This is a genomic window from Kribbella sindirgiensis, assembly GCF_004331435.1.
Lineage (GTDB): Bacteria > Actinomycetota > Actinomycetes > Propionibacteriales > Kribbellaceae > Kribbella > Kribbella sindirgiensis.
This window is the reverse complement of sequence record NZ_SJKA01000001.1, coordinates 503,723-617,125: the sequence shown is the minus strand read 5'-3', so window position 1 is coordinate 617,125 and position 113,403 is coordinate 503,723. Positions and strand designations below refer to the sequence as shown.

Sequence of the window (113,403 nt, the reverse complement as noted above, 5' to 3'; positions counted from 1 at the left end):
CGAGTCGTTGCAGCTTGCCGACGATCTCGGCGACCGCCTCACCGCTGTCGCCGATGCGGTAAACGCCGTGCGGGGATTCCATCAGTCAGTACTCCTTGCCGTGGCGGCGGGCAGTGCTCAGGAAGTGAAGTCGGCAAGCTCCTTCAGCAGCGCGGCCTTCGGCTTGGCGCCGACGATGGACTTGGCGAGTTCACCGTTCACGTAGACGTTGATCGTAGGGATACCGGTAACCCGGTAGTTGCTCGGGGTAACCGGGTTCTCGTCCACGTTCATCTTCAGGAACGTGAGCTTGTCGCCGTGGTCCTGGGACAGCTCTTCCAGGATCGGGGAAACCTGGCGGCACGGTCCGCACCACTCGGCCCAGAAGTCGACCAGTACGGGCTTGTCGCTCTTCAGGACGGTCTGGTCGAACTCGGCGTCAGTGACGGCCTTCATGTAGGTAGCTCCTTCAAGGATGGTTGTGAGGTTCAGACGGAGACAGGCTGGGTGGCGGCCGCCGCGTTCTCGGCGTCCTCCAGGGTGGCCAGGTAGCGCTCGGCGTCCAGGGCGGCGGCACAGCCCGTGCCGGCGGCGGTGATCGCCTGCCGGTAGGTGTGGTCCACCAGGTCGCCGGCCGCGAACACGCCGCGCAGGTTGGTCTCGGTGCTGCCCTGCTTGACCAGGACGTAGCCCTCGTCGTCCAGGTCGACCTGGCCCTTGACCAGCTCCGAGCGCGGGTCGTGACCGATCGCGATGAACAGGCCGGTGGCCGGCAGCTCCCGGGTCTCGCCGGTGACGGTGTCCTTCAGGGTCAGATGGGTCAGCTTGTCGTCACCGTGGATCGTGTCGACCGCGGAGTTCCACTGGAACTCGATCTTGTCGTTGGCGTACGCCCGGTCGGCCATGATCTTCGAGGCCCGCAGCTCGTCGCGGCGGTGCACCAGGTGCACCTTCTTCGCGAACTTGGTCAGGAAGGTGGCCTCCTCGACGGCGGAGTCGCCGCCGCCGACGACCGCGATCTCGTGGTCACGGAAGAAGAAGCCGTCACAGGTCGCACACCAGGACACGCCGTGCCCGGACATCCGGTCCTCGTCGGCCAGGCCGAGCTTGCGGTAGCCCGAACCCATCGCGAGGATGACGGCCTTCGCGCGGTGCTCGACGCCGGCCGAGTCGGTGACGACCTTGATGTCGCCGGTCAGGTCGACCTTCGTCACGTCGTCGGCGACCAGTTCGGCGCCGAAACGCTCGGCCTGGGTGCGCATCTCGTCCATCAGCGCCGGGCCCATGATGCCCTGCGAGAAGCCCGGGAAGTTCTCCACCTCGGTGGTGTTCATCAGCGCGCCACCCGCGGTGACGGAGCCCTCGAAGACCAGCGGTTCCAGTGCCGCGCGGGCGGCGTACACCGCAGCGGTGTAACCGGCGGGCCCAGAGCCGACGATGATGACGTTGCGAACTGCGGTGGAGTCGCTCATTCAGGCGTTCCTCGGGGAGTCGAGATCAGTACGTCGTACTCAACGGATCCTAGAGGCCGACCATTCCCAACGTACCCACCCCACGTCGTTCGAAGCTCAGCGGTTGCGCAGCGTGACCGTGGTCTCGAAGAACGAGGTGGGTACGCCGCCCGGGACACTACATCCGGTGACCGCGAAGACCTGGATCTCATACGGTTTCGCACCCTGCAGCCCGATGATCGTGGACCGCTTACCGTCGATCTTGGCGGGCTGCACCAGCCGGACGTCCGAATTCGCCTGGCCGGCCGCGAACGACCGGGCGCACGACTGCTCGTCGCTCGAGCCGTGCAGGATCTTCGGCGTGTTGTCGAGCCATCGCTTCGCCGACGAGCCGATGTCCTGGGTGTTGACCGCCACCGCGTCGGCCGGTGGCGTGTTGTGGTCCGCAGAGGCGGCGCCGTCGTTCGCCTGGTCCTTGGTGGCGAACACCACGCCGACGCCGAGCGCGGCGATCAGCACCACACCGGCCGCGGCGCCGAGCAGCTTCGGCAGGTGCCGGCGCGGCTCCTCGCGGATCTGGGCCAGCGAGTGCACCCCGACGGTGGACGCGCGCAGCACCGACTCGGACACGATCACCGCGTCCAGGTGCTCGGCGACGTCGGGCGGGATCGGGATGTCGCTGCGGCCTTCCTCGGCCAGGTCGGCGGTCAGCTGCAGAAGCGCGTCGTACGTCTGCTGGCAGTCGGGGCATGCCTTCACATGCTCACGAGCGCGATGCGCCTCGGGAGCAGGCAGCAGGTTCTCGATCAGGTCGGCGATCGTGTCCGTGTCCAGGTGCTCGAGGTGCTCACTGGTCGGCAGACCGGGATCGGTCATCGGGGGCTCGCCTCCTCACGGGAGGTGCGCGGCCGTAGCAGCGTGGTCATAGGGAAACTCCGGTCGAAGGCGTCAGTCGTCCGGTCGCCAGAGGCAGGCGACTTCGCTAGGACGGGCGACCGGGTCATTCGGTTCCCACCGCTTCCGCGGCGGGTTTCTCGGGTACGTCGGACTGCCGGGTGGTCTGCCAGTGGCGCAGCAGCGGGAGCAGCTTGGCGCGACCGCGGGCGCAGCGCGACTTGACCGTGCCCGGGGCGCAGTCGAGGATCGCGGCCGCCTCCTCGATCGAGTAGCCCTCCATGTCGACCAGGACCAGCGCGGCGCGCTGGTCCTCGTTGATCTGCTTCAGGGCGTTCAGCACGTCCAGCCGGCGTTCGCGGACCTCGGCCGGGTCGTCCTCGGCCGGCCCGGCCAGTTCGGCGGCGCGGTCCTCGTCCTCGGGCAGCGGGTCGGCGGCACGCACCTGGCGGCGCCGGATCCGGTCCAGACAGGCGTTCACCACGATCCGGTGCAGCCAGGTGGTCACCTTCGCGTCCCCGCGGAACGAGTCGGCCCGCCGGAACGCCGAGATGAACGCCTCCTGGAGCGCGTCCGCGGCCTCCTCGGGCTCGCCCAGGGTGCGGATCGCGACCGCCCACATCCGGTCCCGGTGCCGCTTGACCAGGAACCCGAACGAATCCGGGTTGCCGGACACGTGCATCCGCAGCAGCTCGTGGTCGTCCAGCTGGTCGTAGCTCACCGGCCCGCTCGCCGGGGCAGCGTGCGCCGTGCCCTGCGGCACCGGCTCACCCGCGCCGATGCGCGGGACGTCCGGCCGGGGCGGCGGGTTGCCCGAGTCCACGTGAGCGGTCATTTCTGGATCGTGACCTCCGAGATGATGCCCTGGTACCCGTCGGACACCTTCGGCAGCTTGGTCAGCCACACCAGCACGTACTGCGACTGCGTACCGGCCGGCAGGGTCACGTTCACCGTACCCTCGGGCTGGTCCTCCTTGGTGGCCACGGCCTTCCAGCCGTCGATCGACGACGGCGGCTTGGTGGTGTCGCCGCTCGGGATCAGCACCTGGAAGCTGGTGTCGTCACCTTGCAGGGCGACCGCGACGCTCGAGACGGACGTCTTCGCGCCGAGGTTGTAGTAGATGCCGACGCCCGGCTTCAGGCCGCCGAGGTCCGGGCGCTTCTTGTACGACTGCGTCTTCCAGTCCGTCGACGGGTCGCCGTCGTAGGTGTTCTTGACGTCCTTGGGGTGCTCGACGTCGTCGCCGTCCGGGTCGAAGTCCTTGGCGCTCGCGATCACCGCCTTCCCGCCGGTGGTCGCCGACGGAGTGGTGCTGGTCTGCGGCGGGGCAGTGCTCTTCGTTCCGCCGTCGCCGCTGCTCTGGTCGTTGTTCATCGCGCCCTTGAGCAGGAACTGCGCCATCGCGATCACCGACAGCAGGGCCAGGATCGCGAGCAGGATCAGGATCCGGCCGCCCCAGCCGCCCTTGGCCTTCGGCTCCTCGTGCCGGCGCCGGCCGTTCCCGTTCGAGGGCGGCGGTGGCTGCCGGCGTACCGGACGGGTGTCGGTCGCCGGGTTGTACGCCGCCTGCGGCTGGCGGTACCCGTTCGGCTCCGAGTCGTACGCCGGTTGCGGGGTCGGGTCGATCGCCGGGGGCGGGGCCTGCGGCACCACCTGGGTGGCGTCGTCGACGCTGCCGTTCTGCCGGGCGACCTGGACGGTCTCGTCCATCTGGTTCGGTGGCTCGTGTGAGCTGCCGACGACGCCGGACAGCGCCGCGGACAGGCCGGCCGCGCTGGTGATCGGCGGCGCGTGGTGCCGCGGCGGGTCACCGAGCAGGCGGTCGCAGATGTCGTCCAGCGAGCGCGGTACGCCGGCGCGCACCTGGCGCGGGCTCAATAGCCGGCCGTGCTCGACGGGCGCGGGCTGCATGCCCCACGCCGGTGCCGGACCGGGCCAGCGGCCGGTCAGCGACGTGTAGAGCAGTTGGCCGAGGGAATGGACGTCCTCCTCCGGTGAACCGGCGCCGGACGACCGCAGCGCCGCCTCGGTGGCGACGCCGATGACCTTGATCGCGCCCGCGTCCGTGATCACCACGGTCGCCGGGCTGATCGCTCCGTGCGCGTAGCCGGTGCGGTGCAGGTTCTCGAGGGCCTCGGACACCTCGCGGGCCAGCCAGCCTGCCTGCTGCCCGGTCAACGGTCCGGTGCCGAGCATCCGCTCCAGCGTCCGGCCGCCCGCCCACTCACGAACGCAGTACGTCACGCCGTCGTGCATGTCGCAGTCGAGCACCCGCAGGAACCGCGGGTCGTTCGCCGCGGCGGCCCGGCGGGCGGCGTCGAAGAGCAGATTGGTCCGCGGGTCACCGACCGGCAGGACGTCGACGACGACCGCGCGGCTGAGGACCTCGTCCACGGCACGCCAGACCCGGGCGCCGTCGATCTCCGCGAGCAACTCGGCGATCCGGTACCGCCCGGCCAGGAGGGCACCAGGACTCACGGTCTGGTTCGACACGGTGTCTCGCCCTCCTATAAACCACAACGTCCGGATCGCAGGCCCCATGGTAGTGCCCTACTGACCGGACAGGTGGTGCACTAACGCACAAGCGGGCCGGATCAGCGGCGGATCGGCAACTTCGATGTGACCATGGACACGACGTCGTTGACTTCGTGGATACGGAGTACCCGTGACACACCGGCGTACACCGGCAGCATCACGACCGCCGCGATCCCCAGTTGGAGGACGGCACCGAGGGGTCCGGACCAGTCGATCACCAGGCTCAGCAGCCACAGAGCCACGCGGCCCGCGCCGGCGCTGGCCACCGCGGCGATCACCATCGCGAGCAGCGGCAGCCCGATCCCGGCACCGGGGACCCGCGGGACCCTGCGCCGCAGGACGGGCCGGGAGATCAGTACGGCGACCAGGTACGCCAGCGCGTACGCCCCGCCGAGCACCACACCGCTGAACCGGAGGTGCGCCTGGTCCAGCAGGACACGGACCCCGATCACGGCCGCCGCGATGTTCGTCGCCGCGATCACGCACTGCAGGAAGAACGGCGTACGGGTGTCCTCGAAGGCGTAGAAGGTGCGGAGCTGGAAGTACTGCACGGTGAACGGCACGATCCCGAGCGCCAGCGTCATCAACGTGTACGACATCAGCGTCAGGTTGTTCTTGCCCGAGCCGTACCCGGCGATGATCGTCACGATCGGGTACGCGAACGCGATCATCGCGGCCGCCGCCGGTACGACGATCGCCAGCGTCTGCCGGATCGACCGGGCGGACAGCCGCCCCACCTCGGCGGTGTCGCCGTCGGCCGCCAGCGCCGACATCTGCGGCAGGGCCGCGGTCGCGAGCGAGACCGTGACGATGCCGTGCGGCACCAGGATGATCAGCATCGCGGTGCTGTACGCGAACAGACCGGCCTTCGCACCAGGGTCGTTCGAGGCGCTGCCGGCGATCGCGAGCTGGGTGACGACGACCAGCGTCACCTGGTTCACGGCGACGAAAAGAACCGTCCAGATGCCCAATCGGGCAGTGTGCCCCAGACCAGTACCGCGCAGACCGAACTTCGGCCGGTAGGTGTGGCCGCTCGCCTTCAGGTACGGCAGCAGCACCAGCAGCTGCACGGCGATGCCCACCGTGTGCCCGAGACCGAGCAGCAACTCCTCGCCGTGGCTGTACGTCGGGGGGTTGTCGCCGACCCGGTAGATCAGCAAGAAGACCACGATCGACGCGCAGGCGACGATGTTGTTCGCGATCGGCGCCCACATCATCGGACCGAACCGGCGCCGCGCGTTCAGCACCTGCCCGACCAGGACGAAGGCGCCGTAGAAGAAGATCTGCGGCAGGCACAGCCGGACGAACATGATCATGTTCGCCTTCTCGGTCACCCGGGACGGGTCGTGCAGCTCCTTCGGCAGGTACAGCTCGGCGATCGCCGGCGCGAGCAGCACACAGGCCACCGTGACGATCGCGAGGACGACGAAGCCGAACGTCAGGATCCGGTTCGTGAAGTCCTGGCCGCCGTCCGCGTGGTTCTTGATCGCGCGCACCAGCTGCGGGACCAGCACGGTGTTGAAGACGCCGCCGGCCAGCAGGATGTACAGGCTGTTCGGGATCGTGTTCGCGGCCGTGAAGATGTCGCCGCGCAGCGCCGTACCGATGGCGGCCGCGAGCAGGGCGATCCGGATGAATCCGAGCAGGCGGGACAGCACCGTTCCGGCTGCCATCACCGCCGCGGAGCGCAGGGTGCGGTCAGCCATCCTTCGAACCGACTCCTTCTTTCAGGGACGCCTCCGGAGCCGGAGCCTCGGGTACGCCGTTCGCCGCTGGGCGATCGTGGGCGGGATCAGACGTGTCGTCTGCGGTGGCTGCGGTGGTCGCAGCGACCGTGTTGCGGCGTTCGGTGCGGACCCGGCGGTAGATGCGGACGAACGACGTACCGAACAGCAGGGCGCACGCGGCGCCGACCAGCACCCAGCCGACGCTGCCGTACTGGCTGGCCTGGATCAGCAGCTCCTGGGACTTGCCGACCGGCTTGCCGCCCGCGGTGACGACCTGGGCGTTGGCCCGGATCAGACCGTTCTGCTCGGCGCTCGCGTTGATCCGCGGCGTCCACTTCTGACCGGGGCCGAGCACCACGGTCTGCGGCGTGGTGATCTTCAGGTCGGACCGGTTCACCGACGTGACCACGATGCCGACCCGGACCGACCAGTCCGTCTCGTTGGTGATGGTCAGCGGGAAGGTGCCCTTGCTGCCGGCCAGGTTGACCTTGATCTCCTTGCGCAGCCCGCGGTCCACGCTCGCGTTCACCAGGTGCACCTTGCCGAGCTGCTGGTTGGCCGAACCGAGCTCGATCGCCGTGAAGTGCCGCGCCTCCTCCGGGTAGCCCTTCCAGCCGGATGACGTGGACCGGAGCAGCGCCTGCGTCATGACCTCCGGCAACGCGGTCGCGTCGTCGAGCAGGTCCTGCAGAGTGGTGGTCGCGGCGTCGAGCTGGCTGACCCTGTCCAGCTGAGCTTCGGTCAGTACGCCGTTGGTCTTCGCCGCGGCCGGTGCCCTGGTGGTCAGCGGTCTCGGGTTGGCCGCCACCACGCCGGCCACGTCGGTGGCCTTGATCCACGGCAGCGACAGACTGCCCGCGAGTGCGGCCGTGGCGCGGCCGTCGTTGTCCCAGCCGCGCGGCGGGGCGACGACCACCGACGCGGTGCCCTTGCCGCCGGCCGCGATCAGCGCGGTGACGGCCGCGAACCGCTGCCGGACCTGAAGCGGGCTGTCGGCGGTCTCCGGATCCGGGCCACCGGTGGTCAGGGACGAGTTGGCGATCACCGCACGCTCCGTGCGATGCGTGCCACCCGGCGTGAGTACGTTGTACACAGGGGTGCTGGTCAGCACTGGACGAGTGGCCGCGGACCACGAGGAACTGCTGACGAGGTTGAGGTCATCGGCGGTGGAGCCGGGGAAACCGCCGGCCGCGGCAGCCAGGTACCGGCTGGCGGCGGCACCTCCCTCGAGCCAGAGGCCGTTGGTGAACCCGGGAGCCAGCTCGCCGCCGGAGCGTTCAGTCTTGGTCCGGGCCTGCGCGACCAGCTTCTTCAGTGGGTCGCCGGAGTCCACCAGGCCGGCGACGTCCGGGTCGCCGTACGGCAGCAGCACGACCTGGTTGCCGCGGGCGCGGCCGGCGTCGAACTCCTTCAGCCAGGTGGTCGCGGCGGCCTGACCGGTGCCGGCCGTGGTCTGGCCGTTCTCACCGACGACCACGTACCCCTTCGCCAGCTGCCGGATCTCGTCCAGCATCGCCGGGTCGACCATCCAGGTCACCTTGTGCTGCCGGCCGAGAGCGAGTGAGCGGCCGAGTTCTCCGGTCGGGGCCAGCGCCGCGGACAGCGACTCGTTCGCGAAGTTCTTGCCGCCGAGCTGCGTCGGGCGGTGCAGCAGCGGTACGACGAGAGCTGTGTTGACCGCCCGGGTCAGCGGCTGCTTCCCGAGCACCGGCATCAGGGTGCGGGCGCGGCCGGCCATGATCCGGTTGCTGTTCGGCGGCTGGCCGCGGAAGGTGACGCCGACCACGTACACGCCGGTGGCGTCGAGGATCCGCCACTCCTTCCACGGCACCGTCAGCGTGAACGCGACCGTTTCCTTCGGCGCCAGCGGCTTCTCGAACGGCTGGAACGTCTGCTCGTCGTCGGTGAGGTTGCTGCAGCTGTCCCGGTCGTTCATCGGGATGTTCTGCTCGGCGGAGATCGCGTCCAGCGCCGCCGTACTGGCCAGGCGGGTGCGGTCGATACACGCGAGCGCCTGCGGCTCCTCGAACGTCACCGAGCTGGTGTTCGTCACCCGGCCCTTGATCACGACCGACTGGCCGGGTTTCGGCGCGGTCGGGCCGAACGTGTCGATGGTGACCTGGACGGCCGGCTCGTCGGCGGGTGCGGCCTCAGCCGGAGCACCTACAGCCGCTGCCGAAGCAGCAACCACAAGGCAAGCTCCCGCCACTGCGGAGAGCCTCAGTCGCCGTCTGAACACGCCGTCACCGTAACCTAGTTCCCCGTGTCACCCTTTGCCGACCAGTCAGCCTCCGCCGGATCGTTGCCCGCCGCACAGCGGCGCGCCGTCCAGGCCCTGCTGGAACTCGCTCCAGTGGTCGACGAACTGGGCCACCGGTTCGCCGACGCAGGCCACGAGATCGCCCTGGTCGGTGGTCCTGTCCGGGACATTCTCCTCGGCCGGGGGAGCAAGGATCTGGACTTCACCACGTCAGCGCACCCGGACGTGATCGAGCGGTTGCTGTCCGGCTGGGCGGACCATGTCTGGGACATCGGCAAGGCGTTCGGCACCATCGGTTCCCGGAAGGGCGAGTGGGTCCTGGAAGTCACGACGTACAGATCGGAGACCTACGATCCCACCTCGCGCAAACCGGAGGTGTCGTACGGCGACAGCCTCGAGGGGGATCTGGCGCGCCGGGACTTCGCGATGAACGCGATGGCGGTCCGGCTGCCGTCGCGGCAGTTCGTCGACCCGCACGGCGGGATGGAGGATGTCGCGCACCAGCGGATCCGGACCCCCGGTACGCCGGAGGACTCGTTCTCGGACGACCCGTTGCGGATGATGCGGGCGGCCCGGTTCGCGGCGCAGCTCGGGTTCACGCCCGACCCGGCGGTGGTGACGGCGATGACCGCGATGGCCGACCGGATCACGATCGTGTCCGCCGAGCGGGTCCGCGACGAACTGGAGAAGCTGATCTGCGCGGACCACCCGCGGATCGGGCTCGACCTGCTGGTCTCGACCGGGCTGGCCGAGCACGTGCTGCCCGAACTGCCGGCGCTGCGGCTGATGAAGGACGAGCACCATCGGCACAAGGATGTGTACGAGCACTCACTCACCGTCCTCGATCAGGCCATCGATCTGGAATCGCGGCTATCGGTGGAGACGCCCGATTTCGTCGTTCGGTTCGCGGCGCTGATCCACGACATCGGGAAACCGAAGACGCTGAAGTTCGAGGGCGCGCGGAAGGTGACGTTCCACCACCACGACGTGGTCGGGGCGAAACTGGCCCGGAAGCGGATGAAGGCGCTGCGGTTCAGCAACGAGCAGATCGAGCAGGTCAGCAAGCTGATCGAGCTGCACCTGCGCTTCCACGGGTACGGCGACGGCGAGTGGACGGACTCCGCCGTACGCCGCTACGTCCGCGACGCCGGCGACCAGCTCGAGCGGCTGCACATCCTGACCCGCGCCGACTGCACCACCCGCAACCGCCGCAAGGCCGACTCCCTCCGCGCCGCGTACGACGACCTGGAAACCCGCATCGAGCGCCTCCAGGAACAAGAGGAACTGGACGCCCTCCGCCCCGACCTCGACGGCAACCAGATCATGCAGATCCTCGCCATCGGACCCGGCCGCGAGGTCGGCGAGGCCTACAAGTTCCTGATGGAACTGCGCCTCGACCAGGGCCCCCTCGGCGAAGACCGAGCCCGCGAAGAACTCCTCAACTGGTGGTCTCAGCGCTCCTGATCGGCTGGGCGGGCACGGCCGCGTAGGCCTTCGCGAGGACAGCAGCCGAGGCCGGGTGTGGCTCGTACGTCGTGGTGCCGTCCTTGGTGGTGATCGAGGCGACGGGCAGCGCCGGGTCGATCGAGTTGGTGAGATACGCGGCGTCGTACGTCTTCAGGCCGGCGAGCGGGACCGGGGTGGTCGTGTAGTCGTCCAGGCCGCGCTGGAGGGTCTGCTGGCGGATGCCGGGGAGTGCCGGCGCCGACGGGAAGACGAGGTGGGTGCCGCGGGCGAAGCAGAGGTTCCAGATGGAGGCTTCGGAGAGTTCGCCGGTTGCGGTGTGGAAGACGGCGTCGTCGTACCCGGCCTGTTCGGCGGCGCGGGCGTAGTACGTGAGGTCGAACGTGCCGGTGTGCTTGAGGTGCGGTACGGCGCGTTCGTGCTCGTAGGCGAGCAGACGAAGCGGACGGGTGCCGGGAGCCACAGGCGGGCCCACCCGCGTCAGTAGGTGGAGTTCGTCGTCGGCGAAGACGTTCACGCGGATCGAGAGATCGCCGGAGCCGGCCTGGTCGAGGGCCGCGCGCAGGTCGGCGTGGACGCGGTCCTCGGGGAGCGGCCGGCCGAAGACCTCCCGCGTGCTGCGGTCCAGCCGCTCGAAGTGCAGGTCCAGCCCGTCGACCTGACCGTCACGCACCTGCATCGAGGTGAAGTGACCGTACGACGTTGCTCGCAGCACCATCGGGTCGACCATCGGCAACGGGGCGCCGTCCAGCAGCAAGAAATCGCTCACCCGCACTAGTCTCGCGGTGTGGACGTTTGGAGCATCATCGGGTGGGGCGGATCCGCGCTGGTCGTGTGGTCGTTGCTGCAGACCCGCATCCTGCGGTTGCGGGCCCTGAACCTGATCGGCTGCGTGATCCTGGTCGGGTTCAACGCGGTCGTCGGCGTCTGGCCGATGGTCGGTATGAACGCGGTCCTCGCGGTCATCAACGTCGTCCATCTCTGGCGGCTGCTCCGGCACCGGCACGACGACGCGGAGTACCAGGTGCTGCCGGTGAACTCGGCGGACGCGTACCTCGGTTACGTCCTGCAGCGGCACCAGAAGGACATCACCCGGTTCAACCCCGGGTTCACGCTCGCCGCGAGTCCGTACGCGTTCCTCGTCCAGCACGGCGACCGCACCGTCGGCGTCGTCCTCGCCCACGACGCGGGCACCGGCCGAGCTCAGATCGACCTCGACTACGTGGTGCCGAAGTACCGCGACTTCACCCCGGGCGAGTTCGTCTACCGCCGTAGCGACGTCTTCACCGACCAGGGCTTCCACCAGGTCATCGCCCCGCCCCGGATGCGCGACTCCACGCCGTACCTCAAGAACCTGGGCTTCCACCGCGAAGGCGAAGACCTGGTGCTGAACCTGCCGCAATAGCCACCAGCCGCGCCATCCGGGAGTCACCGGGTGCCCCGGTCGTCTGTGAACGGGGAGGATTTGTGCTGCCGGTTCGGCGGAATGCAGCTACTGGTGAGCGAGGTCGGCCGGTTGCCGGGGGAACTGACACGTTCCGGTTGCTGGGAACAGGGAATATCAGGTGTAAGCCCACCAGAACCTGTCGCACGGCCCCGCAGTTCGGACTGGAGCGCCGGCCGCCAGGACCTAGAGGTCCTTGGCGTAGCAGAGGGAGGCGGCCTCGTTCTCGAACGGCGGGTACGGCGGGGTTGGGTGGTAGCCGTGGTTCGTGTAGAGGGCGATTGCCTCGACCTGCTTGGTGCCGGTCTCTAGGCGGAGTCTGGTGAGTCCTGCTGCCCGGGCCTGCGCCTCGACGACCTCGAGAAGCATCCGGGACAGGCCCCAGCCGCGGGCGGACGGCACGACGTACATCCGCTTGATCTCGCCGAGACCGGGCGCGACGGGCTGGAGTCCGACGCAGCCGACCGATCTTCCGTTCAGCGTCAGTAGCGTGAACGCGATGTCCGGATGCAGAGCGACCAGCGGCTGGTCCGCGCCGTACATCGCCGCCAGCTCGGCCTGTTGCGCGGTGGTCAGCGTCAGCACCTCCGCGTCGGTCGGCGGTGCCGGTCGCAGTTCCACACCCTCGATCACCATGGCATCGGACGGTAGCAACCTGGCATGACGCTCCTGTTTCCGTTTCCTCTCCGTGGTCTGATGTGCGAGTGAGGACGTTGCAGCAGATCGCCGCCGGAGTACGGGACAGCGCGCTGGATCGAGGCTCAGCGGTAGAGGCGCACGTCGGTCAGGCTCCACCAGTTGCCGGCGGTACCGGTCTGCGTGATCCGGACGTAGCGCGCCCGCGTCGGCGGGAGATCGATCGTCGTCAACTGGCTGTTCGACGTACCGCCGGCAACCGTCCGCCAACTGCTCCCGTCGTTGCTGACAGCAACCGATTGGCCGTGCGCGTGGTCGCCGATGTTCCCGCCGCTGTCCAGCGCGACCTGCCGGAACGTCTGCGCCTTGACAAGGTCGACCTGCACCCACTGACCGGGGGCCTGCGGCGCCTTGCTCTGCCACACGGTCGACCCGTCCGCGTCGACCAGCATCCCGGCATCGGCGCCGTTCACGCTCGCCGTCGCGCTCTCGAGCGGGAGCTCGCGCGGCACGTCGGCCGACGTCCTTCCCCAGGTGTACGTCGCAATCGACCCGCCCGGCAGCTCGTACTCGAAGGACCGGTCCCCGACCGCCACCGCGAACGACCGCGGCTCGTCGTTCTCGTTGTGCACCAGGAGCGCCGTCGTCCCGTCGGGATTGCGGAACGCGGCCGACATCAGTTGCCCGTTCCATCCGGTCGTCCCGTACGACGTACTCCCGATCCGTACCGCGCCCGGCTTCACGAACTTCGACAGGTGGCCGATCGTGTAGTACTCCGCGTCCGTCGACACGGAACCGTCCGGCTGCAGGGTGACCAGGCCGGTGCAGGTGTCGCAGCCGCCGAGATGCGGGCCGCCGGTCGAGTCGAGCGCGATGTTCCAGTTGACGACCGACTTCGCCCAGTTGCGCGTCGTACCGAGCATCAACGTGCGCGCGTGCCAGGTGAGCGTGCCGCGGAAGATCTGCGGCGGGGTGTCGTTCGGCCCGTGCGAGCCGGAGCATTCGGTGAACCAGATGCCCTTCGACGGGAACGCATTGTGCAGATCGGTCTGCTTGGACGGGTCGCCGGAGTAGCAGTGGTACGCCGTACCGGCGATCCACTTCGCCGCCGACGTCTGCAGCAGTTTGTACGGGTAGTCGGTCTCCGGGTCCTCACCAGGCGGGGTGGAGGCGATGTCACCGGGGTGCGTGGTCCAGTTGTGGTCGTAGCCAAGGATCTTCGTCCGTGGACTCGCCTTCTGCAGCAGTGGACCCAGGGCGGTGATCACTGCTGCTTCCTGACGAACCGGCAGGTCTGTGCCTGGGTACGCGCTCGGCTTGCGGTTCTGCGGCTCGTTCTGGATGGAGAGGAAGTCGACCGGTACGCCGGCTCGCGTGTAGGCCTGGACGAACTTCACCAGGTAGCGCGCGTACGCGTCGTACACCTTGGGGTCGTCCTTCAGCCGGCCGCCGACGAGCGAGTCGCCGGTCTTCATCCACGCCGGCGGGCTCCACGGCGTCGCCATCACCTTGAGCGCCGGGTTGAGCTGTTTGGCGCGCCGAAGCAGCGGCAGGACCTGCTGTTCGTCATGGGCGATGCTGAACCGCTTGAGGCCGAAGTCGGTCTGGCCGGCGGGTACGTCGTCGTACGTGTAGTGCTCGGCCGCGGCCGTGAAGTCGGACGAGCCGACCGGCTGCCGCAGGAAGCTGACGCCGATACCGGCCCGCGGGTCGAACAGCTTGCGCAGCGTCTGCTCGCGGTCGGCCGGACTGAGGCGGTACAGCACGCTCGCGGACGAGTCGGTGATCGAGGCGCCGAAGCCGTCCATGGTCTGGTACGTCGTCCGCGGGTCGACCGTGATCGTGGTCCGCTCGCTCGCGCCGCGGTGGAACGAGACCGGCGCGCGTTCGTGGAGCAGTTCGGCGCGGTCGGGCGTGGTGACCCAGACATCGACCTGGGTCGTCGGGGGATGGGCCTGGGCAGGTCCGGTGAGTGACGCCACCGTGAGAGCAAGGGCGGCGCCGAAGGCGGGTGTTCTCATCGCACTCCTCAGGGACGAAACAAACGGCCTCAGGACACGCCCGTGATCGAGCACTGTCAAGGTCTGGGAGCGCGGGTCTAGAGTGCTGAGCGTGAAACAAAGCGATGTAACAAATGCCGCGCGCTAGAGCGACGATGCGCGACGTCGCGGCTGCGGCCGGGGTGTCGCTCGCGACCGTGTCCCGCGTGGTCAACCAGCTCGGCGGCATCGCGCCGGAGACTCGACGGCTGGTGGAGCAGGCGATCGAGGAGCTCGGGCTGCCCGGGCCCGTGCCGCGGGGCGGTACGCCGAAGCCCGTCGAGGGCGCCGTCTACGTCCGCTGCCCGTACGTGCTCACCGACTACTTCGGCCTGATCGTTTCGTCGATCGCCGAGGCTCTGGACCGGCATGGCCGGCAGGTGATCCTCAACGCCGGCGAGGCCACGCAGCAGGATCCGGCGCTCGCGAGCCTGGCCTCCCGGCGGGGGATCGGCGGGGCGATCCTGATCCTTCCGCCGGAGCCGAGCGAGGACCTGGTCCGGCTGAGTTCGCGACGGTTCCCGTTCGTCGTCGTCGATCCGCGGACGGCGCTGCCTCGCGACATCCCGTCCGTGTCCGCGGCTCACCACTCCGGCGCCCGGCAACTCACGGCGTACCTGACGGGACTCGGGCACACCCGGATCGGCGTGATTGCGGGGCCGCGCGAGTGGCTGGCCGCCGACGCGCGGCTGAGCGGCCATTCGGCGGCGCTCGCGGACGTCGGCATCCTCCCCGACCCGGCGCTCGTTCGGCACGACCAGCCGACCACGCAGCACGGGTACCGGGCCGCCGGCGAGCTGCTCGACCTCGTTCCCCGGCCGACCGCGCTGGTCGCGTTCAACGACAAGGCCGCGATCGGCGCGCTGCAGGCCGCGGCCGAACGCGGGCTCTCGGTCCCGCGGGACCTCTCGATCGCCGGCTTCGACGACCTCGATCTCGCCCGCGCGACGACACCGCAGCTGACCACCGTCCGGCAACCGTTGCAGGAGATGGGCCGGATGGCCGTCAGCCTGCTGATCCGGTTGCTGGAGCGCCACGAGGTCGAGGCGCTGCACGTCGAGCTGGCGACCGAGCTCGTCGTCCGCGGATCGACCGGAGTGTCCACAATCGGCGGTTAGTCGATGCGCGAAAGGGCTCGGTTGTGGCAAGTTTTGGGCATGAACCTTCGGATCGGCATTGCCGGGATCGCCATCGAGTCCAGCACGTTCTCGCCTCACCGGGCCGGCCTGGCCGATTTCGACGTACGGCGTGGTGACCACCTGCTGGAGCGGTACGACTTCCTCGGCAAGGACTGGGCGCAAGGCATCGAGTGGGTCCCGCTGCTGCACGCGCGGTCCCTTCCGGGCGGCGCCGTGCTGCCGGAGGTGTATGACGAACTCTCCGCGGAGATCATCACGCGCCTCGAGGACGCCGGCCCGCTGGACGGGCTGTTCTTCGACATCCACGGCGCGATGAGCGTCGTCGGGAGGCAGGACGCGGAGGCCGACCTGGCCACGCGGATCCGGTCCGTGCTCGGTCCGGACGTCCTCGTGTCCGCGTCGATGGACCTGCACGGCAACGTGTCCCGCGAACTCGGTACGGCCGTCGATCTGATCACCTGCTACCGGATGGCGCCGCACGAGGACGCGATGGAGAGCCGCGAGCGGGCACTGCGGAACCTGGTGGAGCGGCTGCGGGCCGGACTCGGGAAGCCGGGGAAGGCGTGGATCCAGGTGCCGGTGCTGCTGCCGGGCGAGAAGACGTCGACGCGACTCGAGCCGGCCAAGTCGATCTATCGGCGCGTGGGCGAGATCGCGGATGAGCCCGGCGTACTGGATGCCGCTGTCTGGGTTGGGTATGCGTGGGCTGATGAGCCGCGGTGTCGTGCTGCGGTGGTTGTCACGGGCGACGACCACGCGTTGATCACCGAGCGCGCCGCTGAGTTGGCGAAAGCGTACTGGGATGCTCGCGACGGGTTCGCGTTCGTGGCGCCGACCGGGACGCTGCAGGAATGCGTCACGGCCGGGCTCGCCAGCACGGCCCGCCCGTTCCTGATCAGCGACTCCGGTGACAACCCGACCGCCGGTGGTGCGGGCGACACGTCGTGGACTCTTGGTCAGCTGCTGACGATCGAGGAGTTGACGGCCGGTAAGGCGACGGCGATCCACGCCAGCATCGCCGACGCCGAGGCGGTCGCCGCCTGTGTCGCGGCCGGCGTCGGGAACCCGGTAGAGGTCACCGCCGGCGGCAAGGTCGACTCCGGTCCGGCCGGACCGGTCGCACTGTCCGGCACCGTGTTCTCGATCTCCCAAGATCCCGTTGGTGGCACCGTCGCGGTCGTCCAGGTCGGCGGCCTGCACTCGATCCTCACCACCCGCCGCAAGCCGTACCACCACCTCGCCGACTTCACCCTCCTCGGCCTGGACCCGGCAACCACCGACCTGGTCATCGTCAAGATCGGCTACCTGGAACCAGAGCTCTACAACCTCGCCGCCGACTGGCTCCTCGCCCTCACCCCCGGCGGCGTGGACCAGGACCTCCTCCGCCTGGGCCACCACGGCGTACTCCGCCCCCTCTTCCCCTTCGACCCGGACATGGCCGACCCAAACCTGACCCCAGAACTCCTGCCGTAGCCCAGCCCACGCAATCTCTGGGATGACGTCGAATCAGCACACCAGGCTCGGGTCACAGCCGCCAAGCCCGCCTGCAGCCAACGGGACGCTCGGGTAGGTCGGTGGCGCGAGGTGCCTAGCCCGCAGTCGAACGCGGGGGATTCCACAATCCGGCCCTTGCGACTGATGTGTGGGTGGTTGGCGCGGCCCGGCGGCCGAGTGTGCATTCTGACAGGACGTGTCGAGTGGATGGGTAGTGCACCTGAGCGCGATCGCGCCCGCGCGTACGGCGTCCCACCGGTGCTCCACCTGTCGAGCCGCCCCCGCGCCCCCGCAAACCCCGCGGCTGCCCAGGCCTCCCCAAACCAGTTCGGGGAGCCCCGCACCCCGAAAACGGCAGGTGATCCTCCCCAAACCGGTTTGGGGGGTTTGTACCTGCGGCCCGGCGCGGTCCGCCGTACACCGGTCACCTGCAACGCCCCTCACACGAGGAGCCGCCGGACCCGATCGATGCCGCTGGTGACCGACCACCCGGCCGATAGCGGCAACCGGGAACACGCATTGGGGACCGGGAACAGGCCATGGTGACTGGGGACAGGTAATACCAGGTGCCTACCCGCCATTGCCTGTTGCATCATCGCGGATCGGCCCACAATCCCTGTGTCGGCTCCGATCTACAGCTTGCGTAGCAGGTGGAGGGCCTCGGTCGCGTGGTCGATAAGGGTGTCGGCGGTGTACGGGCGGTCCTTCTCGGGAAGGCCGGACCACTCGATGGCCAGGTCCTCGGTGTACGAGAGCCAGGCGTGCACGCGGAGGTACTCGCGGGACGCGGGCTCGTCGGCGACCTCGGGGGTGCCCAAATAGGTGAGGATGCGCTTCGTGAGGCCCGCGCGCGTCTCGTCGTACACCTCGACCGCGTAGTCGTCGCCGCCGGCGGCACCTCGGACGAACGAGATATAGGCGGTACGCCGACGCGCGATGAACGCGACGAACTGGACCAGCATCTCGCGGAGCTGCTGCTCTGGCGCGAGCCGCTCGTCCGGCTTGGTGACGCGGAGCAGGCGGCGGCCGGCCGCGGCGATGACGGCGAGGTAGTAGTCGCGCTTGCTCGGGAAGTAGTGGAACAGCAGCCCGCGGGAGATTCCGGCCTCGGCGGCGATGGCGTCGATGGACAGCTCATGGATCGGTTGGTCGCGCAGCATCATCAAGCCGATTTTGACCAGTTGCTTCTTGCGGTCCTCCGCTGACAGCCGGTGATCCATGCTATTGAGCATTGCTTAGACGCTGAGCTACGGTCAAGCCGAGGAGAGGAGTCTTGATGGGGTTCGAACCTTCGGCCCGCGCTCAGGATCTGATCGGCCGCGTGGACACCTTCCTGCGCAGCGAGATCGAGCCGGTCGAGGCGGAACTGCACACCGCGATCCGCACCGCCGGTGACCCGTGGCAGCCGCAGCCGATGATCAAGGACCTGCAGGCGAAAGCCCGTGACGCAGGCCTGTGGAACCTGTTCCTCCCGCCCGCGGAACCAGGCAACGAGCAGTACGGCGAGGGTCTCAGCAACCTCGACTACGCCCCGATCGCGGAGCTGACCGGCCGGTCGTTCATCGCGCCGTACATCTTCAATTGCAACGCCCCGGACACCGGGAACATGGAGGTCCTCCTCCGGTACGGCGACGACGACCAGAAGAAGCGCTGGCTCGAACCGTTGCTGGACGGCACGATCCGCTCCGCGTTCTGCATGACCGAGCCCGAGGTCGCGTCCTCCGACGCCACCAACATGCAGGCGACTGCCGTCCTCGACGGCGACGAGGTCGTGATCAACGGCCGCAAATGGTGGAGCACGGGCGTCGGCCACCCGGACTGCCAGCTGCTGATCTTCATGGGCCTGACGGATCCTGACGCCCACCGGTACGCGCGCCACACCATGGTCCTTGTCCCGCGCGACACCCCGGGCGTGAAGGTCGAGCGCCTGCTGCCCGCGATGAGCAGGTACGACGAACCGCACGGCCACGGCGAGGTGTCGTTCACCGAGGTGCGGGTGCCGGCCGCGAACATCCTGGTCGGACCGGGCAGGGCGTTCGAGATCGCCCAGGGCCGGCTCGGACCGGGCCGCGTGCACCACTGCATGCGGCTGATCGGCCTGGCCGAGAAGGCGCTCGAGCTCGCCCTGCAGCGCGGCACCAGCCGGACCGCGTTCGGCAAGCCGCTCGTCAACCTCGGCGGCAACCGGGAGCGGATCGCGGACGCGCGGATCGCGATCAACCAGGCACGGCTGCTCGTCCTGCAGACGGCGTACCTGCTGGACACGCAGGGGCTCGCGGGCGCCTTGAGCGAGGTCAGTCAGATCAAGGTCGCCGTGCCGCGGATGGCGCAGGACGTGATCGACATGGCAATCCAGTTGCACGGCGGCGGTGGGCTGTCCGACGACTTCCCGCTCGCGGCCGCGTGGACCAGCGCCCGCGCGTTGCGGCTGGCCGACGGCCCGGACGAGGTGCATCGTGGGGTGATCGCGAGGATCGAGCTCGCGTCGTACCTCGCGGCTGCTCAGGAGGCCAAGTGAGTCGGGTTCTCGTCACCGGTGCCGCGAGCGGTCTGGGCGCAGCACTGGTCGCGCGGTTCGTTGCCGACGGCCACCAGGTGCTCGGCACCGACGTGTCGCCGGACGCTCCGGGGAGTACGCCGTACCTGAAGCTGGACGTGCGCAGCCCGGCGGACTGGGACGCCGCGGTCGCGTGGTGCGAGGAGAACTGGGACGGTCTGGACATCCTGGTGAACAACGCCGGGATCGCGACCGGTGGGCGGATCGACGTCGAAACCCTCGACGAATGGGACCGGGTCGTCGACATCAACCTGATGGGCGTCGTCCGCGGCTGCCGCGCGTTCGTGCCGCTGTTCAAACGGCAGCGCTCCGGTCAGATCGTCAACACCGCGTCGGCGGCCGGTCTCGTCCACCCGCCGATGATGAGCTCGTACAACACGGTGAAGGCCGGTGTCGTCGCGCTCTCCGAGACGCTCTCGCACGAGCTCGGTCCGTACGGCGTGAACGTGTCGGTGGTCTGCCCGTCGTTCTTCCGCACCAATCTCGCCGACTCGATCCGCGGCGCGGACAGTGCGATGGGAGCGACCGCGCGGCACCTGATCGAGAAGTCACCGCGCTCCGCGGACGACATCGCGGCCGTCGTCATCGCCGGCATCAAGAAGAAACAGCACCTGATCATCCCGGACCGGCCGGCGCAGCTGGCCTACTGGACGAAGCGGTTCGTACGACCGCTGTACACCCGGCAGATGCGCCGCATCGCCGCCCGCGCCCACGAACGCGCTGAGACCAGGCGGTGACAGGGGTGCCGGACGGCGCCCGGGCGGTGCGGGACGAGGACGCGTTCGACGTACCCGCGGTGGACGCCTGGCTGCGGCAGCAGACCTCGGTGCCGGACGGACTTCCCGAGGTGAAGCAGTTCTCGGGCGGCGCGTCCAACCTCACCTATCTGTTGAGCTATCCGGGCCATGACCTGATCCTGCGCCGTCCGCCGAAGGGGACGAAGGCGAAGAGCGCGCACGACATGGGCCGCGAGTACCGGATCCAGGCCGGCCTCAAACCGGTGTTCCGGTACGTCCCGGAGATGGTTGCCCACTGCAAGGACGAGACGATCGTCGGCTCCGAGTTCTATGTCATGGAACGGGTGGTCGGGACGATTCCCGGGCATCACGCGCTGGGCGTCGACCTCACTCCGACGCAGACCCGGCAGCTGGGTTTCACGTTGATCGACACGCTCGCCGAGCTGCACGCGGTCGACCCCGCCGCGGCCGGTCTGTCCGACCTCGGCCGCGGCGCGGGGTACGTCGAGCGCCAGGTCAGCGGCTGGTCCGAGCGTTATCGCAAGGCGAAGACGTGGAACGTGCCGAGCTACGAGCGCGTGATGGCCTGGCTCGCCGCGCATCAGCCGGCCGACGTCCGGACCTGTGTGATCCACAACGACTTCCGGCTCGACAACGTCGTACTGGCGCCGGACGATCCGCTGCGCGTGGTCGGCGTACTGGACTGGGAGCTGGCCACGCTGGGGGATCCGTTGATGGATCTCGGTGGTGCGCTCGCGTACTGGGTGCAGGCCGATGACGACTGGGCGTTCCGCCGGTTCCGGCTGCAGCCGTCGGATGCACCCGGCATGCTCACCCGGGACGAGATCGTGGACTACTACCTGAAACGGTCCGGGCTCACGATGGAGAACTGGGCGTTCTACGAGGTGTTCGGGCTGTTCCGGCTGGCGGTGATCGCGCAGCAGATCTACTACCGCTACCACCACAAGCAGACCCGCAACCCGCGCTTCAAGAACTTCTGGCTTCCGGTGAACCTGCTCGAGCGGCGCTGCCGCCGGATCATGCGGCAGGCGTGAGTGGCAGCCATCTATCTGATCCGGCACGCCCAGGCGTCGTTCGGTGCGCGTGACTACGACAAGCTCTCGGTGCTCGGCGAACAGCAGGCGGTACGGCTCGGCCGAACGCTGGCGGAGGTGAAGCCGGAGCTTGTCGTGTCCGGCTCAATGCGTCGGCACCAGCAGACGGCTTCCCTGGCGGGATTCGCCGCGGAGGTGGATCCGGGGTTCGACGAGTTCGATCACCAGGAGGTGCTCGTCGCCCACAAGCCGGCGTACAAACGGCACACGGTGATGGTGGCCGACCTCGCGCGCACCGGTCATCCGAAGCGTGCTTTCCAGGACGTCTTCACCGCGGCGACCCAGCGCTGGATGGACGGTGGGGACGGGTACACCGAGACGTTCCAGGCGTTCTGTGACCGGTCCGAGGCCGCGGTACGACGGACCGCCGAGCGCCTCGGGAAGGGCGAGGCGGCGTTCGTCTTCACGTCCGGCGGGCCGATCGCGGCCGTGGTGAGCCGGCTGCTGTCCGGCGGCGACGGGCTGTGGGCGAAGCTGAACCCGGTGACGATCAACACCGCGATCACCAAGGTCGTGTCCGGCCGCGGCGGGCTGACTGTGGTGAGCTACAACGAGCATGTCCACCTCGGTGCCGACCTGCTCACGTACAGATAGGACTCCCGATGCGACGGAACCTCCTGATCACCGGCGCCAGCTCCGGGCTCGGTGCCGAGATGGCCCGGCAGTTCGCGGCGAAGGGCCACAACCTGGCGCTGACCGCCCGGCGTACCGACCGCCTGGAGGCGCTGCGCGCCGAACTGACCGAACGTTATCCACAGGTCACAGTAGTTATCCACAGCTTGGATGTGAATGATCACGACCAGGTCTTCAAGGTGTTCCGCGAGGTCGACGCGGAGCTGCCGTTGGACCGGATCGTCGTGAACGCCGGTCTCGGCAAGGGCGCTCCGCTCGGCACCGGGCGGTTCGACGCCAACCGCGACACCGCGCTGACCAACTTCGTCGGCGCGCTCGCCCAGGCCGAGGCGGCGATGGAGCTGTTCCGGGCCCGGAACGCCGGCCACTTGGTGCTGATCGCGTCGATCTCCGCTCTGCGCGGGTTCCCGAAGACGGTCACGACGTACGCCGCGACGAAGGCCGGGCTCGCCTCGCTCGGGGAAGGGCTGCGGCTGGAACTGCTGGGCAAGCCGATCAAGGTCAGCACGATCTATCCCGGGTACATCCGGTCCGAGATGAACGAGCGGGTCGCGCACGCGCCGTTCATCGTCGACACCGAGCCGGGGGTGCGCGCGATGGTGGCCGCGATCGAGGCGGAGAAGGCGAAGGCGTACGTACCGGCGCGGCCGTGGTGGCCGCTGGCCCAGGTGATGCGGTTCGCGCCGCTGCCGTTGCTGAAGAGGATGATCTGAATGCGCTGGGGTCTGACCGTTCCGCTGACCGGCGTCCCGCTGCGTGAGCATCGAGAACTGATCGCGGACCTCGCGCTGTTGGGGTACACCGATCTGTGGTCGGCGGAGGTGGCGGGTGCGGATGCGTTCACGCCGTTGGTCCTCGCGTCCGAATGGGACTCTTCGCTGCGGTTGGGGACGGCCGTCGTGCCGGTGCACACCCGCGGCCCGGCCGCGCTCGCGATGAGCGCTGCGGCGTTGGCGGATCTCGCGCCGGGGCGGTTCGTCCTCGGGATCGGGGCGTCGTCGGAGACGATCGTGACCGGGTGGAACGGGATCGCGTACGACCCGCCGCTGGCCCGGACCCGCGACGTCCTGCGGTTCCTGCGGCAGGCGTTCGCGGGGGAGAAGGTCGACGGGGAGTTCGACAGCTTCACGATCCGGCGGTTCCGGCTGGAGAAGGCGCCCGACGTACCGCCCGCGATCATGCTCGCCGCGCTCCGCCCGCAGATGCTGCGGCTGGCCGCGCGCGAGGCCGACGGCGCGATCACGAACTGGTTGTCGGCCGACGACGTACGCCAGGTTCGCGAGGAACTCGGTCCGGACAAGGAACTCGCCGCCCGCATCTTCGTCTGCGTCACCGAGGACGCGGAGATGGCCCGCAACATCGGCCGCTTCCTGATCGCGACGTACCTGACGGTCCCCGGGTACGCCGCCTTCCACGACTGGCTCGGCCGCGGCGAGATCATGAAACCGATGCGCGACGCCTGGGCCGCCGGCGACCGCAACGCCGCGATGGCCGCCATCCCCGAAGACCTCGTCGACGCCCTGATCGTGCACGGCACCCCGGCCGAATGCCGGGCCCACATCAACCGCTACGTCGAGAACGGCCTCGACACCCCGATCATCGCCACCCTCCCCACCGGCACCAACCTCTTGGAAACGGCCCGTTCCCTCGCATCCATCGAAGGGTGATCCCAGAAAGGACACCGCTTCGCGGCGGCTGACTTTCTGGCCGCCTCCGGCGGCGCGCGGACCGTGCTCTTGAGGCTCGCAGTCTCGCGGACCAAATCATGATGGGAGGTGAGCCGGAGCCAAAGCGATTGAGCATGTCCGAAGGCCGCTGAACGCGCGTGTAGGTCCAACAACGGCGAAAGGCCCACGGCGTCAGTTCGCAGCATGGACCCTTCGTAGCCAATGTGCCGCGCAGATGGCGGTTTTGTCACGTCTCGACGGAGAGACGTTTGATCAGGGGAATGGATGGACAAGGGGAGTGCCGACTCCCCGGAACATCGGTCTGCGATCCAATCTAGGCGGATCAGGCGACCAGGAGGATCTCCCGAACCCGCTCCTGACCGTTGGCGTCGGTCTCCACCACCGCCAGTTTGTTGCCCTTGTCAACTTCGTCCTCGATGAACTTCAGGACAGTGATGGCGCGTCGAATGGTCTCGGTCAACGACAGCCCTCGGCGATTCGCGAGCCAGCGCAGAGTGTCCATGGCATCTGCGGCCAGGTTGACAGACAGCCGCACAATCGCGGTGCCAACGCCAGTCTTCTCCTCAATCTTTGTCATGTAGCTCGACCTCTCAGCAGGTGGTACCGGGCACGATGCCGGTGGTCACGCTTCTCTGTGCGGAAGGGGACTCTGCAGTCTGTGCATGGCACGACGCGCACGGCGATGATGCGGGTCTCCCTTCCTGGAAGCACGCTGATCTCTCCTCTCTCGACTTACCTTGCGTCGTTACTTAACGGGTTAGGTCGGTGACCGATGGTCACACTCTGTTGTCATCCGACCACGATTCACCACGTTACATCAAATTTGGTGCAACACATACACATGAGGCACGCTCATTATCGCATCGTAACCACACGATCTACGCATCATGTGTGCCTAGGATCCGTCGATGGTATGGCATGCTGAGCCTCACCGATTCGGTCTGCCCCGGAACGGGGCGTCCCTTGCACCGATAGGAAGGAGCACTGGTCCGATGGACGAAGAAGGGACCGACTCAACGCAGCGGCCCCGCGATGGGCGTGGTTCAGCTCAGGAGGAGAACAGCCCCAAAGAGGGCGACAAGAACAGTGACAAGGAGGGAGAAGTAACCCTCAGCGAGGCTCAGGTGGCCGCGCTGCTGAAGGGCCTAGCGAGGCTCACCCGCGGTGAACCGCTCCCTCCGGCCCAACTCGACCTGTCGCGCCTCACCGGCGTGTCGGAGGAGCGAGAGAACGAGGAACCCCGGCCGATCGCCGACAATCCCGTACTCGTCAAGGGCCGCTGGCTCCAGTTGCAGTTGAAGCGTGAGGAGATCCGCGGTCGGCTGTCCATCGTCATGGTCGGCCTTGTCGGCATGGTACTGCTCGGAACTGTGATCGCGTCGTTCCGCCTGCCAGCTGCGGAGAACGTCGAGGAGCTGAAGAACCTCGGCGCAGTTCTCATCCCGGTCACGGTGGGAGCCTTGGCCGGCTACTACTTCAGCAAGAAGTAGTGGACGAATCTGGTGCGGGCCGTTCCCCGCTCCAGATCGGAAACCCAACAGGGGAGGGCCCGCCACTGGTATTGGCGGGCCCTCTTGTGGTGCATCGTCGTCGCTTGCGACGGCGTTACGGGTGTCCACACTCCTAGCACGCCAATCTCAGTCACCGGACAGAGTGGGGACCGTGCAAAAGATCAGGTCGGGCTGATCTGGAAGGCGCGGATGCAGAGGGGTTCTGGGGCGATCTCGTGGACGACGATTACGCCGGTGACCGTGGAGCCCTTGGTGGTGCCGGTCAGGGGGATAACGAAGGTTGTTTGTTGACCGACCAGTTTGCCGGCGGTGAGTTCTGTGGGCGGGGTGAGAAACGTCTTCATCAGCGTCGGGATCAGCTGCCGGGAGCTCTCACAGGCCAGTGCGGTCGCCGTTGCGGAGTTGTTGGCGTTGAGTTGGGTGACGAAACGGCGGGCGAGATCGATCGCACCTGCTGCCCCCGTGCCGGTCGTGCTCGGCCGCGCGGTGCTTGGTCGCGCGGTCGGGCGTGCAGTGGTTGGGCGCGCGGTTGGTCGGGTGGTTGTTGTGGGCTTGCCGGCGGCGGATCGGGGTGACGTGGCGGCGGTGCCGGGGTTGGGGTCCGAGGTTCGGTGGTTGCTCACGAGGCGGTAGGCGAGGACGCCGATCGCGCCGAGGGCAACCAACGCGAGGACCACGATCAGCACGATGATCAGCCCTGCGCGGCTCTTCCGCGGCGGCTGACCGTAGGTCGGCGCCGACTTGTAGTCGCCCGGCTGCGGCTGCCAGCTGTAGTTCGGGCCGGAAGGCGGTGTGCTCACAGGCTCAGTGTGACAGCGCGATCAGCTCAACCGATGCTCTCGCAGCCACATCGTTGCACGCCGGTTGGAGGCCCGGGACAGCCACGCGTCCTGGACCACCTCGGTGAGTTCCTGCCGGGTGAGTTCGCCCAGCCGGCTGGCTCGGACCAGGACCGACGGGTGGCCGTCGAAGTGCGGGGTGGAGAAGAACGGGTTCGAGTCGTCCGACAGCAGCGCGAGCTTCTCGTTCTCGGACTCGACCCAGATCATGATCACGTCGTCGTACTTGTCCCCGCTCACCGGGTCCACCGCGTCGGGTCGCGGCGTACGGAAGAACACGAACGACTTCCCGCCCACCTGGTACACGGGCCGGTCCGTCCCGTCGTCCCGCTCCCACTTGGTGACGTGCGGCATCCCCGAGGCGACCTCGTGCACATCCGCCACCCGAGCCTTCCGCGCCGCCATACCCCGAGCCTAGTCTCCTGCGGCGGAGGTGTGTGGGGAGGATTTCTGCCCCGATCCGGGAAGAAGTCCTCCCCAGTACCCGGTTTCGAGGGCCCCGCCAGGTCATGCCGCCGAGCCCCGCGCCCAAACGGCACCTCGCCCGTCAACAGCGCTCCCCAAACCAGTTTGGGGAGCGCTATAGCCCAATTCGGGCGGGTAGACCTCCCCGAACCGGTTTGGGGGCCGGTGCCGCCGGCCAGGGTCGACCCGACCTTGGACTTATGGCGCGGATCTCCGACGCGGGACTCTAGGCGGGCAGCCAGATCGTGAAGGTGGAGCCGGAGTCCGGTGAGCTGGTGACGGTGACGTGGCCTTGGTGGGCTTCGGTGAGGTGCTTGGTGATGGCCAGGCCCAGTCCGCTGCCCCCGGTGGTGCGGGTACGGGAGACGTCGGCGCGGTAGAAGCGGTCGAACAGGTGCGGGAGGTGCTCCGGCGCGATACCTGCGCCGTTGTCGGTGACCGTCAGGTTGTAACCCTGCCTGCCATCGGACTCGACAGGCCGTACGCCGACCACGACATGGCCGCCCGTCGGCGTGTAGCGGATCGCGTTCGAGACCAGGTTTCCCAGGGCCTGCCGGATCCGCGCGCCGTCGACGACCGCGAGCGAAGGGCCGGCGATCGCAGCCGTCAGCGTGATCCCGGCCGTGTCCGCGGCCGGCCCGTGCGCGGAGACGACCTGTTCGACCAACTCGGAGAGGTCACGGGAGGCCGGGTGCAGGCGGAGCATGCCGGCGTCCGCGAGGGCGAGGTCCTGAAGGTCGGCGACCAGGTGCTCGAGCAGCCCGGTCTCCTCGAGCAGTGAGGTGACCAGCGTCTGGTCGAGCGGCACCACACCGTCCTCGGACGCGACCAGGTACCCCTTGATGTTCGCCAGCGGCGTCCGCAGCTCGTGCGCAACGTCGCTGACCATCGCCTTGCGCTGGAAGTCGTGCCGCTGGATCGACTCGGCCATGTCGTTGAACGCATGCCCGAGCCGCGCCACCTCGTCCTTCCCACTCACCGGCACGCGCGCCGCGTGGTCCCCGTTGCGCATCCGCTGTGTCGCACCCGTCAGCGCCACGATCGGCCGGACCAGGCGACGTCCGGCGAAGAACATCACCAGCGCCGCGATCAGCAGCACCCCGAGCGCGGTCGCCGCCGTCCGCAGCAGTCCCTCACCGGAGAAGACGTTGAACGTGCTCTTCGCCCCGAGGTACAGCTTCGCGGGCGGAGCGACGTACGGCGTCAGCGCCTGGGCACGGGCCTGGGTGGTGCAGTCGACGAACTTGTCCGTGAAGTTGGCCTTGTCCTTGGGTTCGACCGACTTCAGTCCCCCGACGTCGTTGATGATCTGGTAGTCAATGCTCGCGGCGTCCAGACACGCGGTCGCGCGCCGGATCTCGTCGTCGTTGACGATCTTGGCCTTGGCGCTCGGGGCGTACAGTCCGGGCGAGTAGCAGGCGTCGTCCTTCGCAGCGAGACCGGGTTTCTCCATCACCCGCGCGCCGGCGAGCGACTGCGTCGACTCGACCATCACCTGCGGGACCGTCCCGCCGGTCTGCGCGACGCTCGCGGGCCTGCCCTTCGCTGTATAACAGTCCGCGACCTGCTGGGCGAGTTCTGCCCGGTTCCGCTGCTCCTCCTCGGTCAGCCCCCAGTCGAGAGCGCCCACGAACGGCGGGATCGCGGTCGCGGTCGTGACGAACCCACCCGCCCCGTCGGCCGCGATCGCCTTGCGGGCGGTGTAGACGTTCATCACGCTCGAGATGCCGGCCAGCTTGGCGCCACCGGAGTTCCGTACATCGATCGTTGCCGCCGGCACCGACGGGAGGTCGGGCGCGGCGCCGAGCTTCCGGGCCGAGTCCGCGATCACCGAGCCGTCGTCCGCGGTGACCGCGACCCTCCGGCCGAGTTTGTCGGCAAGGTCGTGCACCAGCTTGTCCACACCCGACCAGGTCGGATGATCGGCGGCGTACTTCGACAGCTGGCCGTAGATCTCGCCGTCCACCTGCAGCTGCCCGGTGTTCGCGTCGATCTCGCCCTGCAGCTTCTCCGTCGTGCTGTACGTCGCGATCACCGCGGTGGCGATCACGGCCCCGAGCGCGACCGCGAGCGACAGCCCGAGGAACCGGACCAGCACACTACGACGCATGGCTCACCGCCTGGTCCGCGAGTTTGTACCCCACGCCGTACACGGTCTTCAGGTACGTCGGTGCGCCCGATGACGGCTCGATCTTCTTCCGCAGGTTCATCACGTGGACGTCGACGGTCCGGTCGAACACGTAGTGGTCGAAGCCGAACGCGTGCTCGAGCAACTGCTGCCGCGAGAACGCCCGTCCCGGCGAGGCCGCCAGGCAGGCGAGGATCTTGAACTCGGCCGGGGTGAGCTCGACCAGCTCCCCGGCCAGCCGGACCTCGTGCCGTCCCGGGTCGATCTCGAGTTCGCCGACGCGGTACACCTCGCCCTCGGCGCGGCTGCGGGTCCGGCGCAGGACCGACCGGACCCGCGCGACCAGTTCGCGCGGGTTGTAGGGCTTGGTCAGGTAGTCGTCGGCGCCCAGGTCGAGCCCGAGCAGCAGGTCGTCCTCGGTCGAGCGGGCGGTCAGCATGATGATCGGGACATCCCCGTCCGCCCGCAGCACCCGGCAGACATCCAGGCCGTCGACCTTGGGCATCATCACGTCGAGCACCAGCAGGTCCGGGCTGCGCCGGCGGGCCTCGTCGATCGCCTCCCGGCCGTCGTGCACGACGACGGTCAGGTGCCCTTCCCGTTCGAGGTACCGCCGGATCAGCTCCGCCTGCTTGAGGTCGTCTTCGGCGACCAGGATCCGCGCTGGCATAGCTCTCAATGTCCCTGAAGTTAATGAGAATCCGATGAAGATCGGCTGAGAGCATCAGGTGCAAACGGGACCTTCACAGGTTCTTCACGGCCGCGGCGGCACGCTCCACTGCCATGAAGAGAACAGCATTAGGGCTTGTATCGCGATCCCGCGCCTACTGCGCGGCACTCGGCACGGCATCTCGCCGCACTGGAGCAAAGGCCACGATGCTCCGCATCGAGACCTTCGCTCCAGCACGCCGAGCTACCGCACCGAGCACCTGCTCGCGACGGCGCGGGATCGCGACACAAGCCCTCGCCGTGATGGCGGTCCTGGCATTGGCCGCCTGTGGGAACGACAAGGCGCCGGTCGCGTCCGATCAGCAGGGCGACAAGAGTCCGCTCGCGGAGTACATGGGCGACGGTTTCGTCAGTTCGTCCGGCGGCGGGTTCCGGATGGCGGTCCGGGCCGGCGGTGCGCAGAATCCGACCGAGGAGGATCTGGCCAAGCAGCGCAAGGTCGAGGACGCCACCGTCACCTGCATGAAGGCGGCCGGCTTCGAGTACGTCGCCGTACCGCCCGAACAGAACGCGAAGAGCAAGTTCAGCGAGGCGTTCAACCTGCCGCCGGACAAGTTCGCCGAACAGTACGGGTACGGCATCAGCACGATCGACTGGTCCAAGGCCGGAGCGGACGACTCGAACCCGAACACCAAGATCCGGAGCGCGCTGTCGCCGGCCGCGCAGAAGGCCTACGACAAGGCGCTGAACGGACCGAACGCGACTGGGAACGGCGCGATCGTCGTCGAGAACGGCAAGGGCGACGGCCCGAGCACGAGCGGTCAGCAGGACCTGGGCTGCCGTGGCAAGGCGGTCAAGCAGGTGTACGGCGACGGCGCGGACCGGAACGTCGACTTCAAGAAGTTCGACAGCCTGTTCGAGGACATCCAGGCGCTGCAGAAGCGGATCGACACCGACCAGCGCGTGGTGGACGCCATCAGCGCCTGGTCCGACTGCATGGCCGACGCCGGGCACTCCGGTCTGAAGAAGGTCGACGACCCGCGTCAGCAGATCCAGCAGAAGCTTGACGCGCTGACCGGGAACAAGCCGCCCGCGAAGGGTGACAAGACCAAGACGGTCACCGGCCCGCCGTCGTTCGACAAGGTCGACTCGGCGAAGCTTTCGGAACTGCGCAAGTCCGAGATCGCGCTCGCGGTCGCGGACCAGAAGTGCCGGGCGGGCGGGTACGAGGACGCGTACAAGAAGGTGCAGTACGCGGCCGAGAAGGAGTTCGTCGACCAGCACAAGTCCGAGCTCGAGGCGTACCGCGACGAGACGGCGAACCGGTGACCGCTTCGCCCAAGTCCCGCCGCCGGGTGCTGGTCAGCGTGGCCGGGGTGGCCGTGGCCTCACTGGGTATCGGGGTGGTGGCGGGCAGCCGGATCAGCTCGCCGGAGGACGCCGCCGCGAAGACCGCGGCACCGAAGGCGTCCCAGATCACCGTGCCGGTGGCGAAGAAGGCGCTGTCCAGCAAGGTGGTCGGCCGGGGCGACGCGTCGTTCGACGGCGCGGTCAACATCCGGGTCGAGACCAGCGGCATCAAGACGGCGCCGATCGTGACCGGGAAGGTCCCGGCCGTGGGATCGACGCTCACCGAGGGGAAGGCGCTGCTGGAGATCACCGGGCGGCCGGTGATCGGGTTGGCCGGCGTGCTGCCGATGTATCGCACGTTGTCGCCGGGCAGCAAGGGCCCGGACGTGCTGCAACTGGAGCAGACGCTGGACCGGCTCGGGCTCGACCCCGGCGAGGTCGACGACGAGTACGACCTGGACACGTCGGCGGCCGTGGAGCGCTTGTACGAGGACGCGGGGTACGACGCCCCGGTCGCGGACGAGCAGTTCACCCAGGCCGTCGACCAGGCGAAGAAGCAGGTCGACGCCGCGAAGAATCAGCTCCGTCAGGCGCAGTCGCAGCTCAAGGCCGCCAAGGCAGCCAAGGCGAAGGACACGTCTGTGCAGCAAGGCTCGGTGGACGACGCGGAGGAGAACCTCGCGGACGCCCAGGAAGCGCAGAACGAGGCCGAGTTCAAGGCCGGTACGCCGCTGCCGGTGTCCGAAGTGGTCTACGTGAAGACGCTTCCGCGCCGTGTCGACGACGTGAAGGTCGAGCGCGGCGGGACCGTGAACGGTGTGGTGATGTCGGCCAGCGGTGCGTCGCTGGTCGTCACGGTCAAGGTCGACGCGGAGACCGCGCAGCGGCTGAAGGCAGGTATGGCGGCGACACTCGATCTCGGTGACAGCGTGTCCGTCCCCGGAAAGGTCCGCCGGGTCACGAAGAACGGGAACCAGTACGACGTGGTGGTCGCGCCGAACGCGTTGACCGCGAGTCAGTTGGCGCTGCTCCGGGACGCGAACGTTCGGGTGACGATCCCGATCAAGAGCACCAGCGGCAAGGTTCTCGCCGTACCGGTCGCTGCGCTGTCGTCGGGATCCGACGGCGCCTCGCGGGTCGAGGTCCTGCGGAACGGGAAGGTCGAGCTGATCCCGGTCACGGTCGGGCTGACCGCGGACGGGTTCGCGCAGGTCACACCGAAGGGCGACGCGAAGTTGTCCGAGGGCGATCAGGTGGTGGTCGGGCGATGAGTACCGCAGTCGCGTTACCGGCGCCGGTCGTCGAGATGATCGGCGTCCGGCGGTTCTTCCCGGGACCGCCCGAAGTGCAGGCGATCAACGGGATCGACCTGACCATCGGGCAGGGGGAGTACCTGTCGATCGTCGGGCCGTCGGGGTCCGGGAAGTCGACTTTGCTGCACCTGCTCGGGTTGTTGGACAACCCAACGGGTGGGGTCTACCGGCTGGACGGTGTGGACACGATGAGCCTGCGCGAGCGGCGGCGTGCCGTACTACGGGGGGAGCGGATCGGGTTCGTGTTCCAGTCGTTCCATCTGCTCGACCATCGCACCGTACTGGAGAACGTGGCGCTCTCGATGGTGTACGTCGGCGTACCGCGACGGCAACGGATGGCGCGGGCGCGGGTCGCGCTGGAGCGGGTCGGGCTGTCGCACCGGATGGAGTTCGCGCCGACCACGCTCTCCGGCGGTGAGCGGCAGCGGGTCGCGATCGCCCGGGCGCTCGTCGCGGAACCCAGTCTCCTGCTCGCGGACGAACCGACCGGCAACCTGGACAGTGCGAACGCGGAGGCGATCCTGCAGGTGTTCGACGAACTGCACTCCGAGGGCATGACGCTGGCCGTCATCACCCACGACGACCACGTCAGCCGGCGCGCCCAACGCCAGGTCCGCATCGTCGACGGAACCCTCCAGTGGTAACCCAAGCAGGCCCCCCGGACCCGACCGGCGGGCCGTCCACGTCCAGGCGACGACGCCGGCTCAGGTCTCGTCCCGCCGTACGGGACCTTCTCGACGAGGCCCTGGCCGGCGTCGCCGCTCGGCCGACCCGACTGATTCTCACCACCCTCGGCACCGTGCTCGGGGTTGCTGCTCTGGTGGGGACTGTGGGTCTGGGGCAGACGGCGGCCGGGCAGATCACGCAGCGGTTCGATCTGGCCGCGGCTACCCGGGTAGTGGTGCAGCCGGATGACAAGGGCGGGCAGGAAGGGGAGGCGGCGACGCAACTGCCGTGGGACGCGCCGGAGCGGATCAAGCGGCTGAACGGCGTCGACGCGGTCGGGACCGTCAGCAAACTGGAAATCGGTGACGACCTCGTCGAGAACGTCACCGGCCTGGACGGCGGTGCCGGGAAGGCGCTCCAGGTGATGGCCGGATCATCCGGTCTCTGGGACGCAGTCCGCGCGGTGCTCAAAACAGGCCGGTTCTTCGACGACGGTCACGACCAGCGCGCCGACAAGGTGGTCGTCCTGGGCAAACACGCGGCGGAGCGACTCGGCATCAACAGGGTCGACTCACAGCCGGCCGTGTTCATCGGCGACGAGCCCTACACGGTGATCGGCATCCTCGACTCCGTTACCGGGCGCGCCGACCTGAACGACGCCGTCATCATGCCGAACGGAACGGCGAAGGAGGCCTACAACCTCGAGGCCCCGGACGCTGTCGAGATCCGTACGGCGGTCGGCGCCGCGCAACTGATCGCGGAGCAGGCCCCGATCGCGATCGAGCCGAACAACCCGAGCACCTTGACCGTCGACGCCCCGCCGAAGCAGGGCGCCGTACGCAAGGGAGTGGAGTCCGACCTGAACGCACTGTTCCTGCTGCTGGGCGCGGTCGCACTCCTGGTCGGCGGACTCGGCATCGCGAACGTCACGCTGCTGTCCGTCCTGGAACGCATCTCGGAGATCGGTCTGCGCAGAGCACTCGGCGCGGCCCGGCGACATATCGCGGTGCAGTTCCTGGTGGAGAGCGTGATCGTCGGCTTCCTCGGCGGACTGCTCGGTACGGCGGTCGGCGTCATCCTGACCGTCGGCGTCTCCTGGGTCCGCGACTGGACGCCGATCCTGGACAACCGGCTGGCGTTCGGTTCACCCCTGCTGGGTGCGTTCATCGGTCTGGTCGCCGGCACCTATCCCGCCTGGAAGGCCTCCGCCATTCAGCCGATCACCGCGCTGCGAGGCACGTGAGTAGACCACGGCGGTGATCGCGAAGCCGACCACGATCAGCGCGAGCACCGGGTAGGACTTCCCGCTGTCGGGCAGGACCGCCGCGCCGAGTGCGGCCGCGGAGACCTGCCCGACGTTGAAGATCATGTCGTACAGCGAGAACACCCGTCCGCGGTACACGTCGTCGACACCCGTCTGTACGAGGGTGTCGACGCTGATCTTGATGCCCTGCGCGCAGAACCCGGTCAGGAACCCGCCGACCACCATCGCGGGCTGGGTGTAGAGCCCGATAGGTACGGCGCTCACCACCGCCGCGGCCGCGAACAGCACCGTGATCCACTGCCGCAGCGCCATCACCCGGGTACCCCACGGCGTGACCAGCGCGGCGACGAACAGGCCGGCGCCGACCGCGCCGGTCGCGATCGCGAGCCCGCCGAACGCCTCATCCAGCTGGCCGGGCCCGTAGAAGTAGTTGCGGTACAGCAGGATCATCGCGACCGTCATCAGCCCGAAGAAGAACCGCAGCGACCCGATCGCGGCGAGGCCGAGGGCGGGCTGCGGGCGGGCGCGGAGGTGCCGGCCGCCCTCGACGAGACCGGTAGCGATCGTCCGGAGCGCTTCGGTGATGCCGGGTTCGTCGCCGTTCAGGTCCGGGCCGAGCTGGTCGCGCCGCAGCCGGAGGGCGAGGAGGGCGGCGGCCGTGTAGATGACGACGGTCAGCCCGAGTACGACCAGGTCGGAGTCGACGAGCAGTTTCACCCCGGCGCCGATTCCGCCGCCGATCAGGAAGAACGCCGTACCGGAGGTCGGGGTGACGGCGTTCGCCATCACCAGTTCGTCCCGCTCGACCACGTGCGGCAGACCGGCGGAGAGGCCGGAGAGCAGGAAGCGGTTGACGCCGAGCGTGAGGAGCACGGCGAGGTAGAACAGCACGCCCGCGTTCCCGGCCGCGACGATCGCGCCGACGCCGATGACGAGCGCGGCCCGGGTCAGGTTCGCCCCGAACAGGATCTGGCGGCGCGACCAGCGGTCCAGCAGTACGCCGGTGAACGGTCCGAGGATCGAGTACGGCAGCAGCGACACCGCGAACAGCCCCGCGATCGCAGCGGCATCCGGCGCCCGCTCCGGCGAGAACAGCACGTACGACGCCAGCGCGACCTGGAACACCCCGTCCCCGCACTGCGACGTCAGCCGAACCGCAAACAACCGCCGGAAATCCCGCCGCCGCAACAGCGTCCGCAAATCCCGCATGAACCGCACGCCTGCACTGTATAGCCGGAGCCCCGGACGCCCAGGCCATCACAATCGCGGCCGCAGCCAGCTGCCTCGCGTGGACCGTTCCGATCCGGCCGGTTGTGGTGGCCTGGCGGTCCGCACCGGGGGCAGGAATTCAATCCTCTGTAAAAGCCGGTGGCGGACGCGCCGGAGCTGATGGCACGGGCGCCCGGGAGCGGTAGTGTCGTTCTGCCGCTGTCACAGTCCGTTGTGCACCGGTTACGATGGCTCTCCAGTTCTGAGCCGCAGCGCGGATGGGAATTTCATGGCTGAATCGCAGGATGCCGACGTCGACCCGCGGATGTACGAGCAGTTGAAGCTCGACCGGCCGCACGGCGCCCGGGTGTACGACTACTTCCTCGGCGGGAAGGACAACTTCGCGATCGACCGGCAGGCCGCCGAGCACCTGCTGCAGGCGTTTCCGGGGTTCCGCACCGCCGCCCGGTCGAACCGCATGTGGATGCACCGCGCGGCGAAGTACGCCGCCGAGCAGGGCATCACGCAGTTCCTCGACGTCGGCACCGGCATCCCGACCAGCCCGAACCTGCACGAGGTCGTCCAGGAGATCACCCCGTCGGCGCACGTGGTGTACGCAGACAACGACCCGATCGTGCTCGCGCACTCCCGCGCGCTGCTGGTGAGCAAGCCGGAAGGGAGGACGGCGTACCTCGAGGCCGACGTCACCGACCCGCAGGCGATCCTGCAGTCCGACGAGGTCAAGGAGCTGATCGACTTCAGCAAGCCGGTCGCGCTCAGCATCGTCGGCGTCTTCCACTATCTGCCGGACGCCCTGAAGCCGTACGACCTGGTGCGCCAGCTGGTCGAGCCGCTCGCCTCCGGTTCGCTGCTGATCTTCTCGCACTGCACGCCGGACTTCGCGCCGGACCTGTGGGAGCGGGCGATGGTGGTCTACAAGGCCGACGGCGGCGACGCCCAGGTGCGGTCGAAGGAAGAGGTCACCCAGTTCTTCGAGGGCACCGAGCTGGTCGAGCCCGGCGTCGTGTCGCCGTTCCGCTGGTACCCCGACGAGGAGACCCAGCGCCTGGTCGACAAGGGCGAGTTCACCGACATCATGTGCAGCCTGTGGGTGGGTGTCGGCCGCAAGCCGTGAGCCGCAGCGCGTATCCGCACCACCTGGCGATCACGCTGCGGTGGAAGGACAACGACGTCTACGGGCATGTCAACAACGTCGAGTACTACAGCTTCTTCGACACCGTGATCAACGACTTCCTGATCCGCCGCGGTGGGCTCGACATCCATCGCGGTGACGTGATCGGGTTGTGCGTGGACTCGCAGTGCACGTTCAAGCAGCCGCTCGAGTTTCCCGGGGTCGTCGACGCCGGGTTGCGGTGCGGGCAGCTGGGCAACTCCAGCGTGCGCTACGAGATCGCCCTGTTCCGCGAGGACTCGGACGAACCGGCTGCGACCGGCCGGTTCGTGCACGTCTTCGTCGGGCGCCAGGACCGCGTCCCGGTCCCGGTCCCGGACGAGATCCGCGCCGCACTCGAGGAGATCACGGGATGATTGTGCGTGGCGCCGTACTGCGGGAGATGGGCCTGCCGGCGCCGTACGCCGAGTCGCGGCCGCTGCAGGTGGAAGAGCTGGAACTCGCGCCACCAGGTCCGGGGGAGCTGCTGGTCCGGATCCGCGCCGCCGGGCTGTGCCACTCCGACCTCTCGGTGATCGACGGATCGCGGCCACGCGTGATGCCGATGCTCCTCGGCCACGAGGCCACCGGCGAGGTCGTCGAATCGAACGCACCAGGTTTCGCCCCAGGTGATGTGATCGCCTGCGCCTTCGTACCCGCCTGCGGCACCTGCGGCCCCTGCGCCGAAGGCCGCCCCGCCCTCTGCGAACCCGGCGCCACCGCCAACACCGCCGGCACCCTCCTCACCGGCACCCGCCGCCTCACCGGAGTGCATCACCACCTGGGCGTGTCCGGGTTTGCGGATCATGCGGTGATCTCGGCGCATTCGGCGGTGCAGATCGACCCGTCCCTCCCACCAGAGATCGCCGCGCTCTTCGGTTGCGCCGTGATGACCGGGGTCGGCGCGGTCGTCAACACCGCTCAGGTCCGAGCCGGCCGCAGCGCGGTGGTCTTCGGTCTCGGCGGCGTCGGACTGTCAGCGCTCCTCGGCGCCGTCCTCGTCGGAGCGCATCCGATCGTCGCCGTCGACGTCGTACCCACCAAGCTGGAGCTGGCGCAGACGCTCGGCGCGACGACGGTCGTCGACGCCCGCGACACCGACGCGATCGAACAGGTCCGCGCGGCCACGGCCGGCGGCGCCGACTACGCGTTCGAGACGGTCGGCAGTGCGAAAGTACTCGAGCAGGCGTACGCCGCCACCCGCCGCGGCGGGACCACCGTCACCGTCGGACTGCCGCACCCATCGCAAACATTCAGCGTGCCCGCGGTCAGCCTGGTCGCGGAGGAGCGCACCCTGAAGGGCTCGTACCTCGGCTCGTCGGTGCCGTCCCGCGACATCCCGCGGTACGTCGCCCTGTACCGAGCCGGCCGCCTCCCTGTCGACCGGCTACTGACCGCGACCGTCGGGCTCGACGACCTCAATCAGGCCTTCGACGACCTGGCCGCCGGCACCTCGATCCGTCAGGTGTTGCTCTTCTGAAGGTTGGCGGCGGCCTTCTGGAACGTCTGTTCGTTGCGGTCCCGAGCCTCGTCCGTGTAGTTGTCACCGAAGAAGTCGGCGGTCGGGACCTGCCGGATCTCCAGCAGCCCGGAGCTGCCGGCCGCGTCGGCGTCACGGCCGTCCGCCGCGACACAGCGCCAGCCCCACTCGAGCGCCTCCTCGCGGGACGCGACCTCGATCAGGCAGAACCCTGCGATCAGTTCCTTGGTCTCGGTGAACGGGCCGTCGATCACCCGCTGCTTGCCTTCGTCCAGCTGCAGCCGGAAGCCGTGCGAGCTCGGCAGCAGCCCGTCGCCCGCGAGCAGCACGCCTTTCTCCGCCATCTCGGCCATCACCAGGCCCATTGCGGTCAGGCTCTCCTCGGTCGGCGGCTGCCCGGCCTCGGACTCTTCGGTGGCCTTGAAAATCATCATGAACCGCATCGAGACCCTCCCAAGTCGACGTTAAATCCCAGCTTGAATCTATCCCCCGAGCGGGACCCTCGGGCAGGCTACAGTGCGTGGCCACGCCCAGAACGTGAGTTACCGGAGTCCCTGAGGAGGACCCCCAGTTATGCACACCCGCCCCCGCCGGATCGGTGCGCTCGTCGTCACCGGCGCCGTTGCTTTCGGAGCGCTCGCGGTCGTTGTCGGCAACCAGGCCGACGCCCAGCAGCCCGCTCCCGCCGCGATCGAGCAGTTGCTCGGCCAGGAGTTGCCGGGCAAGACCGCGCTCGCCCGAGTCGAGTCCCGGCTCGCCGAGGTCGCCGAGCGGAACCAGTTGTCCGCCGACAACCTCCGTCAGATTCTCGCCACCGACAAGGCCGCATGGCTCGATGACGGCGGACGGCTGTTCTACCGCGAGCCGGTTGCCACCGCCACGGAGCGGGCGGCCGACGCCGCGGCTTCCCCGCGCTGGGCCACGACCGCGGTCACCTCCGCAACCGGACCGGCGTTCGAGTTGCACAGCAAACCCGGATCGAAGCGAGTCATCTACCTGGACTTCACCGGTCACACGATCACCGGTACGGCGTGGAACACGAACGGCAAGCCTTCGACGGTCACCGTCAAGCCGTACGACACCAACGGCAACACCAGTACCTGGAGTACTGCCGAACAGGACGTCGTTCACGAGGTCTGGGCCCGCGTCGCCGAAGACTATGCACCGTTCAATGTGGACGTGACCACGCAGCAGCCGACTGCGGCGGCGATCACCAGGTCGGACGCGTCTGACGCTGTGTACGGTACGCGCGTGCTGATCGACCCGGGGACCTGGTACCAGTCGGGCTGCGGGTGCGGCGGGGTCGCGTACATCGGGGTGTACGACCAGACCAGCAGGCACGCGTACTACCAGCCTGCGCTGGTCTTCACCAAAGGCGTCGGCACCGGCGCGAAGAACATCGCAGAGGTTGCGTCGCACGAGGCCGGGCACAACGTCGGGCTGAGCCACGATGGTACGGCGTCGGCCGCGTACTACAAGGGCCATGGCGCGTGGGCGCCGATCATGGGCTCCGGCTACACCAAGGCGATCACCCAGTGGAGCAAGGGCGAGTACTCCGGGGCCAACAACAAGCAGAACGATTACACCGTGATGAACGGCAACGGCATGACGCTGCGCGCCGATGACTACGGCAACACCACCGCTACCGCCAAGGCCCTGACCCTCGGCACGAGTGTGCCGGGCATGTACGCCGTCGACTCCGACGTCGACATGTTCCGCGTCGATCTCAAGGCCGGGACCTTCAAGTTCGCCGCGAACGCGGCCGCGATCGGTGCGAACCTCGACATCAAACTCCAGTTGCTGAACTCGGCGGGAACCGTCCTCGCCACCGCCAACCCGGCGTCCGGACAGTCGAGCGCGAGCACCCCAACCGGAATGAGCGCAAGCATCAGCCGTCAGGTCGCGGCCGGCCGGTACTACCTGAAGGTCGTCAACACCGGGTACGGCAACCCGCTGAACACCGGCTACTCGACGTACGGCAGCAGCGGCAGGTACACAGTCCGCGTCACCGCGGGCTGATGTGAGCCACCTGGGGCCGTCGATCCCACCGAGATCGACGGCCCCGGGTTTTTGGGGGGCTCCGCCCATCGGGGGGACGTGAGGAGGAACCCGTAATGAACAGAATTCGCCGCACCGGTGCACTCGTGTGTGCCGGTGCTGTTGTTTTTGGAGGGCTGGCTGTCGCGCTCGGCAGCCAGGCCGATGCGCAACAGACGCCGATCGACCAGTTGCTGTCGCAGCCGCTGGCCGGCGGCTCGGCACTCGGCAAGGTCCAGTCGCGGCTGGCCGAGGTTGCCGCGCACAACGGCCTCCCGACCGGCCAGTTGCGGCAGATCCTTGCCACCGACAAGACTGCGTGGCTCGATGCCGACAGCAAACTGTTCTTCCGTGAGCCCGGTCTGACCACCGCGCAGAAGGCTCCCGAGGCGTCACCACGCTGGGCGCGTACGGCGGCCGCCGCCGCAACCGGCCCGGCGTTCGAGCTGCACAGCAAGCCCGGCTCGAACCGGGTCATCTACCTGGACTTCGACGGCCACACCATCACCGGTACGGCGTGGAACGCGTCGAAGGGCGTCGATCCCGTCAACGTCTCGGCGTACGACACCGACGGCGATCCGGCGAGCTTCAGTACGGCGGAGCAGGACGTCGTCCATGAGGTGTGGGCTCGGGTCGCGGAGGACTACGCGGCGTTCGACGTGGACGTGACGACGCAGGAGCCGGCGCAGTCCGCGATCGACCGGTCGGGCGCGTCCGACGAGCAATACGGGACGCGCGTACTGATCGATCCGGACACCTGGTACCAGTCCGGCTGCGGTTGCGGCGGCGTGGCATACGTCGGCGTGTACGACAGCACCAGCCAGCACGACTACTACCAGCCGGCACTCGTGTTCACGAAGGGCGTCGGCACCGGTGCGAAGAACCTTGCCGAGGCCGCTTCGCACGAGGCCGGGCACAACGTCGGTCTGTCGCACGACGGTACGTCGACGGTCGGGTACTACCAGGGCCACGGCGCGTGGGCGCCGATCATGGGCGTCGGGTATTACCGCGGTATCAGCCAATGGAGCAAGGGCGAGTACGCCGACGCGAACAACACGGAAGACGACTACGCGGTCGTCGGCTCGCACGGACTCGCACTGCGCGGGGACGAGGCCGGTGACACCGTCGGCGACGCTGCCGCGCTGACCGTCGGCACGCCTGCGTCGGGTGTCATCGCGGCCGAGAGCGACACCGACGTCTACCGCGTCGACGTGAGTGCTGCCGGCAACTACACCGCGACGGCGAACTCCGCACCGAGCGGCGGCAACCTCGACGTCAAGCTGGACCTGCTGGACAGCTCCGGCGCGGTCGTTGCCTCGAACGACCCGGCATCCGGACAGAGCGACGCCGGCACGCCGACGGGTCTCGGTGCGAGTGTTAGCGGCAGCCTTCAGCCGGGTACGTATTACCTGCGGATCGACAACGTGGGCTACGGCGACCCGCTGAACACGGGCTACTCGACGTACGGCAGTCGCGGCGCCTACACCCTCGGAGTTTCGCCCTCCTGAACCCTGTGGCTGGTCGGCCTCTGGCGGACCGACCAGCCACAGGCACCTTCTAGAGTGCGCGGTCGAGCGCCGCGGTCAGTGCGACCGGGTCGACCTCGAGCCGATCGAAACGCCACCCCTCGGCGGTCCGGCGTGCGCGGTAGTGGTGTACGGCGGCCGCGATCGCCTCCTGCTTGTCGTCGATGGCGTACACGGCGAGGTCGTGCGCGCGCACGGTGGCCGTGTCGCCGTCGATCTCGATCACCAGGTTGGACTTGTTGTGCACGGTGCGGTCGAAGTCGTCGTGGCCCTTCCGCACCAGCGCGACCAGTGCCTCCAGGCCGCGGGCCGTGCCGCGACGGGACGTGACCTCGACGTCCTCGGTGAACAGGCGGTCGCTCTCGTCGTACAGGTGCTCGTCGACCCACAGGCTGTGGCGGGAGACCAGGTCGGTCAGTTCGCTGCGGTCGGCGAGCTCGCGGATCAGGGTTTCGGTGGCGGTCATCACGAACTCCTCGAATGGTTAGGCGTACTAACGTTGGCGTTACCAATGAAGATAGATCGTTAGTCCGACTAACGCAAGCGGCGTATGCTGACGCCATGGAGGACGAGCTGCGTTTCGACCACGGCGCCGAGACGCCGGAGCGCATCAAGGCGCAGCTGTCACGCCTGGTCGGGCTGACGGCGGCACAGACCGCCCGCGCCTCCGGCGACGCGCTCCGGGCCGTCGGCGCCCACAAGGACCACTTCGTGGTGCTCGCCGCGCTCGCCGAGTTCGGCCCGGCGAGCCAATCTGCCCTCGCCGGCCGCGCCCGCGTCTACAAGAGCGATCTCGTCGCCGTCCTGAACGAGCTCGCCGACGGCGGCTGGATCCGCCGTACGCCGGACCCCGCCGACAAGCGCCGCAACGTCATCACGATCACGGACAGCGGTGTACGACGGCTCGCCGAACTGGATCAGGTGCTCGCCGGGGTGAACGCCCACATCACCGCGCCGCTGACCCGCGAGGAGCGTGACCAGTTGTTCGCGCTCCTCAACCGGGTCAACACCCACCTCGCGGGACCGGCTAGCTGATCAGGTGCTTGGCGGCCAGTTGGCTCAGGGCGGCCGCCTGGTCGGCGAGGACCGCGTCGTCGAACCGGACGAGGCTCGAATGGTTCGACGGAGCCTCCTCCTCGGAGACGTCGTCCGGCCGGGCGCCGACCATCACGAACGTGCCCGGCACCTCCCGCAGCACCATCGAGAAGTCCTCGGCCCCCATCAGCGGGTTGTCCAGCTGCTGCACCCGCTCCGCGCCGAACAGGCCGGTGAGGAGCTCCGCGGTCTCCGCCGTCCGCCCGGCGTCGTTCACCGTCACCGGGTACTGAGGGTCGAGCCGCGCGTCGACCGTGCATCCGTGGGCGGCCGCGATCCGCTCCGCCAGCGCCGGCAGCTCGCGGGTCAGTTGCTCGAGCATCGCGTCCGACAGCGTCCGCACGGTCGCGCCGAGCCGCGCCGTGTTCGGGATGACGTTGATCGCGACGCCCGCCTCGAGCTGCGTCACCGTGATCACCACCGGGTCGAACACGTTCACCCGCCGCGTCGCGTACGTCTGCAACGCGAGCACCAGCTCCGCCACCACCGGCACCGGATCGATCGTCCGATCCGGCGACGACCCGTGCCCGCCCTTGCCGTGCACCGTGATGTGCAACTGGTTCGAACTGGCCATGATCGTGCCCGGACGCAGCTGGAACGTCCCCTTCGCCGCCTGCGACCAGACATGCAACGCGTACGCCGCGATCGGCTTGTCGCCCGTGGCGTTCAGCAAACCTTCCCGGAGCATGTACCCGGCGCCGCCGAGGCCTTCTTCGCCCGGCTGGAACATGAAGATCACGTTCCCGTTCAGCTCGTCGCGATGTGCACTCAGCAACCGTGCCGCTCCGACCAGGCCCGTGGTGTGCAGGTCGTGGCCGCAGGCGTGCATGTTCCCGTTCTGGGCGGCGTACGCGAGCCCGGTCTCCTCCACCACCGGCAACGCATCCATGTCACCGCGCAGCAGCACAGTCGGCCCGGGCCGACCGCCGCGCAGTACGCCGACCACGGAAGTCAGCTCCTTGCCGGTGCTGATCTCCAGCGGCAACCCGGCCACCGCGTCGAGCACCAGAGCCTGAGTCTTCGGCAGCTCGAGACCGACCTCGGGAACCTGGTGCAGCTCCCGCCGCAACTCGACCAGCCCGGGCGCGATCGCGGCGGCTTCCTCGACGAGACTCATCAGTTCGCTCCTTCGAATGCCCATTGGCCGACGTTGGCCACGGTTCCCGGCCAGAACGGGGTCGCTCCGCCGACCGCCACGGACTTGCTGGTCGCGGCGACCGCGTGGTCGGAGTACAGCGTCAGGACCGGCATGTCAGCCTGCCACAGTGCCTGCAACTGGTTGTAGATCTTGTGCCGGGCGTCGGTCTTCGCCTCGGACTTGCCGGCCAGCAGCAGCTTGTCGCTCTCCGGCGAGTTGTACCCGGTCAGGTTGAACGAACCGGTCGAGGAGTACATGTTCGACACGTCCGGGTCGATGTTGAAGGTCAGGCCCATCAGCACCATGTCGTGGTCCTTCGCCCGTGCCTTGGCCAGCGTGGTCGGGAAGTCGTAGTTGGTCTGGACGACGTTCAGGCCGATCGCCTTGAAGTTCTGCAGCAGGATGTCGGCCGACCGCTCGCGGATCTTGTTCCCGGTCGGTACGACGAAGTTGATCTTCCGGCTGAAGTCCCAGCCCGCCTCGGTGAGTAGCTTCTTGGCCAGCGCCGGGTCGTAGCTGAAGGTCTTCAGGCTCTTGTCCAGGAACGGGCTCTGGCTGGTGTACGGGCCGTCGATGACCTCGCCATTGCCGAGCAGCAGTTCGTCGACGATCTGCTTGCGGTTGATCGCGTGCGCCAGGCCTGCCCGCATCCGCGGGTCCGCGAACGTCTTCACGTTGAACTGGATCGTCTGGAACCCGATCGTCGGGTTGACCTTGGTGTTGACGTCCTTGAACCCCTGGACCGTCTTCAGGTCCTGGAACGGGATGTTCCCGATCCCGCCGCCGGAGTTCATCATGATCGACCCGGTCTGCAGCTCACCGGCCAGGTTCGAGGCCGGCATGATCTTCATGATCAGCTTGGCGATCTTCGGCGCACCGCCGTAGTAGTCGGGGTTGGCGGCGTACTCGATACTCGCGTTCTGGGTGTACTTCGTGAACTTGTACGGTCCGCTCGTGACGTCTGGCAGTTGTGCGAACTTGCTGTCGTCGATCTGCGCGGGCGCGGTCTTCGCCAGCGTGTGCTCGGGCATGATCACCACCTTGGTGCCGATCATCTCCTTGACGTAGTTCGGGTCCACCGGGGTCTTCGTGGTGAACACGACCGTGGTGTCGTCCGGCGCGGTCAGCCCCGGTACGGCGGTCTGTCCCTTCGGAAGCTTGCCGGTGGCATCGACCCCGGTGAGCGCGGTGACGTTGCCGCCGAGGGTGGTGAGCGACTCTCGATTGGCGATCAGGTTGATCGTGTACACCACGTCCTTCGCGGTGATCGGCTGCCCGTCGCTCCACTTGGCGCCGGCGTGCAGCTTCACCGTGAAGGTCTTGTTGTCCTTGCTCTCGATCGACTCGGCCAGCTTCGGCACGAACTTCAGCGGCTCCGGCTGGTCCAGCAGCGTGTCCATCGCGAACCGTACGGCGAACTGGCCGCCGACGTCGGACTGGTTGATCGGGTTGAAGCTGGCCGGTGGGTTCACCGTGCCGACGTACAGCGTGTCGCCGCCGCCCCCGCTGCTGCCGGCATTGCCCGTACACGCAGTCGGTATCACCAGCAGGCCGATCGCGGCCAGTCCGGCGCCGAGCCGGTAGGTGGTCCGTGCAGACATAGCGGGTCCCTTCTCGAAAAGGATGGATCAGGTCTCGGAGCGGGACTCCATGGAGTCCCGCAGGCCGTCGCCGACGAAGTTGATGGCGAGCACGGCGAACAGGATCATCAGGCCGGGCGGGATCCAGATCCACGGCTGGCTGGACAGGACGGTGATCGACTGCGCCTCGCTGAGCATGTTGCCCCAGCTCGCCGCCGGCGGGCGGACGCCCATCCCGAGGAAGCTCAGGCCGGATTCGAGGATGATCGCCTGCGCGACACCGAAGGTCGCGTTCACGACGATCGGGGACAACGCGTTCGGCAGGATGTGCCGGAACAGGATCCGCGGCGTGCGGTACCCCAGCGCGACCGCTGCCTGCACGTAGTCGCTGCCCTTGATCGAGAGCACGCTGCCACGCACCAGCCGGCCGATCATCGGCCAGGCCAGCGCACCGATCACCACGATGATCGTGAGCAGGCTGGGCCCGAGCACGCTGACCAGGATCAGGATCACCATGAAGTACGGGAACGACATGAAAACGTCGGTGATCCGCATCAGCACCTGGTCCGCCCAGCCGCCGTAGTACCCGGCGAGCAGACCGAGCAGGACGCCGATCACGACGTACACGACGACCGCCCCGACGCCGACGCTCATCGACACCCGGGCACCGTAGATCAGCCGGCTGAGCACGTCCCGCCCGACCGAGTCGGTGCCGAGCAGATGTGCGCCCGACGGCGACGACTCGAACTTGTCGAAGATCCGGTTCGGGTCGTGCGGCGCGAGGAGCGGCGCCAGCGCGGCCATCAGCACCATCAGGACGACGATCACCAGCCCGGCGACCGCCAGCCGGTGCCGCCGGAACCGCCGGAACATCAGCCGGGCGGACGACTGGCCGGTCTCGGGCTCGAGCCGCTTATGCATAGGCCACCCTCGGGTCCACCACCGCGTAGGCGATGTCGGTGAGCAGGTTGGCGGCGAACACGGCGATCGCCGCGATCAGGTTGATGCCCATCAGTACGGCGTAGTCGCGGGCGCCGATCGACTGGATGGTCAGCAGCCCGATCCCGGGCCACTGGAAGATCTGCTCGGTCACGATCGCGCCGCCGATCAGCGCGGACAGGTCGATCCCGATCACCGTCACGACCGGGATCAGCGCGTTCCGCAGGGCGTGCTTGTTGGTGATCACCGACGCCGCGAGGCCCTTCGCCTTCGCGGTCCGGATGTAGTCCTGGCCGAAGGCGTCGATCATGCTCGACCGGACGTATCTGACCATGCCGGCCGCGACCGCGGTGGCGAGCACGACGACCGGCAGGACGAGATGCGAGACCCGGTCGGCGAACCCGCCTCCGCGTCCCAGGGTCACCATGCCGCCGGTCGGGAACCAGCCCAGGGTGAGCGCGAAGACGTAGATCATCGCCAGGCCGAGGAAGAAGTGCGGCACCGAGATGCCGAGGAACGACGCCCCGACGACCCCGTAGTCGGCGGCCGTGTTGCGCCGCCGGGCCGCGAAGATCCCGATCGGGATCGCGACCAGATAGGCGACGACGAGCGACGTACCCATCAACAGCAGGGTCGGGCCGATCCGGTCGGCGATCAGCTGGGTGACCGGCTCGCGGTTCTGGAACGAGACGCCGAGGTTGCCGTGCAGCAACTGGGTGAGCCAGTTGAGGTACTGAACGAAGACGGGCTTGTCCAGGCCGAGCGCTGCCTCGGTGCGGGCTACGTCCTCGGGGGTCGCGGTCGGGGAGAGGTACAGGTCGGCCGGGCTGCCGGGCGCGAGGTTGATGATCAGGAAGTTGATCAGGGTCACGCCGAGCAGGACCGGGATTCCGATCAGGATGCGCCGGATGAGGTAGGAAACCATCAGCTCGCCTCCTGGGCCAGCGGGAAGTGGCAGGCCACCTGATGCCTGGCACCTCCCGCGGCGTTCAGGGACGGAACCTCGGTCCGGCAGATGTCCTGTGCGTAAGGGCAGCGGGTGTGGAACACGCAGCCGGGCGGAGGATTCGCCGGACTCGGTACGTCGCCTTCGACGATGATCCGCTCCCGGTCGCGCAGTCGCGGGTCGGGTTCGGGGTAGGCGTCGAGCAGGATCTCGGTGTAGGGATGCTTCGGGCGGGCGAAGATCTCCGCGGTGGTCGCGGTCTCCATCACCTTGCCGAGGTACATCACCACGATCCGGTCGCTGATGTACTTGATCGCGCCGAGCCCGTGGCTGATGAACACGTAGGTCAGGCCGAACTCGCCCTGCAGGTCCTTGAGCAGGTTCAGGACCTGGGCCTGGATCGAGACGTCGAGCGCGGACACCGGCTCGTCGCACACGATCAGCCTCGGTTCGAGCATCAGCGCCCGCGCGATGCCGACCCGTTGCCGCATCCCGCCGGAGAGTTCGTGCGGATAGCGGTCCAGGGACAGCTTCGGGAGTCCGACGGTGGCCAGCATCTCGGCGGCCTTCGCCCGCGCGCCGGCGCGATCGAGACGCTTGTGCGCGACCAACGGCTCGGCCAGCAGATCGCCGATCCGGATCTGCGGATTCAGCGACGAGTACGGATCCTGGAACACCATCTGCAGTTCGGTCCGCAACCGCCGCATCCGCGCGGTCGACAGCGTCGCGATATCGGTCCCGTCGAACAGCACCGAGCCCGACGTCGGCGGCTCCAGCCGGACGACGGCTCGCCCGGTGGTGGACTTCCCGCACCCGGACTCGCCGACGATGCCCACCGTCTCACCCGGGTACACATCGAAGCTCACGCCGTCGACGGCGCGCACATGTCCGACCGTCCGGGCGATGACACCCGTGCGGATCGGGTAGTACCGCCGGAGATCTCGCACCTGCAGCAAGGGGCTGACGTCCTCCACGGCCGTCATGCCGGGACCGCCGTTCCGGTTTCGCCGTACAGCCAGCAGCGGACCGAGTGCGCGTTGCGGCTTGCCAGCGGTTGGAGCGCCGGCAGTTCCGTCGCGCAGCGGTCCATCGCCTGTGGACATCGCTCTCGAAAGCGGCAGCCGGCCGGTAGGTGCACCAAGCTCGGGACGGAACCCGAGATCGGGGTGAGCCGGTCTCCGGCCGGGGTGGTGATGTGCGGGATCGACTTCAGCAGCGCGACCGTGTACGGGTGCTTCGGCTGGTCGAACAGCGTGTAGACGTCGGTCTCCTCGACGACCTGCCCGGCGTACATCACCGCGACCCGGTCGGCCATCTCCGCGACCACGCCGAGGTCGTGGGTGATGAAGATCGTCGCCGTACCGGTTTCCGCGCTCAGTTCCCGCATCAGGCGCAGGATCTGCGCCTGGATCGTCACGTCCAGTGCGGTCGTCGGCTCGTCCGCGATGATCAGCTTGGGCCGGCAGCTGAGCGCCATCGCGATCATCACCCGCTGCCGCATGCCGCCCGACAGCCGATGCGGATGGTCGTCGACGACCGCGCCCGCCCGCGGGATGCCGACCTTCTCCAGCAGCTCGATCGCCCGTTGGCGGGCCTCCGCCTTGGTCAGCCCGAGATGCAGGATCATCGTTTCGGACAACTGGTCGCCGATGGTCAGCACCGGGTTCAGCGACGTCATTGGCTCCTGGAAGATCATCGCAATCGCGTGCCCGCGGATCCGGCGCAACTCCGGCTCCGGCAGACCGGCGAGATCCTGACCTTCGAACAGCACCGAGCCCGCGGTGATCCGGCCGTTCCCGGCCAGCAGCCCCATGATCGACAGGGCGGAGACCGACTTCCCGCTGCCGGACTCGCCGACCAGGCACAACGTCTCCCCGGCCGCTACGGTGAAGCCGACTCCGTCCACCGGGGTGACCGGACCCTCATCGGTCGTGAACTCGGTCCGCAAACCGTCGACCCGCAGCAGGGACGGCGCAGCGACAGCAGGCGTAACTGACAAGCGATCCTCCGTGGGGCGTCGAAGAACTCACTGTCCGGAGCCGGAACGGATGGCTCTGGACATTGGATACTGTCATCCGCGCACTCAGGATGCTCCTCCCTCCGCGTGATCGATCAAATCCTTGTCATGACATCGCAGGGAACTTGCGTGCGGGCCGTGACGCATGCGGGGATTTTGAGTTGTGGACGACGTAGATTTCCTGCTGGTTAACGCCTTACAGCACCGGCCGCGCGCGAGTTGGTCCCAGCTCGAGGCGATCGTCGGCGGCGATGCGTCGACCCTGTCGCGCCGCTGGAGCCGGCTCGTCGACAGCGGCCTGGTCTGGAGTTCGTGCTTCGCGGTGAGCCCGGGTGATCCTGATCGCCCGGACGGGCGCCTCGACTCCGCGGTGCATCCGCTGACCGGCGTCCTCGCCATGGTCGAGGTGTACTGCACCGCGGGCAGCCGCGAGAGCGTCATCGCGGGGATCGCGAAGACACCGTCGGTGCTGACCGTCGAATGCACCTCCGGCGGGCCCGACCTGATCCTGACCTTGTCCTGCCCGTCGGTCGCCGAGGTCGACGCCTACGTCGCCATCGAGCTGGCCGCGGATCCCGGCGTACGCCGGACCCGGACCCACTTCACCCGCACGTTCTTCAAGGAAGGAACGAGCTGGCGGCCCGGCATCCTCAGCGAACGTCAGGTCAAGGCCCTGCAGGCGTTCCCCGCGACCGGCATCGACGCGCCCGCGGTACCCACCCGTCTGCACGAGCTCGTCATCAACGCCCTGGCCGGTGACGTCCGCAGATCCGCGACCTCGATCGCGGACGAGATCGGCCGGAGTGTCGCCACCGTCACCCGTGCGATCGGGCAGATCCTGCACGCGCCCTGGGCCCGCACCCGGGTCGACTTCGCGCACAACCTTGTCGGGTACAACGCGTCGGTGATGGTGTGGTTCAGCGTGCCGCATCATCAGCTGGAGATGGTCGGTGCCGGACTCGCCCTGATGCCGGAGACCCGGATGTGCTGCTCGGTGGTCAACCGGGCCAACCTCGCGGTCACTTTCTGGCTCCGCAGCCTGCGTGATCTCGACGCTGTCGAAACCAAGATCGCGCGCGCCTTTCCGACTGCGCGGACCGAGGAACGCTGGCTGCTCCCACGCTTCCCCAAACGCCTGGGCCACACCCTCACCCCGAGCGGCCACCACGCCGCCTTTGTCCCACCGACCCGCCGTCTGACCGCAGGACGCTCCTGACGGACGGCCTGCCCGTTAGTGCTTCGGGGCGTAGGTCAGGACGACGACACCGTTGCCGACCTCCGTCACGGCGGCGAGGGCCAGCTGGGTTGGCGAGATTCCCGCGAGGAGACTTTCTCCGGAGCCGGCGACGAAGGGGTGAACCCAGAGCCGGAGTTCGTCGAGCAGGCCTGCTTCAACCAGGGCGCGGCTGAAGGAGCCTGTGCCGTACTTCAGAAGTGTGCCCTCGCGGGACTTCTTGAGTTCGGCGACCGCTTCGACGCCGTCACCCTGCAGGACCTCGGTGTTCCAGGTCGCCTCGGTCAGCGTGCGCGACGCCACGTACTTCGGCAGCGGGTTGATCAGGTCGGCGAGTTCGCCGGACCGCTCGGGCCACGACGTGGCGAACACGTCGTACGTCTGCCGGCCGAGCAGCAAGGCATCGGCCGTCTCCAGCAACGCCGCGGCGTGCTGGTTGTGAGCATCGCCCTGGAAACCTTGCTGAGCGCCCCAGAACGCATCGCCGGTCACCATGCCGTCCAGTGAGATGTACGTCGATTCGATGAGTCTCATGGCGACGGAAGCTACCCGCCCGGCTGAGGGCTCGTCTTGTACCGAAGCGCAACGAATTCACGCGCGCCGGCAGCCGCACTCACAGCCCCAGGACCACACTGCCTCGCGCCACCTCCGCAGGGGTGTGTCCGATGAACCGCCGAAGCGATCGGGTCAGGTGGGGCTGGTCGTAGTAGCCCGCCCCGACCGCCACTTCCGCGATCGTTCGGCCCGCGTGCAGCATCCGGACGGCGTGCCTGGCGCGTTCGATGAGTCCCAGCGTCCGCAGCGGTAGGCCGACTGCACGCACGAACCGGCTCTGCGCCGTTCGTGCCGGCATCGTCCGGAGGCCGCCGTACCAGAGCTCTTCGATCATGGGGTCGACCAGCAGCAGTCCCTCCTTCCGAAGCCGATCGATGAACACGTCGATGTTCTGCGGCGTCGGCATTTCCCAGGGGCGGCCGTCCAGCAGGATGCGGCCGTCCGGCAGCGTCGGCAGGACCGAGTCACGCAGGTTCGTCAACCGCGCCGGCGGGAAGAGGGGCAGATACGCGCCGACCCGGAAGTCGGCGCCGAAGTACTCCGAGTCCGCCGAACACACCATGGTCGTTGCCTTCGTCGCCGGACCGCGGAGGTGCACGGCCCAGGTTCCTCTGATGCGGGCGAAGCCGATCCCGGCGGTCACCGATGCCAGCGAACTGAAGGCCGTCGGACTGTCGCACTCCGCCGACCAGATCTGCGTCAGCGGCCCCATCGGCCCACTGACGATGTGACTCTCCAGCCCCATGAACGCCAGTGAAACAGAATCCCCGACACACGTCATCACCGGTCGGCTATCCACAGCTCTCCAGCGATCGCGTGGACGCCGGAGATCTGCGGGTGTGAGCGGGGTGGAGGGCGGCTGGGGGTAGGACGGCTGGGTGGAGGGCGGCTGAGGGTTGGGTGGGTCTTGGAGGAGTCACACCTGAGAGGGCTGCTTCGTGAGGGGACGGGATGCGGCGGGCGGGATGCGGGAGGGCGCAGGGGTCGGGTTGGCTGAAGGAGTAGGTGGCTTCGGTGGTGTGGGTCTCGTGGTGGAGGTGAGTGAGGATCTGGGCGGCGGTTGCGTGGGAGTGCTTGGTGGCGAGGCCGGGTGGGTCGAGTTCGTAGGCTTCCAGGTGGGCGAGGCCGGAGCGGAGGATCGACTCCAGGCGGGATCGGGTGTCGGTGCCGGATGGTTCGAGGTCGGGGAGGCGGGTGGAGTCGTAGACGAAGTCGACCAGGAGCGGGAACTGGCCGGCGGCGGTTTGGCGGTTGAGGAGGCTGAGGGTCTCGCCGGGTGGGAGGCCGTTGCGGGTGTCCAGGTCGGTGGTGATCTCGCGGATCGCGGGGACGAACGCGGCGTAGTAACCGTCGGACCGGACGGAATCGATGCCTGGGGCAACCTTGTCGATGCCGAGTCGGTGGATGAAGTCGTCGAGGTGGTCCTGGGCCCAGGCTTCGGTGACACCTTCCTCGAGCTGGCGGCTGCCGAGTTTCGTGAACGCTTCGCGGGCCGCTTCCTGGGTGGCGTCGGCCGGCCCGAGGAAGTGCGCGTGCTCGTGGAGCAGGGTGGCCAAGGACTCGCGGTAGGCGATGAGCGTGCGGGTGGGACGTTTCGCGCCCGCGTGTTCGTAGAGGTGGCGGAGTGGGTCGACGATCGATTCGCGATCGAGGTAGAGCGTGCCGTCCCAGTGGGCGAGGCCGAGCATCGCGCTGGACGACTCGATGATGTGACCGTTCCAGGCGGACCGATCCGCGCCGGCGAGTGCGCGAGCTGTCTCCCCGCTGATCGCGAACAGTTCGAGGACCGAGGTCGGATGCGGCGCCACCGCAGTCGTCGTCACGAGCGGTAGGCGGTCGCGAGCCGGACGAGGGAGTCGGCGGTGCGGCGAATGCGCACCCTGTCGTTCGGGTCCTCGGCCTGCGCCGCGAGCCGGCCGAGTTCGGTGATCAGCCAGTCGGCGCGGGCCTGCCGCTCAGCGCGTGTCTGCGCCGCGGCGTTGGTCGGCGTACCTGTCGAATGCTCCATGAGATGTCCTCCCGAGTCGTGAAGTCGGCGGAGAACATACGGAGATCAGAGCCCGAATCTGCAGGCAAGTTCGGAACTGTGGATAACTCCAGGGGACGCGCAGCACCAGACGCAGAAACCCGACCCACCGCAGGTCACAAGACGGGTGCTCCGGCTCTCCTGACGCACGGGTGGTTGGTTGGGCTGCTGGCGACCTCTCGCCCGCATTGCCGCCCGCACTCGTGGTTCTCGAGTCGTGGACTTCAGCTGCACCGACCGGCCGACCGGCGAAGCGAGGGCCGGGAGTGGGGACAGGCCCTGGTGACTGAGGACAGGAAATGTCAGGCGCCGACCCACCATTGCCTGTCCCCAGTCACCAGATCGGGCTCGTAAGCGCCCACACATCGGACACGAGAGCCGGTCATCCCCAACGCCGTTCGGTTAGGCGGGGCAGTGTGTTGTCAAGCTGCTGTGGGCTGAGACAAGACGTGGTGGGTGGGGACCTGGTATTGCCTGTGTCCAGTGATCGTTGCTTGTCTCAGGTCACGGTCCGCGGCATCCCGTCGAGCCGACCCGACCCCGACCGTGAGCAGGCGAGCCGTTGCCCGCGGACCGAGGGTTGCCCGCCAACCGGAAGCAGCCAAGCCTTTGGTGGGTAGGCGTCCGAGATGCTGGGTCTGCGCCCGGTATTTGGGTCGCCAACCCGGCATCTCGGACGTCTACCCACCACATGACGCGACAGGCGACCCGGCGCAGAGCGCAATCCTTGACATGGCCGCCCTTTCCGCTCACCGAACGGCGTTGGGGTTAGCCCCCGGTACATGAGCGGAGAGCCCGCCATTCGAGGGCATAACCCGGCGGGGCTAGAAGAGGGTTGGTGGGTCGGGTTCGATCGGGTCGGGGAGGGGCGCGAGCGTGGGGACGGCTGCGGCGACGGTGGTGTGGAAGTGGCGGGCGAGGTTGAGGGCCTCGACGTTGTCGGGGGTGTGCAGGAAGATCGTCGGGGAGCGGCCTTCGGAGAGCCAGGTGACGACCAGGTCGACGAGGTACGCCCAGCCGTCGACGGTCTCGGCCACGGAGTCGCGGCCGATGTAGCGGACGATCGGGTGGCCGGTCAGGGCGCGGGTTCGGCGGGCGACCCGCGGCTTCTTCATCCAGGCATCGCGCTCGGCCAGGCTGGTCGGGCGGTGGGCGAAGAGCGTGCCGGTGTCGAACGGGATCCACTCCGCGTTCGCCCGCGCCAGGACGCGTTCGAGGTTCGTCGCGGCGCGGGGATCGTCGAAGAAATCGCGGTGCCGGACTTCCACGGCGTACCGGTGGTCGCGGGGCGCCTGATGGAGGAACGTGGCCAGCGCGCCGAGGTCGGTCGGTGCGAACGCGGCCGGGAGCTGGATCCAGACCGCGTGGTTGCGCGGGCCGAGCGGCTCGATCGCGGTGAGGAAGGCGCGGAGCTCGGCGTCGACGTTGTTGAGCCGGTGTTCATGCGTGATGACCTGCGGCAACTTCACCACGAACCGGAAGTCGGCCGGCGTCTGCGCGGCCCAGGAAGCCACCGTCGACGCGGACGGCGTCGCGTAGAACGTCGTGTTGCTCTCCACCGCGTTGCACCACGAGGCGTACGAACGCAACTTGTCCCGCGAAGGCTGCGGCCACGCGGCATGAGTCCACTGCGCGCAACCGACGTACAGGTTCACAACGCCCTGACGTACTGCCGACAGACATGCACCCGCCGGAAACGCGCACGCATCGAGGCCTCGAGCGAAATCGGTGCGTGCATAAACGCATTCACCGGCTTGCCCAGACCCTCGGGCGTCTCGAAACCGTCGGCGTCGTCCTGCCACGACTTGTAGACATGGAGATAGCGAAAGTTCTCCACGAACCCGGACCGCTGGTACCACTCGTTCGCGGACACGTCCCCGCGCGTCCAGGCGTCGAGTACGTCGACACGCAAGAGGGGCACGACTGCCTCGAGCAACTGTGAGGCGATGCCGGCGCGTGTGTGGTCGGGGCGTACGGCGAGTACGTCGATGGTGGGGCGGTTCACCATGATGTCGTCGTAGTACTCGGTTTCGAAGAAGCTCAGGAGGCGGCAGCGCAGCCAGCTGGGCTCGTCTTCGTCGCGGTACTCACGGATCTCGGTCATCCGGGGTCATGATGGCACGCCGCCCCGACACCCGGGGTGGGTGTCGGGGCGGTTCTGCTACCTAAGGGTCAGCGCTCGACTTCGCCGCGGATGAACTTCTCCACCAGGTCGCGGCAGACGTCGTCGGCGTACTGCTCCGGCGGGGACTTCATGAAGTACGACGACGCGGACAGGATCGGGCCGCCGATACCGCGGTCCTTGGCGATCTTGACCGCACGGATCGCGTCGATGATGATGCCGGCCGAGTTCGGCGAGTCCCAGACCTCGAGCTTGTACTCCAGCGACAGCGGTACGTCGCCGAAGTTGCGGCCCTCGAGCCGAATGAACGCCCACTTGCGGTCGTCCAGCCAGGCCACGTAGTCCGACGGGCCGATGTGTACGTTGCGGGGCTCGATCTCGTCGCGCAGCTGCGACGTGACGGACTGGGTCTTGCTGATCTTCTTGGACTCCAGACGCTCGCGCTCGAGCATGTTCTTGAAGTCCATGTTGCCGCCGACGTTCAGCTGGTACGTGCGGTCCACGGTGACGCCGCGGTCCTCGAACAGCTTGGTCAGCACCCGGTGCGTGATGGTCGCACCGATCTGCGACTTGATGTCGTCGCCGACGATCGGCACCCCGGCCGCGGTGAACTTGTCGGCCCACTCCTTGGTGCCGGCGATGAACACCGGAAGGGCGTTCACGAACGCGACACCCGCGTCGATCGCGCACTGCGCGTAGAACTTGGCCGCCTGCTCCGAACCCACCGGCAGGTAGCAGACCAGGACGTCGACCTGCGCCTCCCGCAGGGCCGCCACGACGTCGACCGGCGCCGCGTCCGACTCGGTGATGGTCTCGCGGTAGTACTTGCCGAGGCCGTCGAGGGTGTGACCGCGCTGGACGGTGACGCCGGTCGACGGTACGTCGCAGATCTTGATCGTGTTGTTCTCGCTGGCGCCGATCGCGTCGGCGAGGTCCAGGCCGACCTTCTTGCCGTCGACGTCGAACGCGGCCACGAACTCCACGTCCCGGACGTGGTAGTCGCCGAACTGGACGTGCATCAGACCCGGGACGCGCTCCTCGGGCTTCGCGTCACGGTAGTAGTGCACGCCCTGGACGAGCGAGCTTGCGCAGTTGCCGACGCCGACGATCGCTACGCGAATCGAGGTCATCTGGAATCTCCTTGGGTAGGCGGGTGGTGCTGGTCAGGGGGCCGCTGTTGCCGCCGCTCGCCGTCGATCAGCTCGTTCAGCCAGCGGACCTCGCGCTCGGCCGACTCCAGGCCGTGCCGTTGCAGCTCGAGGGTGTAGGCGTCGACCCGCTCCGCCGTCCGGCTCATCGCCGCCCGGAAGTTGGCCAGCCGCTCCTCCATCCGGGCCCTGCGGCCCTCGAGGATGCGCAACCGGGTGGCCGGATCGGTCCGGCCGAAGAACGAGAAGCGGACGCCGAACGTGTCGTCCTCCCAGGCCGACGGGCCGGCTTCGTGCATCGCGTGCGCGAAGTAGTCCTTGCCGTCGGCGGTGATCGTGTACACGATCTTGGGCCTGCGACCCGACTCCGGCGTCCCGGGGTCGGCTGTGATCAGCCCGTTGCGGAGCATCGCCTTCAGACACGGGTACAGCGAACCGAACGACAGCACGCGTCCCCAGCCGAACTGGGCGTTGACGCGCTTGCGGAGCTCGTAACCGTGCATCGGCGCTTCGTGCAGCAGACCGAGTACGGCGAGCTCCAGGACCCCACTGCGGTTTCCCATGAGCCACCTCCCTCGGTCTAGTTTGTCATGACGTGATGTATCGGTTCGATACATCGTGCCGCCACTGTAAGCAGAGCCGGTGGCTGTGGACAACTCTTGACAAATACGACCTTTGTCACCTTCACCGAGCGGCACGCGCAGGAAACCTGTTACGTCAGACGCCGATCTGCGTTAATCGAATGACACTCAGCGTCGTAGCCCGGGAGCGGACGGTAATGACCGACAGTCATGGGAAGCACGCCAAGTCCGACGTGGAGGCCGACGGCGCGCTCGCCCGGCTGGCGCTGCGGTTCACCGCGTTCACCGAGAAGTGGCTGCCGGACGCGTTCGGTTTCGTGCTGGTCGGCACGTTCGTGGTGCTGCTGTTCGGGCTCGTCACCGGTGAGCCGCTGCTGAAGCGCCCCGACGACCCGGCCGCGACCAAGGGCTTCGGCCTGATCGATGCCTGGGGCATCGGGTTCTGGTCGCTGATCACGTTCACCCTGCAGATGGCGATGATCATCATCGGCGGGTACGCCGTCGCCACCAGCGGACCGATCGCGCGGTTGATCACCCGGCTGGCCCGGATCCCGAAGAGTCCGCGGTCGGCGGTCGCGTTCGTCGCCGCGGTCGCGATGCTGGCGTCGTACCTGAACTGGGCCTTCAGCCTGATCTTCGCGGCGATCCTGGCGCGGGAGGTCGCGCGCAACGTGCCGAAGGCGGACTATCGCGCGCTCGGTGCGATGGCGTTCCTCGGGCTCGGGACCGTGTGGGCGCAGGGGTTGTCCGGTTCGGCGGCGTTGCAGGTGGCGAGCGCGAGCAGCAGCCCGGCGCCGGTGCAGGAGGTGATCAAGGCCGGCGGCCACGCCAGCGGGCTGATCCCGCTCAGCGACACGATCTTCACCTGGCAGGCGCTCGTGGCGACGCTGATCGTGTACGTCGTCGGTGTCGCGATGGCGTGGTTCATCGCGCCCGGCGAGAACAACGCGCGGACCGCGGAGCAGATCGGGATCGAACTCAAACCACTCGTCGGGCGCGGATCGGCGTACAACGGCCAACGCCAGGAAACGCGGAGGCCTGGGGACTGGCTCGAGCACTCGCCGTTGTTCAGTCTGCTGATCGTGCTGCTCGGTGCGATCTACCTGGTCCGCTACTTCAGTGGGAAGAGCTTCTTCAACGCGCTCGACCTCAACACGGTCAACCTGATCCTGTTCCTGCTCGCGATGCTCCTGCACTGGCGGCCGTGGCGGATGGCTCGTGCGGTGCGCGACGGTGCGCCCGCGGCGGCCGGCGTACTGCTCCAGTTCCCCTTGTACGGCGGGATTTTCGGGATGATCGCCTACACCGGGATCTCCGCGCGGCTCGCCGGGTGGCTGGTGCAGGCGAGCAACCAGTTCCTGTTCCCGCCGCTGGTCGCGATCTACTCGTGCATCCTCGGCATCTTCGTCCCGAGCGGCGGCAGCAAGTGGGTGATCGAGGCGCCGTACGTGCTGCAGGCCGCGAACGAGTTGAAGGTCGACGCGGGCTGGATGGTCGTCGTGTACGACCTCGGCGAGGCGAGTGCGAACCTGCTGCAGCCGTTCTGGATGCTGCCGACGCTCGCCATCCTCGGCCTCAAGGCGCGCGACATCATGGGCTACACGTTCACGATGTTCCTGGCGTGTTTCCCGGCCGCGCTGATCGCCGTGACATTGCTCGCACCGCACGTCACGGGGTAACCGCTTGCAGCGACTTTGGGCCCGGCAGCAGGTGCTTGCTAGCATCCGGAGCGGATTCGGGCCTGTTACCACACCCACCGTAGTCTGTGGGGCAATGACTTCAGCGAGATCGTCGAGGATTGCACAGTGAGTGAAGCTCGTAGGAAGGCCGCCCCGCCGCCCCGGCGCAAGAAGCACTGGGCGCTCCGGGTACTCGGCTGGCTCGCCGCCCTCCTCTTCCTCGGCATCATCGGCTCGGTCGCGGCCTTCTTCATCGTCTACCAGACCACGAAGATCCCGGACCCGAACAAGGAGTTCGCCACCAACACAACCACGGTGACGTACGCCGACCAGCGCAACCCGCTCGGCTCGTTCTACGAGCAGAACCGGCACACGGTGCCGCTGTCGCAGATCCCGAAACACGTTCAGGACTCGGTGATCGCGGCGGAGGACCGGACGTTCTGGACCAACCCGGGGATCTCTCCGAGCGGTATGGTCCGCGCGGCCGTGAACATCGCCCGCGGTGAGCAGTTGCAGGGTGGTTCGACGATCACCCAGCAGTACGTCAAGATCATGTACCTGACCCAGGAGCGGACGGTCTCGCGCAAGCTCAAGGAACTGTTCATCGCGACCAAGCTCGGCCGGCAGCAGGACAAGAGCAAGACGCTCGAGGGCTACCTGAACACGATCTACTTCGGCCAGGGTGCGTACGGTATCTCTGCTGCGGGGGCCGCCTACTTCAAGCAGCCCGACCCGAACAAGCTGTCGATTCAGCAGACTGCCCTGCTCGCGACGGTGCTGAACAACCCGTCGCTGTTCGATGTCACCGATTCGGATCCGCGGACGAAGAAGCGGATCATCGATCGGTACCACTACGTCCTCGACGGTATGCAGCAGATGGGCACGATCACCGAGGCCCAAGAGAAGCAATACGGCAACTCGCTGCCGAGTCTCAAGGACCTGAGGAAGAAGAGCAGCCGGTACGCCGGCCCGAACGGTTTCCTGCTCGACATGGCCCGCAAGGAGCTGGCACAGCGCGGCTTCGACGAGGACGAGATCACCGGCGGCGGCCTGAAGGTGACCACCACCTTCAACTACACCCAGCAGAAGCGGATGCTGGACGCCGCGAAGGAACAGCCGAAGAAGAACGCCGGCCTGCACGTCGGGATGGCCGCCGTGCAACCGGGCACCGGTCAGTTGCTGGCGATGTACGGCGGGCCGGACTTCCTGAAGAGTCAGTTGAACTGGGCAACGACGAAGGCGCGACCGGGCTCGTCGTTCAAGCCGTTCGCACTGGCCGCGGCGCTGAAGGAGGGCAAGTCGCTCTGGGACACCTACCAAGGCGACAGCCCGATCGTGATCCAGGGCCAGAAGTTCGGCAACGAGCTGAACACCGACTACGGCGACGTCACGCTGATGAAGGCGACCGAGCAGTCGATCAACACCGCCTTCTACGAGCTGGTCGACAAGACCATGGAGGACGGCCCGAGCAAGGTGGTGGACGCCGCCGAGGCGGCCGGCATCCCGGCGTCGAAGACGCTGGAGAAGGACCGGCAGGCGCCGGCGACGGTGCTCGGCCCGGACGCGTACGCGTCGCCGGTCGACATGGCGAACGCCTACGCGACGTTCGCTGCCGAGGGCAAGTACACGCCGCTGCACGTGATCAAGGAAGTCCGCGGTCCCGACGGCAAGGTGCTGTGGTCGGACGCGAGTGTCATGAAGCAGCAGAAGCAGGCCTTCACGCCGGAGATCGCGAACCTGGTCAACTTCGCCCTGCAGAACGTGGTCGAGAAGGGCACCGGCGAGGGAGCAAAGGATCTGGACCGCCCGGTCGCGGGCAAGACCGGTACCGCCGGTGGTGTCGCGGTCGAGGACCGCAAGGAGAACGCGGCGTGCGACGGCTGTAAGGACGGCTCGGCGACGCTGACCTCGTGGTGGACGGGCTACACGCCGCAGGAGTCCACCTCTGTGCTGTACCGGGCCGGCGCCACCGGTGAGTCGGACCTCGACCCGTACAGCGACGACCCGGCCTTCTTCGGTGGCAACTGGCCGCTGAAGACCTGGCTGGCGTTCATGAAGGCCGCCCTCGACGGCGTGCCCGAAGCCGAGTTCGCCGATCCGGACAAGGACCAGATCAAGGACACGTCGACCCCGACGTACACCCCGCCGCCGAGTACTCCGCCGCCGAGCACGCCGCCGCCCAGTACTCCGCCCCCGAGTACTCCGCCGCCGAGCACGCCGCCGCCGTCGAAGCCGACGAACACCCCGACCAAGACCAAGCCGACGCAAACGACGACGACCCCGGTCATCCCGTCGCTGCCGACCGGCGGCACCACCAAACCGAAACCCACCGACACGCCGAGAACACCCGGCGGCTAGTGGCGTCCGCGCACTGGCTCCGGCCAGTGCAACCTGGATGAGGGACGATGGGGCTGTGACTCGGGTGGACTGTGGTGTGCGGCGGTGGGGGCGTGTTTGAGCGCTCGGCTGCCGGTGAGCCCAGGCCGGGGAAGGCTCGGCGGGCCCGGGTCGACGGGGTGGGCTGGCAGCGGTGGATGCCGACGCCGGTGGCTCGGGAGGTGCTCGGGTGGTGGCTGGTCACCCGGGTGGCGCTGTTCGTGCTGTCGGTCTCCGCGCCGCTCATGTTCAACCGGGGCAGTGACTACCCGAACGTGTGGAAGGCCTGGCTGCAGTGGGACGTCTGGCACCTGAAGGCGGTCGCTGAGTTCGGCTACAACCACGGTGAGCCGTCCGGTGCGCCGCTGGCCGCGTTCTTTCCGGGCTTCCCGGTGCTGGTCCGGCTGGTCAGCTACACCGGTATCGGCTACGTTGCCGCCGGCATCGTGGTGTCGGCCGTCGCCAGCGCCGTGGCGGGTGTGTACCTCGCGCGCCTGGCGCAGTACGAGTTCCCGGAGCTGAAGGGCATCGGCCCGAACGCCGCCATGGTCTGGTACGGCGCTCCGGTCGGGGTCTTCCTCGCGGCCGGGTACACCGAGGCGCTGTTCTGCGCCTTCGCGTTCCCGGCGTGGCTGGCCGCGCGGCAGGGGCGGTGGGCGCGCGCCGCCGTCTTCGTCGCGCTGGCGTCCACGGTGCGGGTGTCCGGGCTGTTCCTGATCTTCGCGTTGCTCGTCGAGTTCGTGACCTCGAAGAAGCGGGACTGGTTGTCGCTGCCGTGGCTGGCGCTGCCCGTCGTACCGGTGCTCGGCTTCATGGCGTACCTGAAGCAGATCCACGGCTCCTGGTTCGCCTGGCAGGACGCGCAGGAGAAGGGCTGGGCGCGGGAGTTCACCTGGCCGTGGATCTCGCTGATGCACACTTTCGAGGCCGCGAGCAAGGGCCACTTCCCGGCCGACCGCAGCGACTGGACCTGGATGTTCCGGGCCGAACTGGTCACGTTGTTCATCGGGCTGGTCCTGCTCGCCTGGCTGTTCTGGCGCCGGTCCTGGGGCGAGGCAGCCTGGGTCGCCGCCACGATCGGTGCGTTCTGTACGTCGTTCTGGATCTACTCACTCACCCGGGCCACCCTGCTGATGTGGCCGCTGTGGATCGGTCTCGCGGTCCTGGCCAGACGCAGACCGTGGATCGGTCGCCTCTACCTGGCCGTGGCGATACCGCTGGCGGCGATCTGGGCCGCCGGCTTCTTCACCGGCCGCTGGTCCGGCTGAGTAGTTCTGCTCAGGCGCTGGCCCTGTCGCGTACTTACCGTGGTCCCATGGAAGCCCGGACGGTCGGCAGGGTCGCCCTGCAGGCGCTCGTCGTCGGCGTGATCGCAGGCGTCGCGTACGCGCTGATGCGTCAGTTCGGTGCGCCGCTGTGCCCGCCGACCGGGGCGAGCTGCACCGTCGAGAGCGGTGGCGCGTTGTTCGCCGTACAGCTCGGTGGTGTGGCCACAGCGCTGGCGCTGCCCGTATTGGCGCTGCGGGCCGGTCTCGGATGGGTGTTCGCGGTCGCCGCGACGGCCGGAGTGCTGGCCGTGAACCTGGTCTGGTTCCTGTCGTTGTCCGGCATGTGGACAGTTCTGGAGTGAGGCAACCCTCGACGGGGTTCGAGCGTCGATAGGGGTGAAGGGGTGGCAGTCCGGGCGGGGACCGCCACCCCTCCTTAAGTTCCGGCGGAACCTCTCAGGGGCAGGCTCCGCCGACCACACCGAGGGCGACGGCACCAGCCGCCGCCCTCTGGTCATCTCTCAGCCGTAGTTGCGGTCGATCGACTGGGACGGGGTCGGGCTCGGCTTGGTCTCGGCGACGCGCTTGTCGCTCGGGTGCGTACCGGTCTCGACGCCCTGCAGGGTGCCCAGCAGCTCGATCTCCGACAGCGTGACGCCGTCAGCGGGCGGAGTGAACACCAGGCGGTACTGCGTGTACGCCTTGGGCGAGGCGATGCTGAAGGACCTCGTGTACGACGTCCACGGCCACTTCTCGCCGGTACGCCGGTCGACCGTGCTCCACGTCGTACCGTCGTTCGAGCCCTCGAGCGTCCACGCGGACGGCGCCGTACCCGTGGCACCACTCGTCAGCGTGTACATACCGACCGGACGACCCTGAGGCAGCGCGACCGTGACGGTCGGCTGGGCACCGGTGAGGGTGACCTGGGTCTTCGTGTCGTTGTCGATCAGGGCGGACACGTCGGCACCACCCGCACCGATCACGGCCCCGGTGTCGGACGTCGAGTCACGCCACGTCATCGGGTCCTCGCCGGGCTTGGTGATCGACGGCGGGGCGTCGTTCCGGCCGGTGCCCCACTTGCTCGGCTGGTCGGTCATCTCGAACTCGATCTTGCCGCCGTTGGCGATCAGGTCGTGCGGCAACGCTGTCGAGGTCCAGTTCTTGCCGTTGACCTTCACGCTCTTCACATAGATGTTGCGAGAGGAGTTCTGCGGTGCGCTGATCACCAGCTTCTTGCCGCCGGCCAGCCGGACGGTCGCCTTGGTGAACAGCGGCGAGCCGATCGCGTACGACGGTGAGCCGACCTGCAGCGGGTAGAAGCCCAGCGAGCTGAACAGGTACCACGCCGACATCTCGCCGTTGTCCTCGTCACCCGGGTACCCCTGCCCGATCTCCGAGCCGGTGTACAACCGCGACAACGCCTCACGGACGAGAGCCTGCGTCTTCCACGGCTGGCCCGCCACGTCGTACATGTAGGTGATGTGGTGCGACGGCTGGTTGCTGTGGCCGTACTGCCCCATCCGGACGTCACGCGCCTCGAGCATCTCGTGGATCGTGCCGCCGTACCCACCGGTGTGCAACGCGTCTTCCGGCGTACTGAAGAACTCGTCGAGCTTCTTCGCCAGACCGTCCCGTCCGCCGTAGATCGCGGCCAGGCCGGCCCCGTCCTGCGGAGTGGAGAACGCCATGTTCCACGCGTTCGTCTCGGTGTAGTCGTGGCCCCAGTCGCGCGGGTCGAAGGTGCTCGGGGAGTTGCCCCAGACACCGTCCGGGCCCTTGCCCTGGAAGAAGCCGACCGTCGGGTCGTAGAGCGTGACGTAGTTGCGGGCCCGGTTCAGGAAGTACTTGTAGTTGTCCAGGTACTCCTGCTTGCGCGGGTCGTTCTTCTTCGCCTTGTCGTACAGGGCCTTCGACATGTTCGCGATGCCGTAGTCGTTGATGTAGCCGTCCATCGACCAGCTGAAGCCCTCACCGGTGGTGTTGGCGGTGTAGCCGTTGAACGTGGACAGGTCCATGCCCTTGCGGCCGACGTTCTGCGACGGCGGTACGACGGACGCGTTCTTGACCGCGGCGTCGTACATCGCCTGGACGTCGATCCCCTTGATGCCCTTGAGGTAGGCGTCCGCGAAGGCCACGTCGGACGACGTACCGACCATCAGGTTCGCGTAGCCGGGGGAGGACCAGCGGGAGATCCAGCCGCCGTCCTTGTACTGCTGGACGAATCCGTTGACCAGGTCCGCCGCCTCGTCCTGCGCGAACAGCGAGTACGCCGGCCAGACGGTGCGGTACGTGTCCCAGAACCCGTTGTTCACATAGGTCTGACCGGCCACGATCTTCGAACCGGTCGTGGTCGGGGTGTCGGTGCCCACCTTCGGCGAGGTCGGCGACGCGTACTTGATCACCGGGTCCTTGACGGTCCCGGTGTTCTCGGAGCCGTTGTTCGGGTAGAGGAACAGGCGGTAGAGGTTCGAGTACAGCGTGGTCAGCTGGTCGGCCGTCGCGCCCTCGACCTCGATCGTGTGGAGTTTGGCGTCCCACGCGGCCTGTGCGGCGTCCTTGACCTTGCCGAACTTCGATCCCGCGGGAAGCTCCATCTCCAGGTTCTTCCGGGCCTGCTCGGTGCCGATCAGCGACGTGGCGAGCCGCAGCTGCACCTGCGTGGTCTTGGCGTCGAACATGAAGTACCCGCCGACGTTCGCTCCGCCACCGTCGGACAGCTTGCCCGAGGCAAGTACCTTCTGGTCCACGACGCCGTACACGAACAACCGGCCGGCGCCCGTGGACAGTCCGCTCTTGACGTCGGAGTACCCCGTGACCACGCCGGTCGCCGGGTCGAGCGTCAGCCCGCCGTTGTTGTTCACGTTGTCGAAGACCAGCGACGCCTTGCCGGCCGGGAAGCTGAACCGCAGCAGCGCGGCATGGTCGGTCGGCGCGATCTCGGCCGCGTTGCCGTTGTCGAACGTCACGCCGTAGTAGTACGGACGGGCGATCTCGTTGTCGTGGCTGAACGACCAGGCGCGCGCCTTCCGGTCCGCGGTCGGCGTGCCCGCGACGGACGGCATCACCTGGAAGGTCTGCCGGTCACCCATCCACGGGCTGGGCTCGTGGCTGATCGACAGCGCCTGCATAGTCGGCTTGTTCGCCTCGTTGTTGCCCTTGGCGTAGTCGTACAGCCAGGAGGTGGACCCGGCGTTCGTCACCGGCGTCCAGAAGTTGAAGCCGTGCGGTACCGCGGTCGCCGGGAAGTTGTTGCCCCGCGAGAAACCGCCGGTCGCGTTCGTGCCGCGGGTGGTCAGCGCGAGATCCGACGGGTGCTTGGCCGCGGTCTTCTGAGCCGCGCGGTCCGGGTTGATCGCGGCGGCGATCCGGACGTCGTCGATCCAGCCGCGGAACTCGGCCGGCCCGGACGGCTTGTCGTACCCGACCAGGATCCGCGTGATCGTCTTGCCGGCGGCAACCTTGCCGAGATCGGCCTCGACGTTGTTCCACTGGTTCGTGTAGAGCGCCTTGGAGTCGCCCTGCCCGCGGGGGCTGAGCTCGAAGCCGTGGTGGTCCTTGGCCTTCAGGTCGCTCAGGTAGGTGCCGTCGGAGAACGCCAGGTCGAGCGCCGCGTACGTGCTCGGGTAGCTGAGGTCGCCCTCGACGTGCTCCGGGAAGATCTTGTACGAGAGGCGGGTGTCCTTACCCACCTTCAGGTCGACGTCGGACACCTTGTTCCATGTGTACCCGCGGCCTTCGGCGTCCTGGTGCCCGGCGTACCGGAACGACTTGACCCCGGTGAAGCCGACGCGGGCGCGAGCGTTGTACGCGCTGGTCGGGCCGGAGTCGAGACGCGACTCGGCGACCGGGCCGGGTGGCGGCAGCGGGGCGCCGTTCGACAGGTACCAGTCGGCGAGCTGGACGATGTTCTCGCCGTGGTTCAGCGTGATGTCCAGCTTGAAGTACGTGTACGCCGTGTCGTTGGCGAAGCTGTACTCCTTCGTCTGGAACCGGTTCTCGAAGCTCTGACCGGTCCGGGTGTCCAGCGTGGTCCACGTGGTGCCGTCGTTCGAACCCGAGATGGTCCAGTTCTGCGGGTCGCGGCCGTCCGCGTCGTTCGCGGAGGTCAGCGCGTACTTCTTGATCACCACCGGGGCCGAGGTCTGGTAGACCAACCAGCCGGTCGGCTCGAACACCAGCCACTTGGTGAACTTGTCACCGTCGGCGGCGTTCGTGGCGATCTCGCCGCCACCGGTGTTCTCGCCGTTCGCGGTCACCTTGGTGACCTTGTCCATCTCGCTGCCGCCGATCCCGGTCGGCGTCGGCCCGCGCACCCCGTCGGTGCGTGGCTTCCCGTCCGGACCGGTCTCGACGGTGTCGGTGTAGCCCGGCTGTGGCTGGCCCGGCTCGAACGAGGTGAAGTACGACGTACCGCTGACAACCTCCTGTGGAGAGGCCGGAGCAGCGTGCGCTGGCGTCATGGCAGTAGACATTGTCACAACCAACGTGAGAGACGTGACGAGACCCAGTGGGCGGCGGAGATCCATCTACGCTCCTTGCACGGCCGGACCGACGCGACCCCCGTCCGCCGGTGTGGGTACGCGGCCCCGATGACAAGGTTGTCAGCCCACGCCCGGCCGGAATCGTCTCCCGCCGATCACGCGCGGTCAAGGCCTCGTCGCGTTCGGTCCGCTTCGAGCCGGAGTTTTCCACAAGTGGCAACGCGATCGGGCTGCGACAGGCACAGGCGGTAACTACAGTTACCTTGCGCGGTCCGCTGGGGAGACCGCACGTTCTCGGGAGGACGTAGTGGCTGTCGAACGTGCCGGGCTGGTCCGTCGGCAGCACACCCACCTGCTGTTACCCCATGCCTCCCTGGACGCCCCGCAGCGAGCCCTGTTCGAGGTGGCACTGCGCCCGGCCGGCTGGACGGCGGATCTGGACGACACCTCGACCATGTCCCTGCGCTGGAACCGTGGCGACGCGGCTCTGCGAGTGCAGACGCTCGGCTGGTTCCCGCTGCTGGTGACCGTGGGACCGATGGGGAAGGCGACCGCTGTCCACCGGGACGCCGCCGCGAGGCTGACCTCGGCGGTGCTGGCCGGCGGCGGGAAGAGCTTCACGGACCAGCAACTGGTCGAGTACCTGCCGCAGGCCCAGGCGCGCTGGCAGCGCGCCCTGCTGGAACGTCGACGGTTGTCCACAGCCGAGCGGTTGTTAGCGGCCCGCCGTTGTTCGTACTGCGGCTCGTGGTCCGACCTGTCGGCGACGCACTGTGCCGGGTGTCGCCGGCGGTTCACCACAGCTGACGACGCTGAACGTGACTCGACCGTCAGCCGTGCTTCGGCAACGGTCCAGGAAGCCGAGGCGATCCTGGCGGATCTGGCGCGTGGCGTGGTCCTGGAGCGGTTGAACGGTGCCCCGGCTGGTGTGCAGCATGGCTGAGCCGGCGGTCGCGACGCGTGAGGCCGAGCAGTGGGGCTGGGAGTACCGCGGGCGAGAGGTAGTGGTCGTAGAGCAGCAGGACCCGCCCGTACCCGCCGTACCGCCGCCGTCGGAGCTCGCGACGCTCGAGACCAAGCGGGCTGCCGCCGTACGGATGCGGCCTGTCCTCACCTGGACGGTGGTCGCTGCGGTCGTAGCCACCGGTGTGGTCGGTGTCGTGGTCGATCCGTTGGTGGCATTGGTGCCCGCGGCGGTAGCGCTCGGCCTCGGCTGGTTGTGCTGGGGGCGGCCGGAGCTGCTACGGCGGGCGAGCGCCAAGGAGCATCAGCTGTGGTTGGCCCACTGCGTCAGCACGATGGCCCGGTTCGAGCGCGACGTACAGGCGTGGCAGCAGGACCTGAGTGATCGGGAGCAGACCAAGTCCCTGCAGGTCAGCGCCGTACGCCCGTGGGTCCCGGTCGGCCCAGTGACGAAAGAGCGCGTCGACCTGTACGGCGGGACTGCCGCGGGCTGGCGTTCCGCGTTGCTCGCGATGGGGAGCTCGCTGATGAGCGCCGGCGGGCGTCTGGTCGTCCTCGACCTCACACAGAACGCCGTGATCGAGCCGCTGCGCCAGATGGCTTCCGACCACGGTGCACCGATCCGGTCCGCCGTCGTACCGGACGAGGCGCGCTCGCTGAACCCGCTCACCGGTCTGAGCGCTGATGAGATCGGTGTCGCGGTCGCGGAAGGGCTGCGCGCGGCCGAGCCCGAGCAGACCGAGTCGCGTGGTGTCGACGCGACCCTGGTGCAGCAGGTCGTCGAGTGCCTGACGGATGCTCCGGCGACCTTCACTCGGCTGCACCTGGCGTTCCAGGTGCTGCTGCGGCAGCTGCCTTTGGACCAGCGTGACGCGCTGACTCGGTCCGAGTACGCAAGGCTGTCCGATCTGTTGAGTGAGTCTGCCCGGCGTACGGCGGAGGCGCGGCTGTTCCGGCTGGCGGCCGGAGTGCAGCGGTTGTCCGCGGTCACCGGTGATGCGCCGATGGACGGGTGGGAGGACGACGACGTCTCGCTGCGGGTGTTCGAGCTGTCGCATCGCGAGCCGGAGCTGACTGCGTCGTTGCTCAGGCACCTGCTGTTCCAGATCACGATGGTCCGGATCCAGCGCGGTCAGCTGTCGGGGCGGGGCGAGCGGATCGTCGTCATCGCCGGGGCCGACGCGGTGGCGCGTCCGGAGCTCGAGCGGTTCGACGCCATCTGCCGACGCAACGGAATCCGCCTCGTGCTGCTGTTCGCGCATCTGCGGGACAGCGCGGTGGAGCTCCTCGGCGGCGGGGACGCCGTACTGTTCATGCGCCTCGGGAACGCGAAGGAGGCCGAGCAGGCCGCGACCTTCATCGGGCGGCAGCACCGGCTGGTGGCGAGCCAGTTCACGTATTCGCACGGGACGAACACGTCCACGTCGACATCGGACAGCACCACGCGCGGCAACAGTTCGTCGACGAGCGATTCGGTCGGCGTACAGACGTCGGACAGCCGGCAGGCGACGTTCGGGCTGCTGTTCAGTCGACGGCATCGATCCGGGTCCAAGACCTCGGGCGAGCAGTCCTCGTCGTCAACCACGGGCGGTACGTCGTGGTCGGAGTCGGCGTCGACGTCCGCGTCGAGCGGGACCACGGAGAGCACGTCGGTCGGGTATCAGCGCACGTACGAGTACTCCGTCGAGCCGACGGTGCTGCAGGGGTTGTCGCCGACGGCCTTTGTGATGGTGGATCCGTTGGATCCGGCCAGTCCGCGGCTGGGTGATTGCGATCCGCGGTTGGGTGCTTCGTGATCGCGTCCGGTGTCCCGCGGTGGCGGATCAGCTCGGTGCCGTTGGCGGGTGGTCCGGAGACAGAGGCGGCTGGGCGGCTGACGGCGCTGCGGCGCGGGTTGTTGCCTGCGTTGAGTGTGCAGGCGGCGGCTGGTCGGGCGTTCAGTTGTTGCTGGACGCGTCCGGTGGCCGGCGGGCCGATCGAGGTTCGGGTCGGGATCGAGCCTGTGGACGGCGCGGTTTCGTACCCGGTCGGCGCGCGGGCGGTCGCTGCGGACGCGGTCGACTTCGCTTACTGGGTGGGTGTGGACGGTGCGCACGACGTACTCACTGCGCTTCCTGAGGCTGAGGTGGAGCCGGCCGGGACGCTGGAGGATCTTGCGGAGGCGTTGCCGGCGTTCGCGTGGCTGGTGCGGGCTTCGCCGCTCGGCGCGCAGGATCGGGGCGAGTTGCTCGACGATCTTCACCTGCGGATGACGATCGGGCTGGACCGCGAGAAGATCTCGGGGCGTGATGCGCTCGAACTGGAGCGCGATCGCGCCCGGTACCGCGACTTCTCCGCCGCCCAGGGCGGTCTGTGGACCGTACAGATCCTCGCCGGCGCCACCGACGAGTCCACGGCTCACCTGATCGCACAAACCCTGTCCGGCACAGCCGACCTGCACGCCACGCCGTATACCCTTCACAACACCACTGGTTTGGAGCCGACTGGCTTCGCGGCGACCGGGGAGTTGCTGGCGGCCGTTGCGCGGCCGCCGGTGCGGGAGATCGCCGGGGTTCGCGTCGTCGAACAAGTGCGCTTCGACCTGACGCCTGAAACGCCTGCGGACGGGATCCCGCTGGGCGACGTCATCGACGCGTCCGGGCGCGCGGTCGGGACCATGACCGTTTCCCAGGACACCCTGAACCGGCACGCGTTCGTCGCCGGCGCCACCGGCTCGGGCAAATCGCAGACGATCCGCCACCTGCTCGAGGGCCTGACCGCGGCCGCCGTACCGTGGCTGGTGATCGAGCCGGCAAAGGCGGAGTACGCCGGAATGGCCGGCCGACTGGGCCCGGACTCAAGTGTCGCGGTCGTCCGGCTAGGCGACCCGGACGCCGTACCGCTCAGCCTGAACCCACTCGAACCGGAAGCCGGGTTCCCCCTCCAGACGCACCTCGACCTCGTCCGCGCACTCTTCCTCGCCGCGTTCGAGGCGAACGAACCCTTCCCACAGGTCCTCAGCCAAGCGCTGACCCGCTGCTACACGTCGTACGGCTGGGACCTCGCCCTCAGCACCGGCGGCCCGCAGTACCCAACGCTCGCAGATCTGCAGCTCACCGCACGCCAGGTCGTCGACGACATCGGGTACGGCGCCGAACTCGCCGCCGACGTCCGCGGCTTCGTCGACGTCCGCCTCACCTCCTTGCTGCTCGGGACACCCGGCCGATTCCTCGGCGGCGGGCACCCGCTAGACGTCGCGGACCTCCTCAGCCGCAACGTCGTACTCGAACTGGAAGACGTCGGCGACGACCAGGACAAGGCGTTCTGCATGGGCGTCGTACTGATCCGCCTGATCGAACACCTCCGCGTCCGCCGCGGCCCGTCGTCCACCCTGCGACACGTCACCGTCGTCGAAGAGGCCCACCGCTTGCTCAAGGCAAGCACTGACGGCACCGCCGGTCACGCCGTCGAGATGTTCGCCGGCCTGCTCGCCGAGATCCGCGCCTACGGCGAAGGCCTGGTCGTCGCCGAACAGATCCCCGCCAAGGTCATCCCCGACGTCGTCAAGAACTCCGCCCTCAAGATCCTGCACCGCCTCCCCGCCGCCGACGACCGCGAAACCGTCGGCGCCACCATGAACCTCGACACCCCCCAATCCCGAGCCGTCGTCTCCCTCCCACCCGGCCAAGCCGCCACCTTCACCGATGGCATGGACCGCCCCATCCTCGTCCGAATCCCACCCGGCGAGGAACGTGAACGCCGCGCTGCGTCACCTCCGACCGTTGCGGCGGCCGGTCGGCGAAGTCCAATCTGCGGAGTGAGCTGCCAAGACCGGCTGTGCACACTACGACAGATCGCAGACGCCGCACGGTTCCTCGAGGACAATCCGCGTTTCGTTCTCTGGGTCGAACTGCTGACGGTGGCGCACCTCGCCGCTCTCCCCAAACCGGTTCCGACAACCGCGTGGTCCTTCACCGACATCTCGCCAGAGACACTGCAGTGCGCCATCGCCGAGGTCGTGGGTCGTGCGGTGACGGGACGGGTCACCGCTATCGAGACCGACATCTCACCAGCTCTTCTGATCGATCATCTTGCCCGGACCGTGCTTGGCGTCCTCAGGGGGCAGGAGCTGCAATGCCCGGCAACGGAGATCGAGTGGCAGGCTGGTGATTTCAGGTACGCGGACGTCGCCGACGCACTGCGGTCGTACAGCGGGCCATGGGATGCGCCGCACCCTCTGACCTTGGAGTGGGAGGCCCGAGGCCTGAAGGTTTCGGGAGCGACGATCGAGGAACAGATCGGAAGCTTCCTGAAGTGCCGCTCGCCCGAAACCTCCACTGATCTGTTACTCGGCGACGGAAGACTTCTCAGCGCGGCCGCCCGGCTGTCGACAGCCTCGGAGCCGTACCTGCAGTTGCTGACCGCGACCCGCGGACTGACCGTGCCGAGCGGATGGCACCGCTACGTCTTCCGAATGCTCGAAACGGTGGGCGAGTAGCGCATGGATCGACCGTCTCGACCATCGGAACCCATCGAGCCGAGCGACCCCGACGAGCCGCGTCTCGACCCGGCCCCGGTCGACCGACGACCGGACGCGGAGATCGACAGGCGACAGGAACCTGCTGAGGATCGGGTCGTGTCGGAAGCGGCCGAGCCCGCTGACGAACGAGGCCGAGCCGAAGCAGACCGGCCCGTCGAAGCCAGGCTGTCCGACGGCACTCAAACGACCAGCCAAGAGACGCCTGATCACCTGTCTGCCGACCTGCGCGAGCAGATGCTCCGCGACCCGAGATTCACGCGCCTGGGTTGGGGCGCCGAGCCTGGCGTCGAGGAGCAGTACGTCGCGAGGGAGGCCGCACAGCCGGTGGCCGACGCCGAGTCTGATCAGTCCGAGGAAACCGTGACCGGCAGACGAGTTGCAGAGCAGATGGAGGACGAATCGTCCGGCGCAGCAACCGATGCCGAGGACAACAGCGGGGATCCGGCCGAGGAGGCAGCAGATGTATCCGTGCCGTTCTCGGTCGACACCGAGGTCGACAGCGAGCCGATCAAGTCCCGCTTCGACCGTTGGGATCCAGAGAGGCTGGCGATGGCGCGACCGCCGAAACCCGAGGTATCCGAGGCGGACGACGTTCAGCCTGATGACCGGACCGAAGGAAATGACCGACGGGCGGAGGACGAACGGAATGGAGTGGCCTACATCGCCGCCAGCAAGGACACCCGTCCCTGGCTGGCGCCGGCCGCGGAATGCGAGCCGATCGTCCAGAGCGTGTACGCCTCGATCGACCAGTCGGACGGTCATGGTCACATCCGCCACGGCGCGATGGGCTCCGACGAGATGCAAGCCCGCAGGGTCGCTTTCAACGAAGACCCGGCGCAGCCGGACCCCGAGAAACGGGCGCTTGGCGTCGACGGCATCGACGACTCCAAGCAGCATTATTGCGGCAAGGATTCGACGAGGGTTCATGACGCGACGGCTCTTGCCGCGGTCTATGTCATGGCGGCGGAGCACCCTGAGGTGCGCGCGGTGCTGGACAGGCCCTTCGACGAGAACGTCCAGCCTCGTGACATCGCCGTACCCATCGCGGAGCTCTTGGGGTCGGACGGTCACGAGTTCTGTTCGGGATTCACGCTGAAGGGCTGGCCGGAGGCGAAGGCTGCTCGGAAAGAATGGTTGCAAGTCGCAAGGGCCGGCGGGGATCTCTCGGAGATGCCCGAACCAGAGGTCGAACGGATTCCGACGTTCGAAGGCGGCGACATCAAGATCGTCTTCAAGCGGAATCTTGAAGCCAAGAGGTACGGAATCTACACGCTCTTCCCGCGTCCGTTCGAAGAATGACTGAGGAGATCCACGTGAGCTACTCCGGCGAGTACTGGCTGAAGCACAGCGATGCGCCGTTCGCCACCTTCCTGGCGGTTGTGCAGTCCCATCTTCATTCCGAGGCCGACCCGGACAACTTCGCCGCCCTGAAACGCCGGGCGCAGAGCGATCGCCCTGACGACGCGGAGTTGCAGACCTTCAGGTCGGAGCTGTCGCGGCTGTTGGCGGGCGACCGCGAAGGATTGCCGAGCGACGCGATAGGCCTCGCCGCCGACGGCGACGACTGGAGCACAGATGACGAGTTCCTTCTCTGGTTGTGGCAGCAGTTGTATCCGAACGAGCCAGTTCCGTCCGGTCAGTGACGGCTTGTATCGGCACTGTGGCTGAGAGGCGGTCCGTGGCCCGCGGTGTGGGGGCGCGGGTAGGTTGAGGGTATGGACGAACGTGTGCTGGTCACGGGGGCGTCGGGGTTTGTGGGGCGGGGTTTGGTGGGGGCGTTGCGGGGGGGGGGGGTGTTGGTTACTGCGGTGGATCGGGAGCCGCCGGATCCTTCGTGGGATTCCGGGGTGCATGTGGTGACGGGGGATCTTGCGGAGCAGGAGACTTGTGTTGCGGCGTTTGAGACTCGGCCTACGGCGGTGGTGCATCTGGCGGCGTTGACGTCGGTGTTGCGGTCGGTGGACGCGCCGATGCAGACGTTCGCGCAGAACGTGACGATTACCCAGGTTCTGCTGGAGTTGAGTCGCGGTAGTGGCGTGGACCGGTTCGTGCTGGCGTCGACGAACGCGGTTGTGGGGGATGTCGGTACGTCGACCATCACCGCGGACCTGCCGTTGCGGCCGTTGACGCCGTACGGCGCGACGAAGGCGGCGGGTGAGATGTTGCTGTCGGCGTACTCGGGGAGTTACGGGATGGCGACCGCGGCGCTGCGGTTCACCAATGTGTACGGGCCGGGGATGTCGCACAAGGACAGCTTCGTGCCGCGGATGATGCGGGCGGCGCTGAGCGGCACCGGGGTGAAGGTGTACGGCGACGGGCGGCAGCGGCGGGACCTGGTGTTCATCGACGACGTGGTGAACGGGGTGCTGCTGGCGCTCGACAGCAGGTACGACGGGCGCGCGATCATCGGGTCCGGGCGGTCGGTGTCGGTGCTCGAGATGATCGATGCGGTACGCGCGGTGACCGGATGCCCGGTGCCGGCCGAGCACATCGACGCGCCGGCGGGCGAGATGCCGGCCGTGGTCGTGGACATCGCCAACGATCTCGGCTATCGGCCGACGGTGTCGCTGGAGGACGGTCTGGCCCGGACGTGGCAGTACTTCAAAACGCAGTGAGCAAGCTGCAAAGAGCACTGAGGAAGCACTGGCTCCTGGCCGTCTTCCTGGTGGTGGGGATGGTGCTGCGGGTGCTCGCGGTCGTCGCGTACCGGCCGGCGATCATCTACACCGACTCCGTCCAGTACCTGACCAACATGGGTGAGCTCAGCCCGGACAAGCTCAACCCGATCGGGTACGACTTCGTGCTCGGCCCACTGGTTGCAATCGGGGGACTCACCTTCGTAGTGATCGTGCAGCACCTGACCGGTCTGCTGCTCGGTGTCGCGATCTACGCCCTGGCGCGCAGGCTCACGGTCTACCGCTGGCTGGCTGCGTTCGCCGCCGCGCCGATCCTGCTCGACGCGTACCAGGTGCAGATCGAGCAGAACATCATGGCCGAGACCACGTTCGACGTGATCCTGGTGGCGATCCTCTGGCTCCTCCTCGCCAAGGGCGTGCCGGGCTGGCGGCGCGCGGGCGCTGTCGGCGTACTGGTCGGCGCCGCCTTCACGGTCCGCGCGATCGGCCTGGTCCTCCTCATCGCAGTCGTGCTCTACCTCCTCGCCACCAAGAAACAGCAGGTACGCCGTACAGCAGCCGCCGTCGCGGGATTCGGCATCGTCTTCGCCGCGTACGCGGGCTACTACCACGCGGAAACGGGCCGCTGGGGTTTCACCGGCGCCGAGAACCAGATCCTGTACGGGCGGACCGCCACGGTCGCGAACTGCGCCAAGCTGCCGCTCAACGAGGGCACGCGCCTGTTCTGCCCGAAGGAACCGCTCGGCCAACGCCTAGGCGTGGACAACTACGCCCACAACCACTACGGCGACCCGAACTGGCCCGGCCCGCTTCCACCCGGTACGACGAAGCGTCAACTGGCGACCGAGTTCGCACACGAGGTCATCAAGCACCAGCCGCTGGACGTGACCTGGGCAGCGCTGAAAGACTTCGCGAAGGGATTCGCACCTACTCGGACCAGCGAGCCGAACGACGTACCGCTGGACCGCTGGCAGTTCCAGCTGACCTACCCGAACCTCAAAGACCCCAACACCGCAAAGGCCGCGGTGAAATGGGGAGGGTCCGAGCCACACGTCTCTCACGGGCCCGCGGTCGTTCTGCGCGCTTACCAGCTCCACGGCGGCTACACGTCCGGCACACTGCTCGGTCTGAGCGCTCTGATCGCACTGGCCGCAGTAGCCGGGCTGGGGCGAGCAAAGGGATCTGGACTCCGCGCAGCAGCGCTCCTGCCTGTTGCGGCCGGAGCGATCCTCTTGCTTGGCTCAGCGGCCTTTGAGTTCTCCTGGCGCTACCAACTGCCGGGCCTGGTGTTGTTCCCGTTGGCAGGTGCCATCGGCTTACGTGCGGTGCTCGGCAAGGACCAGGCACGACCTCCGATGGCGGACTACCCGGACGCCGTGGACTCCGAAGCCGCAAAGGACCTGAAAACAACAGAGTTCGCTCCAGTCGTAGTAGTCATCGCCGCCTACAACGAGGCTGACGGCATCGGGCCCGTGCTCACCAACATGCCGAAGACCTGCGCGGGGCTCCCGGTCGATGTGCTCGTCGTCGTGGACGGCGCCACCGACAACACCGCCGAGGTCGCCCGTGAACACGGGGCCTACGTATGTGTTGCCAAGAGCAACCGTGGTCAGGGCGCGGCGCTCCGGCTCGGGTACCACCTGGCAGCGCAAGGCGGAGCGCAGTACGTCGTCACAACCGACGCGGACGGTCAGTACGACAACGACGAGCTGGAAACCCTTCTGGAGCCGATCCTGCTCGACCGGGCCGACTTCGTCACCGGGTCGCGCCGCCTCGGAGCGGAGGACGCGGACAGCCGGCTGCGCTGGGTCGGCGTCCGGGTGTTCGCCGTCCTCGCGTCGGTCCTCACGCGCCAGAAGCTGACCGACACGTCGTTCGGGTTCCGTGCGATGCGGGCTGAGCTGGCGACGGCGGTGACGCTGCGTGAAGCGCAGTACCAGTCGTCCGAACTCCTGTTGGGCGCGCTCGCGCTGCAAGCCCGCGTGGTCGAGCTGCCGATGACGATGCGCCGCCGTGGAGACGGCAGCAGCAAGAAGGGCCCCGGCCTTGTGTACGGCGCGAACTACGGGCGGGTCATGACGACGACGTGGCTACGGGAGTACGTGCTTCGGCGGGGGCGGCGCCGGTCCTGGCGAACACCAGCCGGTCGAACAGCACGAACTTCACGATGAACAGCACCGCATAGGTCCCGAGGTACGAGCCGGTCACCAGAGCGGTCTTCCACAGATGCGACTCGAGGGGCTGCACCAGGTGATCGGTCACGGACGTGACCACCGCGGCTATGATCGCCGACCCGACCACGATGATTGTGTACGGCAACTTCTGCCCGCTGCGGCCCCAGGTCCAGCGGCGGTTCAGCACGTAGTTCGGCACCACGCCGGAGACCCAGGCGACCAGGCTCGCGACGATCGCCGCCGTACCGAACCAGTAACACAGCGCGAACGCCACCTGGCTGACCACGGTGGCGATCACGGAGGACGCAGAGTACTTCGCCCACAGCAACAATCGGCTGCGGGAGAGATAGGCCTTGGTGAGTACGCGCATCGCGGCCTATTCTGCACCCCCACACCAGCCTGCGGCAGTACGCCGGCAATTCTCAGCCGATTGCCAGCGAATAGGTGGGACTGGTCACGTTACTGGAGTGGGTACTCGGGATAGGAAGGAGTATGACGACGTTTCCCGACCGGAAGGCGGCCGAGCCGTGCGCGTACTCGTCCTGGGCGGTGACGGCTACCTAGGGTGGCCGACTGCACTGCACCTCTCCGACCGCGGCCATGACACGGCCGTGCTCGACAACATGGCCCGGCGCGGTTACGACCGCGAGCTGGGCGTCCAGAGCCTGGTCCCGATCGAGGATCTCGAGAGTCGGGTCGCGGCCTGGGAGGAGGTCTCCGGCCGGCGGATCCCGGCGTACGTCGGTGATCTGCTCGACGCGGACTTCGTCTACCGGGTGCTCACCGAGTTCAACCCGGACGCGATCGTGCACTTCGCCGAGCAGCGCGCCGCGCCGTACTCGATGATCGACCGCGAGCACGCCGTCTACACCCAGCACAACAATGTGGTCGGCACGCTGAACCTGATGTACGCCATCGCCGAGATCAACCCGGACATCCATCTGGTGAAGCTCGGCACGATGGGTGAGTACGGCACGCCGAACATCGACATCGAGGAAGGCTGGCTGGAGGTCGAGCACAACGGCCGCAAGGACCGGATGCTCTACCCGAAGAAGCCGGGCTCGTTCTACCACCTCAGCAAGGTGCACGACTCGCACAACCTCGAGTTCGGCTGCCGGATCTGGGGGATGCGCGTCACCGACCTCAACCAGGGCGTGGTGTACGGGCAGCAGACCGACCAGACCGTGCGGGACGCGCGGCTGGCGACGCGGTTCGACTACGACGCGGTGTTCGGCACGGTGCTCAACCGGTTCGTCATTCAGGCGGTGCTCGGCGAGCCGCTGACCGTCTACGGCAGCGGCGGGCAGACCCGCGGGTTCCTGGACATCCGGGACACCGTCGAGTGCATCCGGCTCGCGGTGGAGAACCCGGCGGACGCGGGCGAGTTCCGGGTCTTCAACCAGATGACCGAGAGCTACTCGGTGTCGCAGCTCGCCGGCCTGGTCGCCGAGTGCTTCCCCGGCCCGGTCCAGGTCGAGCACCTGGACAACCCACGGGTCGAGCTGGCCGAGCACTACTACAACGTCAAGCACACCGGTCTGGTCGGCCTCGGCCTCCAGCCGCACCTGCTGTCGGACACCCTGATCGAGTCGATGTTCGACATCGTCTCCGCCAACAAGGACCGCGTCGACGCGGCGGCGCTACTGCCGACGGTCCGCTGGCAGGGTCACCTCAAGCGGTGAAGAAGCAGAAGATGTGACCGACCGGGTCGGCGTACACCCGGACGTCGGGCTGCGGCTGGAACTCCATCAGCCGTGCCCCGGCGTCCATCGCCCGCTGGTGCGCCGACTCGAGATCATCCACCTGAATGTCCAGGTGTAGCTGCATCTGCTGGACGCCGGTCTCACTCGGCCAGGTGGGCGGCTGATAGTTCGGCTCCAGCTGGATGGACAACCCGGTCGGGAGGTCGGGATTCCAGACGGTGACCCACGTGTCGTCGTGGGCGTTCAGGTCCCAGCCGAGCAACTGACTGTAGAACTCCCCGAGCGCCCGCGGGTCCGGCGCGTCCAGCACTACACCTTTCAACGCGTATTTGTGGCTCATCCACGACACGCTAACGGCGTGCACCGACAAGAAGTGTCGGGAGGACGGCGAGGAAGCGGTCCCGGCGCCCGCGGCCGGCCTGCTCCTTGAGCCAACCCTCGGCGTCCTCCTGGGTGATCAGTGCCTTGTCGACGGCGGCTTCCGCGGCCCCGGCCAACTGCGGGGCCATCAGTGCGTAGTCGGTGACGACTTCGGTGTGTACGGCGACCTCGACATCGGTGAAGCCCGTGTCGAGAAGGACGTCGCGCAACGTGCGCGTGGCGCGCGGAGAGACCGTTCGGGACTCGAGACCGAGGCGGATCACGTCGGTCAGGTCCTGGTCGGAGCTGTCGATCAGGACGAAGCCGTAGTCCTGCCCGCCCACCACGATCCGCCCGCCGGGACGCAGTACCCGATAGGCCTCGGCCACCGTCGGACCGGAATCCTCGAGCAGATGGAACAGCCGTAACGCGCGGTAGCCGTCCATCGACCCGTCCTCGAGCGGCAGGCCGTCGGAATGTGCCACGTGAAACATCGCCCCGGGCGCCCGCTCCCGGGCGGCCTCGATCGCGTCGGGATCGGCGTCGACCCCGGTCACCTTGAGGCCCTTCCGCGCCAGCTCGGCCACCGCATGACCCGCCCCGCACGCGACATCGACGCAGGCCGCGCCGCGTTTCAGCCCCAGCATCCGGTACGACGCCGCACGCAACTCCGCCGCCCCGGCCCGCTCCTCGATCCGCTCCAGAAAACTCATACGTCCACGCTGCAACTTCAGGTGGACCTTAAGTCAACCGGGGCCGAAAGGGCACCTCTTGCACAGGTTCGTTGACACTGCGTGGTCATGACAACACACTGTGAGTGCCAATTTCAGGGTGTCGGGGGGAACCATGCCCGTGGACGAAGCGTCAGCAACCCGGCTTGTCACCAGATTGCGCGACCTGCTGGGTCGCCAAGCCATGGTCTTCGAGGACAACGGCATACCGGGTGAGGAGCCTCTGGTTGTCGTGGTGCTGCCCGCCGCCCTCGCGACGGAGTTGCGGGCCGGTCCCGCACCACTCGTCGAGTTGTCGCCTGCCGAGACGGCGGTTGCGGAGCTCGTCGCGCGCGGACTGTCGAATCGGCGCATCGCCGAGCACCTGTTCCTGTCGCGTTTCACGGTCGAGACGCACCTCAAGCGGATCTTCGGGAAGCTCGGCCTGTCCTCGCGGGCAGAGCTCGCGGCGCTCGTCGCGTCCGGCCGGCTGAATACCTGAATTCAGGGATACCTGACGGCACGAGCGCGACGGCACAGTGTTCCGGACGCGGCCCCGCGATCACGCGGACCGCCACAGCGAACTGGGGGACTGGTGCCATGGGCAAGCTCACGGGTTTCGTCTCGCCCGCCGGAGACAAGGCCTACTTCTTCACCGACAGCGACTATGTCCGGTACGACGTCGCGGCGGACCGGGTGGACGACGGCTACCCGCTGCCGATCGCGGGCAACTGGCCGGGACTGTTCGAGTCCGGCATCGACGCGGCCGTGTGCTGGCCGGACGGGTCGGTGTACTTCTTCGCCGGCGACCAGTACGCGAAGTACGACTGGGAAGCCGACCGGGTCGCGGACGGTTACCCGCAACCGATCGCCGGCAACTGGCCAGGGCTGTTCGAGTCGGGTGTCGATGCCGGAGTGGTGTGGAACAGCGGCAACGCCTACTTCTTCTCCGGTAGCGAGTACGTGAAGTACGACCCCGTCGCGAACCAGGCCGTGGACGGACCGCTGCCGATCGCGGGCAACTGGCCGGGGTTGTTCGAGTCCGGTATCGACGCGGCCCTGTGGTGGCCGAGCGGAAAGGCCTACTTCTTCTCCGGCGACCAGTACGCGCAGTACGACGCCGAGGCGGACAAAGTGGCCGACGGCTACCCGCTGCCGATCGCGGGCAACTGGCCGGGACTGCCGATCGGCGCGATCGTGCCGCCCAGCACCCAGCCCGACGGGCAGGCGATCTCGGTCCGGGACTACTTCCCGACCTTCACCCAGCCGCTCGAGGGCCGGGTCCCGTACATGTACCAGGACGTCAAGGGACTCGTGACGGTTGCCGTCGGCAACTTGATCGATCGGCCGGAGGACGCGGCGGCACTGTCCTGGGTGCACATCGCCACCGGTCTGGCCGCGACCCGCGACGAGATCGTCGCGGAGTGGCACCGGATCAAGAACGCGCCCGGCCTGGCCAAGGGCGGCCATCTCGCGGCGAAGAAGATCGCGACCCTGAAGATGACCGAACTCGCGATGGACGAACTGGTCAAGGCGAAGTTCGACACGAACGAGAAGCGGCTCGCCGCCTTCTACCCGGACTGGGCGAACTGGCCGGCCGACGCCCGGCTCGGCGCCCACAGCATCGCGTGGGCCGGAGCGTACTTCCCGGCCAAATGGCCCAACTTCAACGCCGCCGCGAACGCCCAGGACTGGGCCGCCGCGGTGACCCATTGCACCTTGTCCGAAGCCGGCAACCCCGGGATCGCTCCGCGCAACAAGGCGAACCGGCAGCTCTTCTCGAACGCCGCCGCGGTGGTTGCCCGCGGCATCGACCGCACGCTCGTCTACTACCCGACCGCACTCTGAACCTGGGGGACACCATGCCTTTTCCACTGAACGACCTCGGCAACGCCGTCCGTGCGCAGATCTACCAGACGGTGGTCGGCGGCGACGCCACCGTGAAGCCGTCGCCGAACACCTTCTTCACCTGGGTGACTCCCGGGCTGCCGTTCACGGAGAACGAACTCGACTTCGCCGCCGACGGGATCTTCTCCGCCCCCGACGCGGAGACCCAGAACAAGCGCGTCATGCACGCCTACAACCTGTCGACCCTGCTCGACTTCATCCCCGACGTCGAGGGCCCGTACGGCGTCGAGCGCCAGGAAGCGATGTACAAGCCGGACGCGGAGAAGCGGCTGAGCGAGATCTACCGGCAGATCCTGCGGTTCTCGAAGGTGGCGCACTACGAGCTCACTGACGCGGAGAAGGCGAAGCTCGAGAAGTTCAACAACCTGCTCTGGGAGAAGAAGACCGTCAAGGACCTGATCACCGACGAGGAGAAGGAGGTGACCGAGGCCAGCGCGATGATGCTGGCCTACTCCGAGAAGATGGCGGCGTACCTCGACGCGGCGGCGGAGTACAACTCCAAGCGCGCCGCGGCGGCCGGAGCCACCGGCCCGGACGGCAAGGTGGCCTCCGCCGACTGGATCCTGAACCAGAAGAACTACGCCCTCAAGGTGAAGGCCGCGATGGACGCCTGGACCAGTGGCGGGTACCGCAACGAGGTCGACAAGATCAACGCCTACATCAACCAGACCACCGAACGCAGCTTGGCGCTGTGGAAGCAGTCCCTGGAGGAGCGGTACGACGCGGCCCTGATCGCCACGCCGGAAGTCGGCGTCTCGTTCCCGTACACCACGCTCGTTCCGGGTGACATCGCGAAGTCGGCCGGCTGGACGGAGATCGGTGTCACGCACAACTACACCGAGTGGTCCAAGGATCAGACCAACACCAGCTGGAATGCCGGCGCGGGGGTCGGCTGGGGCTTCTTCAGCTTCAACGCGGGCGTGCGCCAGGACAACACGGAGTACACCGAGAACCATCAGGTCAACGACTTCAAACTGAAGTTCGAACTGGCGCAGGCCGTCATCGTCCGGGCCGGCTTCTACCCGGAGTTCTTCGCCAACCGCGGCTGGATCCTCCGCAAGGGCGAGGGCTGGACGTTCGACGACATGCCGTCGGACGGCGCCCGCCCGCCGAAGGGCGAGTTCATCGGGTACGCGACGCAGGCGATCTTCGCGCGCAACCTCGAGGTGACGTCGAGTGACTTCGTCTCGGCGTACAACGCCACCACGTCGAAGACCGAGGTGTCCGGCGGTGTCGGCTGGGGACCGTTCCGGCTCTCCGGCGGCTACAGCCGGTCGAGCAGCCACGAGGACTTCAAGGCGACCGTGGACGGCGAGACCCTGCGGGTTCCCGGCATGCAGATCATCGGGTTCGTCAATCACCTGATCGGCAAGGCGCCGAACCCGCTGGAAGAGCTCAAGGACGCGGACTTCGAGTAACCACTGGGGGAGTCGGAACGATGACAGGAATCGACGCGACGGTCGTGCTCGGCATGGCGGCGAAGGTCGAGCAGGTGTTCGCCGAGGACGGGGCCTATCACGGCTTCCCGATGGCGCCGATCGGGATCCGGGCCGACAGCCTGATGGCGATGGCCAACGACCCGTTCGGTGCCGGAGCGGCCGCGCAGGCGCAGTTCTCGCTGCTGGTGAACGAGATCCCGGAGGGACCGCTGTGGCAGCCCGACGGTGATCGCCTGTGGACGGTGTACGCCGACGTGCTCGGCGCGAACGTCGACGACGTACCGCGGACGCCCGCGCAGGAGGCGGCGTACCGGAGTGCTTCGGCGCTGCTGTACGTCGAGGACGGAGGCCGGCTCGTGCCGAGTCCGACGATGATCGCCTACCAGCAGTACCGGGACGCGTTTCTGGCGGCCGGTCAGGAGTACAACAACCGGCGGGGTGCGGCCGAGCTGTCCACCGATCCGGCGGTCAAGGCCAAGTGGTCGGCGGACGAGCCGGCGCTGGCAGCGGCGGTCACCGACGCGTCGACGGCCTGGACCGTCCAGGGCAGGCGCGCCGACGTGGAGAAGGCCCAGCGGACGATCGCCGATCTCGGCTCCTCCTCGCCGATCCTGATGTGGGAGAAGTACCGGCAGTTGTACGACCCGACCGGCGCGGGGGACCCGTCGCTGACCACGCCGGACGGGCTGACATACCTGCCGACCGGCATCCTGCCGTCCAACGTGACCCAGGTGGAGTGGGCCCGGATCACTGTCACCGCGGGCGAGCTGGCGCAGCTCGTCGCACAGGCGCCGGCCGACCTGCGATCCAGGTTGGCCGGCGGCGGGGACTCCGGGACGGAGGTGCTGACGTTCGAGTACTCGTTCGTCACCGTGACCAGGCCTTGGTTCGCGCCGGAGGTGTTCGCGTCGCACGCGTGGCGCTTCGCCGACGCGTCCCGGATCCTGTCCGACGGCGGCAGTCCGCCGAAGGGCCAATGTACGGCGTACGTGAGCGGGCTGGTGCTGGCGCGCAATGTCACCGTGCAACGCCGCACGGTCGGCGGCACTCCGCCGGACGGGAGTCTAGGGTTCGTCCCGGTGCAGACGAACACCTCAGCAGAGATGCTGACTGCGCCTGCCGCCCTGTCAGCGCGGGCCACTGGCGCTCCGGTTTCGCCGATGGTCCCGGCCATCCGACGCTCCGTGGAGGTCCGCGAGGGTCCGCCGATCATCTGGAAGCCCGGGCCGCAGCCGGTCCCCAACCCTCCGGTTGTCACCACCACTGATCCAGGCGACGTCTTCGTGCTGGCTTTCCAGTGCCGCCTGCTGCCGAAGGCGCCGGATCCCACACCGCTCATCGCGCGGCAGGCCCCGGCGCTGCGTGTCTACAAGGTGGTCTCCGGCGACTCCCTCGGCAAGATCGCGGCCAGGTTCTACGGCAACGCCGGCTTGTGGCGCAAGCTGTACGACGCCAACAGACCGACCATCGGCAAGGACCCGAACAGGCTCAGGATCGGCCAGAAACTCACGATCCCCTAGTCCATCGACACCTTGTCGAAGGTCGTGGTGGTGTAGCGGACGTCCAAGTCGACCTCGTCGCCTACTGCGGGCGGGGCGACCGAGGACGGGAGGAACAGCATGCTGGCCTGCATGTGCGGCGGTTCGGCGAACCAGCGTTGCTTGCCTTCGATGGTGAACGGGGACAACGCCATACCGGCCGCGTCCAGGCTGCCCTTGGCCATCGCGATCGCGCGTTGCCGGACGCTCGCGGCCGCGGTCGGGGCCTCCAGGCCGACGCCGTGCGCCGTACCGCCGGAGACGATCAGGATGTGCCCGTCGCCGCTGACCCGGCGCTGCCGGTAGCCGACGCGCTCGCCGCGGCGGACCGAGTGCACGTCGAGGACGGTCGCCCGGACCGAGAGTGCGCCGCGGTCGCCGAGCCACAGCCCGGTGCCCATCCGGAGCTTCACGTCCGGACCGATGTCGGCCAGCTTCTGGGCCGGTACGTGCGACACCCACAGCGTGCCCTTGCGGACGTCGAGCGCCGCCTTCGCCAGTTGCTGCGCCTCGCGCAGGTTGGCCGACGTACCGCCGGCGCCCATCGGGAAGTGCAGCGACCAGCCCTCGAACCGGATCCGGTCGAGCGCGTTCAGCAGCATCGTGTGCCGCAGCTCGCGGGCGCCGATGCCGTGCCGGCGCATCGAGGTCATCACCTCGATCAGCACCCGGCTGCCGGCCGGGATCGAGACCAGGTCGGCCAGCCGGCTGACCGTGTGGATCACGTTCTTGCTCTGCGGTACCTCGAGGAACGGCCGCCACGGCGACAGGACCACGACGTCCTCGCGTCCAGATGAATGAGAATCAGTCGCGGGAACCTCGAAGTACGTGCCGACCGCGATCGTCCGAGCGCCGAAGGCGCGCGCCTCGGCGAACAGGCGGTGGTTGCCGAACCCGTATCCGTTGCCCTTGGCGACCGGGACGATGTCGGGGTTCCACGTGGAACGCAGGTGATCACGCCATCGATCGGAATCGACGTGCAGGACTAGGGGCATGGTGTCAACGCCGTCTCATGTAGAGGTCGAATGCGGTGTAGAGCGCCTTGTTCAACGGCAGGTCCCACTCACCGACGTACTCGACGGCCTCGCCGCCGGTCCCGGTCTTGAACTGGATCAGCCCGACATGCGGGTCGTTCGGGTCCAAGGTGTCGGTAATGCCCCGTAGGTCGTACACGGACGCGCCCGCCGCGAGCGCGTCCGACATCATCCGCCACTGGATCGCGTTCGATCCGCGGACGTCTCGTTTGGCGGTCGAGCTGGCACCGTAGGAGTACCAGGAATGACCGCCGACCCGGACCCAGATCGTCGACGCGACCAGGTCGCCCTCGTGATGGGCGTTGTAGATCCGGAAGTCACAGCAGTCGGCCGGCTGGTTGGCCATCGCGGCGTACATCTTCTCGAAGTACGGCAGCGGCCGCGGTGTGAAGTGGTCGCGCTCGGCGGTCTCGACGTACAGCTGGTGGAAGGCCTTGATGTCCTCGGTGCCGCCCTGCGTCACCTCGACGCCGGCCTTGTCGGCCTTCTTGATGTTGCGCCGCCAGAGCTGGTTCATGCCCTTGAGCAGATCGTCCGGGGTGCGGCCGGCCAGCGGCACCTGGAAGACGTACTGCGGTTGTCCGGCCGCGAACCCCTCCGCGATCCGGGGCGGCTTCCAGCCCAGCTTGCGGAGCTTGTCGGCGACGGTCGCGCCGGACGGTTCGATCACGTCCGGCCGGACGTCGCCGAGGCGCGGCTGCTGACCGCCGGCGATGGCATCCTTGATGGTCTGTGCGGTCCAGCGCCGGGTCGCGACCGGCGGACCCATCCGGATGCCGAACGCGCCGCGCTCCAGCAGGTGCGCGGCCAGCGGGCGCAGGTAGCTGCCGAGGTCGATGGCGTCCCAGTCGATCACCGGACCTTCCGGCAGGTACGCGAGGTACCGCTTCACCTTCGGCATCTGCCGGTAGAGCACCAGACCGACGCCGACCAGGTTGCCGGGGTTTCCCGACTCGTACCAGCCGAGTGACTCAGCTTTCCACTCGCTCTTCACCGCCGCCCACCCAGGGGTCTGCAGGAAGCTCGCCGACGGCTGGGCCGCGATGTAGGCGGCGTGCTCGTCCGCGGAGATGGTCCGAATGCTCAAGTCACTCACGGTGGGTCAGGTTACCGGCCCAGCCACGTGATCCGTAGCTGAGCCGGTTTCTGATCAAACCAGCTTCTCGGACAGCTCCTACAACCGAGTGGCCGACTCCGGATCGAGCGCGTACTCCGCGACGCCGTGCATCGGATCGCCTGCCGTCCGCGGCAGCGCCTCGTTGTTGTCCTCGAAGTAGCGGCCGGCTCCATCAGAGGGCCTTCGGTTACGGTTGATAACCGGAGGTTTCTCCGGTTATCAAGTCCGCTAAGTTTGTGGGCTCACGGGAGGTGGGGGAGATGACCGGCACCAGCGAGCGTCCGCTGCGCGCGGACGCCCAGCGCAACCGGGACCTGGTCGTGGCCGCGGCGGCGCGCGCGTTCACGAAATGCGGTCTGGAGGCGACCCTGGAAGGGATCGCGAAGGACGCCGGCGTCGGCATCGGCACCCTCTACCGGCACTTCCCGACGCGCGAGCTGCTGATCGAGGCGGCGTACCGGAACGAGCTGGCCGCCGTCTGTGACGCGTCCGCCGAGCTGCTCGAGCAGCTGCCGCCGGACCAGGCGCTGCGGGCGTGGATGGACCGCTTCATCGACTACATGGCCCGGAAGCGCGGCATGGCGGACGCGCTGCGAGCCGTGTTCGCCTCCGGTGCGAACCCGTATGCGCAGAGCCTGGAGCTCCTCATGGGTGCGGTGCAGCCGCTGCTCGACGCGGGCGCCGCGGCCGGCCAGATCCGGTCGGACATCTCGGCCAAGGACCTCCTGGCCAGCATCGGCGGCGTCGGCGGTGCGGCGGCCGACGACCGCGAGCAGGCGGGTCGCCTGCTCGATCTGCTGATGGACGGCCTCCGGTACCGCGCATGAAGGTTGCCTTGGTCACCGGATCCACGTCCGGCATCGGAGCCGCGACCGTGCGGCGGTTGGCCGCGGACGGGATGACCGTCGCGGTGCACTCGCGCTCCAGCCGATCCACCGGAGAGGCGCTGGCCGCGGAGCTGGGCGGGTCGTACCACCAGGCTGACCTCTCCGACGACGCAGCTGCTCAGGCGTTGGTCCCGGAGGTTGTGCGTGAGCACGGGCGTCTCGACGTACTCGTGAACAACGCGGGCATCAGCTGGCCGGTCCCGCACACGGACCTCGACGCGTTGTCGGCCGATGACTGGCGGCGGCTGCTCGACGTCAACCTGATCGCCCCTTGGCTGTTGTGTACGGCGGCACTCCCGGCGCTCCGCTCGTCCGGCGGGTCCATCGTCAACGTCACCAGCCACGCGGGCGTCCGCCCGAAGGGCAGCTCGATCGCGTACGCCGCGTCCAAGGCGGCGCTGAACCACGTGACGAAGTTGCTGGCCGCCGCTCTCGGCCCTGACGTACGGGTCAACGCGGTCGCTCCCGGCCTTGTGGATACTCCGTTGACCGCGTCGTGGACCGCGGCCCAGGACCTGTGGAAAACCTCGAGTCCGATGCGTCGCGCCGCGCAGCCGGCGGACGTCGCCGACCTGATCTCGGCGGTTGTCCACAACAGCTATCTGACCGGTGAAGTGATCATGCTCGACGGCGGCCTCAATTTGTGTCGGTGACCACTTCTACGATCGCGGGATGTCTTTGGGTCGAGACTTCCGCCGGTTGTGGGTCGCGTTCACGGTCAGTGCGTTCGGATCGGCGGTAGGACTCGGCGCGTTGCCGCTGGTCGCCGTCCTCGCCTTGGACTCCAGCACCTTCCAGGTCTCGATGCTCGCCGCGTTGTCCGCGGTGGCCGGCGCGGCGCTGGCGTTGCCGATGGGAGACTTCATCGAGCAGCGGCGCAAGCGGCCGGTGATGATCGCGTCCGACCTGGTGCGGTTCGCGGCCCTGGTCTCGGTGCCGGTCGCGGCGGCGTTCGACGTACTGACCTATGCGCATCTGTGTGTCGCGGGCGTGCTGCAGGCGGCCGGGACGATCGCGTTCCAGTCGGCGAGCGGCGCGCATCTGAAGGCACTGGTGCCGGCCGAGGGACGGGCCGAGGCGAACAGCCGGTTCGAGCAGACGAACTGGGTCTCGCTGAGCATCGGCCCGGCGATCGGCGGTGCGCTGGTCAGCCTGGTCGGTGCGACGGTCACGCTGGCGGTCGACGCGGTCTCGTTCCTCGGATCGGCGCTCGGGATCCGCCGCATCCAGCAGCCCGAGCCGGAGCCGGTGCAGCGGGAGGGCAAGCGGGACATCACGGCCGGATGGCGGTACATCCTGCGGCACCGCGGGCTGCGCGTCCTCTTCTGGAACTCGCAGGTGTTCGGCGGGCCGGTGATGATGACGTCGCCGTTGCTGGCGGTCTTCATGTTGCGGGACCTCGGGCTGTCCGCGTGGAGCTACGGGGTGATGCTCGGTGTCTCCTGCATCGGCGGCGTCATCGGCGCGCGGATGGCGCCGCGGCTCACCCGGCGGTACGGGCTGCAGTGGATGCTGCTGGTGTTCGGCGTACTGCGGGCGCCTTGGCTGCTCCTCTTCCCGCTAGCGCCGCATGGGTGGGGCGGGTTCGTACTGCTCACGTTGGCGGAGACGGGCCTGCTGGTGGGGGCCGGTGCGTTCAACCCGTCGTTCGCGACGTACCGCATGGAGGTCACCGAGGACCGGTTCATGGCGCGGGTCGTGGGGTCGTGGTCGATCAGCTCGCGGTGCGTGCAGCCAGCGTTCATGGCGCTCGGCGGCGTGCTCGCGACAGTGGTCGGGATGCGCGGAGCGCTCTGGGTCGCGGGCATCTGCTGCACCCTCAGCGCCGTACTGCTGCCGTGGCGGTCAGGGCAGACACCGCCTAAACCAGCTGCATTGCCTGAGCCAGCCTGACGATTGAGCCGACTTCTTCCGGCTGGCCGTCCAGGTACGCGGCGGCTTCGTCCGGTGGCAGTACGAGTACGTCGGTGACCTGTTCGCCGTCCTCGGGGTTCGTCGGCTCCTGCTCGATGACGACGTCCGCGACGTAGTTCGCCCAGTACGAGACCGGGTGCGGGAGATGTGGGCGGTACGGCCCGGGGCGGCGGTGGTCGGCGCGATGGGCGCCGAGCCAGGTGAGCGGACCGGTCAGTCGTGCGCCGGCCTCCTCGAGCAGCTCGCGGTGGACGATCTCCTCGATCGTCTCGCCCGGCTCGCGAGTTCCGCCGGGCAGGAAGCGCCAGCCCAGGTCGTTGGTGCAGACAACGATTCCGCCGGTGGTCCGGCCGACGACGTGGACGTTGCTGATCAGCTCGTCCGGCGGCTGCTCGACGGTGTACCGGACGTCGAGGTCGCCCCACTCCCAGTAGCCCGGTGCGAACAGGTCGGGGAACCGCTCCGCCCAGGTCTGCATAACCTCATTGTGAGCTACCGTCGCTGCCATGGTGCAGCCAGACCCCGATCCCAAGCCCGCCGCGGCCGGCGATCCCGAGCCGGTCGCAGAACCCGAGGCCGAGGCCAAGGCCGGGGCCAAGGCCGGGGACGAGGCCGGGGACGAGGCCGGGGACGAGGCCGGGGACGAGGCCGGGGACGAGGCCGGGGACGAGGCCGGGGACGAGGCCGGGGACGAGGAGGAGGCTGAGCCGAAGCCGGATCCCGAGAAGGCTCGCAGTGCGGTCGACCGCCTGATGTGGACCAGCACCTGGCTGAGCGTCCTGGTCGGGGTGTTCCTGCTGACCGGCATCTTCCAGGCCGACGAGGGCTGGGACGGTCTCGCCTGGCTCGGCGCGGTGGTGGCGATCCTGGGCCTGCTCGCACTCATCGCGGCGTACGCCGGCTGCGCGCTGAACCGCATCACGCTCCGCACCAAGGTCGTCGGCCCTGTGGACCTGTTTCAGGTCAGCACGCTGGTGGTCGCCGTCGTCGTGATCTGCGGACTGCTCATGCCGACCAACAACAGCGCAGCTCTCGCGATCCTGCTGCCCTGGGCCGTGACCTACTGGCTGCACGGCCTGACGAAGCCCTCGACTACGTGAGGTGCGCCCGCAGGTAGTCGAGGTCGGTCTTCTGGCCGTTGTCGGCGTTCGGGGTCTCGACGACGACCGGGGCGCCGGCGGCCTGCACGACCGCGACGATGTCGGCCGGGTCGATGTGCCCGTCCTCGAAGTTGCTGTGCCGGTCCGCGCCGGAGCCGAACTCGTCGCGTGATCCGTTCGCGTGCACCAGGTCGATCCGCCCGGTGAGCGCCAGCACCCGCTCGACGATCGACGGCAGCTCCTCGCCGGCCGCGTGGAAGTGGCACGTGTCCAGGCAGAACCCGACGTTCTCCAGCCGGTCGTTGCCCGAGGCCTGCACCGCGTCCCAGAGCCGCGCGATCCGGTCCAGCTGCCGGGCCATCGCGTTCTCGCCGCCGGCCGTGTTCTCGATCAGCAGCGGCACCGGCAGCTCGGCGCGTTCGATGCACTTGCGCCAGTTGTCGAACCCGGCCTCCGGATCGTCCTCGTCACCGACGTGCCCGCCGTGCACGATCACGCCCTTGGCGTCGATCTCCGCCGCCTTGTCCAGCGTCTGCTGCAACAGCTTGCGGCTCGGGATCCGGATCCGGTTGTTCGTGTTCGCCACGTTCAACCGGTACGGCGCGTGCACGTAGAGGTCGACGCCCGCGGCGGCGGCCCGCTCCTTCAGTGCCTCCTCGCCGTCGGCGTACGCGAGCTTGGGCGCCTTGTAGTCCTGCGGATTCCCCAGGAAGAACTGCACCAGATCAGCTCCCCGATCGGCCGCCTCGGCCAACGGGTCTTCCTGGTCCACATGCGCACCAAGCTTCACAGTCATACCCCCACCCTAGAACCGCCCGCCGACAAGTTCCGCAGCAGACGCCGGAAGGCTCAACCCGCGTCGGTCGACCAGCCGGCTGAGCGGGTGACCTGGCGTTGGCCGGGGGGTGGGGGCTGGACGGGGCGGCCTTCGAATTCTGTGGACAGGACGATGTGGGTGTTCATCTCGCCGTGTTCGCCGAGGCGTTCGAAGAGGCCTTCGAGGTGGTGCATCGAGGTGACGCGGACGCGCAGCATCGAGCAGGAGTTGCCGCTCAGCTTGTGGATCTCCAGGACCTCGGGGAAGTCCTCGGCCCGCGTGGTCTTGAGCAGGCAGCGGCCCGTCGTACAGCGCATCTGGATGAACGCGGACAGTGGCTGTCCCGCCTTCGCCGGATCCACCTCTGCGCGGTAGCCGGTGATCACGCCGGCCTCCTCCAGGCGTCGTACCCGGTCCGCCACCGCGGGCGGCGAGAGGTTGACGCGCTTGCCGAGCTGGTTGAACGACAGCCGGCCGTCGGACTGCAGTTCGGTGAGGATCTGCCAATCCGTGGAGTCCAGATCACGCCCCTGAAAGGTCATCGCCCCAGAACACCTTCGATCGCGGTGGTCCGCAAGGCCGAATGCTTTGCATCATGCATTCAGCCAGAACGGGCACCTTCCTAACGTGGTGGCCGTGCTGGTTCCTGTCGTTCTCGCCGCCGCGCTGATGAACGCCGCGATGATCGCCGCGAGCGCGGTGAGCACCATCCTGGCCGCCGACGAACTCGGCTCCAGCCTGGCAGGCGTCCCGAACACGGCCGGCGTCCTGGGGACCGCGGCGGGCGCGATCGCCGTCGGCCGCTGGACCACCCGGCTCGGCCGCGCGCACGCCCTCCGCCTCGGGTACGGCGTGGGCGTCGCCGGTGCGGCGTTGACGGTCATCGCGGCGGTGGGCGCGCCGGTCGGGCTGCTCTTCGTCGGCATGTTCCTCCTCGGTTCCGGGAACGCCGCGAGCCTGCTGTCCAGGTACGCCGCCGGTGAGGCGGTGCCCGAGCCGCGAAGGGCGTCGGCGATGAGCGCCGTCGTCTGGGCGAGCACGGCAGGTGCCGTGGGCGGGCCGTTCCTGATGGCGCCGTCCCAGTCCTTCGCCTCGGGGCTGGGCCTGCCCGCGGTCGCCGGTCCGTTCCTGCTCGCCGTCGTGACCGTCTTCGGCGCCCTGGTCGCGTCGACTTACATCCGGACCGTCCGCGCCGCGGAACAGCCCGCGCAGACCCGGCACGAGCCGTCGGCCGCATCCCGTCGTACGTCGGTCCTTCTGGCCGCCGGTGTGATGGTCGCCGGACACCTGGTGATGGTGGCGCTGATGTCCGCCGTACCGGTACACACGCACCACCACGGCGCCGGCCTGGGCGTGCTGGGCGTGATGCTGTCCGCCCACACGCTGGGGATGTTCGCACTGTCGCCGTTGACCGGTTGGTGGATCGACCGCACCGGTCCGCGGCCGGTGATGCTGACCGGCCTGGTCCTGCTGATCGTGGCGGCTGTTCTGACCACGCGGTCCGAGCCCGCGTTCACGCCGGCGCTGTTCCTCCTCGGGTACGCGTGGAACCTCTGCTATCTGGGCGGTAGCGCCCGACTGCTCGGCACGCCGTTCGAGAGCAAGGTCGAGTCGTCCATCTGGGCCATCTCCGCGCTCTCGGCGGCCAGTTCGCCGTGGCTCTACACGCTCGGCGGGTACCCGCTCCTGACGGTGATCTCGGCCGTCCTCGCCGTACCGTTGCTGGTGGCCGTACTCCGTCGTTCCGCACCGCAGGTCGTCGGCCGATGACTCAGAGTCGTCGGAACAGGCCTGTGGATATGGTCGGTCGGCCGTCCGAACGCTGGTACTCTCTTTGATGTGGCCCGGTCCATCGACCGGGCTCGTTGCTTGGCGTCGGCGGCAAGTGCCGGCGTGGAGCAGTCCGCATCGCCCTCCTGCCACGGAGAGACCGTGGCCGCCAAGTCCGAAGGAGGTGGAGTTCGCGCATGCGTCGTTATGAAGTCATGGTGATCCTCGACCCGGAGCTCGATGAGCGCACCGTGGAGCCGTCCATCGACCAGTACCTGAACATCGTCCGCAAGGAAGGTGGCACGGTCGAGAAGCTCGACATCTGGGGTCGTCGCAAGCTTGCCTATGACGTGAAGAAGAAGTCCGAAGGCATTTACGCCGTCGTCGACCTGACCGCCGAGCCGGCGGTTGTGAAGGAGCTCGACCGTCAGCTCACGCTGAACGAGTCGATCCTGCGCACCAAGGTCATCCGGCCGGACCAGCACTGAACCTCGGGCGTCAGGTGGTCTGGCGTCACACCACCCATCGTCTGCAGTACAGGAGGAAGTTGTCATGGCCGGTGAACCACCCATCACTCTGATCGGAAACCTGACAGGTGATCCGGAGCTGCGGTTCACGCCGTCCGGGGCCGCGGTCGCGAACTTCACGATCGCCTCTACTCCGCGGACGCTGGACCGGCAGAGCAACGAGTGGAAAGACGGCGAAACCCTCTTCATCTCGTGTGCCGTGTGGCGGCAGGTCGCCGAGAACGTCGCCGAGTCGCTGACCCGCGGTTCCCGGGTCGTCGTGCACGGGCGCCTGAAGGCGCGCAGCTACGACGACCGCGACGGGAACAAGCGCACCGTGTTCGAGTGTGATGTCGAAGAGATCGGCGCCAGCATGCGCTACGCGACGCTGAAGATCTCCAAGACCTCGCGCTCCGACGGTGGCGGTTTCGGTGGCGGCGGCAACCAGGGTGGCGGTGGCTACCAGGGTGGCAACCAGGGCGGCGGCTACGGCGGCGGCCAGGGCGGCAACCAGGGTGGCGGCCAGCAGAACGACCCCTGGGCGACCCCGCAAGGTGCAGGACAAGGCGGTGGCGGCCAGTCCGCCCCGCAGAACGACCCCTGGGCCAGCCAGGGCGGCGGCTCGATGGAGGAGCCGCCGTTCTGATCGGCCCGCAATTCCGTTAGTGACCATTCCGGCATCCGTGCCGGGCTCTGGAAGTAGGAAGAGAGCACCACAATGGCCAAGATCATTCGGAAGCCGAAGAAGAAGGTCTGCGGCTTCTGCAAGGACAAGGCGACGTACGTCGATTACAAGGACACCGCGCTGCTGCGCAAGTTCATCTCGGACCGCGGCAAGATCCGCGCCCGCCGGGTGACCGGGAACTGCGTGCAGCACCAGCGCGATGTCGCGACCGCTATCAAGAACGCTCGTGAGGTGGCCCTGCTGCCGTACACGAGCACCGCTCGCTGAGGGAGGCGCGGACCATGAAGCTCATCCTGTCTCAGGAGGTCGAGGGCCTCGGGGCTCCCGGCGACATCGTCGAGGTGAAGGACGGCTACGGCCGTAACTACCTGGTCCCGCGCGGCCTGGCCATCGGCTGGACCCGCGGCGCCGAGAAGCAGATCCAGACGATCAAGCGGGCGCGTGACGCCCGGGCGATCCAGGGCAAGGAGCACGCGAGCGAGGTCAAGAACCAGCTCGAGCAGCTCTCCGTCACCCTGGCCGTCAAGGCCGGCGACACCGGCCGCCTGTTCGGCTCGGTCACCCCGGCCGACATCGCCACGGCGATCAAGTCCGCCGGCGGCCCGCTGGTCGAGAAGCGCGCGATCGCGATCGCGTCGCCGATCAAGACCACCGGCAAGCACCAGGTCGCCGTCCAGTTGCACCCGGAGGTGGCCGCCACGGTCCGCCTCGAGGTCGCGGCCGGCTGATTTCTGCCTGAACGATCAAGGCCCGCGTTCCCCGTGAGGGGGCGCGGGCCTTGTCGTTGCCGGATCCGGCGTCAGGTCTTCGTGGGCGTCGGCCAGTCGACAGGCTGCGGCTCGACCGCCTGTCCGGTGGCCGGTTTGACCGCGGGCCAGTCGGTCGGCTCCGGTTCGATGCTCTCGGCAAGCGCCTCGGCGGGCACCAGCAGTACCCCGACGGCGAGCAGTGCGGCGGTGATCCGCGCCCAGCGACGCGTGTGCCGGCTCATTTCCCCGGGTCCAATGCGTAGAGAACGGAGTTGTACACGAGGACGGCGCGTTTGCCGATCACGCCCCACGGCCGCGTGGTGCCTTCCTTCATCGAGTACTTGTTCCAGTTCGGCGACACGGCCCACAGCTGGCTGCTGATCGTGCCGTACAACATCGATCCGCTGACCGACAGCGGCTGGAAGCCTGGGAGCCGCCTGGTGTTGGCCTTGGTCAGCGTGAGGTTCACGAGGCACTCGCCCCACGCGGCGAACTTGCGGTTCGGGTCGGGGACCCAGTCCCAGCCGTCGGTGTCGCCGTTGCGTACCAGGCCGCAGCTCGCGACCATCTTGCCGCTCGCGGTCGAGTGCACCGCCGGGATCACTTCTTCCGGGTTCTTGGCGTTGGTCCACAGGGCCAGGGCGTAGTCCGGGCTCGCCGAGACCACCTGGATGATGGCGCCGGCGCCGCCGGGCGGCTGGAGATTGACCTGCAGCAGCTTCTTGCCCGGTTGCGTCCAGTAGAGCGGGCCGAGGTACTGCGCCATCAACGTGCGGTCGCCCTCGGCGAGCAGGATCGTGGAGCTCCGCGGCTGATCCGGCACCGTCTTGAGCTCGCCGCCCGAGATCACCATCGCCCCGGACTCGTCGCCCAGCAGGATCAGCGGCGACTTGCCGAAGAACTGCACCTTGGCGCTGTCCGGCAGCTCGACCGTCTTCGCCTCGGCGCCGCCGCCGGCCCAGTAATACAGGGTGGACGGCGTCGCGATCGCCAGCACCTGCTTGCCGTCGATAGTGGTATAGACCGGGTTCTCGGCGTCTTTCGGCACCTTGTCCTGCCACAGCACCTTGCCGTTCGCATCGAACACGGCGACCTTCTCGTCGGTCGTCAGGATCGCGATCTCGGTGCCGTCCGGCTTGATCGCCGGCGTGCTGTCCTCGGCGAGGTCGACCGTCCAGCTCGCGTGCGACGAGTAGCCGGTCGGCTGGGTCCGGGGGGCGAACTCGTCCGGGTGCACGTTCGGCCCGGGAAGCTCGGGCAGCTTGGGCGACTCGGTCACCTGCGGCGTACCTTCGCCGAGCTTGCTGAAGACGGTGATGTACAGCGTCGTACCGGCGATCAGGACGACGGCCACGGCCATCGCGAGCACGATCGGCCAGATCGGCTTCTTGCCCTTGCGGGGATCGGTGTCGATCGCCTCGACCTGACCGTCCGGGTGGATGACCAGGGGCCAGGAGGCGCCGTCGGCCTCGACCGCGGTGGCCTTCACCGCGCGGCCCAGCTGCGCGGCCTGCTCGCTGACGAGCTGGATCGCCGCGGCGCGCGGATCGTGGTGGTTGACCGGGTGACTGCGCCCGGCGATCTTCACCTCGGCGTTGTGGTCGTCGTACAGCCGGATCGTGACCTTGGGCCAGGAGGGGATCTTCTCAGCCACGATGTCCTCTCATTCCAGCCACAGGTCTCCCTCGTTCATCAAGTTCCGGCGTCCTCGTTCTAGCATGTCCCCCGCATGAGGGCATGCCGGGGATTCCGGGCATGCAGAAACCACGCGGGCCTGTCGGCTCGACTGACCCCGACAAGGGGGTAGAAACATCCTCGCCTGTGGATGGGTCACGCAAGTACACCCGGAAAGCGAGAGAATACGGTGGGCAACAGCCTGTGACGGACCGCGAGAGGAGGGGCCATGACACAGAACCCGTGGACACGAGAGCAGTCTCCGGGCCCGCAGCAACCGCAGCCAGGCCCCGGACCTCAGCCGGACATCACCCCGCGGGGGCCGTCCGCGCCCCAGCACGGGGTGCCGGCGCCCGCGGAGGATCAGCGCCTGCCCAAGTTCGCGATTCCGGCTGCCGACACCCTGTGGTGGGTCGGTGTCCACGGCGGCTCCGGCGAGACCACGATGTCGGTCCTGCTGCCGGGGACCCGGGCGTCCAACCATCGTTGGCCGATCCCGCCCCCGCCGGTGCCGACGCCGGTGATCCTGGTTGCCCGGACGCACGGGTCCGGTCTGCGCGCCGCGCAGCGTGCCGCGATCGAGTGGGCCTCGGGTGTCGTCCAAGGTGTCGCCGTGCTCGGCCTGGTGCTGATCTCGGACGCTCCTGGACGGTTGCCCCGCGTGCTCGACGACTTCGCGGACATCGTCGGCGGAGGTGTTCCGCGAGTCTGGGACATCCCGTGGATCGAGGAGTGGCGCAGAGGGGAGGCTCCCACGCCTGACAACACGCCGGACGAGGTTTTCGAAGTACTTGAATCCATCTACGCACTTCGCGCGTCAAACCCAGCGGACTACCCCGCCCCGTACTGAAAGGCACCAAGACAATGATGTTGCTTCACCACCTGGTTACCGAGCTTCCGAACTCGCTGCCCCTGGAGGCGCCGCCCGTAGAGGTGACGAAGGGCCTGAACAAGGTCCTCGGCTGGGTCAAGTGGATCGCGTACCTGATCTGTGCCCTCGGCATCATCATCGCCGGCGGCATGATGGCCATCGGTCAGCGTCGCGGCGAGGGTGGCGAGCACGCCGCCCGGCTCGGCTGGGTCCTGGCCGCCTGCATCGTCATCGGTGCGGCGACCGCCCTCGTCGACGCCCTGAAGTGACGCAGGCGTACGGCGAGTTGCTCGGAGGCTGATCGTAGGTGGGACTGTTCAGCAGGGACAACGACTCCGGCGACGATTCGGACAGCGCGAAGTCCAGCTTCATGGAGGAGCGTGGCTTCATCGCGTCGGCGATCGTCGTCGGAGCTGTGCTGATCTGCCTGGTGGTCTGGTTCATGCTGGGTGGCCGTTCGGACAATCCGACGGCCAACCCCAGCCAGACACCGAGCACGAGTGCTCCTACCGGACAGCCCACCGAGGAAGAGTCGACCGAGCCGCCCGTCGCGACGCCGACCGCACTGCCGACGTCCACGCGGACGACACCGCCACCGCCGAACAGCAGCACCGGCGGCTGCCACAACAAGAACCCGAACCAGGCGATCCCGCGGCTCGCCGCACCTCCGTTGGTCACCTGGCAGTTCGAAGGCGCGATGCTGATTCCGCTGCAGGCGGCGTCGGGTCCGGCGACCACCAGCCCGAACGGCGTCCGTTCCTGCTTCGCGCACTCGCCGACCGGCGCGGTGCTCGCGGCGATGGTGCTGCTCGGCCAGCTGCAGAACCAGGCTGTCGGCATCGCCGCGCTGAAAGCCCGGGTTGTCCCCGGCCCCGGCCGGGACGCGGCGATCGCCGCGTCCCAGGAGTCGGCCAAGACACCGAAGACGGCCAACGGCGAGGTCCAGTTCGCCGCCTTCAAGGTGCTCGACTATCCGCCGAACGCGACCCGGGCGATCGTCCAGGTCGTCGCCGACCTGAACAACAAGGCGTACGGCGCGATGCCGGTCACCCTGCGGTGGTACAAGGGCGACTGGTACGTGGAACTGCAGGAGGACGGCACCCTCAACGGCTCCGTCGAGCCGGACATCCTGTCCAGTCTCAGTGGCTACGTTAGGTTCAGTGGTTCATCATGATTGTGCTCGGGTGCGACGGGTGGCCCTGGAACTGGGACGACTGTTTCAAGGAGGGCCTGCAGGCCGCGATCGAGTGGGCCTTCGGCACGTTCTTCGACTTCATCTTCGAGGCGATCGCCAAGGTCGTCATCGACGCCGTCGACTCGGTCCTGAAGGCGATCGGCCTGCTCTGGGTCTACATCCCCACCCCGAACATCGCGGAGAACACCCCGGCGCTGTGGGTCCAGGGACACCTCCAGTTCATCACGCTGTTCGTCGCCGCGATCGCGGTCATCGTCGGCGCGATCCAGATGGCGATCTCGCAGCGCGGTGAGCCGGCCCGCGAAATCCTCAAGTCGTTGATCACCCTGGTGGTGGTGACGGGGTCCGCGGCGGTCTTCGCGAGCACACTGATCGCGGCCGGGGACGGGTTCTCGAAATGGATCATCGACGAGGCGCTGAAGAAGGATGATCACGCCTACGCCCGGAACCTGCTCGCCGTGCTGGACGAAGACTTCGGCTGGTTGCTGGTGATCTTCGCCGGCGTCCTGATGGTGATCGCTGCCATCATCCAGCTGGCGCTGATGATCGTCCGCTACGGGATGCTCGTGCTGCTGGTCGGCATGCTTCCGCTGACCGCGGCGGCGACCAACACCGAGATGGGGATGATGTGGTTCAAGCGCGCCATCGCCTGGCTGGTCTCGTTCATCATCTACAAACCGGTCGCGGCGATCATCTACGCCACCGCGCTCAGTCTGATGGGTGAACGGGGCGGCGAATCGCCCATCCTCCAGGTCATCATGGGCGTGACGCTGATGATCGTCGCGATCGTCGCTCTGCCCGCCATCCTTCGCTTCGTCTCTCCAAGGACGTCCTGACATGGTGCCGCTCTCCGTCCTCGACTGGGCGATCGACCTGATGAAAGACATCCTCGGGGTCGTCCTCGCCCCCATCATGGAAGTGGTGATGAAGTTCGTGTTCAAGCCGATCCTTGATGCGATCGCCTCGGCGGTCGGGACGCTGATGAGCACGATCGCCACCTTCTGGGTCTATGTGCCGACCATCCCGATCGGGAACGAAGGCGATCCGAACACCAGCGGCAAGCCCGCCAGCGGCACGATCACCTGGGTCTGGGACCACACGCAGTTCATCGCCCTCTTCATCGCCGCCCTCGCGCTGGTCTTCGGTGCCATCCAGATGGCCTGGACCCAGCGCGGTGAGTCGGCCCGCGAACTGCTCCGCTCGCTGATCACCCTCGCCGTCGCGGCGGCGTTCTCGATCGCCGTGGCGCAGGCGCTGATCAGCGCCGGCGACATGTTCTCGAGCTGCATCATCAGCACCGCACTGGACACGAATTCGAGCGACGGCAGTTGGGTCACCGGCTGCCAGAACATCGGGTCGGGTGACGCGACGGCGTTCGGCAGAACCATGTCGCTGGTGCTCGGCTTCGGTGCGGCCGCCGCCATCGCCGGTTCGCCGCTGCTGATCGGCATCATGATCGCGGTCGGCATCCTCTGCGTGCTCGCCAGCCTGATCCAGATCGTGCTGATGGTCGTCCGCAGCGCCATGCTGATCCTGCTGGTCGGCGTCCTGCCGATCGCGGCCGCCGCGACGAACACCGAGATGGGCCGCAACTGGTTCAAGAAGATCATCGCCTGGCTGCTCGCCTTCATCCTGTACAAACCGGTGGCGGCGATCATCTACGCGACGGCGATCCGGCTGGTCTCGAACAACGGCGACCTGTCCTTCGAGTACGTGACGGAAGGCGACGGCCTGCTGAACCCCGACAACATCGGCCACATGGTGATGAACGTGATCACCGGTCTCACGATGCTGATCCTCGCGCTGTTCGCGATGCCGGCGCTGATGCGCTTCATCGTGCCGATGGTCGGAGCGACCGCGGGTGCAGCCGGCGCCGGCATGCTGGCCGCCAAGATGGTCGGCGCCGACAAGGCCGGTGACATGGTCAGCAAGGGCGCCCAACAAGGCGCGGACGACGGCGGCGGTGGCGGCGGTGACGGTCCGTCCGGTGCGCAGAACGTCGGTCGCGCGTCGCAACAGGCCCCGAGCGGCGGTGGCGGTGGCCCGACAGGCGGCGCGGCCGGTGGCGAAGGTGCGGCCGGCGGTGCCAGCGGTGCCAGCGGTGCGGCCGGTGGCGCGTCGGGCGGTGCGGCGGGCGGTGCGGCCGGTGGCGCAGCCGGCGGTGGCGCAGCTAGTGGTGCCGCGGCCGGTGGTGCAGCGGCTACCGGGGTCGGCATTCCGGTCGCCGTCGCGATTGCGGCGTACAAGGTCGGCCAGGCGGCTGTGAAAGGCACCAAGGAGGTCGCCGGCGAGGCCATGGGAGACGGTGGCGAGTCGGGCGCCCAGAGCAGCGGCGGCGGGGGTGGCGGCGATGACGGCGGCGGCCCCAGCGGCAGCGCCGGTGGCCGCGACATGAGCCGCGAGCGGGACCGTGCCCGCGACTACCGTGACGACGACCGAAACAACCAACCACCACCACCGGACGGACCAAGTGGCAGCGGCTGAGAACGTACGACGCGCACCTCGCACCTACGGCAACTGGCGACGGCCCGCCTCGGCGGGCATCGCCGGCCTGGGCATGCTCGGCACCGGCATCATGATGGGTGGCCTGCTGCTGGTCGTCATCGCAACGATGGTGGGCGGCATCAGGGCCGCCCTCGTCAGCTTGCTGATCGTCGGCGCGGCGCTCGGGCTGCTGATCACGAAGGACAAGCACGGGCACTCCACGCTGCAACGGCTCTCGACCCACATTGGATGGCAACGAGCAAAGATGGCTAAGCACAACATTTACCGCTCCGGCCCGCTCGGCCGGACCGCCTGGGGCAAGTTCCAGCTTCCCGGTCTCGCCGCAGCCTCCCAGCTGAGCGAGTACCAGGACTCGTACGGGCGGCCGTTCGCGCTGCTGTACTACCCGAGCACGCGGCACTTCACGGTCGTCATCAACGCCGAGCCCGACGGTGCCTCGCTGGTCGACGAGGAGCAGGTCGACATCTGGGTGGCGCACTGGGGCCAGTGGCTCGCCTCGCTCGGTCACGAGCCGGGCATCGTCGCCGCGTCGGTGACGGTGGAGAGCGCTCCGGACACCGGTATCCGGCTGCGCCGTGAGGTCGGCAACAACATGATGGACGGCACGCCGCCGATCGCCCGCGCGATGCTGACCGAGGTCGTGCAGAGCTACCCCGAGGGCTCGGCGCTGGTCTCGGCGCGGGTCGCGCTGACCTTCAAGGGCACCGACCGGAGCGGCAAGCGGCGCAAGGAAGACGACATGGGCCGCGAGCTCGCCGCCCGGCTGCCCGCGCTCACCCAGAGCCTGAACGCGACCGGCGCGGGTGCTGCCCGACCGGTCAGCGCGCAGGAGCTCTGCGAGGCGATCCGGATCGCGTACGACCCGGCGTCCGCCATGCTCATCGACGAGGCCCGCGGCCAGGGCATGCCGCCCGAGCTGCAGTGGACCGACGTCGGCCCGGCGGCCACCCAGGCGTTCTGGGACAAGTACCGCCACGACTCCGCGTGGTCCGTGACCTGGCAGATGTCGCAGGCGCCCCGCGGTGAGGTGTTCTCGTCGGTGCTGTCGCAGCTGGTCGCGCCGCACGCCGACATCGACCGCAAGCGCGTGACGCTGCTCTACCGCCCGCTCGACGCCGGTACGGCGGCGCGCATGGTGGAGGCCGACAAGCGCAACGCGTCGTTCCGCGCCACCGCGTCGGCACGGCCGTCCGCGCGCAACTTGGCCGAAGCACGGGCCGCCGACCGGTCCGCGCAGGAGGAGGCGCGGGGCGCCGGCCTGGTCAACTTCGGCATGGTCGTCACCGGCACCGTGATGAACGCGGAGCAGATTCCGGACATGATCGCCGCGGTCGACAACCTCGGCGCCACCGCGCGAGTTCTGCTGCGTCCGGCGTACGGTTCCCAGGACTCCGCGTTCGTCGCCGCGCTGCCGCTGGGCATCGTGGTCCAGAACCACCTTTCGGTCCCCGCGGGCCTCCGGGAATCCCTATGATTGAACAAAGCACAGTGGCACCTGGGGAGTCACAGTGAGCAAAAAGCAGAAGAAGCCGGTCGATCCGTCCCGTCGCGGCCGGCGGCCGATGCCGCGAGGCTGGCCCGGCCCGGGCGGCGGCTACTCGACCTACCTGCAGGCTCCGCAGGAGTGGCGCGGTACGACGGTGCAGGTCTGCGGCATGTGGCCGTTCGCTGCCGGTACCGGCAGCCCGATGGTCGGCGTACCGATCGGCCGGAACATCCTTTCCGGCGCGACCATGTGCTGCGACCCGATCAGCTGGTTCATGCGCGCCAAGCTGATCTCGAACCCGTCGATGTTCGTGCTCGGCAAGCCGGGTCTGGGCAAGTCGACGATCACCCGGCGGATGGCGCTCGGCCTGGCCGGGTACGGCGTGCAGCCGCTGGTGCTCGGCGACCTCAAGCCGGACTACAAGGACCTGATCGAGGCACTCGGCGGGCAGGTCATCCAGCTCGGTCGTGGCCGCGGGCACCTGAACGTGCTCGACCCGGGTGAGTCCCGCGAGGCCGCGCTCCGGCTGACCGGCAAGGCCCGCGAGGCGATCCAGGCGGACGCCCACGGCCGTCGGCAGACGATGGTCTCGGCGCTGATCGCGATCATGCGGAACCAGAACCCGAACGACCGCGAGGAGACGATCCTCGACGAGGCGCTCAAGGTCCTGGACGAACGCTTCCAAGGTACGCCGGTGCTCCGCGACCTGTTGCAGGTCATCCAGGACGCACCGGACCGGGTCCGCAACGTGGCCCTGGACCGCGGCAGCCTGGACCGCTACCGGCAGATCACCGAGGGCCTCGAAGCGTCGCTGATCGGTCTCGTGGGCGGTGGCCGGCTGGGCGAGATCTTCTCCGAGCAGACCGACAACCCGATGCAGATGGACCGTCCGGTGGTCTTCGACGTGTCCAACGTCGACGACTCCGAGACCAGCCTGCAGGCCGCCGTACTGCTGGCCTGCTGGTCGTACGGGTTCGGCGCGGTCGCGGTCTCGCAGGCGCTCGCGGACGCCGGCCTGGAGCCGCGCCGGCACTACTTCGTCATCCTGGACGAGCTGTGGCGGGTGCTGCGGGCCGGGAGCGGTCTGGTCGACCGCGTCGACGCGCTGACCCGTCTGAACCGGCAGCGCGGTGTCGGCATGGCGATGATCTCGCACACCATGTCCGACCTGCTGGCCCTGCCGAACCCCGAGGACCGGATGAAGGCGAAGGGTTTCGTCGAGCGTTCCGGCATGGTCATCTGCGGCGGTCTGCCGCGCGCGGAGATGGACAACCTGACCGAGGTCGTGTCGATGTCCATGGAGGAGCAGAACATGCTCGTCGGCTGGCAGGACCCGCCCGCGTGGGACCCGGCCACCGGCAAGGAGGCCGCCCCGCCCGGCCGAGGCAACTTCCTGGTCAAGGTCGGCGGCCGGCCGGGGATCCCGGTGCACGTCGGGCTCACCTCGGTCGAACGCGAGATCAACGACACCAACAAGCTGTGGACGACGGGTAACGACGGGCAGCCGCAGAAGGTCGAGGTCGCACCGGACGGGACCGAGCAGGTCGTCGGCGAGTACAACCTCGACGACCCGATGCTGCTGCCGCCGCCCGATCCGACCACCCGTGTGGGGAGCTGACGAGTCATGGCCCAGGGCAGGAAGAGCACCGGACCGGGCGGGTTGTCGCCCGAGTCGGTCCTGATCTTCGCCATCATCGGCGTGGTCGCGCTGGTGGTGTTCTCGATGTGGATCGCGCTCAAGGTCGCCTCGGCGATCAACGGCTCGCGCCCGGCGGGGAACCCGTTCGACGCGATCGTCGACCTGTCGAAGGGGAACCTGGAGTGGTCGGGTGCGGCCACCGGCATCCTGGTCGTGGAGATCGTGGTGCTGCTCGGCCTGGTCGGCGGCGGCTGGATGTTCTTCCGGAACCGGGAGCGCTCGATCGGCCGGGTGGACCGGCAGGCGCAGCTGATGTCGAAGCGGTCGGAGATCTACAAGCTCACCCGCGAAGGCGCACAGGAGAAGGCGAACCAGCTCGGCGCCGGGCACGCGGGTCCGGGCATCCTGATCGGCCGGACCGTCCGGGACAACCTCGAGGTCTTCGGCAACTGGGAAGACATGCACGTCGACATCTGGGGTCCCCGAACCGGTAAGACCACATCGCGCGCGGTGCCGGCGATCCTGGACGCGCCCGGCTGCGTCGTTGCCACGTCGAACAAGCGGGACATCGTCGACGCGACCCGCGGGCCGCGCTCGGAGAAGGGCCCGCTGTGGGTGTTCGACCCGCAGGAGGTCTGCGAGGAGCCGCCGAACTGGTGGTGGAACCCGCTGACCTACATCACCGACGAGACCAAGGCGCGGGAGCTGGCCGAGCATTTCGTCGCCTCGCAGCGCCAGGTGGGCGCCCAAACCGACGCGTTCTTCGACGCCGCCGGTACGGACCTGCTGGCCGGCCTGCTGCTCGCGGCCGCTGTCGCCAAGCGGCCGATCACGCAGGTCTACAGCTGGCTGGCCGACCAGCGCAACGACGAGCCGGAACGGATCCTGCGCAACACCCCCGGTCTGCAGCTGTCCGCGGACGCACTGTCCGGTGTCATCAACGCGCCCGACAAGCAGCGTGCCGGTGTCTACGGCACGGCGCAGCAGAGCGCCCAGTTCCTGGTCAACCGCAAGGTGACCCGCTGGGTCATCCCGAACGGCCCGAACGACAACCGGCCGCAGTTCAACCCGCACGAGTTCGTCCGTCAGGGCGGCACGCTGTACAGCCTGTCCAAGGAAGGCGCCGGTACGGCGGGTCCGCTCGTCACCGCGCTGACCGTCGCCGTCGTGGAGGCCGCCGAGCAGTACGCCCGCGGTTGCCCGATGGGGCGGATGCCCAGCCCGCTGGTCGGCGTACTCGACGAGGCCGCCAACGTGTGCCGGTGGAAGAACCTGCCCGACCTGTACTCGCACTTCGGTTCCCGCGGCATCGTGCTGATGACGATCCTGCAGTCCTGGGCGCAGGGCCAGGAGTGCTGGGGCGACCACGGCATGCAGAAGCTCTGGGGCTCGGCGAACATCCGCGTGTACGGCGGTGGCGCGGCCGACTCGACGTTCCTCGAGAGTCTGAGCAAGATGATCGGCGACTACGACATCAGCTCGAGCTCGGTGTCGTACAACGAGGGCAAGCGCGGCACCAGCCAGCAGGTCCAGCGGCACAACATCATGGAGGTCTCCGACCTCGCCTCGATGCCACCCGGCCGCGCGGTCGTGTTCCCGTCCGGGATCCCGGCCACGCTGGTGAAGACGGTCCCGTGGTTCACCCGGCCGGATGCCGGTGCGGTGAAGGCGTCGCTGGCGAAGTACGATCCGGGAGCTGCGTCGAGCGTGCCGGTGAGCAACAACCCGTGGGTTGCCTCGAGTACTCAGGCTCCTCCGCAGCGTGGACCGGAGCGACCGGTCTGGGAGCAGCAGAGCGAGGGAGACAACCGCGGTGGATGGTGAGCAGGAGCTGTTCTACCCGCACGTCGCGGCGTTCGTGGAAGACCGGCTCGTCTACCTCTACACGCGCCGGCTCGGGCAACAGTTCATCTGGTGCCCGGAGTGGTACCGGCACGCGGAGGCACTGAGCCGGCTGGACTCGATCTGGCGTGCGTGGGAGCACCTGCGGCTGGACCCGGCGACCGGTATGTCGGTCTGGTGGCGTGACCACGCGGACCCGCACATGATGTCGCTGCTGGACCCGGACGGCCCGTTCGCCGCCTGCCGGAACAACCAGCACACCGACTACCCGATCCCGCCGCTCCCGGTGCAGGAGCCACCGGCCGGCCTCTTCTTCGACCAGCGCCAGCCCAACATCCGCGGGATCTAGTGTCCTGCGCCCGAAGCTCGCGAGATAAGTCCAGGCCTGAAGCCCTCATCACGGCGGGCCCGCGGCACACTCCCCAGCACAACCAGCGCCGAGGGCATCTTTGTGCACCCACCAACCGTTTTCCGGGCGGTTTCGTGGTCGAGCCGTGCACAAAGAAGCGCCGCGCCGCGCCGCGACGGGGCTTTGGGGAGGTCTGCGGACCGAACGTGCCGGTCGGGGACTGCGGGCCGCGCCGGTCGAGCCGCGATTGCATCGGGATTGACTTATAACGCGAACTTGCGGTGCAGGACACTAGCCTCGATCTTTCGTCTTGCGGTCTGAGTGTGTGGCTGGCTTGGTTGGTGGGTTGGTTTGTCCGGGTGGGCAGGTGTGGTCTCCGGCGCTGGGTCCGCCGGTTCTCCGGTGGTGCTGGTTGTCGGGTCTGGTGTGGTGGTTCAGTCGGGTTGGAGTGCTGCCCAGCCGGTGTCGATGAGGTTGTTCCATGGCCAGTTGTTGGGTAGTCGTAGTCGTCGGCTTCGTCCGGTGTGGATGACTCGTGCGGCGACGGCGAGGAGCCGGTAGCGGAGTCGTTTGGGTTCCCAGCGACGGGCGGGCTGGTTGTGCCAGGCCAGGGTCTGGGTCCAGGTGAGCAGGTCGGCGGCGAGGGTGATGATCTCGAGCCAGATCTGGTTTTGGGCGAAGCCGTGCAGGGGCAGGTTGCGCAGGCCGGTGTCTTTCAGGGCGCGGATGCGGTCTTCGGCGCGGGCTCGTTGGCGGTGCCGGACTTCGAGGTCGGCCAGGCGCCAGCCGGTGGTGTTGGTGGCGAAGCAGGTGACGCGCCAGCCGTCGTGGTCGGTGAGTCGTAGTTGGGCGCCGGGGTGGGGGCGTTCGCGGCGGGCGATGATCCGCATTCCGGGCGGCCAGTCGTCGGGGCCGCCGGCCCGGGTGGTGGCCGGTATCCAGGCGGTGAGTTCGGCGACCTGGGCGCTGTCGCGGGGGTTGCCGTCGCTGTCGATCGCGGCCCGCCAGGCCTGGGTTGGGATGGTGTCGATCGCGGCCTTGACGGTGTCGTGGGCGGCGAACCCGATCGAGTACTCCAGGCCCAGATCGGTGATGTGGCGAAGGAACTTCTTGGACGCGCCACCGGTATCGGTGCGCACCAGTACCTGGCCCCGCTCGCGGGCCGGTAGTTGCGCCAGCGCGGCATCCAGGGCTGCGATGTGGTCGCCGGGCGCGAAGGCCGAGGCCGAACCGGTCCGCAGGATCACCGCCAGGGTTTCACCGGTGCCGTCTTCGCCGTGGTCGACGAACGCGCACATCGGATGGAACCCGTAGCCACGCTTGAACGTGGCCGCGGCGAGTTCCTTGTCCGAGTGCGCGGTGACCAGCGTGGCGTCCAGGTCCACGATCACCAGGCCACCATCACGACTGCCCGGCGTCCCGGCCAACGGGCGACGCAGCCCCCACACGGCGGCCCTGGCCTGAGCGCGGGCCGCGCGGATCGCGGCCACGGCAGCGTCGACATCCACGGCCAGCGCCGCGATCAGCCGCGAGACCGTCGGATCGGAAGCAACCGCGCCGAACAGGTCGGGCTGTGCACGGACTGCGGCCACGTCGGCCAGACAATCCCCACCCAACGCGACCGCTGTGGCCACATCGAGCAGCACTTTGCCCGGATCATGCACAGCCCGCTCGGGGCGCCACGGCGCCAGCTGCGCCGACAAGCCACGCTCCAGCCCGGCCCGGCGCGCCGTCTGCCGCAACAACACCGCCCCGCACGACGAGACCAGCGACTCGCGCCGACCATCCAGAACCAGACCCGACAAAGAGTTAAACTTCACCCGCGGAGTGCCTTCCACTCGGAACGAAACTGACCTTCGACAAGCCAGATTCTTCCAAGCAGGACAGGCACTTCCGTGCTTTACACCACCGTGTCGCCAGACACCCCATGAAATCCCGAGGCTAGTAGCCCGATATGACTGCGCTTCGATTTGAGGGGGCAACCTCCTGCTGGCCTTCCTGGCCGAGCTGGTTGCCCTAGGCATCTTCGCCGTCCGGGAGGGTGGCTAGAGCTCTAGGTCCGGCTCGCTCGCGCGGTTCGGCTTGACGACCTTGCCTTTGTTGTTCCGGACCTTGCCGGGGCCGCGGACATGGCGGCGCGCCTGCGGGAGCTGGGCCTCCGGGGTCTCCTCGGGCGCCTTGCGGACGGCCTCGCTCGGGTTCGGCTGCGCCTCGCGGGCTTCTTCGCGGTGGTCGCGCGCGGACGCCTCATACTGCTCGGCGATCCGGTACTCGCCGGTGGATCTGCGCTCTTCCGTGGTGGCCAGGTTCTGGAAGCGCCGGCCTTCCGCGGCGAGCCCGGCCGAGCCGACCTCGTCAGGGTGAGCGGCCGCCTCGTCGAGTTCATGCCGGCCATGGGCCCGGTCGGCGAGGCCGCGTTGCTTGTCGTTCGCGGCGTACTGCCGGTGCACGTCACGCGCCTGCTCGTCGGCGTACGCGAGTTGCATCGCCCGGGTGGTCTCGGCGGTGGCGTCCAGCAGGTTCTTGCGGTCGCGGACCTCGTCGAGGACCTGCTCGTCCTTGGCGGCGAGCTCGAGGCGGTCGTTCCGAGCCTCGGCCTCCTCGTCCAGGAGCGCCTGCTCGTCCTCCGCGTCCTCGCGTTCGGCCAACTCCTCCGCCAGGTCGTGGGTCGGGAACTTGTCGGCCTCTGCTCGTGCCTGGGCGGCCCGCCGCTCACTCGCGGCCTCAGTGTCGTCGTCGCCCTGCTCCCGCTGATCGGGTACGAGCTCGACGGACTGGTCGTCGTCGGTGTCGGGCATGCCGCTCCTTTCCTTCTGTTTCCACGATGCCGCACCGCAGGGTCAGCGGGTAGCTCCGGTCACCAGCCAGGCATCGCGGCGCTCACGGGTGGTGAGTGTGAGGAATCGCAGCAGCATGTACCCGCCGAACGCCCACCACAGCGCCACGATCCCGCCGCCGAACCAGAGCACCGCCAGCGCGAGCGGCACGTACAGCACGAGCGCGACGATTCCGGCCGCGGCCAGGTACCGTCCGTCCCCGGCGCCGATGAGTACGCCGTCCAGCACGAACACGACCCCGTTGATCGGCTGCCACAACGCGGACACGATCAGGATGGCGGCGAGCGTACGACGTACCTCGGGGTCTGTGGTGAACCACGGGACGTAGACGTCGCGCAGTCCCCAGAGCGCGAGGCCGCCGATCAGCCCGGAGAACAGACCCCACCACATCATCCGGCGGGTGATCGCGCGGGTCCCGGCGACGTCGCCGGCGCCCAGGGCCCGACCGGTGAGCGCCTGTGCGGCGATCGCGATGGCGTCCAGCGCGAGTGCGAGGAACGACCACAGCGTGAAGGCGACCTGATGGGCCGCGACGGACGTCGTACCGAGAGCGGTGGCGACGAACGTGAGCAGGATGATCGCCGCGCGAAGCGTCAGCGTGCGGACGACGAGCGGTACGCCCATCTGCGCCGAGGCCAGGATCCCGGGACGATCGGGGCGGAGCTTGGCGCCGTCGCGGCGGGCGCCACGGACCACCACCACGACCAGCGCCACACCGGCACCGGTCTGCGCGAGCGCCGTACCGAGCGCCGAGCCCGCGATGTCCAGGCGGAGGCCGTACACGAACAGGACGTTCAGCCCGATGTTGGCGAGGTTGGCGGTGATCGCGACGACCATCGGGGTCTTCGTGTCCTGCAGACCCCGGAGTACGCCGGTGGCGGCGAGCAGGAGCAGCATCGACGGGATGCCGAGGCAGGAGATCCGCAAGTACGTCACCGCGTGGTCGGCCACCTCCGGCGACGGGTCGAACGCCGCGATCGCCTGCGGCGCGAGCGCCAGCCCGAGGAGGGCGAGGACGACGCCCAGCAGCAACGCCAGCCAGAGCCCGTCGATGCCTTGGGCAAGCGCCCCCTTGTGGTCGCCGGCGCCGATCCGCCGGGCGACCGCGGACGTGGTGCCGTAGGCGAGGAAGACGCAGATGCCGACGAGGGTCTGCAGGATGGTGCCGGCGACGCCGAGCGCGGCGAGCTGCGGAGTGCCCAGGTGGCCGACGATCGCGGAGTCCGCGAGCAGCATCAGCGGCTCCGACACCAGGGCGAAGAACGCCGGGACGGCAAGCCGGAGGATCTCCCGGTCCTGTTCGCCCACCCACCGTCGCGGTCTCACCGGAGCGAGGTTACCCAGGACGCGCGGGCGCGTCGGAAATTGGTCTCAGACTTTTTCTTCTCCACAGTTGTGAACTGGAGAAACCGCAGGTCACGGGCCTGTTGTGGGTTCTTGCCCACAGATATCCACAGGGTTGTGCCCAACCTGTGCACACCCCTGCCGGGGGTTATCCACGATTCGTCCACAGGGGGTGTGGACGACCGAGTGGCCATCGGCGACGCGTCCGGCGTACGGTCGCGAGGCCTGTCGCCGAAGACTGTCGGTGGGCCTGGCTAGAGTTCGATCAGGTGTTCGAACCCGGCCGGCGGTGGCTGGGCAGCGGGTGACGAGGAGGTCGGACGAAGTGAGCGTGGCGGAGTTCCGCGGGGGCCAGGACGGCGGTCACGAAGAGCGGCGTCCGGAGATGGGCTTCGACCGCACCCCTCCCCAGGATCTCGCGGCCGAGCAGTGTGTGCTCGGCGCGATGATGCTGAGCAAGGATGCGATCGCCGATGTGATCGAGAACCTGCGCAGCACGGACTTCTACCGGCCCGCGCACGAAGCGGTCTTCGACGCGATCACCGACCTGTATGCGCGCGGTGAGCCGGCCGACGCGATCACGGTCGCCGCCGAGCTGAACAAGCGCGGCGAGATGACGCGGATCGGCGGCGCGCCGTACGTGCACACCCTGGTCGCCTCCGTCCCGCTCGCGGCGAACGCTTCGTACTACGCGCACATCGTCCGGGAGAAGGCGATCCTGCGCCGCCTGGTCGAGGCCGGTACCAAGATCGTCCAGCTCGGGTATGCCGGTGAGGGCGAGGTCGACGACGTCGTCGACGAGGCGCAGGCGGAGATCTACTCGGTCACCGAGAAGCGCACCGCCGAGGACTACGCGCCGCTGAAGGACATCATGGAGGGCGCCCTCGACGAGATCGAGGCGATCGACTCCCGCGGTGACGCGATGGTCGGCGTACCGACCGGGTTCACCGACCTGGACGAGCTCACCAACGGCCTGCACCCCGGCCAGATGATCATCGTCGCCGCCCGGCCCGCGATGGGGAAGGCGCTCGCGCTCGACACCCCGCTGCCGACGCCGACCGGCTGGACGACGATGGCCGAGGTCGCGGTCGGCGACCAGCTGCTGGACGCCGACGGGTTGCCGACCACGGTGGTCGCGGCGACCGAGGTGATGGTGGACCGGCCGTGCTTCCGGCTGTCGTTCTCCGACGGCAGCACGATCGTCGCCGACGCCGAGCACCAGTGGCGCGTCGAGGACGGCGGCCGCCCGGTGGTCTGCACGACCGCCGACCTGTACACGGCGATGTCGGCGAGTCCCGGGCTGACACCGCCGATCCCCGGGTCGGCGCCGCGGCAGATCACCGGGCACGGCTTCCCGGCCGCGCTGTACGGCGAGGGCGAGCGGCGGCTCGAGTGGGTCGACCCGGTGGACAGCGTGCCGGTGCGCTGCGTCGAGGTCGACAACGCCGACCATCTGTACCTGGCCGGCAAGACGATGATCCCGACCCACAACTCCACGCTCGGCCTGGACTTCGCGCGCTCCTGCTCGATCAAGCACGGCCTGACCTCGTGCATCTTCTCGCTGGAGATGAGCCGCAACGAGATCACCATGCGACTGCTGTCGGCGGAGGCGAAGGTCCCGCTGCACCACATGCGCAACGGCAAGATGACCGACGAGGACTGGGCCCGTCTGGCCCGGAAGATGGGTGAGGTCTCCGAGGCCCCGCTGTTCATCGACGACTCGCCGAACCTGACGATGATGGAGATCCGCGCGAAGGCCCGCCGCCTGAAACAGCGCCACGACCTCAAACTGATCGTCATCGACTACCTCCAGCTGATGACGTCCGGCAAGAAGGTCGAGTCCCGCCAGCTGGAAGTCTCCGAGTTCTCCCGCTCGATCAAGCTCCTGGCCAAAGAACTCGAACTCCCCGTCGTAGCCATCTGCCAGCTGAACCGAGGCTCCGAACAACGCTCCGACAAACGCCCCATGGCCTCCGACCTCCGCGAATCGGGCTGCTTGACCGCGGACACCCGGCTGATGCGGGCCGACAACGGTGCGGAGATCTCGCTCGGAGAGCTGCTCGCGGCTGATAGTCGTGACATCCCGGTCTGGTCGCTCGACGACCGGCTGAAGCTGGTGCCGCGCACGTTGACCCACGCCTTCCCGAGTGGGGTGAAGGAGGTCTTCCGGCTGAAGCTCGCCTCGGGCCGTGAGATCAAGGCCACCGCCAACCACCCGTTTCTGACCTACAACGGATGGAAGCCGCTGGGCGAGCTGGCGCCGGGCGCTCGCGTCGGTTCGCTCCGGCACGTTCCGGCTCCGCTCGACGTCAAGCCGTGGGACGAGGACGAGATCACGCTTCTCGCTCATCTGCTGGGCGACGGTTCGTTCGTCAAGCGGCAGCCGATCCGCTACGCGAGCATCGACGAGGCCAACCTGACCGCGGTGACCGAGGCTGCTGAGCGGCGGTTCGGCATCACCGCCGTCCGCGACGAGTACGCCGCCGCGCGAGTCACCACTCTCCGCCTACCGGCGCCGTACCGGCTC

105 protein-coding genes (2 of these 105 only partly in view) are annotated in these 113,403 nt (G+C 68.2%); 57 read left to right on the top strand and 48 right to left on the bottom strand.

Going from position 1 to position 113,403, the window contains the following annotated elements; genetic code table 11:
• The 8 genes from E0H50_RS03095 to E0H50_RS03060 form a co-directional block, all read right to left on the bottom strand.
• Positions 1–82: the 5' end (the start) of an N-acetylmuramoyl-L-alanine amidase gene (locus E0H50_RS03095; protein ID WP_131284456.1), read on the bottom strand. Its footprint begins 1,043 nt before the window's first position; 82 of the gene's 1,125 nt are visible here — the first part of the coding sequence; its start codon is at positions 80–82; its stop codon lies beyond the left edge, outside the window.
• Between the two features lie 35 nt (positions 83–117).
• A complete protein-coding gene (trxA, locus tag E0H50_RS03090; RefSeq protein ID WP_131284454.1) occupies positions 118–435 on the bottom strand; it encodes a thioredoxin in 318 nt (105 codons plus the stop codon).
• Between the two features lie 32 nt (positions 436–467).
• A complete protein-coding gene (gene trxB, locus E0H50_RS03085; protein ID WP_131284452.1) occupies positions 468–1,451 on the bottom strand; it encodes a thioredoxin-disulfide reductase in 984 nt (327 codons plus the stop codon).
• A 96-nt stretch (positions 1,452–1,547) separates the two neighbouring features.
• Positions 1,548–2,306, bottom strand: coding sequence for a hypothetical protein (locus tag E0H50_RS03080; RefSeq protein WP_131284450.1), 759 nt, complete (start codon positions 2,304–2,306; stop codon positions 1,548–1,550).
• A 124-nt stretch (positions 2,307–2,430) separates the two neighbouring features.
• The gene (gene sigM / locus E0H50_RS03075; RefSeq protein WP_238150736.1) at positions 2,431–3,159 is read right to left on the bottom strand and encodes an RNA polymerase sigma factor SigM; all 729 of its coding nucleotides are present in this window, start codon (positions 3,157–3,159) and stop codon (positions 2,431–2,433) included.
• Positions 3,156–4,817, bottom strand: a complete 1,662-nt coding sequence (locus tag E0H50_RS03070) for a protein kinase family protein (protein ID WP_131284448.1) — start codon at positions 4,815–4,817, stop codon at positions 3,156–3,158. Before E0H50_RS03070 ends, sigM begins: the two co-directional genes overlap by 4 nt.
• A 101-nt stretch (positions 4,818–4,918) precedes the next feature.
• A complete protein-coding gene (murJ, locus tag E0H50_RS03065) occupies positions 4,919–6,565 on the bottom strand; it encodes a murein biosynthesis integral membrane protein MurJ (protein WP_131284446.1) in 1,647 nt (548 codons plus the stop codon).
• Positions 6,558–8,777 carry a hypothetical protein gene (locus E0H50_RS03060; protein WP_131284444.1) on the bottom strand — a complete coding sequence of 740 codons (2,220 nt, stop codon included), beginning with the start codon at positions 8,775–8,777 and terminating at the stop codon, positions 6,558–6,560. The genes murJ and E0H50_RS03060 overlap by 8 nt, the downstream gene beginning before the upstream one ends.
• A 111-nt stretch (positions 8,778–8,888) precedes the next feature.
• Between E0H50_RS03060 and E0H50_RS03055 the strand changes: the two genes are divergently transcribed.
• Entirely contained in the window at positions 8,889–10,310 is a 1,422-nt protein-coding gene (locus E0H50_RS03055; protein WP_131285039.1) for a CCA tRNA nucleotidyltransferase, read from the top strand.
• On the opposite strand, the gene E0H50_RS03050 is transcribed toward E0H50_RS03055, so the two are convergent.
• The gene (locus tag E0H50_RS03050) at positions 10,285–11,079 is read right to left on the bottom strand and encodes an aminotransferase class IV (protein ID WP_131284442.1); all 795 of its coding nucleotides are present in this window, start codon (positions 11,077–11,079) and stop codon (positions 10,285–10,287) included. The genes E0H50_RS03055 and E0H50_RS03050 overlap by 26 nt on opposite strands.
• Positions 11,080–11,097: 18 nt before the next feature.
• On the opposite strand from E0H50_RS03050, the gene E0H50_RS03045 reads away from it, so the two are divergent.
• Entirely contained in the window at positions 11,098–11,715 is a 618-nt protein-coding gene (locus E0H50_RS03045; RefSeq protein WP_131284440.1) for a YgjV family protein, read from the top strand.
• A 225-nt stretch (positions 11,716–11,940) separates the two neighbouring features.
• Here E0H50_RS03045 and E0H50_RS03040 read toward each other — a convergent pair whose 3' ends face one another.
• Both E0H50_RS03040 and E0H50_RS03035 read right to left on the bottom strand, forming a co-directional pair.
• Positions 11,941–12,390, bottom strand: coding sequence for a GNAT family N-acetyltransferase (locus E0H50_RS03040; RefSeq protein ID WP_131284438.1), 450 nt, complete (start codon positions 12,388–12,390; stop codon positions 11,941–11,943).
• Positions 12,391–12,515: 125 nt separating this feature from the next.
• Positions 12,516–14,411, bottom strand: a complete 1,896-nt coding sequence (locus E0H50_RS03035; protein WP_131284436.1) for a discoidin domain-containing protein — start codon at positions 14,409–14,411, stop codon at positions 12,516–12,518.
• A 113-nt stretch (positions 14,412–14,524) separates the two neighbouring features.
• On the opposite strand from E0H50_RS03035, the gene E0H50_RS03030 reads away from it, so the two are divergent.
• Both E0H50_RS03030 and E0H50_RS03025 read left to right on the top strand, forming a co-directional pair.
• The gene (locus tag E0H50_RS03030; RefSeq protein ID WP_238150735.1) at positions 14,525–15,547 is read left to right on the top strand and encodes a LacI family DNA-binding transcriptional regulator; all 1,023 of its coding nucleotides are present in this window, start codon (positions 14,525–14,527) and stop codon (positions 15,545–15,547) included.
• Between the two features lie 39 nt (positions 15,548–15,586).
• Positions 15,587–17,041: a M81 family metallopeptidase gene (locus E0H50_RS03025; protein ID WP_202867982.1), complete on the top strand. Its 1,455-nt coding sequence runs from the start codon at positions 15,587–15,589 to the stop codon at positions 17,039–17,041.
• Positions 17,042–17,694: 653 nt separating this feature from the next.
• Here the strand turns inward: E0H50_RS03025 and E0H50_RS03015 are convergent.
• Positions 17,695–18,282 (bottom strand): TetR/AcrR family transcriptional regulator, encoded by a 588-nt coding sequence (locus E0H50_RS03015; RefSeq protein WP_238150734.1) that lies wholly within the window; start codon positions 18,280–18,282, stop codon positions 17,695–17,697.
• A gap of 56 nt (positions 18,283–18,338) precedes the next feature.
• On the opposite strand from E0H50_RS03015, the gene E0H50_RS03010 reads away from it, so the two are divergent.
• From E0H50_RS03010 to E0H50_RS02985, 6 genes are read left to right on the top strand one after another with little or no spacing between them, the layout of a single operon-like run.
• Positions 18,339–19,580: an acyl-CoA dehydrogenase family protein gene (locus E0H50_RS03010; protein WP_131284430.1), complete on the top strand. Its 1,242-nt coding sequence runs from the start codon at positions 18,339–18,341 to the stop codon at positions 19,578–19,580.
• Positions 19,577–20,356 (top strand): SDR family NAD(P)-dependent oxidoreductase, encoded by a 780-nt coding sequence (locus E0H50_RS03005; protein ID WP_131284428.1) that lies wholly within the window; start codon positions 19,577–19,579, stop codon positions 20,354–20,356. The genes E0H50_RS03010 and E0H50_RS03005 overlap by 4 nt, the downstream gene beginning before the upstream one ends.
• Positions 20,353–21,411 (top strand): phosphotransferase family protein, encoded by a 1,059-nt coding sequence (locus E0H50_RS03000; protein ID WP_131284426.1) that lies wholly within the window; start codon positions 20,353–20,355, stop codon positions 21,409–21,411. The genes E0H50_RS03005 and E0H50_RS03000 overlap by 4 nt, the downstream gene beginning before the upstream one ends.
• Positions 21,412–22,065 (top strand): histidine phosphatase family protein, encoded by a 654-nt coding sequence (locus E0H50_RS02995; protein WP_131284424.1) that lies wholly within the window; start codon positions 21,412–21,414, stop codon positions 22,063–22,065. It abuts the gene before it with no gap.
• Between the two features lie 8 nt (positions 22,066–22,073).
• Complete coding sequence (locus E0H50_RS02990) at positions 22,074–22,817, top strand: SDR family oxidoreductase (protein WP_131284422.1); 744 nt, start codon at positions 22,074–22,076, stop codon at positions 22,815–22,817.
• Positions 22,818–23,771 (top strand): LLM class F420-dependent oxidoreductase, encoded by a 954-nt coding sequence (locus tag E0H50_RS02985; protein WP_131284420.1) that lies wholly within the window; start codon positions 22,818–22,820, stop codon positions 23,769–23,771. It abuts the gene before it with no gap.
• Positions 23,772–24,114: 343 nt separating this feature from the next.
• On the opposite strand, the gene E0H50_RS02980 is transcribed toward E0H50_RS02985, so the two are convergent.
• Entirely contained in the window at positions 24,115–24,369 is a 255-nt protein-coding gene (locus E0H50_RS02980; RefSeq protein ID WP_131284418.1) for a ribbon-helix-helix protein, CopG family, read from the bottom strand.
• 415 nt (positions 24,370–24,784) lie between these two features.
• Between E0H50_RS02980 and E0H50_RS02975 the strand changes: the two genes are divergently transcribed.
• Positions 24,785–25,282, top strand: a complete 498-nt coding sequence (locus E0H50_RS02975) for a hypothetical protein (protein ID WP_131284416.1) — start codon at positions 24,785–24,787, stop codon at positions 25,280–25,282.
• Between the two features lie 182 nt (positions 25,283–25,464).
• Here E0H50_RS02975 and E0H50_RS02970 read toward each other — a convergent pair whose 3' ends face one another.
• The 4 genes from E0H50_RS02970 to E0H50_RS02955 all read right to left on the bottom strand — a co-directional run bounded on the left by E0H50_RS02970 (position 25,465) and on the right by E0H50_RS02955 (position 29,405).
• Positions 25,465–26,103: a hypothetical protein gene (locus E0H50_RS02970; protein WP_131284414.1), complete on the bottom strand. Its 639-nt coding sequence runs from the start codon at positions 26,101–26,103 to the stop codon at positions 25,465–25,467.
• Positions 26,104–26,124: 21 nt separating this feature from the next.
• Entirely contained in the window at positions 26,125–26,547 is a 423-nt protein-coding gene (locus E0H50_RS02965; protein ID WP_131284412.1) for an MmcQ/YjbR family DNA-binding protein, read from the bottom strand.
• A 286-nt stretch (positions 26,548–26,833) separates the two neighbouring features.
• A complete protein-coding gene (locus tag E0H50_RS02960; RefSeq protein WP_131284410.1) occupies positions 26,834–28,717 on the bottom strand; it encodes a sensor histidine kinase in 1,884 nt (627 codons plus the stop codon).
• Positions 28,707–29,405, bottom strand: coding sequence for a response regulator transcription factor (locus E0H50_RS02955; protein ID WP_131284408.1), 699 nt, complete (start codon positions 29,403–29,405; stop codon positions 28,707–28,709). Before E0H50_RS02955 ends, E0H50_RS02960 begins: the two co-directional genes overlap by 11 nt.
• Positions 29,406–29,611: 206 nt before the next feature.
• Here E0H50_RS02955 and E0H50_RS02945 point away from each other — a divergent pair, with 206 nt between their 5' ends.
• From E0H50_RS02945 to E0H50_RS02930, 4 genes are read left to right on the top strand one after another with little or no spacing between them, the layout of a single operon-like run.
• Positions 29,612–30,733: a hypothetical protein gene (locus tag E0H50_RS02945; RefSeq protein WP_238150733.1), complete on the top strand. Its 1,122-nt coding sequence runs from the start codon at positions 29,612–29,614 to the stop codon at positions 30,731–30,733.
• Positions 30,730–32,025: a peptidoglycan-binding protein gene (locus E0H50_RS02940; RefSeq protein ID WP_131284406.1), complete on the top strand. Its 1,296-nt coding sequence runs from the start codon at positions 30,730–30,732 to the stop codon at positions 32,023–32,025. Before E0H50_RS02945 ends, E0H50_RS02940 begins: the two co-directional genes overlap by 4 nt.
• Positions 32,022–32,711 carry an ABC transporter ATP-binding protein gene (locus E0H50_RS02935; protein WP_131284404.1) on the top strand — a complete coding sequence of 230 codons (690 nt, stop codon included), beginning with the start codon at positions 32,022–32,024 and terminating at the stop codon, positions 32,709–32,711. The genes E0H50_RS02940 and E0H50_RS02935 overlap by 4 nt, the downstream gene beginning before the upstream one ends.
• Positions 32,705–33,976 carry an ABC transporter permease gene (locus E0H50_RS02930; RefSeq protein WP_131284402.1) on the top strand — a complete coding sequence of 424 codons (1,272 nt, stop codon included), beginning with the start codon at positions 32,705–32,707 and terminating at the stop codon, positions 33,974–33,976. Before E0H50_RS02935 ends, E0H50_RS02930 begins: the two co-directional genes overlap by 7 nt.
• Here E0H50_RS02930 and E0H50_RS02925 read toward each other — a convergent pair.
• Positions 33,878–35,206 (bottom strand): MFS transporter, encoded by a 1,329-nt coding sequence (locus E0H50_RS02925; protein ID WP_238150774.1) that lies wholly within the window; start codon positions 35,204–35,206, stop codon positions 33,878–33,880. The two genes, E0H50_RS02930 and E0H50_RS02925, sit on opposite strands and share 99 nt — an antisense overlap.
• 289 nt (positions 35,207–35,495) lie before the next feature.
• Here E0H50_RS02925 and E0H50_RS02920 point away from each other — a divergent pair, with 289 nt between their 5' ends.
• The 3 genes from E0H50_RS02920 to E0H50_RS02910 are packed head-to-tail and all read left to right on the top strand — an operon-like array spanning position 35,496 to position 37,857.
• The gene (locus tag E0H50_RS02920; RefSeq protein WP_238150732.1) at positions 35,496–36,341 is read left to right on the top strand and encodes an SAM-dependent methyltransferase; all 846 of its coding nucleotides are present in this window, start codon (positions 35,496–35,498) and stop codon (positions 36,339–36,341) included.
• Entirely contained in the window at positions 36,338–36,754 is a 417-nt protein-coding gene (locus tag E0H50_RS02915) for an acyl-CoA thioesterase (protein WP_131284399.1), read from the top strand. The genes E0H50_RS02920 and E0H50_RS02915 overlap by 4 nt, the downstream gene beginning before the upstream one ends.
• Positions 36,751–37,857 carry a zinc-dependent alcohol dehydrogenase family protein gene (locus E0H50_RS02910; protein WP_131284397.1) on the top strand — a complete coding sequence of 369 codons (1,107 nt, stop codon included), beginning with the start codon at positions 36,751–36,753 and terminating at the stop codon, positions 37,855–37,857. Before E0H50_RS02915 ends, E0H50_RS02910 begins: the two co-directional genes overlap by 4 nt.
• On the opposite strand, the gene E0H50_RS02905 is transcribed toward E0H50_RS02910, so the two are convergent.
• Positions 37,839–38,291 carry a YciI family protein gene (locus E0H50_RS02905; protein ID WP_238150731.1) on the bottom strand — a complete coding sequence of 151 codons (453 nt, stop codon included), beginning with the start codon at positions 38,289–38,291 and terminating at the stop codon, positions 37,839–37,841. The two genes, E0H50_RS02910 and E0H50_RS02905, sit on opposite strands and share 19 nt — an antisense overlap.
• A 139-nt stretch (positions 38,292–38,430) precedes the next feature.
• Here E0H50_RS02905 and E0H50_RS02900 point away from each other — a divergent pair, with 139 nt between their 5' ends.
• Both E0H50_RS02900 and E0H50_RS02895 read left to right on the top strand, forming a co-directional pair.
• Complete coding sequence (locus E0H50_RS02900) at positions 38,431–39,876, top strand: zinc-dependent metalloprotease family protein (protein WP_131284394.1); 1,446 nt, start codon at positions 38,431–38,433, stop codon at positions 39,874–39,876.
• Positions 39,877–39,971: 95 nt separating this feature from the next.
• Positions 39,972–41,402, top strand: coding sequence for a pre-peptidase C-terminal domain-containing protein (locus E0H50_RS02895; RefSeq protein WP_131284392.1), 1,431 nt, complete (start codon positions 39,972–39,974; stop codon positions 41,400–41,402).
• Positions 41,403–41,451: 49 nt separating this feature from the next.
• On the opposite strand, the gene E0H50_RS02890 is transcribed toward E0H50_RS02895, so the two are convergent.
• Positions 41,452–41,886 carry a nuclear transport factor 2 family protein gene (locus E0H50_RS02890; protein WP_131284390.1) on the bottom strand — a complete coding sequence of 145 codons (435 nt, stop codon included), beginning with the start codon at positions 41,884–41,886 and terminating at the stop codon, positions 41,452–41,454.
• A 95-nt stretch (positions 41,887–41,981) separates the two neighbouring features.
• On the opposite strand from E0H50_RS02890, the gene E0H50_RS02885 reads away from it, so the two are divergent.
• Positions 41,982–42,455, top strand: coding sequence for a MarR family winged helix-turn-helix transcriptional regulator (locus E0H50_RS02885; protein ID WP_131284388.1), 474 nt, complete (start codon positions 41,982–41,984; stop codon positions 42,453–42,455).
• On the opposite strand, the gene E0H50_RS02880 is transcribed toward E0H50_RS02885, so the two are convergent.
• From E0H50_RS02880 to E0H50_RS02855, 6 genes are read right to left on the bottom strand one after another with little or no spacing between them, the layout of a single operon-like run.
• Positions 42,448–43,632 carry a M20 metallopeptidase family protein gene (locus E0H50_RS02880; protein WP_131284386.1) on the bottom strand — a complete coding sequence of 395 codons (1,185 nt, stop codon included), beginning with the start codon at positions 43,630–43,632 and terminating at the stop codon, positions 42,448–42,450. The two genes, E0H50_RS02885 and E0H50_RS02880, sit on opposite strands and share 8 nt — an antisense overlap.
• Positions 43,632–45,254 carry an ABC transporter substrate-binding protein gene (locus E0H50_RS02875; RefSeq protein ID WP_131284384.1) on the bottom strand — a complete coding sequence of 541 codons (1,623 nt, stop codon included), beginning with the start codon at positions 45,252–45,254 and terminating at the stop codon, positions 43,632–43,634. The genes E0H50_RS02880 and E0H50_RS02875 overlap by 1 nt, the downstream gene beginning before the upstream one ends.
• 27 nt (positions 45,255–45,281) lie before the next feature.
• Positions 45,282–46,154, bottom strand: coding sequence for an oligopeptide ABC transporter permease (gene opp4C, locus E0H50_RS02870; RefSeq protein ID WP_131284382.1), 873 nt, complete (start codon positions 46,152–46,154; stop codon positions 45,282–45,284).
• Positions 46,147–47,097, bottom strand: a complete 951-nt coding sequence (locus tag E0H50_RS02865) for an ABC transporter permease (RefSeq protein ID WP_131284380.1) — start codon at positions 47,095–47,097, stop codon at positions 46,147–46,149. Before E0H50_RS02865 ends, opp4C begins: the two co-directional genes overlap by 8 nt.
• Positions 47,097–48,101, bottom strand: a complete 1,005-nt coding sequence (locus tag E0H50_RS02860; protein WP_131284378.1) for an ABC transporter ATP-binding protein — start codon at positions 48,099–48,101, stop codon at positions 47,097–47,099. The genes E0H50_RS02865 and E0H50_RS02860 overlap by 1 nt, the downstream gene beginning before the upstream one ends.
• Positions 48,098–49,117: an ABC transporter ATP-binding protein gene (locus E0H50_RS02855; protein WP_165546983.1), complete on the bottom strand. Its 1,020-nt coding sequence runs from the start codon at positions 49,115–49,117 to the stop codon at positions 48,098–48,100. Before E0H50_RS02855 ends, E0H50_RS02860 begins: the two co-directional genes overlap by 4 nt.
• Positions 49,118–49,298: 181 nt before the next feature.
• Between E0H50_RS02855 and E0H50_RS02850 the strand changes: the two genes are divergently transcribed.
• Positions 49,299–50,351, top strand: coding sequence for an Lrp/AsnC family transcriptional regulator (locus E0H50_RS02850; protein WP_131284376.1), 1,053 nt, complete (start codon positions 49,299–49,301; stop codon positions 50,349–50,351).
• A gap of 15 nt (positions 50,352–50,366) precedes the next feature.
• Here E0H50_RS02850 and E0H50_RS02845 read toward each other — a convergent pair whose 3' ends face one another.
• From E0H50_RS02845 to E0H50_RS02810, 8 genes are all read right to left on the bottom strand, one after another.
• Positions 50,367–50,903 (bottom strand): dihydrofolate reductase family protein, encoded by a 537-nt coding sequence (locus tag E0H50_RS02845; protein WP_131284374.1) that lies wholly within the window; start codon positions 50,901–50,903, stop codon positions 50,367–50,369.
• A 79-nt stretch (positions 50,904–50,982) separates the two neighbouring features.
• Positions 50,983–51,669: a helix-turn-helix domain-containing protein gene (locus tag E0H50_RS02840; protein WP_165546982.1), complete on the bottom strand. Its 687-nt coding sequence runs from the start codon at positions 51,667–51,669 to the stop codon at positions 50,983–50,985.
• A gap of 46 nt (positions 51,670–51,715) precedes the next feature.
• Positions 51,716–52,747, bottom strand: coding sequence for a hypothetical protein (locus tag E0H50_RS02835; protein WP_131284370.1), 1,032 nt, complete (start codon positions 52,745–52,747; stop codon positions 51,716–51,718).
• Complete coding sequence (locus E0H50_RS02830) at positions 52,744–52,932, bottom strand: hypothetical protein (RefSeq protein ID WP_131284368.1); 189 nt, start codon at positions 52,930–52,932, stop codon at positions 52,744–52,746. Before E0H50_RS02830 ends, E0H50_RS02835 begins: the two co-directional genes overlap by 4 nt.
• Positions 52,933–53,774: 842 nt before the next feature.
• On the bottom strand, positions 53,775–54,605 hold the full coding sequence (locus E0H50_RS02825; RefSeq protein WP_131284366.1) for a DUF72 domain-containing protein: 831 nt from the start codon (positions 54,603–54,605) through the stop codon (positions 53,775–53,777).
• Positions 54,602–55,054 carry a GNAT family N-acetyltransferase gene (locus tag E0H50_RS02820; RefSeq protein WP_131284364.1) on the bottom strand — a complete coding sequence of 151 codons (453 nt, stop codon included), beginning with the start codon at positions 55,052–55,054 and terminating at the stop codon, positions 54,602–54,604. The genes E0H50_RS02825 and E0H50_RS02820 overlap by 4 nt, the downstream gene beginning before the upstream one ends.
• Before the next feature lie 68 nt (positions 55,055–55,122).
• Positions 55,123–56,202, bottom strand: coding sequence for an inositol-3-phosphate synthase (locus E0H50_RS02815; RefSeq protein WP_131284362.1), 1,080 nt, complete (start codon positions 56,200–56,202; stop codon positions 55,123–55,125).
• Positions 56,199–56,783, bottom strand: coding sequence for a PadR family transcriptional regulator (locus E0H50_RS02810; RefSeq protein ID WP_131284360.1), 585 nt, complete (start codon positions 56,781–56,783; stop codon positions 56,199–56,201). The genes E0H50_RS02815 and E0H50_RS02810 overlap by 4 nt, the downstream gene beginning before the upstream one ends.
• A gap of 215 nt (positions 56,784–56,998) precedes the next feature.
• Between E0H50_RS02810 and E0H50_RS02805 the strand changes: the two genes are divergently transcribed.
• The 4 genes from E0H50_RS02805 (at position 56,999) to E0H50_RS02790 (ending at position 62,486) form a co-directional block, all read left to right on the top strand.
• A complete protein-coding gene (locus E0H50_RS02805; protein ID WP_131284358.1) occupies positions 56,999–58,480 on the top strand; it encodes a short-chain fatty acid transporter in 1,482 nt (493 codons plus the stop codon).
• Between the two features lie 126 nt (positions 58,481–58,606).
• Positions 58,607–60,838 (top strand): transglycosylase domain-containing protein, encoded by a 2,232-nt coding sequence (locus E0H50_RS02800; RefSeq protein WP_131284356.1) that lies wholly within the window; start codon positions 58,607–58,609, stop codon positions 60,836–60,838.
• Positions 60,839–60,930: 92 nt separating this feature from the next.
• The gene (locus E0H50_RS02795) at positions 60,931–62,124 is read left to right on the top strand and encodes a mannosyltransferase family protein (RefSeq protein WP_238150729.1); all 1,194 of its coding nucleotides are present in this window, start codon (positions 60,931–60,933) and stop codon (positions 62,122–62,124) included.
• Positions 62,125–62,171: 47 nt separating this feature from the next.
• Positions 62,172–62,486 carry a hypothetical protein gene (locus E0H50_RS02790; RefSeq protein ID WP_131284354.1) on the top strand — a complete coding sequence of 105 codons (315 nt, stop codon included), beginning with the start codon at positions 62,172–62,174 and terminating at the stop codon, positions 62,484–62,486.
• Positions 62,487–62,645: 159 nt separating this feature from the next.
• Here E0H50_RS02790 and E0H50_RS02785 read toward each other — a convergent pair whose 3' ends face one another.
• On the bottom strand, positions 62,646–66,584 hold the full coding sequence (locus tag E0H50_RS02785) for a GH92 family glycosyl hydrolase (protein ID WP_238150728.1): 3,939 nt from the start codon (positions 66,582–66,584) through the stop codon (positions 62,646–62,648).
• A gap of 328 nt (positions 66,585–66,912) precedes the next feature.
• On the opposite strand from E0H50_RS02785, the gene E0H50_RS42735 reads away from it, so the two are divergent.
• The 7 genes from E0H50_RS42735 (at position 66,913) to E0H50_RS02745 (ending at position 76,894) form a co-directional block, all read left to right on the top strand.
• The gene (locus E0H50_RS42735) at positions 66,913–67,548 is read left to right on the top strand and encodes a hypothetical protein (protein ID WP_165546981.1); all 636 of its coding nucleotides are present in this window, start codon (positions 66,913–66,915) and stop codon (positions 67,546–67,548) included.
• Entirely contained in the window at positions 67,541–69,364 is a 1,824-nt protein-coding gene (locus tag E0H50_RS02775) for a hypothetical protein (protein WP_165546980.1), read from the top strand. The genes E0H50_RS42735 and E0H50_RS02775 overlap by 8 nt, the downstream gene beginning before the upstream one ends.
• A complete protein-coding gene (locus E0H50_RS02765) occupies positions 69,361–72,045 on the top strand; it encodes an ATP-binding protein (RefSeq protein ID WP_165546979.1) in 2,685 nt (894 codons plus the stop codon). Before E0H50_RS02775 ends, E0H50_RS02765 begins: the two co-directional genes overlap by 4 nt.
• Positions 72,046–72,183: 138 nt before the next feature.
• Positions 72,184–73,386 carry a hypothetical protein gene (locus tag E0H50_RS02760; RefSeq protein ID WP_131284343.1) on the top strand — a complete coding sequence of 401 codons (1,203 nt, stop codon included), beginning with the start codon at positions 72,184–72,186 and terminating at the stop codon, positions 73,384–73,386.
• On the top strand, positions 73,383–73,730 hold the full coding sequence (locus E0H50_RS02755) for a hypothetical protein (protein WP_131284342.1): 348 nt from the start codon (positions 73,383–73,385) through the stop codon (positions 73,728–73,730). The genes E0H50_RS02760 and E0H50_RS02755 overlap by 4 nt, the downstream gene beginning before the upstream one ends.
• Before the next feature lie 72 nt (positions 73,731–73,802).
• The gene (locus E0H50_RS02750; RefSeq protein ID WP_165546978.1) at positions 73,803–74,702 is read left to right on the top strand and encodes an NAD-dependent epimerase/dehydratase family protein; all 900 of its coding nucleotides are present in this window, start codon (positions 73,803–73,805) and stop codon (positions 74,700–74,702) included.
• A complete protein-coding gene (locus tag E0H50_RS02745; protein WP_238150727.1) occupies positions 74,699–76,894 on the top strand; it encodes a glycosyltransferase in 2,196 nt (731 codons plus the stop codon). The genes E0H50_RS02750 and E0H50_RS02745 overlap by 4 nt, the downstream gene beginning before the upstream one ends.
• On the opposite strand, the gene E0H50_RS02740 is transcribed toward E0H50_RS02745, so the two are convergent.
• A complete protein-coding gene (locus E0H50_RS02740; protein ID WP_131284340.1) occupies positions 76,797–77,267 on the bottom strand; it encodes a GtrA family protein in 471 nt (156 codons plus the stop codon). The two genes, E0H50_RS02745 and E0H50_RS02740, sit on opposite strands and share 98 nt — an antisense overlap.
• 157 nt (positions 77,268–77,424) lie before the next feature.
• On the opposite strand from E0H50_RS02740, the gene E0H50_RS02735 reads away from it, so the two are divergent.
• Positions 77,425–78,579 (top strand): NAD-dependent epimerase/dehydratase family protein, encoded by a 1,155-nt coding sequence (locus E0H50_RS02735; RefSeq protein WP_131284338.1) that lies wholly within the window; start codon positions 77,425–77,427, stop codon positions 78,577–78,579.
• On the opposite strand, the gene E0H50_RS02730 is transcribed toward E0H50_RS02735, so the two are convergent.
• Together E0H50_RS02730 and E0H50_RS02725 are read right to left on the bottom strand one after the other, a co-directional pair.
• Positions 78,569–78,940, bottom strand: coding sequence for a VOC family protein (locus tag E0H50_RS02730; protein WP_131284336.1), 372 nt, complete (start codon positions 78,938–78,940; stop codon positions 78,569–78,571). The genes E0H50_RS02735 and E0H50_RS02730 overlap by 11 nt on opposite strands.
• Before the next feature lie 10 nt (positions 78,941–78,950).
• Entirely contained in the window at positions 78,951–79,673 is a 723-nt protein-coding gene (locus tag E0H50_RS02725) for a methyltransferase domain-containing protein (RefSeq protein WP_131284334.1), read from the bottom strand.
• A 133-nt stretch (positions 79,674–79,806) separates the two neighbouring features.
• Between E0H50_RS02725 and E0H50_RS02720 the strand changes: the two genes are divergently transcribed.
• The 4 genes from E0H50_RS02720 to E0H50_RS02705 all read left to right on the top strand — a co-directional run bounded on the left by E0H50_RS02720 (position 79,807) and on the right by E0H50_RS02705 (position 84,537).
• Entirely contained in the window at positions 79,807–80,172 is a 366-nt protein-coding gene (locus E0H50_RS02720) for a response regulator transcription factor (protein ID WP_131284332.1), read from the top strand.
• A gap of 98 nt (positions 80,173–80,270) precedes the next feature.
• Positions 80,271–81,518 carry a hemopexin repeat-containing protein gene (locus E0H50_RS02715; RefSeq protein ID WP_131284330.1) on the top strand — a complete coding sequence of 416 codons (1,248 nt, stop codon included), beginning with the start codon at positions 80,271–80,273 and terminating at the stop codon, positions 81,516–81,518.
• A 14-nt stretch (positions 81,519–81,532) separates the two neighbouring features.
• Positions 81,533–82,996 (top strand): hypothetical protein, encoded by a 1,464-nt coding sequence (locus E0H50_RS02710; RefSeq protein ID WP_131284328.1) that lies wholly within the window; start codon positions 81,533–81,535, stop codon positions 82,994–82,996.
• A gap of 20 nt (positions 82,997–83,016) precedes the next feature.
• Positions 83,017–84,537: a LysM peptidoglycan-binding domain-containing protein gene (locus tag E0H50_RS02705; RefSeq protein WP_131284326.1), complete on the top strand. Its 1,521-nt coding sequence runs from the start codon at positions 83,017–83,019 to the stop codon at positions 84,535–84,537.
• Here the strand turns inward: E0H50_RS02705 and E0H50_RS02700 are convergent.
• Together E0H50_RS02700 and E0H50_RS02695 are read right to left on the bottom strand one after the other, a co-directional pair.
• The gene (locus tag E0H50_RS02700) at positions 84,534–85,550 is read right to left on the bottom strand and encodes an alanine racemase (protein WP_131284324.1); all 1,017 of its coding nucleotides are present in this window, start codon (positions 85,548–85,550) and stop codon (positions 84,534–84,536) included. The genes E0H50_RS02705 and E0H50_RS02700 overlap by 4 nt on opposite strands.
• Before the next feature lie 4 nt (positions 85,551–85,554).
• Positions 85,555–86,685: a lipid II:glycine glycyltransferase FemX gene (locus tag E0H50_RS02695; RefSeq protein ID WP_131284322.1), complete on the bottom strand. Its 1,131-nt coding sequence runs from the start codon at positions 86,683–86,685 to the stop codon at positions 85,555–85,557.
• Between the two features lie 281 nt (positions 86,686–86,966).
• Between E0H50_RS02695 and E0H50_RS02685 the strand changes: the two genes are divergently transcribed.
• From E0H50_RS02685 to E0H50_RS02675, 3 genes are read left to right on the top strand one after another with little or no spacing between them, the layout of a single operon-like run.
• Positions 86,967–87,533 (top strand): TetR/AcrR family transcriptional regulator, encoded by a 567-nt coding sequence (locus tag E0H50_RS02685; RefSeq protein WP_131284320.1) that lies wholly within the window; start codon positions 86,967–86,969, stop codon positions 87,531–87,533.
• Positions 87,530–88,246, top strand: a complete 717-nt coding sequence (locus E0H50_RS02680) for an SDR family NAD(P)-dependent oxidoreductase (RefSeq protein WP_131284318.1) — start codon at positions 87,530–87,532, stop codon at positions 88,244–88,246. The genes E0H50_RS02685 and E0H50_RS02680 overlap by 4 nt, the downstream gene beginning before the upstream one ends.
• A gap of 19 nt (positions 88,247–88,265) precedes the next feature.
• Positions 88,266–89,486: an MFS transporter gene (locus E0H50_RS02675; RefSeq protein ID WP_131284316.1), complete on the top strand. Its 1,221-nt coding sequence runs from the start codon at positions 88,266–88,268 to the stop codon at positions 89,484–89,486.
• Here the strand turns inward: E0H50_RS02675 and E0H50_RS02670 are convergent.
• Complete coding sequence (locus tag E0H50_RS02670) at positions 89,455–89,985, bottom strand: NUDIX domain-containing protein (RefSeq protein WP_130386404.1); 531 nt, start codon at positions 89,983–89,985, stop codon at positions 89,455–89,457. The genes E0H50_RS02675 and E0H50_RS02670 overlap by 32 nt on opposite strands.
• A gap of 28 nt (positions 89,986–90,013) precedes the next feature.
• Between E0H50_RS02670 and E0H50_RS02665 the strand changes: the two genes are divergently transcribed.
• A complete protein-coding gene (locus tag E0H50_RS02665; protein ID WP_131284314.1) occupies positions 90,014–90,607 on the top strand; it encodes a hypothetical protein in 594 nt (197 codons plus the stop codon).
• Here E0H50_RS02665 and E0H50_RS02660 read toward each other — a convergent pair.
• Positions 90,600–91,403: a deoxyribonuclease IV gene (locus E0H50_RS02660; RefSeq protein ID WP_131284312.1), complete on the bottom strand. Its 804-nt coding sequence runs from the start codon at positions 91,401–91,403 to the stop codon at positions 90,600–90,602. The two genes, E0H50_RS02665 and E0H50_RS02660, sit on opposite strands and share 8 nt — an antisense overlap.
• 53 nt (positions 91,404–91,456) lie before the next feature.
• Positions 91,457–91,966, bottom strand: coding sequence for an Lrp/AsnC family transcriptional regulator (locus E0H50_RS02655; RefSeq protein WP_131284310.1), 510 nt, complete (start codon positions 91,964–91,966; stop codon positions 91,457–91,459).
• Positions 91,967–92,060: 94 nt separating this feature from the next.
• On the opposite strand from E0H50_RS02655, the gene E0H50_RS02650 reads away from it, so the two are divergent.
• The 5 genes from E0H50_RS02650 to rplI all read left to right on the top strand — a co-directional run bounded on the left by E0H50_RS02650 (position 92,061) and on the right by rplI (position 95,113).
• Positions 92,061–93,194, top strand: coding sequence for an MFS transporter (locus tag E0H50_RS02650; RefSeq protein ID WP_131284309.1), 1,134 nt, complete (start codon positions 92,061–92,063; stop codon positions 93,192–93,194).
• A gap of 197 nt (positions 93,195–93,391) precedes the next feature.
• A complete protein-coding gene (gene rpsF, locus E0H50_RS02645; RefSeq protein ID WP_130386399.1) occupies positions 93,392–93,682 on the top strand; it encodes a 30S ribosomal protein S6 in 291 nt (96 codons plus the stop codon).
• 64 nt (positions 93,683–93,746) lie between these two features.
• A complete protein-coding gene (locus E0H50_RS02640; protein WP_131284308.1) occupies positions 93,747–94,346 on the top strand; it encodes a single-stranded DNA-binding protein in 600 nt (199 codons plus the stop codon).
• A gap of 72 nt (positions 94,347–94,418) precedes the next feature.
• Positions 94,419–94,652: a 30S ribosomal protein S18 gene (gene rpsR, locus E0H50_RS02635; RefSeq protein ID WP_012924539.1), complete on the top strand. Its 234-nt coding sequence runs from the start codon at positions 94,419–94,421 to the stop codon at positions 94,650–94,652.
• Between the two features lie 14 nt (positions 94,653–94,666).
• Positions 94,667–95,113 carry a 50S ribosomal protein L9 gene (gene rplI / locus E0H50_RS02630; protein WP_131284306.1) on the top strand — a complete coding sequence of 149 codons (447 nt, stop codon included), beginning with the start codon at positions 94,667–94,669 and terminating at the stop codon, positions 95,111–95,113.
• A 71-nt stretch (positions 95,114–95,184) separates the two neighbouring features.
• On the opposite strand, the gene E0H50_RS02625 is transcribed toward rplI, so the two are convergent.
• The gene (locus E0H50_RS02625; protein ID WP_131284305.1) at positions 95,185–95,376 is read right to left on the bottom strand and encodes a hypothetical protein; all 192 of its coding nucleotides are present in this window, start codon (positions 95,374–95,376) and stop codon (positions 95,185–95,187) included.
• Positions 95,373–96,788 (bottom strand): hypothetical protein, encoded by a 1,416-nt coding sequence (locus E0H50_RS02620; protein ID WP_131284303.1) that lies wholly within the window; start codon positions 96,786–96,788, stop codon positions 95,373–95,375. Before E0H50_RS02620 ends, E0H50_RS02625 begins: the two co-directional genes overlap by 4 nt.
• 249 nt (positions 96,789–97,037) lie before the next feature.
• On the opposite strand from E0H50_RS02620, the gene E0H50_RS02615 reads away from it, so the two are divergent.
• The 9 genes from E0H50_RS02615 to E0H50_RS02575 are packed head-to-tail and all read left to right on the top strand — an operon-like array spanning position 97,038 to position 106,695.
• On the top strand, positions 97,038–97,658 hold the full coding sequence (locus E0H50_RS02615) for a DUF6668 family protein (protein ID WP_131284302.1): 621 nt from the start codon (positions 97,038–97,040) through the stop codon (positions 97,656–97,658).
• A gap of 14 nt (positions 97,659–97,672) precedes the next feature.
• A complete protein-coding gene (locus E0H50_RS02610) occupies positions 97,673–97,948 on the top strand; it encodes a TrbC/VirB2 family protein (protein ID WP_130386393.1) in 276 nt (91 codons plus the stop codon).
• Positions 97,949–97,986: 38 nt separating this feature from the next.
• Positions 97,987–98,853 carry a DUF8175 domain-containg protein gene (locus tag E0H50_RS02605; RefSeq protein ID WP_131284300.1) on the top strand — a complete coding sequence of 289 codons (867 nt, stop codon included), beginning with the start codon at positions 97,987–97,989 and terminating at the stop codon, positions 98,851–98,853.
• A complete protein-coding gene (locus E0H50_RS02600; RefSeq protein ID WP_131284298.1) occupies positions 98,850–99,710 on the top strand; it encodes a TrbL/VirB6 family protein in 861 nt (286 codons plus the stop codon). Before E0H50_RS02605 ends, E0H50_RS02600 begins: the two co-directional genes overlap by 4 nt.
• A gap of 1 nt (position 99,711) precedes the next feature.
• Positions 99,712–101,358, top strand: coding sequence for a TrbL/VirB6 family protein (locus E0H50_RS02595; RefSeq protein WP_131284296.1), 1,647 nt, complete (start codon positions 99,712–99,714; stop codon positions 101,356–101,358).
• Entirely contained in the window at positions 101,345–102,853 is a 1,509-nt protein-coding gene (locus E0H50_RS02590; protein WP_202867981.1) for an SCO6880 family protein, read from the top strand. Before E0H50_RS02595 ends, E0H50_RS02590 begins: the two co-directional genes overlap by 14 nt.
• Positions 102,854–102,887: 34 nt before the next feature.
• Positions 102,888–104,483, top strand: a complete 1,596-nt coding sequence (locus E0H50_RS02585; protein ID WP_238150726.1) for an ATP/GTP-binding protein — start codon at positions 102,888–102,890, stop codon at positions 104,481–104,483.
• Positions 104,484–104,489: 6 nt separating this feature from the next.
• Positions 104,490–106,328 (top strand): type IV secretory system conjugative DNA transfer family protein, encoded by a 1,839-nt coding sequence (locus E0H50_RS02580; RefSeq protein ID WP_131284294.1) that lies wholly within the window; start codon positions 104,490–104,492, stop codon positions 106,326–106,328.
• A complete protein-coding gene (locus E0H50_RS02575) occupies positions 106,318–106,695 on the top strand; it encodes a DUF4913 domain-containing protein (protein WP_131284292.1) in 378 nt (125 codons plus the stop codon). Before E0H50_RS02580 ends, E0H50_RS02575 begins: the two co-directional genes overlap by 11 nt.
• 434 nt (positions 106,696–107,129) lie before the next feature.
• Here the strand turns inward: E0H50_RS02575 and E0H50_RS02570 are convergent, their stop codons facing one another.
• From E0H50_RS02570 to E0H50_RS02560, 3 genes are all read right to left on the bottom strand, one after another.
• Positions 107,130–108,515 (bottom strand): IS1380 family transposase, encoded by a 1,386-nt coding sequence (locus tag E0H50_RS02570; RefSeq protein WP_272948483.1) that lies wholly within the window; start codon positions 108,513–108,515, stop codon positions 107,130–107,132.
• A gap of 225 nt (positions 108,516–108,740) precedes the next feature.
• The gene (locus tag E0H50_RS02565) at positions 108,741–109,493 is read right to left on the bottom strand and encodes a hypothetical protein (RefSeq protein ID WP_131284290.1); all 753 of its coding nucleotides are present in this window, start codon (positions 109,491–109,493) and stop codon (positions 108,741–108,743) included.
• Between the two features lie 42 nt (positions 109,494–109,535).
• Positions 109,536–110,858: an MATE family efflux transporter gene (locus E0H50_RS02560; RefSeq protein WP_238150725.1), complete on the bottom strand. Its 1,323-nt coding sequence runs from the start codon at positions 110,856–110,858 to the stop codon at positions 109,536–109,538.
• Between the two features lie 403 nt (positions 110,859–111,261).
• On the opposite strand from E0H50_RS02560, the gene E0H50_RS02555 reads away from it, so the two are divergent.
• Positions 111,262–113,403: the 5' portion of a replicative DNA helicase gene (locus E0H50_RS02555; protein ID WP_131285013.1), read on the top strand. The gene runs 933 nt beyond the window's last position; the window shows 2,142 of its 3,075 coding nt (coding positions 1–2,142); its start codon is at positions 111,262–111,264; its stop codon lies off the right edge, out of view.

Bases quoted from the DNA above. Each gene is read 5' to 3' on its own strand.
- trxA (WP_131284454.1), bottom strand. From the start codon at position 435: ATGAAGGCCGTCACTGACGCCGAGTTCGACCAGACCGTCCTGAAGAGC.
- trxB (WP_131284452.1), bottom strand. From the start codon at position 1,451: ATGAGCGACTCCACCGCAGTTCGCAACGTCATCATCGTCGGCTCTGGG.
- E0H50_RS03080 (WP_131284450.1), bottom strand. From the start codon at position 2,306: ATGACCGATCCCGGTCTGCCGACCAGTGAGCACCTCGAGCACCTGGAC.
- sigM (WP_238150736.1), bottom strand. From the start codon at position 3,159: ATGACCGCTCACGTGGACTCGGGCAACCCGCCGCCCCGGCCGGACGTC.
- murJ (WP_131284446.1), bottom strand. From the start codon at position 6,565: ATGGCTGACCGCACCCTGCGCTCCGCGGCGGTGATGGCAGCCGGAACG.
- E0H50_RS03040 (WP_131284438.1), bottom strand. From the start codon at position 12,390: ATGGTGATCGAGGGTGTGGAACTGCGACCGGCACCGCCGACCGACGCG.
- E0H50_RS03035 (WP_131284436.1), bottom strand. From the start codon at position 14,411: ATGAGAACACCCGCCTTCGGCGCCGCCCTTGCTCTCACGGTGGCGTCA.
- E0H50_RS03030 (WP_238150735.1), top strand. From the start codon at position 14,525: ATGCCGCGCGCTAGAGCGACGATGCGCGACGTCGCGGCTGCGGCCGGG.
- E0H50_RS03025 (WP_202867982.1), top strand. From the start codon at position 15,587: ATGAACCTTCGGATCGGCATTGCCGGGATCGCCATCGAGTCCAGCACG.
- E0H50_RS03015 (WP_238150734.1), bottom strand. From the start codon at position 18,282: ATGGATCACCGGCTGTCAGCGGAGGACCGCAAGAAGCAACTGGTCAAA.
- E0H50_RS03010 (WP_131284430.1), top strand. From the start codon at position 18,339: ATGGGGTTCGAACCTTCGGCCCGCGCTCAGGATCTGATCGGCCGCGTG.
- E0H50_RS02990 (WP_131284422.1), top strand. From the start codon at position 22,074: ATGCGACGGAACCTCCTGATCACCGGCGCCAGCTCCGGGCTCGGTGCC.
- E0H50_RS02985 (WP_131284420.1), top strand. From the start codon at position 22,818: ATGCGCTGGGGTCTGACCGTTCCGCTGACCGGCGTCCCGCTGCGTGAG.
- E0H50_RS02980 (WP_131284418.1), bottom strand. From the start codon at position 24,369: ATGACAAAGATTGAGGAGAAGACTGGCGTTGGCACCGCGATTGTGCGG.
- E0H50_RS02975 (WP_131284416.1), top strand. From the start codon at position 24,785: ATGGACGAAGAAGGGACCGACTCAACGCAGCGGCCCCGCGATGGGCGT.
- E0H50_RS02965 (WP_131284412.1), bottom strand. From the start codon at position 26,547: ATGGCGGCGCGGAAGGCTCGGGTGGCGGATGTGCACGAGGTCGCCTCG.
- E0H50_RS02960 (WP_131284410.1), bottom strand. From the start codon at position 28,717: ATGCGTCGTAGTGTGCTGGTCCGGTTCCTCGGGCTGTCGCTCGCGGTC.
- E0H50_RS02955 (WP_131284408.1), bottom strand. From the start codon at position 29,405: ATGCCAGCGCGGATCCTGGTCGCCGAAGACGACCTCAAGCAGGCGGAG.
- E0H50_RS02945 (WP_238150733.1), top strand. From the start codon at position 29,612: ATGCTCCGCATCGAGACCTTCGCTCCAGCACGCCGAGCTACCGCACCG.
- E0H50_RS02935 (WP_131284404.1), top strand. From the start codon at position 32,022: ATGAGTACCGCAGTCGCGTTACCGGCGCCGGTCGTCGAGATGATCGGC.
- E0H50_RS02925 (WP_238150774.1), bottom strand. From the start codon at position 35,206: ATGCGGGATTTGCGGACGCTGTTGCGGCGGCGGGATTTCCGGCGGTTG.
- E0H50_RS02920 (WP_238150732.1), top strand. From the start codon at position 35,496: ATGGCTGAATCGCAGGATGCCGACGTCGACCCGCGGATGTACGAGCAG.
- E0H50_RS02910 (WP_131284397.1), top strand. From the start codon at position 36,751: ATGATTGTGCGTGGCGCCGTACTGCGGGAGATGGGCCTGCCGGCGCCG.
- E0H50_RS02905 (WP_238150731.1), bottom strand. From the start codon at position 38,291: ATGATGATTTTCAAGGCCACCGAAGAGTCCGAGGCCGGGCAGCCGCCG.
- E0H50_RS02900 (WP_131284394.1), top strand. From the start codon at position 38,431: ATGCACACCCGCCCCCGCCGGATCGGTGCGCTCGTCGTCACCGGCGCC.
- E0H50_RS02895 (WP_131284392.1), top strand. From the start codon at position 39,972: ATGAACAGAATTCGCCGCACCGGTGCACTCGTGTGTGCCGGTGCTGTT.
- E0H50_RS02890 (WP_131284390.1), bottom strand. From the start codon at position 41,886: ATGACCGCCACCGAAACCCTGATCCGCGAGCTCGCCGACCGCAGCGAA.
- E0H50_RS02885 (WP_131284388.1), top strand. From the start codon at position 41,982: ATGGAGGACGAGCTGCGTTTCGACCACGGCGCCGAGACGCCGGAGCGC.
- E0H50_RS02880 (WP_131284386.1), bottom strand. From the start codon at position 43,632: ATGAGTCTCGTCGAGGAAGCCGCCGCGATCGCGCCCGGGCTGGTCGAG.
- E0H50_RS02875 (WP_131284384.1), bottom strand. From the start codon at position 45,254: ATGTCTGCACGGACCACCTACCGGCTCGGCGCCGGACTGGCCGCGATC.
- opp4C (WP_131284382.1), bottom strand. From the start codon at position 46,154: ATGCATAAGCGGCTCGAGCCCGAGACCGGCCAGTCGTCCGCCCGGCTG.
- E0H50_RS02865 (WP_131284380.1), bottom strand. From the start codon at position 47,097: ATGGTTTCCTACCTCATCCGGCGCATCCTGATCGGAATCCCGGTCCTG.
- E0H50_RS02860 (WP_131284378.1), bottom strand. From the start codon at position 48,101: ATGACGGCCGTGGAGGACGTCAGCCCCTTGCTGCAGGTGCGAGATCTC.
- E0H50_RS02845 (WP_131284374.1), bottom strand. From the start codon at position 50,903: ATGAGACTCATCGAATCGACGTACATCTCACTGGACGGCATGGTGACC.
- E0H50_RS02840 (WP_165546982.1), bottom strand. From the start codon at position 51,669: ATGGGGCTGGAGAGTCACATCGTCAGTGGGCCGATGGGGCCGCTGACG.
- E0H50_RS02830 (WP_131284368.1), bottom strand. From the start codon at position 52,932: ATGGAGCATTCGACAGGTACGCCGACCAACGCCGCGGCGCAGACACGC.
- E0H50_RS02820 (WP_131284364.1), bottom strand. From the start codon at position 55,054: ATGACCGAGATCCGTGAGTACCGCGACGAAGACGAGCCCAGCTGGCTG.
- E0H50_RS02815 (WP_131284362.1), bottom strand. From the start codon at position 56,202: ATGACCTCGATTCGCGTAGCGATCGTCGGCGTCGGCAACTGCGCAAGC.
- E0H50_RS02810 (WP_131284360.1), bottom strand. From the start codon at position 56,783: ATGGGAAACCGCAGTGGGGTCCTGGAGCTCGCCGTACTCGGTCTGCTG.
- E0H50_RS02805 (WP_131284358.1), top strand. From the start codon at position 56,999: ATGACCGACAGTCATGGGAAGCACGCCAAGTCCGACGTGGAGGCCGAC.
- E0H50_RS02790 (WP_131284354.1), top strand. From the start codon at position 62,172: ATGGAAGCCCGGACGGTCGGCAGGGTCGCCCTGCAGGCGCTCGTCGTC.
- E0H50_RS02785 (WP_238150728.1), bottom strand. From the start codon at position 66,584: ATGACGCCAGCGCACGCTGCTCCGGCCTCTCCACAGGAGGTTGTCAGC.
- E0H50_RS02775 (WP_165546980.1), top strand. From the start codon at position 67,541: ATGGCTGAGCCGGCGGTCGCGACGCGTGAGGCCGAGCAGTGGGGCTGG.
- E0H50_RS02755 (WP_131284342.1), top strand. From the start codon at position 73,383: ATGACTGAGGAGATCCACGTGAGCTACTCCGGCGAGTACTGGCTGAAG.
- E0H50_RS02750 (WP_165546978.1), top strand. From the start codon at position 73,803: ATGGACGAACGTGTGCTGGTCACGGGGGCGTCGGGGTTTGTGGGGCGG.
- E0H50_RS02740 (WP_131284340.1), bottom strand. From the start codon at position 77,267: ATGCGCGTACTCACCAAGGCCTATCTCTCCCGCAGCCGATTGTTGCTG.
- E0H50_RS02730 (WP_131284336.1), bottom strand. From the start codon at position 78,940: ATGAGCCACAAATACGCGTTGAAAGGTGTAGTGCTGGACGCGCCGGAC.
- E0H50_RS02725 (WP_131284334.1), bottom strand. From the start codon at position 79,673: ATGAGTTTTCTGGAGCGGATCGAGGAGCGGGCCGGGGCGGCGGAGTTG.
- E0H50_RS02720 (WP_131284332.1), top strand. From the start codon at position 79,807: ATGCCCGTGGACGAAGCGTCAGCAACCCGGCTTGTCACCAGATTGCGC.
- E0H50_RS02715 (WP_131284330.1), top strand. From the start codon at position 80,271: ATGGGCAAGCTCACGGGTTTCGTCTCGCCCGCCGGAGACAAGGCCTAC.
- E0H50_RS02710 (WP_131284328.1), top strand. From the start codon at position 81,533: ATGCCTTTTCCACTGAACGACCTCGGCAACGCCGTCCGTGCGCAGATC.
- E0H50_RS02705 (WP_131284326.1), top strand. From the start codon at position 83,017: ATGACAGGAATCGACGCGACGGTCGTGCTCGGCATGGCGGCGAAGGTC.
- E0H50_RS02700 (WP_131284324.1), bottom strand. From the start codon at position 85,550: ATGCCCCTAGTCCTGCACGTCGATTCCGATCGATGGCGTGATCACCTG.
- E0H50_RS02685 (WP_131284320.1), top strand. From the start codon at position 86,967: ATGACCGGCACCAGCGAGCGTCCGCTGCGCGCGGACGCCCAGCGCAAC.
- E0H50_RS02680 (WP_131284318.1), top strand. From the start codon at position 87,530: ATGAAGGTTGCCTTGGTCACCGGATCCACGTCCGGCATCGGAGCCGCG.
- E0H50_RS02675 (WP_131284316.1), top strand. From the start codon at position 88,266: ATGTCTTTGGGTCGAGACTTCCGCCGGTTGTGGGTCGCGTTCACGGTC.
- E0H50_RS02670 (WP_130386404.1), bottom strand. From the start codon at position 89,985: ATGCAGACCTGGGCGGAGCGGTTCCCCGACCTGTTCGCACCGGGCTAC.
- E0H50_RS02665 (WP_131284314.1), top strand. From the start codon at position 90,014: ATGGTGCAGCCAGACCCCGATCCCAAGCCCGCCGCGGCCGGCGATCCC.
- E0H50_RS02660 (WP_131284312.1), bottom strand. From the start codon at position 91,403: ATGACTGTGAAGCTTGGTGCGCATGTGGACCAGGAAGACCCGTTGGCC.
- E0H50_RS02655 (WP_131284310.1), bottom strand. From the start codon at position 91,966: ATGACCTTTCAGGGGCGTGATCTGGACTCCACGGATTGGCAGATCCTC.
- rpsF (WP_130386399.1), top strand. From the start codon at position 93,392: ATGCGTCGTTATGAAGTCATGGTGATCCTCGACCCGGAGCTCGATGAG.
- E0H50_RS02640 (WP_131284308.1), top strand. From the start codon at position 93,747: ATGGCCGGTGAACCACCCATCACTCTGATCGGAAACCTGACAGGTGAT.
- rpsR (WP_012924539.1), top strand. From the start codon at position 94,419: ATGGCCAAGATCATTCGGAAGCCGAAGAAGAAGGTCTGCGGCTTCTGC.
- rplI (WP_131284306.1), top strand. From the start codon at position 94,667: ATGAAGCTCATCCTGTCTCAGGAGGTCGAGGGCCTCGGGGCTCCCGGC.
- E0H50_RS02625 (WP_131284305.1), bottom strand. From the start codon at position 95,376: ATGAGCCGGCACACGCGTCGCTGGGCGCGGATCACCGCCGCACTGCTC.
- E0H50_RS02615 (WP_131284302.1), top strand. From the start codon at position 97,038: ATGACACAGAACCCGTGGACACGAGAGCAGTCTCCGGGCCCGCAGCAA.
- E0H50_RS02610 (WP_130386393.1), top strand. From the start codon at position 97,673: ATGATGTTGCTTCACCACCTGGTTACCGAGCTTCCGAACTCGCTGCCC.
- E0H50_RS02600 (WP_131284298.1), top strand. From the start codon at position 98,850: ATGATTGTGCTCGGGTGCGACGGGTGGCCCTGGAACTGGGACGACTGT.
- E0H50_RS02595 (WP_131284296.1), top strand. From the start codon at position 99,712: ATGGTGCCGCTCTCCGTCCTCGACTGGGCGATCGACCTGATGAAAGAC.
- E0H50_RS02580 (WP_131284294.1), top strand. From the start codon at position 104,490: ATGGCCCAGGGCAGGAAGAGCACCGGACCGGGCGGGTTGTCGCCCGAG.
- E0H50_RS02565 (WP_131284290.1), bottom strand. From the start codon at position 109,493: ATGCCCGACACCGACGACGACCAGTCCGTCGAGCTCGTACCCGATCAG.